Origin of the sequence: Brevundimonas sp. (genome assembly GCF_036659295.1) — a bacterium.
Taxonomy (GTDB): Bacteria; Pseudomonadota; Alphaproteobacteria; order Caulobacterales; family Caulobacteraceae; genus Brevundimonas.
Genome location: NZ_JAVXCU010000001.1, coordinates 1 through 95,160, shown reverse-complemented (window position 1 = coordinate 95,160; position 95,160 = coordinate 1). Strand labels below are relative to the sequence as shown.

At 61.5% G+C, this 95,160-nt stretch carries 89 protein-coding genes, 2 tRNA genes and 1 other RNA gene; 36 read left to right on the top strand and 56 right to left on the bottom strand.

Annotated elements, in window-relative coordinates:
* The coding region (locus tag RSB01_RS00460; protein ID WP_332624965.1) for a TadG family pilus assembly protein at nucleotides 1-643 on the bottom strand (643 nt) is incomplete at its 3' end.
* Complete coding sequence (locus RSB01_RS00455) at nucleotides 643-1,059, bottom strand: TadE/TadG family type IV pilus assembly protein (protein ID WP_332590597.1); 417 nt, start codon at nucleotides 1,057-1,059, stop codon at nucleotides 643-645. The genes RSB01_RS00460 and RSB01_RS00455, both read right to left, overlap by 1 nt.
* A 177-nt stretch (nucleotides 1,060-1,236) precedes the next feature.
* Here RSB01_RS00455 and lepA point away from each other — a divergent pair, with 177 nt between their 5' ends.
* The 5 genes from lepA to RSB01_RS00430 all read left to right on the top strand — a co-directional run bounded on the left by lepA (nucleotide 1,237) and on the right by RSB01_RS00430 (nucleotide 9,907).
* Entirely contained in the window at nucleotides 1,237-3,045 is a 1,809-nt protein-coding gene (gene lepA, locus RSB01_RS00450; RefSeq protein WP_332590598.1) for a translation elongation factor 4, read from the top strand.
* Nucleotides 3,046-3,258: 213 nt separating this feature from the next.
* Nucleotides 3,259-6,108 (top strand): pitrilysin family protein, encoded by a 2,850-nt coding sequence (locus RSB01_RS00445; RefSeq protein ID WP_332590599.1) that lies wholly within the window; start codon nucleotides 3,259-3,261, stop codon nucleotides 6,106-6,108.
* A gap of 114 nt (nucleotides 6,109-6,222) precedes the next feature.
* Nucleotides 6,223-6,978 carry an NYN domain-containing protein gene (locus tag RSB01_RS00440; protein ID WP_332590600.1) on the top strand — a complete coding sequence of 252 codons (756 nt, stop codon included), beginning with the start codon at nucleotides 6,223-6,225 and terminating at the stop codon, nucleotides 6,976-6,978.
* Between the two features lie 71 nt (nucleotides 6,979-7,049).
* Nucleotides 7,050-8,924: a cobaltochelatase subunit CobT gene (gene cobT / locus RSB01_RS00435; RefSeq protein ID WP_332590601.1), complete on the top strand. Its 1,875-nt coding sequence runs from the start codon at nucleotides 7,050-7,052 to the stop codon at nucleotides 8,922-8,924.
* Nucleotides 8,921-9,907: an esterase-like activity of phytase family protein gene (locus RSB01_RS00430; protein ID WP_332624964.1), complete on the top strand. Its 987-nt coding sequence runs from the start codon at nucleotides 8,921-8,923 to the stop codon at nucleotides 9,905-9,907. The genes cobT and RSB01_RS00430 overlap by 4 nt, the downstream gene beginning before the upstream one ends.
* Here the strand turns inward: RSB01_RS00430 and RSB01_RS00425 are convergent.
* Genes RSB01_RS00425 through RSB01_RS00415 form a run of 3 tightly spaced genes read right to left on the bottom strand, consistent with a single transcriptional unit; the run spans nucleotide 9,904 to nucleotide 11,702 of the window.
* Nucleotides 9,904-10,509: a demethoxyubiquinone hydroxylase family protein gene (locus tag RSB01_RS00425; protein ID WP_332590603.1), complete on the bottom strand. Its 606-nt coding sequence runs from the start codon at nucleotides 10,507-10,509 to the stop codon at nucleotides 9,904-9,906. The two genes, RSB01_RS00430 and RSB01_RS00425, sit on opposite strands and share 4 nt — an antisense overlap.
* Before the next feature lie 25 nt (nucleotides 10,510-10,534).
* The gene (locus RSB01_RS00420) at nucleotides 10,535-11,074 is read right to left on the bottom strand and encodes a disulfide bond formation protein B (RefSeq protein WP_332619378.1); all 540 of its coding nucleotides are present in this window, start codon (nucleotides 11,072-11,074) and stop codon (nucleotides 10,535-10,537) included.
* A 49-nt stretch (nucleotides 11,075-11,123) separates the two neighbouring features.
* Nucleotides 11,124-11,702, bottom strand: coding sequence for a YqaA family protein (locus RSB01_RS00415; protein WP_332624963.1), 579 nt, complete (start codon nucleotides 11,700-11,702; stop codon nucleotides 11,124-11,126).
* 197 nt (nucleotides 11,703-11,899) lie between these two features.
* Between RSB01_RS00415 and RSB01_RS00410 the strand changes: the two genes are divergently transcribed.
* From RSB01_RS00410 to RSB01_RS00375, 8 genes are all read left to right on the top strand, one after another.
* Nucleotides 11,900-12,106, top strand: a complete 207-nt coding sequence (locus RSB01_RS00410; RefSeq protein ID WP_332589975.1) for a hypothetical protein — start codon at nucleotides 11,900-11,902, stop codon at nucleotides 12,104-12,106.
* Between the two features lie 52 nt (nucleotides 12,107-12,158).
* Nucleotides 12,159-13,268 carry an isoaspartyl peptidase/L-asparaginase gene (locus RSB01_RS00405; protein ID WP_332589976.1) on the top strand — a complete coding sequence of 370 codons (1,110 nt, stop codon included), beginning with the start codon at nucleotides 12,159-12,161 and terminating at the stop codon, nucleotides 13,266-13,268.
* Between the two features lie 9 nt (nucleotides 13,269-13,277).
* Entirely contained in the window at nucleotides 13,278-13,751 is a 474-nt protein-coding gene (locus RSB01_RS00400) for an isoprenylcysteine carboxylmethyltransferase family protein (RefSeq protein ID WP_332589977.1), read from the top strand.
* A gap of 43 nt (nucleotides 13,752-13,794) precedes the next feature.
* Nucleotides 13,795-14,067 carry a hypothetical protein gene (locus tag RSB01_RS00395; RefSeq protein ID WP_332589978.1) on the top strand — a complete coding sequence of 91 codons (273 nt, stop codon included), beginning with the start codon at nucleotides 13,795-13,797 and terminating at the stop codon, nucleotides 14,065-14,067.
* Nucleotides 14,068-14,142: 75 nt separating this feature from the next.
* The gene (locus RSB01_RS00390; protein WP_332589979.1) at nucleotides 14,143-15,150 is read left to right on the top strand and encodes a fumarylacetoacetate hydrolase family protein; all 1,008 of its coding nucleotides are present in this window, start codon (nucleotides 14,143-14,145) and stop codon (nucleotides 15,148-15,150) included.
* A gap of 120 nt (nucleotides 15,151-15,270) precedes the next feature.
* A tRNA-Leu gene (locus RSB01_RS00385) sits at nucleotides 15,271-15,355 on the top strand.
* A 146-nt stretch (nucleotides 15,356-15,501) separates the two neighbouring features.
* A complete protein-coding gene (locus RSB01_RS00380; protein WP_332589980.1) occupies nucleotides 15,502-15,822 on the top strand; it encodes a metalloregulator ArsR/SmtB family transcription factor in 321 nt (106 codons plus the stop codon).
* Nucleotides 15,823-15,824: 2 nt separating this feature from the next.
* The gene (locus RSB01_RS00375; RefSeq protein ID WP_332589981.1) at nucleotides 15,825-16,358 is read left to right on the top strand and encodes a rhodanese family protein; all 534 of its coding nucleotides are present in this window, start codon (nucleotides 15,825-15,827) and stop codon (nucleotides 16,356-16,358) included.
* A 63-nt stretch (nucleotides 16,359-16,421) separates the two neighbouring features.
* Here RSB01_RS00375 and RSB01_RS00370 read toward each other — a convergent pair whose 3' ends face one another.
* The 7 genes from RSB01_RS00370 to RSB01_RS00340 form a co-directional block, all read right to left on the bottom strand.
* The gene (locus RSB01_RS00370; RefSeq protein WP_332619376.1) at nucleotides 16,422-22,700 is read right to left on the bottom strand and encodes an Ig-like domain-containing protein; all 6,279 of its coding nucleotides are present in this window, start codon (nucleotides 22,698-22,700) and stop codon (nucleotides 16,422-16,424) included.
* Nucleotides 22,701-23,032: 332 nt separating this feature from the next.
* Nucleotides 23,033-24,892: a LuxR C-terminal-related transcriptional regulator gene (locus RSB01_RS00365; protein ID WP_332589984.1), complete on the bottom strand. Its 1,860-nt coding sequence runs from the start codon at nucleotides 24,890-24,892 to the stop codon at nucleotides 23,033-23,035.
* 27 nt (nucleotides 24,893-24,919) lie between these two features.
* Nucleotides 24,920-26,107, bottom strand: a complete 1,188-nt coding sequence (locus tag RSB01_RS00360) for an HlyD family efflux transporter periplasmic adaptor subunit (protein ID WP_332589985.1) — start codon at nucleotides 26,105-26,107, stop codon at nucleotides 24,920-24,922.
* Nucleotides 26,100-28,232, bottom strand: a complete 2,133-nt coding sequence (locus tag RSB01_RS00355; RefSeq protein ID WP_332589986.1) for a type I secretion system permease/ATPase — start codon at nucleotides 28,230-28,232, stop codon at nucleotides 26,100-26,102. The genes RSB01_RS00360 and RSB01_RS00355 overlap by 8 nt, the downstream gene beginning before the upstream one ends.
* A 2-nt stretch (nucleotides 28,233-28,234) precedes the next feature.
* A complete protein-coding gene (locus RSB01_RS00350) occupies nucleotides 28,235-29,545 on the bottom strand; it encodes a TolC family protein (protein ID WP_332589987.1) in 1,311 nt (436 codons plus the stop codon).
* A 176-nt stretch (nucleotides 29,546-29,721) separates the two neighbouring features.
* A complete protein-coding gene (locus RSB01_RS00345; protein ID WP_332589988.1) occupies nucleotides 29,722-30,162 on the bottom strand; it encodes a nuclear transport factor 2 family protein in 441 nt (146 codons plus the stop codon).
* 29 nt (nucleotides 30,163-30,191) lie between these two features.
* Nucleotides 30,192-32,207 (bottom strand): NADPH-dependent 2,4-dienoyl-CoA reductase, encoded by a 2,016-nt coding sequence (locus RSB01_RS00340; protein WP_332624962.1) that lies wholly within the window; start codon nucleotides 32,205-32,207, stop codon nucleotides 30,192-30,194.
* A gap of 128 nt (nucleotides 32,208-32,335) precedes the next feature.
* Here RSB01_RS00340 and RSB01_RS00335 point away from each other — a divergent pair, with 128 nt between their 5' ends.
* Nucleotides 32,336-32,890, top strand: a complete 555-nt coding sequence (locus RSB01_RS00335) for a PadR family transcriptional regulator (RefSeq protein WP_332589990.1) — start codon at nucleotides 32,336-32,338, stop codon at nucleotides 32,888-32,890.
* Here RSB01_RS00335 and RSB01_RS00330 read toward each other — a convergent pair.
* Nucleotides 32,887-33,849: an MBL fold metallo-hydrolase gene (locus RSB01_RS00330; protein ID WP_332589991.1), complete on the bottom strand. Its 963-nt coding sequence runs from the start codon at nucleotides 33,847-33,849 to the stop codon at nucleotides 32,887-32,889. The genes RSB01_RS00335 and RSB01_RS00330 overlap by 4 nt on opposite strands.
* Before the next feature lie 155 nt (nucleotides 33,850-34,004).
* Between RSB01_RS00330 and RSB01_RS00325 the strand changes: the two genes are divergently transcribed.
* Both RSB01_RS00325 and RSB01_RS00320 read left to right on the top strand, forming a co-directional pair.
* Nucleotides 34,005-35,249: a multidrug effflux MFS transporter gene (locus RSB01_RS00325; RefSeq protein WP_332589992.1), complete on the top strand. Its 1,245-nt coding sequence runs from the start codon at nucleotides 34,005-34,007 to the stop codon at nucleotides 35,247-35,249.
* Nucleotides 35,250-35,302: 53 nt separating this feature from the next.
* On the top strand, nucleotides 35,303-37,282 hold the full coding sequence (locus RSB01_RS00320) for a M1 family metallopeptidase (protein WP_332620007.1): 1,980 nt from the start codon (nucleotides 35,303-35,305) through the stop codon (nucleotides 37,280-37,282).
* A gap of 77 nt (nucleotides 37,283-37,359) precedes the next feature.
* Here the strand turns inward: RSB01_RS00320 and RSB01_RS00315 are convergent, their stop codons facing one another.
* Nucleotides 37,360-37,905 carry a hypothetical protein gene (locus RSB01_RS00315; protein WP_332589686.1) on the bottom strand — a complete coding sequence of 182 codons (546 nt, stop codon included), beginning with the start codon at nucleotides 37,903-37,905 and terminating at the stop codon, nucleotides 37,360-37,362.
* A 349-nt stretch (nucleotides 37,906-38,254) separates the two neighbouring features.
* Between RSB01_RS00315 and RSB01_RS00310 the strand changes: the two genes are divergently transcribed.
* Nucleotides 38,255-39,220: a complex I NDUFA9 subunit family protein gene (locus RSB01_RS00310; RefSeq protein WP_332589687.1), complete on the top strand. Its 966-nt coding sequence runs from the start codon at nucleotides 38,255-38,257 to the stop codon at nucleotides 39,218-39,220.
* A gap of 69 nt (nucleotides 39,221-39,289) precedes the next feature.
* Here RSB01_RS00310 and RSB01_RS00305 read toward each other — a convergent pair whose 3' ends face one another.
* Nucleotides 39,290-40,096 (bottom strand): undecaprenyl-diphosphate phosphatase, encoded by an 807-nt coding sequence (locus RSB01_RS00305; RefSeq protein ID WP_332589688.1) that lies wholly within the window; start codon nucleotides 40,094-40,096, stop codon nucleotides 39,290-39,292.
* 121 nt (nucleotides 40,097-40,217) lie between these two features.
* On the opposite strand from RSB01_RS00305, the gene RSB01_RS00300 reads away from it, so the two are divergent.
* The 3 genes from RSB01_RS00300 to queG all read left to right on the top strand — a co-directional run bounded on the left by RSB01_RS00300 (nucleotide 40,218) and on the right by queG (nucleotide 43,102).
* The gene (locus RSB01_RS00300) at nucleotides 40,218-41,168 is read left to right on the top strand and encodes a cation diffusion facilitator family transporter (protein WP_332620010.1); all 951 of its coding nucleotides are present in this window, start codon (nucleotides 40,218-40,220) and stop codon (nucleotides 41,166-41,168) included.
* Nucleotides 41,169-41,281: 113 nt separating this feature from the next.
* On the top strand, nucleotides 41,282-41,968 hold the full coding sequence (locus RSB01_RS00295; RefSeq protein WP_332589690.1) for a glutathione S-transferase family protein: 687 nt from the start codon (nucleotides 41,282-41,284) through the stop codon (nucleotides 41,966-41,968).
* A gap of 24 nt (nucleotides 41,969-41,992) precedes the next feature.
* Complete coding sequence (gene queG, locus RSB01_RS00290) at nucleotides 41,993-43,102, top strand: tRNA epoxyqueuosine(34) reductase QueG (protein ID WP_332589691.1); 1,110 nt, start codon at nucleotides 41,993-41,995, stop codon at nucleotides 43,100-43,102.
* Between the two features lie 7 nt (nucleotides 43,103-43,109).
* Here queG and RSB01_RS00285 read toward each other — a convergent pair whose 3' ends face one another.
* Together RSB01_RS00285 and RSB01_RS00280 are read right to left on the bottom strand one after the other, a co-directional pair.
* Entirely contained in the window at nucleotides 43,110-43,643 is a 534-nt protein-coding gene (locus RSB01_RS00285) for an FKBP-type peptidyl-prolyl cis-trans isomerase (RefSeq protein WP_332589692.1), read from the bottom strand.
* Complete coding sequence (locus tag RSB01_RS00280) at nucleotides 43,624-44,826, bottom strand: threonine ammonia-lyase (protein WP_332589693.1); 1,203 nt, start codon at nucleotides 44,824-44,826, stop codon at nucleotides 43,624-43,626. Before RSB01_RS00280 ends, RSB01_RS00285 begins: the two co-directional genes overlap by 20 nt.
* 169 nt (nucleotides 44,827-44,995) lie before the next feature.
* On the opposite strand from RSB01_RS00280, the gene RSB01_RS00275 reads away from it, so the two are divergent.
* Together RSB01_RS00275 and RSB01_RS00270 are read left to right on the top strand one after the other, a co-directional pair.
* Nucleotides 44,996-45,529, top strand: coding sequence for a hypothetical protein (locus RSB01_RS00275; protein ID WP_332589694.1), 534 nt, complete (start codon nucleotides 44,996-44,998; stop codon nucleotides 45,527-45,529).
* 118 nt (nucleotides 45,530-45,647) lie between these two features.
* Nucleotides 45,648-45,953: a hypothetical protein gene (locus RSB01_RS00270; RefSeq protein WP_332589695.1), complete on the top strand. Its 306-nt coding sequence runs from the start codon at nucleotides 45,648-45,650 to the stop codon at nucleotides 45,951-45,953.
* 25 nt (nucleotides 45,954-45,978) lie between these two features.
* Here RSB01_RS00270 and RSB01_RS00265 read toward each other — a convergent pair whose 3' ends face one another.
* Genes RSB01_RS00265 through RSB01_RS00255 form a run of 3 tightly spaced genes read right to left on the bottom strand, consistent with a single transcriptional unit; the run spans nucleotide 45,979 to nucleotide 46,732 of the window.
* On the bottom strand, nucleotides 45,979-46,194 hold the full coding sequence (locus RSB01_RS00265) for a hypothetical protein (protein ID WP_332589696.1): 216 nt from the start codon (nucleotides 46,192-46,194) through the stop codon (nucleotides 45,979-45,981).
* A complete protein-coding gene (locus RSB01_RS00260; protein WP_332589697.1) occupies nucleotides 46,194-46,535 on the bottom strand; it encodes a RidA family protein in 342 nt (113 codons plus the stop codon). The genes RSB01_RS00265 and RSB01_RS00260 overlap by 1 nt, the downstream gene beginning before the upstream one ends.
* A gap of 50 nt (nucleotides 46,536-46,585) precedes the next feature.
* Complete coding sequence (locus RSB01_RS00255; RefSeq protein ID WP_167178408.1) at nucleotides 46,586-46,732, bottom strand: hypothetical protein; 147 nt, start codon at nucleotides 46,730-46,732, stop codon at nucleotides 46,586-46,588.
* Nucleotides 46,733-46,862: 130 nt separating this feature from the next.
* On the opposite strand from RSB01_RS00255, the gene RSB01_RS00250 reads away from it, so the two are divergent.
* Entirely contained in the window at nucleotides 46,863-47,294 is a 432-nt protein-coding gene (locus RSB01_RS00250) for an SRPBCC domain-containing protein (RefSeq protein ID WP_332589698.1), read from the top strand.
* Between the two features lie 6 nt (nucleotides 47,295-47,300).
* On the opposite strand, the gene RSB01_RS00245 is transcribed toward RSB01_RS00250, so the two are convergent.
* The 9 genes from RSB01_RS00245 to RSB01_RS00205 form a co-directional block, all read right to left on the bottom strand.
* The gene (locus RSB01_RS00245) at nucleotides 47,301-48,278 is read right to left on the bottom strand and encodes a type II secretion system F family protein (RefSeq protein ID WP_332589699.1); all 978 of its coding nucleotides are present in this window, start codon (nucleotides 48,276-48,278) and stop codon (nucleotides 47,301-47,303) included.
* Between the two features lie 12 nt (nucleotides 48,279-48,290).
* Nucleotides 48,291-49,268 carry a type II secretion system F family protein gene (locus RSB01_RS00240; protein ID WP_332589700.1) on the bottom strand — a complete coding sequence of 326 codons (978 nt, stop codon included), beginning with the start codon at nucleotides 49,266-49,268 and terminating at the stop codon, nucleotides 48,291-48,293.
* Nucleotides 49,269-49,273: 5 nt separating this feature from the next.
* Nucleotides 49,274-50,869, bottom strand: coding sequence for a CpaF family protein (locus tag RSB01_RS00235; protein ID WP_332589701.1), 1,596 nt, complete (start codon nucleotides 50,867-50,869; stop codon nucleotides 49,274-49,276).
* 3 nt (nucleotides 50,870-50,872) lie between these two features.
* Nucleotides 50,873-52,618, bottom strand: coding sequence for a cellulose synthase operon protein YhjQ/BcsQ (locus RSB01_RS00230; RefSeq protein WP_332619402.1), 1,746 nt, complete (start codon nucleotides 52,616-52,618; stop codon nucleotides 50,873-50,875).
* A gap of 3 nt (nucleotides 52,619-52,621) precedes the next feature.
* Nucleotides 52,622-53,302, bottom strand: coding sequence for a CpaD family pilus assembly protein (locus RSB01_RS00225; RefSeq protein ID WP_332589702.1), 681 nt, complete (start codon nucleotides 53,300-53,302; stop codon nucleotides 52,622-52,624).
* 8 nt (nucleotides 53,303-53,310) lie between these two features.
* Nucleotides 53,311-54,750 carry a type II and III secretion system protein family protein gene (locus RSB01_RS00220; protein ID WP_332589703.1) on the bottom strand — a complete coding sequence of 480 codons (1,440 nt, stop codon included), beginning with the start codon at nucleotides 54,748-54,750 and terminating at the stop codon, nucleotides 53,311-53,313.
* A gap of 44 nt (nucleotides 54,751-54,794) precedes the next feature.
* Nucleotides 54,795-55,748, bottom strand: a complete 954-nt coding sequence (gene cpaB, locus RSB01_RS00215; RefSeq protein WP_332589704.1) for a Flp pilus assembly protein CpaB — start codon at nucleotides 55,746-55,748, stop codon at nucleotides 54,795-54,797.
* A gap of 112 nt (nucleotides 55,749-55,860) precedes the next feature.
* The gene (locus RSB01_RS00210) at nucleotides 55,861-56,367 is read right to left on the bottom strand and encodes a prepilin peptidase (RefSeq protein ID WP_332624961.1); all 507 of its coding nucleotides are present in this window, start codon (nucleotides 56,365-56,367) and stop codon (nucleotides 55,861-55,863) included.
* A gap of 116 nt (nucleotides 56,368-56,483) precedes the next feature.
* On the bottom strand, nucleotides 56,484-56,666 hold the full coding sequence (locus RSB01_RS00205) for a Flp family type IVb pilin (protein ID WP_332589706.1): 183 nt from the start codon (nucleotides 56,664-56,666) through the stop codon (nucleotides 56,484-56,486).
* Between the two features lie 311 nt (nucleotides 56,667-56,977).
* Here RSB01_RS00205 and RSB01_RS00200 point away from each other — a divergent pair, with 311 nt between their 5' ends.
* Nucleotides 56,978-57,508 (top strand): TadE/TadG family type IV pilus assembly protein, encoded by a 531-nt coding sequence (locus RSB01_RS00200; protein ID WP_332589707.1) that lies wholly within the window; start codon nucleotides 56,978-56,980, stop codon nucleotides 57,506-57,508.
* Nucleotides 57,508-58,095: a TadE/TadG family type IV pilus assembly protein gene (locus RSB01_RS00195; RefSeq protein ID WP_332589708.1), complete on the top strand. Its 588-nt coding sequence runs from the start codon at nucleotides 57,508-57,510 to the stop codon at nucleotides 58,093-58,095. Before RSB01_RS00200 ends, RSB01_RS00195 begins: the two co-directional genes overlap by 1 nt.
* Here the strand turns inward: RSB01_RS00195 and RSB01_RS00190 are convergent.
* The 13 genes from RSB01_RS00190 to RSB01_RS00130 all read right to left on the bottom strand — a co-directional run bounded on the left by RSB01_RS00190 (nucleotide 58,060) and on the right by RSB01_RS00130 (nucleotide 67,754).
* Entirely contained in the window at nucleotides 58,060-59,391 is a 1,332-nt protein-coding gene (locus tag RSB01_RS00190) for an anthranilate synthase component I family protein (RefSeq protein ID WP_332589709.1), read from the bottom strand. The genes RSB01_RS00195 and RSB01_RS00190 overlap by 36 nt on opposite strands.
* A gap of 2 nt (nucleotides 59,392-59,393) precedes the next feature.
* Entirely contained in the window at nucleotides 59,394-60,170 is a 777-nt protein-coding gene (locus RSB01_RS00185) for a tyrosine-protein phosphatase (protein WP_332589710.1), read from the bottom strand.
* 37 nt (nucleotides 60,171-60,207) lie between these two features.
* Nucleotides 60,208-60,522, bottom strand: a complete 315-nt coding sequence (locus RSB01_RS00180) for a transcriptional regulator (RefSeq protein ID WP_332589711.1) — start codon at nucleotides 60,520-60,522, stop codon at nucleotides 60,208-60,210.
* A 1-nt stretch (nucleotide 60,523) separates the two neighbouring features.
* Nucleotides 60,524-61,150, bottom strand: a complete 627-nt coding sequence (locus RSB01_RS00175) for a hypothetical protein (protein WP_332589712.1) — start codon at nucleotides 61,148-61,150, stop codon at nucleotides 60,524-60,526.
* A gap of 147 nt (nucleotides 61,151-61,297) precedes the next feature.
* Entirely contained in the window at nucleotides 61,298-62,743 is a 1,446-nt protein-coding gene (locus tag RSB01_RS00170) for an AMP nucleosidase (RefSeq protein ID WP_332589713.1), read from the bottom strand.
* A gap of 100 nt (nucleotides 62,744-62,843) precedes the next feature.
* Nucleotides 62,844-63,344 carry a hypothetical protein gene (locus RSB01_RS00165; RefSeq protein ID WP_332589714.1) on the bottom strand — a complete coding sequence of 167 codons (501 nt, stop codon included), beginning with the start codon at nucleotides 63,342-63,344 and terminating at the stop codon, nucleotides 62,844-62,846.
* Between the two features lie 107 nt (nucleotides 63,345-63,451).
* A tRNA-Gly gene (locus RSB01_RS00160) sits at nucleotides 63,452-63,526 on the bottom strand.
* 87 nt (nucleotides 63,527-63,613) lie between these two features.
* Complete coding sequence (locus RSB01_RS00155; RefSeq protein WP_332589715.1) at nucleotides 63,614-64,537, bottom strand: TraB/GumN family protein; 924 nt, start codon at nucleotides 64,535-64,537, stop codon at nucleotides 63,614-63,616.
* Between the two features lie 31 nt (nucleotides 64,538-64,568).
* A complete protein-coding gene (locus RSB01_RS00150; RefSeq protein WP_332589716.1) occupies nucleotides 64,569-64,766 on the bottom strand; it encodes a helix-turn-helix transcriptional regulator in 198 nt (65 codons plus the stop codon).
* Between the two features lie 12 nt (nucleotides 64,767-64,778).
* Complete coding sequence (locus tag RSB01_RS00145; RefSeq protein WP_332589717.1) at nucleotides 64,779-65,243, bottom strand: hypothetical protein; 465 nt, start codon at nucleotides 65,241-65,243, stop codon at nucleotides 64,779-64,781.
* Nucleotides 65,244-65,334: 91 nt separating this feature from the next.
* Nucleotides 65,335-66,747 (bottom strand): DNA recombination protein RmuC, encoded by a 1,413-nt coding sequence (gene rmuC, locus RSB01_RS00140; protein ID WP_332589718.1) that lies wholly within the window; start codon nucleotides 66,745-66,747, stop codon nucleotides 65,335-65,337.
* A gap of 75 nt (nucleotides 66,748-66,822) precedes the next feature.
* Nucleotides 66,823-67,425, bottom strand: coding sequence for a recombination mediator RecR (recR, locus tag RSB01_RS00135; protein WP_332589719.1), 603 nt, complete (start codon nucleotides 67,423-67,425; stop codon nucleotides 66,823-66,825).
* Nucleotides 67,425-67,754 (bottom strand): YbaB/EbfC family nucleoid-associated protein, encoded by a 330-nt coding sequence (locus RSB01_RS00130; RefSeq protein WP_332589720.1) that lies wholly within the window; start codon nucleotides 67,752-67,754, stop codon nucleotides 67,425-67,427. The genes recR and RSB01_RS00130 overlap by 1 nt, the downstream gene beginning before the upstream one ends.
* A 142-nt stretch (nucleotides 67,755-67,896) precedes the next feature.
* Between RSB01_RS00130 and RSB01_RS00125 the strand changes: the two genes are divergently transcribed.
* The gene (locus RSB01_RS00125; protein ID WP_332589721.1) at nucleotides 67,897-68,511 is read left to right on the top strand and encodes a malonic semialdehyde reductase; all 615 of its coding nucleotides are present in this window, start codon (nucleotides 67,897-67,899) and stop codon (nucleotides 68,509-68,511) included.
* Between the two features lie 54 nt (nucleotides 68,512-68,565).
* Here RSB01_RS00125 and RSB01_RS00120 read toward each other — a convergent pair whose 3' ends face one another.
* From RSB01_RS00120 to ffs, 3 genes are all read right to left on the bottom strand, one after another.
* Nucleotides 68,566-70,437: a DNA polymerase III subunit gamma/tau gene (locus tag RSB01_RS00120; protein WP_332589722.1), complete on the bottom strand. Its 1,872-nt coding sequence runs from the start codon at nucleotides 70,435-70,437 to the stop codon at nucleotides 68,566-68,568.
* Between the two features lie 67 nt (nucleotides 70,438-70,504).
* Entirely contained in the window at nucleotides 70,505-70,897 is a 393-nt protein-coding gene (locus tag RSB01_RS00115; protein WP_332589723.1) for a DUF3597 domain-containing protein, read from the bottom strand.
* A 160-nt stretch (nucleotides 70,898-71,057) separates the two neighbouring features.
* An RNA gene (gene ffs, locus RSB01_RS00110) (signal recognition particle sRNA small type) lies at nucleotides 71,058-71,151 on the bottom strand.
* Between the two features lie 84 nt (nucleotides 71,152-71,235).
* On the opposite strand from ffs, the gene nudC reads away from it, so the two are divergent.
* A complete protein-coding gene (gene nudC / locus RSB01_RS00105) occupies nucleotides 71,236-72,153 on the top strand; it encodes an NAD(+) diphosphatase (protein WP_332589724.1) in 918 nt (305 codons plus the stop codon).
* Nucleotides 72,154-72,163: 10 nt separating this feature from the next.
* Here nudC and RSB01_RS00100 read toward each other — a convergent pair whose 3' ends face one another.
* Nucleotides 72,164-72,895 (bottom strand): 3-deoxy-manno-octulosonate cytidylyltransferase, encoded by a 732-nt coding sequence (locus RSB01_RS00100; protein WP_332589725.1) that lies wholly within the window; start codon nucleotides 72,893-72,895, stop codon nucleotides 72,164-72,166.
* A gap of 151 nt (nucleotides 72,896-73,046) precedes the next feature.
* Here RSB01_RS00100 and RSB01_RS00095 point away from each other — a divergent pair, with 151 nt between their 5' ends.
* Nucleotides 73,047-73,727 (top strand): cytochrome c family protein, encoded by a 681-nt coding sequence (locus RSB01_RS00095; RefSeq protein WP_332589726.1) that lies wholly within the window; start codon nucleotides 73,047-73,049, stop codon nucleotides 73,725-73,727.
* A 73-nt stretch (nucleotides 73,728-73,800) separates the two neighbouring features.
* On the opposite strand, the gene RSB01_RS00090 is transcribed toward RSB01_RS00095, so the two are convergent.
* Together RSB01_RS00090 and RSB01_RS00085 are read right to left on the bottom strand one after the other, a co-directional pair.
* Nucleotides 73,801-74,604, bottom strand: coding sequence for an NlpC/P60 family protein (locus RSB01_RS00090; RefSeq protein WP_332589727.1), 804 nt, complete (start codon nucleotides 74,602-74,604; stop codon nucleotides 73,801-73,803).
* Between the two features lie 64 nt (nucleotides 74,605-74,668).
* Nucleotides 74,669-76,069, bottom strand: coding sequence for a leucyl aminopeptidase family protein (locus tag RSB01_RS00085; protein WP_332589728.1), 1,401 nt, complete (start codon nucleotides 76,067-76,069; stop codon nucleotides 74,669-74,671).
* 103 nt (nucleotides 76,070-76,172) lie between these two features.
* Here RSB01_RS00085 and RSB01_RS00080 point away from each other — a divergent pair, with 103 nt between their 5' ends.
* The 4 genes from RSB01_RS00080 to thrS all read left to right on the top strand — a co-directional run bounded on the left by RSB01_RS00080 (nucleotide 76,173) and on the right by thrS (nucleotide 79,800).
* A complete protein-coding gene (locus RSB01_RS00080; RefSeq protein WP_332589729.1) occupies nucleotides 76,173-77,018 on the top strand; it encodes a tetratricopeptide repeat protein in 846 nt (281 codons plus the stop codon).
* A 48-nt stretch (nucleotides 77,019-77,066) separates the two neighbouring features.
* Nucleotides 77,067-77,537 carry an iron-sulfur cluster assembly scaffold protein gene (locus tag RSB01_RS00075; protein ID WP_332589730.1) on the top strand — a complete coding sequence of 157 codons (471 nt, stop codon included), beginning with the start codon at nucleotides 77,067-77,069 and terminating at the stop codon, nucleotides 77,535-77,537.
* 80 nt (nucleotides 77,538-77,617) lie between these two features.
* Nucleotides 77,618-77,854, top strand: coding sequence for a membrane protein insertion efficiency factor YidD (yidD, locus tag RSB01_RS00070; protein WP_332589731.1), 237 nt, complete (start codon nucleotides 77,618-77,620; stop codon nucleotides 77,852-77,854).
* Nucleotides 77,851-79,800, top strand: coding sequence for a threonine--tRNA ligase (thrS, locus tag RSB01_RS00065; protein WP_332589732.1), 1,950 nt, complete (start codon nucleotides 77,851-77,853; stop codon nucleotides 79,798-79,800). The genes yidD and thrS overlap by 4 nt, the downstream gene beginning before the upstream one ends.
* A gap of 55 nt (nucleotides 79,801-79,855) precedes the next feature.
* On the opposite strand, the gene RSB01_RS00060 is transcribed toward thrS, so the two are convergent.
* The 6 genes from RSB01_RS00060 to RSB01_RS00035 all read right to left on the bottom strand — a co-directional run bounded on the left by RSB01_RS00060 (nucleotide 79,856) and on the right by RSB01_RS00035 (nucleotide 86,459).
* Nucleotides 79,856-80,446 carry a hypothetical protein gene (locus tag RSB01_RS00060; protein ID WP_332589733.1) on the bottom strand — a complete coding sequence of 197 codons (591 nt, stop codon included), beginning with the start codon at nucleotides 80,444-80,446 and terminating at the stop codon, nucleotides 79,856-79,858.
* Between the two features lie 316 nt (nucleotides 80,447-80,762).
* A complete protein-coding gene (gene lpdA, locus RSB01_RS00055) occupies nucleotides 80,763-82,160 on the bottom strand; it encodes a dihydrolipoyl dehydrogenase (RefSeq protein WP_332619704.1) in 1,398 nt (465 codons plus the stop codon).
* 98 nt (nucleotides 82,161-82,258) lie between these two features.
* Nucleotides 82,259-82,471: a GIY-YIG nuclease family protein gene (locus tag RSB01_RS00050; protein ID WP_332592009.1), complete on the bottom strand. Its 213-nt coding sequence runs from the start codon at nucleotides 82,469-82,471 to the stop codon at nucleotides 82,259-82,261.
* Between the two features lie 94 nt (nucleotides 82,472-82,565).
* Nucleotides 82,566-84,200, bottom strand: a complete 1,635-nt coding sequence (locus RSB01_RS00045) for a 2-oxo acid dehydrogenase subunit E2 (protein ID WP_332592007.1) — start codon at nucleotides 84,198-84,200, stop codon at nucleotides 82,566-82,568.
* A gap of 1 nt (nucleotide 84,201) precedes the next feature.
* Nucleotides 84,202-85,227 carry an alpha-ketoacid dehydrogenase subunit beta gene (locus tag RSB01_RS00040; protein ID WP_332619705.1) on the bottom strand — a complete coding sequence of 342 codons (1,026 nt, stop codon included), beginning with the start codon at nucleotides 85,225-85,227 and terminating at the stop codon, nucleotides 84,202-84,204.
* 2 nt (nucleotides 85,228-85,229) lie between these two features.
* Nucleotides 85,230-86,459 (bottom strand): 3-methyl-2-oxobutanoate dehydrogenase (2-methylpropanoyl-transferring) subunit alpha, encoded by a 1,230-nt coding sequence (locus RSB01_RS00035; RefSeq protein WP_332592105.1) that lies wholly within the window; start codon nucleotides 86,457-86,459, stop codon nucleotides 85,230-85,232.
* A 145-nt stretch (nucleotides 86,460-86,604) separates the two neighbouring features.
* Between RSB01_RS00035 and RSB01_RS00030 the strand changes: the two genes are divergently transcribed.
* The 4 genes from RSB01_RS00030 to RSB01_RS00015 all read left to right on the top strand — a co-directional run bounded on the left by RSB01_RS00030 (nucleotide 86,605) and on the right by RSB01_RS00015 (nucleotide 90,430).
* Nucleotides 86,605-87,093 (top strand): Lrp/AsnC family transcriptional regulator, encoded by a 489-nt coding sequence (locus RSB01_RS00030; protein WP_332592106.1) that lies wholly within the window; start codon nucleotides 86,605-86,607, stop codon nucleotides 87,091-87,093.
* A 126-nt stretch (nucleotides 87,094-87,219) separates the two neighbouring features.
* Nucleotides 87,220-88,101 (top strand): pirin family protein, encoded by an 882-nt coding sequence (locus tag RSB01_RS00025; RefSeq protein ID WP_332620241.1) that lies wholly within the window; start codon nucleotides 87,220-87,222, stop codon nucleotides 88,099-88,101.
* A 115-nt stretch (nucleotides 88,102-88,216) separates the two neighbouring features.
* Nucleotides 88,217-89,554: a GGDEF domain-containing protein gene (locus tag RSB01_RS00020; RefSeq protein WP_332591791.1), complete on the top strand. Its 1,338-nt coding sequence runs from the start codon at nucleotides 88,217-88,219 to the stop codon at nucleotides 89,552-89,554.
* A 177-nt stretch (nucleotides 89,555-89,731) separates the two neighbouring features.
* Nucleotides 89,732-90,430: an alpha/beta hydrolase gene (locus RSB01_RS00015; RefSeq protein ID WP_332591792.1), complete on the top strand. Its 699-nt coding sequence runs from the start codon at nucleotides 89,732-89,734 to the stop codon at nucleotides 90,428-90,430.
* Between the two features lie 141 nt (nucleotides 90,431-90,571).
* On the opposite strand, the gene lpdA (RSB01_RS00010) is transcribed toward RSB01_RS00015, so the two are convergent.
* Together lpdA (RSB01_RS00010) and RSB01_RS00005 are read right to left on the bottom strand one after the other, a co-directional pair.
* Entirely contained in the window at nucleotides 90,572-91,972 is a 1,401-nt protein-coding gene (gene lpdA, locus RSB01_RS00010) for a dihydrolipoyl dehydrogenase (RefSeq protein ID WP_332624960.1), read from the bottom strand.
* A gap of 199 nt (nucleotides 91,973-92,171) precedes the next feature.
* A complete protein-coding gene (locus tag RSB01_RS00005) occupies nucleotides 92,172-95,000 on the bottom strand; it encodes a TonB-dependent receptor (protein ID WP_332589798.1) in 2,829 nt (942 codons plus the stop codon).
* Nucleotides 95,001-95,160 lie beyond the last annotated feature (160 nt).

Sequence of the window (95,160 nt, the reverse complement as noted above, 5' to 3'; positions counted from 1 at the left end):
CGCCCGCCTCGACGCCCAGATCGACCGCCAGAGCATCCACGAACTGCAGCAGATTCACATCTGCGCCCAGCAGGCGATTATAGTCCATCACCGACAGGTTGACGTTCGAGCCCAGCAGCGTGCCCAGCAGCCCGTTGACCAGTCCGCGATTCAATCCCAGCAGACGCGAACCAATCGAGAAGACTGCGGTCGGTTTTGCCCCGGGTAAGGCTGCGGTTGCTGTGCGGGTGACGGGTGCCGTCTTGGCACCGAAAATACCGGCGAAGAACAGCGGGGCCTCACCCCTGATCGTCACACGCGCGGCATTGGGCATAGCGCCGCCAACGGTAAAGCGGTTTTGCGGTTTGATGGTGCGTTCGGCCAGATAGACGCCGGTCTGGGTTGTGACCGTAATATCCGCTCCCAGATTGGCCTGCGCCGTCGCACTGGCGGCGGCACTCGCCGCCGGTAGGTTACGGGCAGCTGACAGCGCGGCCAGATCGGCAGCCCCCTGTACCTCGCGGGCCTTTAGGGTCAGCGAGCCCAGATCAATCGCCAGCGCGGCCAGCACGACAAACAGCACGACAGCCGCAGCCCCGATAATGGCTACGCCACCTTGCAGGTCCTGACGAAAGGCCCGCAGCAGGTGCCGTAGCGCCACCATCAGTACCCGCCCAGACGGACGACAGCCTCGCGCTTGATCGATTGCGGCGGCGGCACGGTCAGGCTTTTGAGGGCCATGATAGGATGCTTGCTGATGTCGTAATCGATTTTGACCGACACGACCTGTGCGTCGCTTAGAACAACGACACTATTGGCACTGACCGGTACGCCCATCTGGTTGCCGCGTGTCGACACAAAATCCAGCGCCAGTTGCCGCCGTTCGGCAGCATCCAGACCGCCCAGCGACGCGCGTGCGGATTCATAGGCCAGTGACTGTACCGAGTGGGCCAGCCAGAACCAGCCGCCATAGACAATCATGCCGATCATCATAAACAGCAGGATCGGAGCTATAAGAGCGAATTCGACGGCAATGGAGCCACGACGCTCGCATTTGTTACGGTTTACTATTCGAAGCATGGGGGGATGCCTCCAAATATCATTGTTATGATAAAGCGCCGCTACGCTTGAAGAGTTTCCCAACAATCATGGTAAACCCGCATTAAGCAGGCTTTTGGCAGGGCAAACCGCGCCTATCGACTACGTCATCCCATCGGAAAGTAGCGTTTGGGCTCAGGCGATGCTAAGCGCCGCTACATGACGACGCCTCCTATTGAACGCATCCGGAATTTCTCCGTGGTCGCCCACATCGACCATGGCAAATCCACGCTCTCTGACCGCTTGATCCAATTCACCGGCGGCCTGACCGCGCGGGAGATGTCGGAACAGGTTCTCGATAATATGGACATCGAGAAAGAGCGCGGGATTACCATCAAGGCGCAGACCGTGCGGCTGAACTACAAGGCCAAGGACGGGGAAACCTATGTCCTGAACCTTATGGACACGCCAGGGCACGTCGACTTTGCCTATGAGGTGTCGCGCTCGCTGGCAGCCTGCGAAGGCTCGCTGCTGGTGGTGGATGCTTCGCAGGGCGTCGAAGCCCAGACCCTGGCCAATGTGTATCAGGCCATGGACAACAATCACGAGATTGTACCGGTCCTCAACAAGATCGATCTGCCCGCTGCCGAACCCGAGCGCGTGAAGGCCCAGATCGAGGACGTGATCGGTCTGGACGCCTCGGACGCTATCGAATGCTCGGCCAAGTCGGGCATCGGCATCGAGGACGTGCTGGAAGGCATCGTGACCCGCCTGCCCGCCCCCAAGGGCGATGCGAACGCGCCGCTGAAGGCCATGCTGGTCGATGCGTGGTACGACCCGTACCTTGGCGTTGTGCTGCTGGTGCGCGTGTTTGACGGCACGCTGAAGGCGGGCATGCGCGTCAAGATGATGCAGTCCGGCTCGACCCACCTTGTGGATCGCGTGGGCGTCTTCCTGCCCAAGAACACGCCCGTCGAGGCGCTTGGTCCTGGCGAGGTCGGCTTTATCACCGCACAGATCAAGGAAGTGGCGCACGCCGCCGTCGGCGACACCATTACCGACGAGAAGAAACCGACTGCGGAACCTCTGAAGGGCTTTAAGGAAGTCCAGTCGGTGGTATTCTGTGGTCTGTTCCCCGTCGATGCCGCAGACTTTGACGATCTGCGCGCGGCCATCGGCAAGCTGCGCCTGAACGATGCGTCGTTCACCTATGAAATGGAAAGCTCGGCAGCACTGGGCTTTGGTTTCCGTTGCGGGTTCCTGGGGCTGCTGCACCTCGAAATCATTCAGGAACGCCTGAGCCGCGAGTTCAATCTCGACCTGATCGCGACCGCCCCGTCGGTGGTTTACAAGATCGGTATGCGCGACGGCACCGAGATCGACCTGCACAATCCGGCCGACCTGCCGGACGTCATGCAGATCGAGACCATTTCGGAACCGTGGATCAAGGCCACCATCCTGACGCCGGACGAATATCTGGGCGGCGTCATCAAGCTGTGCCAGGACCGTCGCGGCAACCAGATCGAGCTGTCCTATGTCGGCTCGCGCGCTCTGGTCGTCTATGAGCTGCCACTGAACGAAGTGGTGTTCGACTTCTATGACCGTCTGAAGTCGATCTCCAAGGGCTATGCCTCGTTCGACTACGAGATCACCGACTATAAGGTTGGCGATCTGGTCAAGATGAGCATCCTCGTCAACTCCGAGCCGGTGGACGCCCTGTCCATGCTGGTACACCGCGCCCGCGCCGAAACGCGTGGCCGTGGCATGGTCGAGAAGATGAAGGAGCTTATCCCTCCGCACATGTTCGTCATCCCGATCCAGGCGGCCATCGGCGGCAAGATCATTGCCCGCGAAACCGTCCGCGCCCTGCGCAAGGACGTGACGTCCAAATGCTATGGCGGCGACGCCACCCGCAAGAAGAAGCTGCTCGAGAAGCAGAAGGCCGGCAAGAAGCGCATGCGCCAGTTCGGCAAGGTGGAAATCCCGCAAGAAGCCTTCATCGCCGCCCTCAAGATGGACGACGATTGATCAGCGACTGTCGAACAGCAATGAAAAAGCCCCGATCGAAAGGTCGGGGCTTTTTTGTAGTCTGTCATCGCTGGTGCAGGGGCGAAAGCCATACAGGGGCCGTCAGGCGCTCAGGTCAAACATGAACATTTGGACAGAAAGCGTCATGTCGCATTGCGGGCAGAAATAAGGCGGTTAAGGTTCGCCCAAATCTATTTCCGAGGGGGAAACCTTATGCGTCGTCTTGCGACTTCTGCCGCTGTTGCGGCCCTTATGGCCGGTCTAGCACCGGCGGCTATGGCCCATACTGCGGCGGCTCCGGCAGGCAATCCTGCACCGGCCAGCACCACCCAGGCGCAGGAACTGCGCGGGGCACCAGTGGCCGATCTGATCGCGCGTGTCGATATTCCGTGGAAGCGTTTCCAGCTGGATAACGGCCTGACCGTGCTGGTCAACGAAGACCACAAGGCCCCCGTTGTCGCGGTCAGCGTCTGGTACAATGTTGGCTCCAAAGACGAGCCGAAGGGTTCGACCGGCTTTGCCCACCTGTTCGAGCACCTGATGTTTGGCGGTTCGGAAAACAGCCCTGTTTCGCACATCCAGACCATGAATGCCGCAGGCGCGACCGCCCTGAACGGCACCACCTGGTTTGACCGCACCAACTATTTCCAGACCGTTCCGACCCCTGCGCTGGAATACACGCTGTATATGGAATCGGACCGTATGGGTCACCTGCTGGGTCAGGTGAGCCAGGAGGTTCTGGACCTGCAACGCGGCGTTGTTCAGAACGAAAAGCGTCAGGGCGACAACCAGCCCTATGGCCTGACCTATTATGCCACGCTGGAAGCCCTGTTCCCCGAGGGCCATCCGTATCGCCACTCGACCATCGGTTCGATGGCCGATCTGGATTCGGCCAGCATGGACACTGTGCGCCAGTGGTTCATCGACAATTATGGCCCGAACAACTCGGTTCTGGTGATGTCGGGTGACATCACCGAGGCCAAGGCCCGCGAACTGGTGGCCAAGTATTTCGGTGACATCAAGGCCGGTCCGGTGAACACGCCGTCCGCAGCCGATATACCGACGCTGGCGGCACCTGTTTCCGAAACCCTGCACGACCGCGTGGCGCAGGCCCGCGTCAGCCGCAACTGGGTCACGCCCGGTATGCTGCATGACGACACGGTGCCGCTGAGCGTTGCGGCCTCGGTTCTGGGCGGGCTGAACAGCTCGCGTCTGGACAATACACTGGTGCGTGGCGACCAGACCGCATCGGGCGTGTCGGCAGGCAATCAGGTGTTCCAGCGCGTCAGCATGTTCTCCTATTCGGTGACAGTGAAGCCGGGGCAGGACCCCGAAGCTGTGGCCGCCAAGATGGACTCCGCCTTCAACGAGTTGATGGCCAATGGCCCGACGCAGGACGAGATCGACCGCGTGGTGACGCAATATGCATCGCGCACCATCCAGGGTCTGGAGCAGGCCAATGGCAAGGCTTCGGTTCTGGCCGAGGGCCAGCTGTATGCCGGTGATCCGGACCACTACAAGAAGCAGTTGGAGCGCTATGCGGCTGTGACGCCGCAGCAGGTGCGTGATGCCATGCAGCGCTGGCTGACCCGTCCGGTCTATAGCCAGACCGTCCTGCCGGGCGAGCGCGAGGCCTATGTCGATGCGGCGGCGGCACCGTCGGGTGCAACCCCGACACCGGCTGCCGAGATTGTGCGCGTCCAGCGCGATCCGGCACCGGCGATTGGCGATGTGAAGAATGTGGACTTCCCCGATGCGGAACGCGCCACGCTGTCGAACGGTATCGAGGTGGTCTATGTCCACTCGACCGCCGTGCCGGTGACGCGCATTGCGCTGGAGTTCGATGCCGGTCTGGCGGCCGATCGTGCCGACCGTCTGGGCGCGCACACGCTGATGCTGAACGTCATGCAGGAAGGCTCGACCACGCGCGACAGTCTGGCTCTGGCCGAGGCGCAGGAACGTCTGGGCGCAACGCTCGGTTTCGGTTCCAGCATGGACCGCACCGTGGCCAGCCTGAGCAGCGTCAGCACCAATCTGGAGCCGTCGCTGACCCTGTTTGCCGATGTGCTGCGTAATCCGGCCTTTGCGCCGTCGGAAGTCGAGCGCATCCGCGCCCAGCGTCTGGCCCGTTTGGCCAGCGAGAAGACCCAGCCGGGGGCTCTGGCCAGCCGTGCCTTCCCGTCGCTGGTCTATGGCGAAGCCCACCCGTATGGCCGCCCATCGAGCGGTTCGGGTACGCCCGAAGTGATCACCGCCCTGACGCGCGCCGATCTGGTGGGTGAACACCAGACCTGGATCCGTCCGGACAATGCCAAGCTGTTCGTGGTTTCGGACCTGCCGCTGGCCACTGTGACCGCACAGTTGAACGCGGCCTTCGGTGACTGGCGCGCCCCGTCGGTAGCCAAGGGTGCCAAGGACTTCTCGGTTGCTCTGCCGCAGACCTCGGCGCGTATCGTCCTGATCGACCGTCCGCAATCGCCGCAGTCGATCATCATGGCCGGTCAGGTGCTGCCGGTTTCGGGCACCGACGACAACCTTGTACTGGGTCTGGGCAATACGGTTCTGGGCACCGACTTCCTGAGCCGCATCAATGCCGATCTGCGCGAAACCAAGGGCTGGTCCTATGGTGTGCGTGGCAGCATCTCGACCTATCAGGGCCGCTCGCCCTACATCATCAATGCGCCGGTTCAGGCCGACCGCACGGGTGAATCGGTTCAGGCCCTGCTGGACCAGTATAACCGCTTCCTCGGTGGCGAAGGCGTAACCCCGGCCGAACACGAGCGCACCATCAAGGGGGATACCCGCTCGCTGGCCGGTTCGTATGAAACGGGCGGTGCCGTATTGAGTGCCCTGCGTTCCAACAGCCTGTATGGCCGCCCTGACGGCTATCAGGAAGCTATGGCCGCCCGCATCAACGCCGCCACCGCCGCGCAGATGGACGCCGCCGTCAAGGCTGCGATCGACCCGAGCAAGTTCGTCTGGGTCATCGTCGGCGATGCCGAGAAGGTGAAGCCGCAACTGGAGGCCCTTGGCCTGCCGGTCGAGGTGCGCGCCATCGACTAAGGGTCTTCAAGGCCGAACAAATGAAAGGGGTCAGCTGCAAGGCTGGCCCCTTTTTTTATTGATCATCACCGAAAGCAGAACGATGATATGTCATCTGTGTATCAAAAGGTTGCCATGTCTACAGATACTAAACCTCTGAAACTGGCTGTTCTGATCGATGGCGAGAACGCATCAGCGCGCATAGCCGAAGCGCTGTTTACAGAAATTGCTACTCTGGGCGAGGCCACAGCACGGCGCATTTATGGAGATGCTGCCAGCCTGCCCCTGAAGAGCTGGGTCGAAATTCTTCCCAAATGGGCCATCCAGTGGCAGCAAAACTTCCAGAACACCAAGGGCAAGAATTCTGGTGATATTGCCTTGGTGATTGATGCCATGGATCTGATGCATTCCGGCCGCTTCGACGGTTTTTGCATCGTGTCATCGGACAGTGATTTTACACGCTTGGCTGCTCGTATCCGCGAGCACGGCTTACCGGTTTATGGTTTTGGGGAACACGAGACACCCGAGAGTTTCAGGCAAGCCTGTAGCCGTTTTATCTACACTGAAAATCTTATACCTCCTGCCGAACCGCAACCGGAAAGCTCGCTGCCGATCGTCAAGAAAAGCCGCTTAAATGATCGTAATCACGCTCAACAGCTTATAATCAACGCCCTATCAGATGCCGATGAAGACGGAGACGGATGGGTCTCACTGGGTGTCGTTGGCAACCGCCTTCGGAGCATCTATCCGGACTTTGATCATCGCACATACGGCCATCAAAAACTGTCTGACCTGATCCGCGCCCTGCCGAAACTCGAGATCACGCGCAGCGAAGGCAATGGCTTAAAAGTACGAATAAAGCCGACACCCCCTAAAAAAACCAAGACCTAAAAGCTGCACGTTCCCTTACGCAAAATGCCATCCCCCCTTCCCCTTGGCGTGGCATCGTCTATGTGTGGGCCATGGCCGGTCCAGAGACACCACAGGAAGTTTTCAAGCGGGCGCTGGCGCATGCGGCGCGGGCTTTGGCGGAACAGCCGGAGCTGGAGGTTCACTTTGCCTCGGACGGGCCCAAGCTGGTCGGTAATGTCCTGACCCTGCCGCACCCGCCGCGTAATCCCAGCGCCATGGAAGAGGCGACCGCACGCGGTCACGCCGACCGTATTGCGCTGAAACTGGCCAATCATGATCCCGCCATCGACGCCAAGGCGCGGCCCGTGGACCGTACCGCCGCCGAGGTGTTTGACGCGCTGGAACAGGCGCGGGTGGAAACCATTGGCGCACGCAAGCTGGCCGGTGTGCGCTCTAACCTTCGCGCCGCCCTGGTCACCCGTCTGGAGCGCACAGGCGCTTTGCGCGCCGATGCCGACAAGGTGCCGCTGGCAGAAGCAGTGGCCATCATGCTGCGCGAGCGTTTGCTGGGCACACGTGCGCCGGATGGTCTGGGCGATATGGTGGACCGCATCCGTATTGATCTGGAAGGTCGTGCGGGCGCACAGCTGGATGCACTGGCCGACAGTGCCGACGACCAGAGCTTGTTTGCGCGCCGTCTGAACGATCTGTTGCGGGCGCTAGACCTCGAGGCCAGCTCGGCCGATACGCCCGACGATAGCGAGAACGAGGGCGAGGACGAGCCGGACGAAGCGCAGCAGGACGCCCCCGACGAGGACGAGCAAGAAGAAGACGGCGAGGCCGAGGGCGGACAGTCGCTGGATGGCAGTGCCGATGACCAGAGCGCCGAGGACGAGCGCCAGACCCGCCCCGACGGCCGCCCTTCCGATCCCGAAGGCGAACCAGGCGAAGAAGACCCCGAACTAAGCGAAGGGGCCATGCCCAATCGCACCGAGAATGCCGACGATGGCCGTGCGGTCGATTTCTACAAGGCCTTTACCACGGCCTTTGACGAGGTGGTGGACGCCGCCGAGCTGTGCGACCCGATGGAGCTGGATCGTCTGCGGGCCATGCTGGATGTGCAACTGGCCTCGCTGGGCAGTGTAGTGTCGCGACTAGCCAACAAGCTGCAACGCCGCCTGATGGCCCAGCAGAACCGCTCGTGGATGTTCGACCTTGAGGAAGGCATGCTGGATACGGCGCGCCTGACCCGCGTGATTACCGACCCGACCAGCCCGCTCTCGTTCAAGATGGAGAGCGAGAGCCCGTTCCGCGATACGGTCGTGACCCTGTTGCTGGACAATTCCGGCTCCATGCGCGGGCGCCCCATCATGGTGGCGGCGATCTGTGCCGATATTCTGGCGCGGACGCTGGAGCGTTGCGGGGTCAAGGTCGAGATTCTGGGCTTTACCACCCGTGCGTGGAAGGGTGGCCAAAGCCGCGAGCGCTGGATCAGCGAGGGCAAGCCTGCCAATCCGGGTCGTTTGAACGATCTGCGCCACATCATCTATAAGGCCGGTGATGCGCCGTGGCGCCGCGCCAAGAAGAACCTTGGCCTGATGATGCGCGAAGGCCTGCTGAAGGAAAATATCGATGGCGAGGCCCTGCAATGGGCGCATGACCGTCTGATGGCCCGCAGCGAGCAACGCCGCATATTGATGGTGATTTCGGACGGCTCGCCCGTCGATGATTCCACCCAGTCGGCCAATGCCGCCCTTTATCTGGACCGGCATCTGCGCCACGTCATTGCCGAGATCGAGCAGCGCTCGCCGGTCGAACTGCTGGCCATCGGCATCGGACACGATGTGACCCGCTGGTACAAGCGGGCCGTGACTATCTCCGATGTCGAGCAGCTGGCAGGGGCCATGACCGAGAAACTGGCCGAACTGTTCGAGGCCCAGTCGGGCGCGGCCAAAACGGCAACACGACGCAAACAGTCCGCATGAACCGCAAGCTTTATCTGGCCGCCCTATCCTGTCTGGCGTTGGCCGCCTGTGCGGGCGCAGCGATTACCAGCCAGCCGTGGATGGGGGCTACGTCACCGTCACCGTGGCAAACCGCCGAGGTCGATACCCGCACCATCGGGCTGGGACTGCCTCTGGGCAGCCAGTTGGCACAGGGCGTCCGCTTTGCAGGCGGGGTGCAGGTATTGACGCCGACCCTGTCGCCGGTGCGCAGCCTGTCGGACCTGAAACTGGTCGGTGACAACGGCTTTGTCACCGTGTCCGACAAGGGCGAACTGGTGCGCGGACAGATCGAACTGGACGCAAGTGGGCAACTGGTGGGCCTTGGACAATGGCGCAACCGCCGCCTGACACTGGCGGACGGACAGCCGATTACCGACAAGATCGACGGTGATGCCGAGGGGCTGACGATACTGGCCAATGGCGATCTTCTGGTCAGCTTCGAGGGCAACCACCGCATCTGGAACTATGGCCCGCTGGATGACATGCACGGGCCGGTGCCTGTGGTGCGTCCGGTCTGGCCGTTTGACGGCAATGCGGGCATGGAGGCGCTGGCCAGTCACGGTAATCTGTGGCGCGTGGGCGGGGAAGAAGGCGGAGTCTGGGACTGTCAGGCGCTTGCGAGCGCGACATGTACACTGGTCCGTATGCCGCCCAGCGAGCCATTGAAGGCCAGCGACTATCGCACGACCGGCATGGATCGTGATCCGGACGGGCGCGGATGGTGGGTCGTGCAGCGGGCCTATACGCCGCCTCTGGATATGCGCGCGCGGGTGCGCCGCATGGACGAGGACGGAAGTCTGGGGCCGGTTCTGGTGGAGCTGAAACTGCCGGCCACCACCGATAATTTCGAAGGCATTGCCGCAACAAAAAGAGACGGGAAAACCCGCCTCTATATTTTGTCGGACGATAACGAAAACCCGCTCCAGCGCTCGCTGATGCTGGCCTTTGACGTTACGCCCTAGATACGTTCGCTGATCTTGATGGCCGCCTTGCAGCCGACCTTGATGACGCTGCTGAGCAAGCGATAGGCCGGAGCTTCGCGGCTGCCGTTTGCAATGGCGTGATCGTGGTGGGCCAGCTCTTCTTCGCGAAACTGCGTCAGCTCGGCAGCCAGTTCGGGGTCGCGGTCGCTGATTTCCCTGATCTGGTCGGCATAGTGTTCTTCGATCACGCTCTCGACCGCCTCGGTGCAGGCATGGGCGGCTTTTTCGCTGATGAGGGCGGTGCCTGCCCCCAGAACCGTGGCGGCGATCTTCCACACAGGGATCATCGCTGTGGGGCGGACCTTGTGCTCGTTCAACAGGGCATTGAAGCGGTCAAGGTGAACCTGCTCGTGACCTTCCATCTCGGTCAAGTCGCCGGTGATCTGGTCCTTGCCCTTGCGGTCGCCCAGAATGGCGCGCTGGGCACGATAGATATGGACGGCGGCAAACTCGCCCGCATGGTCCACCCGCAACATCTCGGCCATACGGCGTTGCGGTGCCCCCGGCCCCGGACGCGGCAACGGCACACGGCGGGCATCGGCAATAGAGGCGGGCGTCTGGATTTTGGGCGTGTCGGTCATGGGGGCAATCTCTACGCTTTTGCGCCTAGTTTCGGGGAGCGCGGGCGTCTTTGGGACGCTTGGCGGCCAAAAGGCTCAAGGCCGACAGTAGCACCAGAGCGATGAAATTCCATGCCGCCATCGACAGGCCCATAAAGCTCCATGCGATATCGCCACACGAGATGATCGGATCGATCTCGACCGTGCCGTTCAGGATACCGGAAAGGTTGCCAAAATCGATGTCGGCGGGATTGCCCGCCATGCAGGTGGCCGGAAGTGCCCACCAGCCCTGTTCGCCGCCAGCATGGAAGCCTGCCGTAATGGCACCCGTAATAAAGACCAGTGCCAGCACAAAGGCGGCCAGACGCGGCGTACCGCGACGCGAGCGGCTGATGAGGTGCCACGCTGTGGCGGCCCCTGCGACAGCCAGAGCGGCCCAGTAGACCTCGCGCTGTTTGAGGCACAGATTGCACGGGGCCAGCCCCCCGAAGCGCTCGAACGCATGGGCGGTTGCCAGCATGGCAGCTGAAATCACAAAGGCGAACACCGTCCACCAACGCGTCAGAATGGAATAAAGGCGCTTCATGGCGGACAGTCTTAGACGGCTATTTTCATGGCGTCATCTGTCCTTGTCTTCAGTGCAGGAACTTCACCGCCACAAGGCCCGCCAACATCACGATCAGGAACAGCACCGTGAACAGGGCCAGACGGCGTTCCACGATCTTGAGCATGGGCGGCCCCCAGCGTCTCAGCACAAAGGCGACCAGGAAGAAACGGGCAGAACGGGTCAGCACGCTGAGGATAAAGAACAGGGCCAGATTGAACTGGAACACCCCCGCTGAAATGGTGATCAGCTTGTAGGGAATGGGGGTCGCGCCCTTGATGACGATCACCCACGCCCCGTATTTCTGGAACAGCTCCTTGGAGGCCTCGAAGGTGTCGGCCTTGCCCAGTGTGGACAGGATGGCCATGCCGACCGGTTCCAGAAAATAGCCGATTGCATAGCCGAGCACGCCGCCCAGAACCGAGGCCACCGTACAGACCGTAGCGTAGAAATAGGCGCGATCCGGTCTGGCCAGCACCATCGGGGCCAGCATCACATCGGGCGGAATGGGGAAGAACGAGCTTTCCGCAAAGGACACCACAGCCAGCGATCGCGTGGCATGGCGGTGGCGGGCCAGCGAGAACACCCAGTCATAAAGCTTACGCAGCATGGAAACTCCGGCAGGCTTAATACGCCGCACTCGGACACCTCCATAGCAAGAGGTATGCGCCAGCGCGAGGCGACCATACGTCCCGCCCGCGTCAAAGCGCACTCTTGTCGCGGACAGGCCATCGGCATAGCTTTGCCTTTGTCCGGTCACGCCGGATGTCGCGCCGTCTTTACGGCCTTTGTTTTCGAGCCCTGTCTATGCCTGTCAAAGCCCCGCACTGGTTTCCGTGGTTAAGCCCGCTGTGTGCCGCACTGGGGGCATGGTTGCTGGGGGTGCAGGTTCTGCAGGGCGGTTTCTGGATCATTATGGGCGTGGCGCTGGGCTGTGCCCTTGTGCCGTTCGTGGTGTTTCGTCTGGCCTGCCGCCTGCGTCACAAATCCGGCAGCGAAGCCCGCAACGGGTGACAAAGCGCCGTCTGCGCCGTATTGCCGACTCAAGGTAGCGGAGGGACGCGTTATGAAACATTCGGCTTTGGGATTTGCGCGCGCGGTGGCTGTTGCGGCCTTGGCGGCACTGGTTGCGGGTCAAGTACAGGCTCAGGACGCTGCGTCGCCGCAGGGGCAATGGGCGCTGGCCCTGCATGGCGGAGCCGGTGTGATCGAGCGGGCCAGCCTGTCGCCGGAACGTGACGCGCTCTACCGTCAGGGACTGCAACAGGCGCTGGACGCCGGACAGGCTGTGCTGGCCTCGGGCGGCTCGGCGCTGGATGCGGTCGAGGCGACGGTGCGCGTTTTGGAAGACAATCCGCTGTTCAATGCCGGCAAGGGGGCTGTGTTTACCTCGGCAGGCAAGAACGAGCTGGATGCCGCCATCATGGACGGCACAGACCTGAATGCAGCCTCGGTGGCGGGGCTGACGCGTACGCGCAATCCGGTGCGGGCGGCCCGCGCAGTGCTGGAACAGTCGCCGCACGTCATGCTGATTGGCGAGGGGGCCGAAACCTTTGCCGCCTCGGTGGGGCTGGAGCAGGTCACGCCGTCCTATTATTTCACCGAAAGCCGCTGGCAGGCGCTGGAAAAAGCTCTGCGGGATCGCGGCGAGCCGGTCCCTGCCCGTCCCGAAGGCGCTCCGGCGGCACCGGCGCGACTGGGTCCGGCGGCACCGCTGGCGTTTAACCTGCACGAAGCGCCGCTGGACGAGCGCAAGTTCGGCACGGTGGGGGCTGTGGCTCTGGACCAGAGCGGGCGTATTGCAGCGGCCACCTCTACGGGCGGCATGACGGCCAAGCGCTGGGGCCGTGTCGGTGATGTGCCGGTGATCGGCGCTGGCACCTATGCGTCCAATGCCGATGGCTGCGCTGTGTCGGCGACCGGAGCAGGCGAGTATTTCATCCGCGCCACGGTGGCCCGCGATATCTGCCACGGCACGGCCAGCGGCCAGTCGCTGCAAGCAGCGGCCGATGCCGAGATTGCCGAGGTCGGGCGTCTGGGCGGTGATGGCGGGGTGATTGCGGTCGCCCCCGATGGCACCGTCGCCTTTGCCATGAACACGTCGGGCATGTACCGCGCCACGGTGTCCAGCAATGCGGCGGCCCGTGTGGCCATCTATGCCGACGAAGAAAAGTAAGGGACACACATGGCTGATCTGCGCGCCTCGCCCGGTGTGAAATTTCCACCGCCCCTGATCTTCCTGCTGTTCCTGCTGGCCGGATGGGGTGCCGAACAGGTCACGACCGATCTGACACTGGGGCTGAGCGAGGCGCTACGACGCGGGCTGGCCATTATCCTGATCGTGGTCGGTCTGGGGTTTGACGGTCTGGCCGCAGGGCAGATGCGCCGTCACCAGACCGCCGTCGAGCCGTGGAAGGGGGCATCCAACCTTTTGACCACCGGCCTGTTCGCCTATACGCGCAACCCGATCTATCTGGGGTTCGCCCTGACCTATCTGGGCTTTGCCGTGGCGATGGATTCGCCGCTGGCCGTTGCGCTTATTGTGCCGTGCGTGATCGTGATCGACCGCTTTGTCATTACGCGCGAGGAGGCCCATCTGGGGGCTGTCTTCGGGGCCGCCTATGACGAGTATCGCCGCACCGTACGCCGCTGGATCTGAAGCAGCGTTTCCACAAGGGGGCGTCACACCCTATATGGGCCGCATGACTACTGAAAACGAACTGTCGGAAATGGCTCTGGAAGAGCTGGATGCAGCGTGCAGCCTGCATTTTGCCGAGATGAAAAAGATCACCCCGTGGGGCGACACCTATGAGGCCATGGCGCCGTCGGGCCGCGAGGTCGAGATCGAGCGTCGCTATCTGTGGGAAAACGGCCAGCCGGGTGGCGGGATCGTTGTCGAGGTCGAGGTGCGCGACCCCGCCCTGCAAACCGGAGCCGAAGCCCGCGCGGTGATCGGGCCAAAACGCGAAGCTTGACCGCAATATCACATCTTGCGTGAGGCGCATGGTGGACCACTTTCAACTTGTCCCGCTCTCGACTAGCTTCGAGTTATGAAACTCGCTTCGCTCAAGCATGGCCGCGATGGCCGCCTCGTCGTCGTCTCCAATGACCTTAACTGGTTCACGGACGCCTTTCTGATTGCCCCCACGCTTCAGGCCGCACTGGACGACTGGGCGCGTTGCGAGCCGCAATTGCGGGCCCTAGCCCAGAGCCTGGAGATCGAAGCCGTGCCGCGTGGACGTTTCCACGAGCGCGATGCCGCAGCGCCCCTGCCGCGCGCCTATCAGTGGGCCGACGGATCGGCCTATGTGAACCACGTCGAGCTGGTCCGCAAAGCGCGCAATGCCGAAATGCCGGCAACCTTCTGGACCGATCCTCTGATGTATCAGGGTGGCTCGGACGGGTTCCTGGCTCCGCGCGATATCGTGCCGCTGAAGGACGAAGCCTGGGGCTGTGACCTCGAAGCCGAGATCGTGGTCGTCACCGGCGATGTGCCGCTGGGTGCCAGCCGCGAGGAAGCTCTGGCCGCGATCCGTCTGGTCGGTCTGGTCAATGACGTAAGCTTGCGCAATCTGATCCCCGGCGAACTGGCCAAGGGGTTCGGCTTTGTGCAGTCCAAACCTGCCAGCGCCCTGTCGCCCGTGTTTGTGACGCCCGACTCGCTGGGTGACCGCTTCAAGGATGGCAAGCTGCACGGCGCATTGCTGGTCAACATCAATGAAAAGCCGTTCGGCAAGGCCGATGCCGGTGTGGACATGACGTTCGACTTTGGCACCCTGATCGCGCATCTGGCCAAGACCCGCGCCCTGTGCGCCGGTACCGTTATCGGCTCGGGCACCGTCTCCAACAAGGATGCTGGCGGCGGCCCCGGCAAACCGGTCAGCGAAGGCGGCCTTGGCTATAGCTGCATCGCCGAGGTGCGCATGGTGGAAACCATCCAGAAGGGGGCCGTCGAAACCGGCTTCCTGAAATATGGCGATGTGGTCCGCATCGAGATGCTGGACGAAAACAACCACTCGATTTTCGGGGCTATCGAGCAGACCGTCACTCAGGTTTAAGCCCGAAATCAGCGCCATTCAAAACGCCGCCTGTAACGGGCGGCGTTTTTCTTTTCATCTTTGTTTATTTAGCGTTGACCACAGCGAAGCCATCGCTAGATTGCGCCTCCTCCAGACCGTGCCGGTGTGGTGGAATTGGTAGACGCGCCGGATTCAAAATCCGGTTCCGAGAGGAGTGTCGGTTCGAGTCCGACCACCGGCACCATCTGTTTTCCCTGAAAATCTGAATCCTGTTTGGCGGCGGCTCGCCGCTATTGGCCCTTTATACCTGCATGGTGTCTGGACAGCGGGTTTGGCTGGCCCAATATATTAGATATTGCTAATTTAGAATGACGGAATATATAAGAGGGCATGACACCGTTCCCGCCTTCCATGCTCGACACGTTCGAGGCCCGCGCCGGTGAAGCGGCGGCCATGCTGAAATGTCTGGCCAATCCGCACCGCCTTCTGGTGCTGTGCCAGCTCGGGGATGGCGAGCTTCAGGTCTCGGAGCTGCAACAGACTATCGGCCTGTCGCAATCGGCACTGTCGCAGCATCTGGCGCGTCTGCGCGAGGACGAACTGGTCACGACCCGCCGTGAAGGCACTGCTGTTTTCTATCGTATCGCAAATCCGGCTGTAGGCAGGATCATCGCCACACTGGCCGAGATCTATTGCCCTCCCGAGGAATAATCATGAGCCACCTTACCCCTATGTCTTCCGCACGTTTGTCGGACCTGATGGCCAAGGGCACGGTTGAACTGGTCGATATCCGCGAGGCCGATGAATATGCCCGAGAACATATTGCCAGCGCCCGCAGCCAGCCCTTGTCCGCCCTGCCCTCTGTGCTGGAGGCTTCCGGCAAGACCGTTGTGTTCACCTGCCGCTCGGGCAACCGCACGGCAGCGAATGCCCAACGTCTGGCCGCTTGCGCCAATAAGGAAGGCAGCGTGCCCGCCTATGTGCTGGAGGGCGGCGTGGACGGCTGGAAGAAGGCCGGATTTGCCACCCGCATCGACAGGACCAAACCCGTCGACATGATGCGTCAGGTGCAGATGATTGCAGGCGGACTGATCCTGCTGGGCGTCGCCTTGGGGACATGGGTGCATCCGGCCTTTTATGGCTTAAGCGCCTTTGTCGGGGCCGGACTGTTTGTGGCGGGCAGCACAGGTTTTTGCGGCATGGCCCGTCTTCTGGCCTATGCGCCGTGGAACCGCAGGAACGCCTGAGCCTAAACAAGAAAAAAGGCGGTGCTGGACACTTGCACCGCCTTTTCCTCAAGAGTTCAAACCCTAGATTGCGTGGACGACAAGGTCCTCCAACGGTTCAAGGATCGGGGTGAAGACCGGCAGGTCCACCTGATGATGACCAAAGCCCGGCGAGAAGGCCGTACCCGTCGCATCAAGGGCATCGTCCACCGCATCGAACAGCCATTGGCCGTCATCGGCATCCAGCCAGCTATCAACCAGATCGTCCATCGGCAAGCGGTCGGCCGAGAAGCCGAGGCCGCCCAGCAGGCCGCCCAGACCGTCCTGAACAACACCGAAGAAGTCGTTGAGCAGCGAGGCATCCAGACCGCCGCCCAACTGGTCACGGATCAGGTCAGACAGATTGCCCAGATTGGTGTTTTCAAAGCCGCTTTCCAGCTGGGCCTTCACCGCATCGGCAAAGCTGCTGACGAAGCTGAGACCCGAGGTCGTTTCCAGATGGATCTGGAGACTTGAGGCGAAGTCGATAATGGCGCTGCTGCCCAGATACTGCTGGGCATAGGTCGCCAGCGAACCCAGATGGGTGTCCGCGAAGCAGTCCGCCAGATAGGCTTGGACATCGGTGACGAAGCTGGCCACATCGCCCGCCGAGAGCCCGTCCTGCAGATAGTCCTGAACATCGGCAGCGAACTGGCCGAAGACATGGCCCTGCAGATATTCATGGGTGCGGGCGAGGATTTCGCCAAGATTGGCGTTTTCGAAGCCCGCTTCCAGATGGGCCTGAACACGTTGGGCGAAGTCACCCAGCTGACTGCCGCCATAACGGGCGTTCAGATAGTTCTGCACGTCCGAGGCGAAGCTGGCGATAGCGTCGGCGCTGAGATAGCTACCGATACGGCCCGACAGATCGGCCACATAGCTGCCGTCCAGAGCATTGGCGATATGGCCTTGGGCCTGTGCGATGAAGCTGGCGATATCGCCATCATCCAGACCGTTGGACAGCATGCCCCGCAGGTCGTTGGCGAAATCGACCACGGTCGAGGCATCAAAATGCCCGCGAATATGATCGACCAGCTCACCCAGTCGCGTACCGTCCAGCGTGTTTTCCAGCTGGGCTTTCACATGGTTGGCGAACTGGCCCAGATGGGTATTGCCGTAATGGTCTTGCAGATAGGCCTGAATCTGGGCGGCAAAGCCGGTAATGGCACTGCCCCCCAGATACTGGCGGACATGATCGGGCAGGTTGGCCAGAGGGCTGCCTGCCAGACTGGCATCGATATGGGCGCGGGCATCAGAGATGAAGTCGGCAATATCGGCGGCAGTAAAGCCGTTGGACAGTCTGGTGCTGAGCGCATCGGCAAAGTCCGAAACGGTGTTGGCATCCAGATGGTCACGCAGATGCACGACCAGATCGCTGAGATAGGAGCCGTCAAACAGCGCCGACAAGCGGCCCTGAACCTCGGCGGCGAAATCGGCCAGCATGCCGGACTTGTCGGCAAAGCGGGCGGTCAGTTCAGCCTGAACATCCGAGACGAACTGGCCAATGGCACTGGCCGACAGGTAGTCGCGGGCGGACTGTGACCAGTCATCCAGCGGTGTCCCCGCAAGGGCGGTGTCCACATGGGCCTGAACCCGTGCGATAAAGTCCGCGATGTGACCGTCGGTGAAGCCACCCGCCAGATAGGCTTGCAGGCTGTCCGCAAAGTCGCTGACGGCCGCACCATCAAGGCTGTTGCGGATCAGGTCGGCCAAACCAGCCAGCGGTGTGGCATCCAGGCTCTCGCCCCAGAAGGCTTGCAGGCGGGCGGTGAAGTCGGCCACATCGCCGGCATCCAGACCGTCTGACAAATAGCCGCGAATGGCGCTGGAGAAGTCGTCGATCGCGCCAACTCCGGCATTGTCACCCAGCCATTCCACAGCCCCGAACAGGCTGAGTAGGCCTGCTCCGCCTTGCGGGCCACCAATGCTGTTCAGCAGGTTGGCATCAAGGAAGGAGCCGATCGTGACGCTGCTGCTTTCACCCCAGACATCTTGCGCTGTCAGGTTCATGGCGTTCAACAGGCCGACGCTGAGCAGCGAGCTGGAGAGCAGGCCGCCCTGCAGATCGACCACATGGACCGTCTGGAGGAAGGCATTGATCTCGGCATTGTCCAGAGGATCACCCGAGGTCGAGACGATCTCGATCTTCGCCCTTGGAGCAATCAGGCCCAGCACGCCTTCGGAATGGGTGACGCGCACCTCGTAGCCGAGGGCCGTGGCCAGCGTCTGGTCATAGGCAAAGCTGAGCGGGCTGAGATTAACCGCCAGCACAGGGGCATATTCCAGCGTAACGCGCGCCAGATTATTGTCGGCATCGGCGACCAGCAGGTCCTGAGTGGCCAGATTATAGCCGAGCAGGTTACCGCCCAGAATGCCCAGTGTATTCTCGGCAGCAGCCCCCACCGTGGGCGCATTATTGCTGGCAGAAGAACCGATCGTGTCGTCATCCACCGTAACCGAGGAACTGCCACGATCGCCGTCACCATCAACGGCTGTGCCGCCGATTTGCAGATCGCCATGGGTGGCGGGATCGGCCGAGACCTTGGCATCCACCAGCAGTTTGTTGCTGGCCAGAAGGTCGTTGATGATGGCGATGTCGCTATCAAATCCCGCAGTCAGATCCACACCCTTGAGCAGGATGCGCTGATCGGTGGCACCGGCATTGGCGGCACTAAAGCCTCCGGCAAATCCGCCTGTGGTGGAGATGTGGATCACCGTACCGTCGGCCGTGTTTTCGAAGTGCAGATAATTGCCAAGATTACCGGCACTCTTGCCCACGCGGCCTTCGCCTTGCAGCAGATCGGACAGGTCAAGGACGTCGCCCTGCTGGGTCAGACCGGCATTGTTGAAGTCGAGGATCGTATCCAGCGGCACGCTACCGGCATTGATCTGGTCGCCGCCCTCGAAGCGGAAGATATCGACGCCTGCACCGCCGGTCATGGTGTCGCCACCGGTCCCGCCGATCAGGATGTCGTTGCCGTCGCCGCCGAGCAGGATGTCATTGCCCGAGCCGCCGCGCAGGATGTCTTTACCCGCGCCGCCGACCAGAGTGTCGTCGCCGCCATAGCCGTAGATACGGCTGTCCAGGCCGGCCGTGCCCGTAAGTGTCTCGCCGCCGTCGCTACCGCTGACGAACTGGGCGGGCAGGCTGGTGCCGATCCCCCCGCCACCGATCGCAACATCGGCCAGTGTGAAGTCACTGACCTGGACCAGATTGCCCTGTGCGTCCGTGGCCTTGATGCCGAAGCTGGAAGCGAGATCGACCGCCAGCAGACCGCCACCCATGGTCAGGGTGCCGAGGAACTCGTTGAGTTTCCAATTGTCCAGCGTACCGCCATTGCTGGCCTCGATGCGGATGGTGTGGTTTGCTGGCAGCAATAGCGAGTAGCTGACCTCGACGACATTGATGCCCAGCTCGGTCGCCAGCTTGGTGTCATAGACAAACCGGCCGCCACCAAGCCCGACCAAAGCACTATAGCTCAGCTCGATCGTTTTGAGATCATTGTCGAGATCGGAGGCTGTGAAGAGCTGGTTTTTCTCCAGCTTGATCACATCCAGCACATTGGCATCGACAAGACCCAGAAGGCCGCCGGGCTGGCCCATGCTGGCAAACGGATCATTGTCGCCCGCCGGTTGAGCCTCGCGGCCCGTGACCGTCACATTATAGGCTCCGGTGCTCATATCGATCTCGACCGTCTCGCCACGGATGGTGGTGACGGTCAGGGTCTGGCCCTCGAAGCTATGCGACAGGACCGTGCTGGAGGTGCCCGAAACGACCACCGATCCGCTCATCGGCGAATAGGTGAAGGTCAGGCCGTCCACCGTGACCGTTTCCATATAGCCGCCATCCAGTCCCATATCGGTGACCAGGGTGCCGCTCAGCAGACCCGGCTGGGTCGGGGACAGCGTCATCGGGGCCGCCACACTCGGCATGCCATCCGCGACATTGACATTGATCGCACCGATGGCCGTATCGCCGCCATCGGTCACCGTCACCGTAATAGGCAGGACGATATTATCCGATCCGGCCGGATGGTCGATGCCGTCAACCAGTTGCACACGATAGCTGCCGTCCGCCGCGATCGACACGGTCAGGACAGTGCGGCCACCGGCGACACCGATCAGGTCGCCATTGCCTGCCGTCTGCCAGCTGATGGCTTCGCCGCGCGAGGTAAAGGCTGCCGTCGGGCCGCTGAGGGTGACGGTCGCATTGGCCGTAGCGTCGGTGATCGCGATCTGGCCGACAGCGGCGATGGAGGCGTCCACCTCGCTGACCCCGGCAATCGAAGCGCCGACATCCAGCGCCACACCGTCGATTTCAAAACCTGTGCTGGCCGAAGGGGAAGGATTGCCCGCCGGATCACGCAACTGGGCCGTCACGACATAGTTGCCGTCGTCAAAATCACTGCCCAGTGCGATGGTAATCTTGCCTGCGCTGATATCCGAAGCGGACAGGGTGCGGGTGATCTCTTGCTGAATACCGCCCACAGTGATGGTCAGAACCACCGTATCACCGGCAGATGCGCCCTGTGGCAGGCCGACCTCGGCGTCCAGACCGGCGGCCAGTTCCGCGCCCGTCACAACGCCATCATCGGCACCGGAAATGGCCAGTGTCGGAGCCTGTGTAGAGGGTGGCACCAGATCGAGCGTATAGTCGCGTGTGCCACTTCCCTCGCGGGCAATGCCGTCATTATCGGTAATGTCGGCCTTTACCGTAAGCGTACCGCCTGTCAGGTCCGAACCGCGCACGGCCACAGACCATGTGCCGTCAGCGGCGATCTGGCCACGATAGGTGGTGCCGTTGGCCTCGATCTCGACCGTACCGCCGGGCTGGAAGCCGCCCACTCTGGCGACACTGCCCGTCAGGGTGACCGAGCCTTGCGACTCGGCAATGTTCACAATGTCGTCGCCGGCAATGGTCGAGATACTGACGACCACGCCGTCAGGGCCGACAATACCGCCCGGAACGACATTAAAGGCAAAATCGGCAGACGGCATCGAGCTTTCGCCGGAGGCAGACAGCACGACCGCACTGGCGCTGTAGCTGCCATGGGCCAGATTATCAGGCAGAACCACGATCACCTGTCCGGCGGCGATATCGGCGGCCGTCAGCACATGCTCGAATGTTGCACCCCCATCGATGGTGACGACGACCTTGCCGCCAACCTCGGCCCCTTTGCCAAAGGTGACGACGGTCTGGATACCGTCGGCAATTTCGGTATCGTCGATACCGCCAACCGCCTCGGGAATATCCAGATCGGGGGCGTCAATCGAACGGGTCGGGGTCAAATCGGGAGCCACTGTCGAGGCGTCGGGCGACACATTATTCGACGCATCCGTCAGCGTGACCTTGACGGTCTCGCCATCCACCTGAGCCGGTTGCAGAGTGACGCTGAACGTGCCGTCCGTTCCGACCTTGGCGCTGCCCAGAAGGGTGCCGTCGGGGGCATAGACCTTGGCGGTGGTGGACGGCTCGCCCGTACCGGTCAGGACCGTGCCGTCATCATTGACGTCCAGATTGGCCGCCGCCGCAGGAGGCGTCAGGTCGGGGGCCGTGGCCTCCGACGGACCGGAGATATTGCCTGCCGCATCGGTGGCGGTGACGGTGACCTTTTCAGTATTGATCAGTGGCGGGCTGAGGCTGACCTCGAAGCGGCCGTCAGTACCGGTCGTGCCCGTGCCGATCACCTTGCCCGAGGGATCACGCACCGTAATGGTTGAGCCGGCCTCGGCGGTGCCGCCCAGCTTGCTGCCATCGGCGCTGAACACCAGATTGCCGGGGGCAGCGGGCGCTGTGGTGTCGGGAAGTTCCGGCAGGGTCGGGTCTTTGTCGTCATCATTGACGAGATTATAGATCGCACCGCCGATCCCCAGACCGGCGATCACCGCCAGTGCGGCACCGACACCACCACCGGCCAGAGCCGCCATGGCATCGCCGCCACCGTCATGGGTCAGGCCTTCGAACGGAGAGGGCTCCAGCACGCCGATCGAATAGACCGGCATCGGCCCGTCGGTGATGGCGCGTGATGTTTCCATCATCACCAGACCGCCTTCATTATCCATCAGCAGCAACTGGCGCGGCTCGGGGCCTTCATAGAAACCGGCCAGACGAATGACCTCACCGTCCGGCCCGACCACGATCAGATCTGTGCCGTCGCGCACCATGCTGGAAACCGTTCCGGCATACATGCGCAGATAAATTTTCTCGGCAGAGGCGACATCGATACGGCCAATGCCCTCGATTGTCGCAGCCTGCGCTACGGGTTGGGTTGCGGTTGCCAGCTTGGCTTCTACGGTCATGGCTTTCGCAGTGGGGGTCTGCATCGAGCGCTCCATCGAGAGTCTAAAAACGGCCCTATTACAGGCTTGCTAGACCGATAAACTTTATGGAACGACGATACGTTGCTGCGTAGAACTACTAGGTATTTCTCCGTAACCATTTGGAAATATAGGTAATTATTTCCATAACACGGCAGGCATGTCAGCTAGGGGTGGCATGGACACGGCTGGCTAAGGCGATCATTTCAAAGCACAATTTTGACATTTTGTGCCGCACGCGACAGCCCTGCCATGCGCGCTTTGGATTGCAAAATCCTCGTCAGGGCCACCCTTCGCACCTGTGGTTTTAATGGCGCACAAGCGGCCCAAGCCGGATTTTAGCGCTTTTGGCCCGCTTCGCCCGCCACACGCAGCAGGTCCGCCAGCGACTTGGCGCTGAGGCGGTCCATCAGGCGTGACCGGTGGGCTTCGACCGTGCGCGGGCTGAGCTTCAGTTGCAGGGCAATCGACTTGTTGGTGCCGCCCGCCAGCAGACCGTCCAGCACCTGGCGCTCGCGCTCGCTCAACTCCGACAACCTGTCCTGCACGGCATTGTCGGTTACGGCCTCGGGGACCGGCGGAGACTTGTGGCGCACCCTTGAAACGACCGAACGGATCGCCTCGGTGACAATGCGCGGACCGGTGCTGGCTGACAGAACATCGCCCGCCCCCATCCGCATCAGCCGCACAATCGCTTCCAGCGGATAGGCCTGCATCCCTGTGACCAGCCACGGCACGTCACGCGCCGACAGGTTCAGTTCTTCCAGAATATCGAACAGGCGCTGCGGCTCGCCCGGCGCCTGAAAAATCACGGCCCCCGGTTGCAGATCACGCGAGACAGCCACAAAGGTGGCAGGCTCGTCGAACTGGAGCAGCCGGACCTGATCTTGCAGCAGGGCCGCGCGCTGTTCTTCGAAACCGTGCAGGTCGGGACCGCCAATCCGTACCCAGTAGGCCCTTTGCTCGACCCGATGGCGCACAGGGCGGAACATCCCGCCGATGCGGCCACCATCCTTGGCACCAGGGTCTATCGGGAACGCATAGAGCGCCACGGCCTGATACTGTTCCGAAGGCACCGCCAGCCCCAGCGTCACCTGCACCATTTCTCCGGCGCGGACCCTATCGGGAATGGCCAGCGCCAGCTCGCGCTCTTCGGGCAGGATGACGGCGCACCATTCGGTCCACGCGACAGGCTGGCCCTCCAGTACCGAACCCCATTCCTGTCGCGTTTGCGGGTCCAGCGGACGGATAGAACGCTCGCCGACCCCCATGCTCCAGATCACATCGTGGCGGCCCGGCACCAGATCGAAGGGCGGGCGCATGGCTTCCCAACCGCTGTGCCAGTCGTCGATTTCCAGCCCCGATCCGGCCCAGGCGCTAATCTGGCCCTCTGCGTCGAAAATCGGACTGAAGCGGAGACGGTGGGCCAGCGCCTTTGCGGCGGCCCCTTTGAGCGGCATGTGCAGGGCAAAACCCCGACGATCATGCTGATGGTCGGCAAAGGCCCCTGCAAGGCGGGCCGTATCGTGCGTATCCAGTATGTCAGACCAACCGCCGTTCGCGTCGGATGCCAGCCCCTGATAGTCACGCGCCCGCTTGTTGATCCAGACCGGAATGCCCTCGGGGGTACAGCGCCATAACAGACGCGGCGTCTGGTCCATCAGGGTGGCCAGCGTTTCCTCGCTGGCCCGCAAGGCTTCTTCGGCCAGAACCCGACGGGTCTGGGGTAACAGGGTCAGCACCTCTATCGGGTGGACATCATCCGGCAAGGTCCAGCGGTGAACCGACCAGTGGCTGTAAGGGCCGTCATCATCCGCCTTGTCGCTCAGGGCAATATCGCGTGTGCCAAGGGCAGACTTGCGCCACCATTCACGCAAGGGCGACGACTTGGCAAGGACCGCGCCAAAAGAGACCTGTCCCATGCCCGGCAGCGCCGCAAAGGCGGCGTTGAAATAGAGGCGCTCCTCCTCGCCCCAGATCAGGACCATGGGCAGGGGCGACGGCAGGATGAAGCGCAGCACCGTCTGGAGCTGGCCCGCCTCGGGATAGGCATCGGGCCGGATATGGCGGCTAAGCTCGGTCGCCAGTTCGCGTAAGCCCTGCCTTTGTTGCAACAGATCAGGGCGCACAGGCGCGGCCACAAGACGGTCCGTCGTGTGCAGCCCCTTTCGGGCAGATGGCAAGGCTTTATCGGACATACCGGTTCACTGTCTGGGCCGTGAGGCTTAGGTCAGGCGGGCTTTCAACAAGGGTTTGAGAAGGTAGCTGAGGACGCTGCGCTCGCCCGACTGGATGTCGACCTGCGCCACCATGCCGGGGCGGATAGGCAGGCGCTGGCCGTTCTTTTCCAGCCATGCGCGGTCGGTGCGGATCAGGACGCTGTAATAGGCCATCTTCCCGCGCGGGGTGTCTTCTTCGAGCGTATCCTCGCTGATCTGTTCGACCTTGCCGGGCAGGTCGCCATAGATGGTGAAATCATAGGCGCTGATTTTCACACTGGCGGGCATACCCTCGCGGATGAAGGCGACGTCGCGTGGCTGGACGCGGGCCTCGACCAGCAACTGGTCGTCCACGGGGGTCAGTTGCATGATCGCCTCGCCCGGCTGGACGACACCGCCGCGTGTGGTGACGATGATCTCGTTCACACGCGCCCGCACAGGGGCGGTCAGGCGCGTGCGCTGGAGCTGGTCGCGGCGCTGGTTGAGGATTTCAGACTGGGCCGCCAGCTCGGCTTTCTTGTTGGCCAGCTCGGCATAGGCTTCCTGCATATAGGTGTTGCGCACCTCGGTCTGGCGTCCGGTCAGGGCGGCAATATCCTTGCCCAGACGCAAGCCCTCGACCTCGCTCACAACGCCGCGCTCGGCCAGAGGGGTGACGATGTTCAGCTGGCGCTGCGCATAGCCGGTCTCGGAAGACAGGGCGGCCAGTGTCGCATTCAGGTTTTGGCGCCGCGCACGGAACAATGCCTGTTCGGAGGCGGTCACCGCATCGCCTGCAGGGATGCTGTCGGGGAAGCTGATGGCCGTAGAGCCGAGGACCTCGGCCTCAAGGCGGGCAATCGCCGCCGTCAGGGCCTTGACCTGTGAGGCGGTTTCCTGCGTGGCAGTGGTGAAGCGGGTATCGTCCAGTTGGGCCAGAGGCTGACCGGCATCGACCACCTGTCCCTCGCGCACCAAAAGTTCGGCAAGGATGCCACCCTCCAGACTCTGGATCACCTGAACCCGGCTATTGGGGATCACCTTGCCCTCGCCGCGTGCGACCTCGTCCACCTTGGCCCATGCGGCCCACAGGATGAAGATGGCCACCACGCCGACACAGGCCCAAAGGATGGGGCGCGCCAGAGGGTGAGCCTCGCCCTCACGGGTATCGGCAAGGGCGCGACGGATCTGGCGTTCTATTCTGCGGTCAGACATGGGCCACCTTGCGCAAGCCGGACAGGCCCTTCACCGGCGATGTGGCACCCGCCGGACCATCACCCACCACCCTGCCATTCGACAGGGCCACGACACGGTTGGTCAGGGCAAAGACTGTGCGGCGGTGGGTGGCAATGACCACGGTGCGGCCTTCCAGCCAGCCGGACAGGTATTCGATCAGACGGCGCTCGTTATTCTGGTCATAGGCGGCGGTCGGTTCGTCCATCAGCACGATGCGCGGGTCCTGCAGGATCAGGCGGGCGATGGCGATGGCCTGACGCTGGCCGCCCGAGACACTGCCGCGCCCGACCAGTGGCAGGTCCAGACCTTGAGGATGGGCGCGCACATAGCCACCCAGTCCCACCGCATCGAGGGCCGCGACCAGATCGTCGTCGCTGTGGCGGCCTCCATCCAGTGTCAGGTTCTCTCGCAGGGTGCCATGGAACAAGACGGCATCTTGCGGCAGGAAGCCGATGGCATGGCGGCGGTCTGCCGGTTCGATCTGGAGCAGGCTGATATCGTCCAGAAGCACGCTACCGGCGCTGGCATCGCCGAGGCCCGACAGCAGGCGCAAGAGCGTGGACTTGCCCGCGCCATTGCCACCAATCAGCGCCACCCGCTCGCCGGACTTGATCTCGAGCTTGGGCAGGGTCAGCACAGGGGGAGCATCGGGCGACAGACGCACCTCGACACCCTGTAGCTGATAGTGACCGGTCAGGTCGGGCTTGCGCGTGAACTGGCGGTCTTGCGGGCGTTCGGTCGGGGCCTCCATCAACTGGTCCAGCCCCTCCAGCGCCACCTTCACATGCTGCCAGCGCGACATGATGCCGGTGAACTGGGCCGTGGGCGATACGGCCCGCGACACCAGCAGCGAACAGGCTACCAGCGCGCCCATGGTCATGTTGCCCGCCGCGATCTGGTGCACACCGATGACCACCGCCCCGACATAGGTCAGTTGCTGGACCGAAGAGCCGAGCGACGAGATGGCCGAGGACAGGTTGCGGTTTTTCAGACCGCTATCAGCCAGTTGGTTGGACAGCACTTCCCACAGGCGAAGATTGCGACCTTCGCCACGGGCGGCTTTCAGGCCTTCGAGATTATCGACGGTTTCCAGCAATAGGCCGTGTTTGACCGCCCCTTCGCGCAGATTGGCCCGCGACAGCTCGGCCATCTTGCCCTGTAGCAGCAAGGCCGGAACCAGCATGATGATAACCCCGACCAGAGGCGCAATGGCCACCGGCCCGCCCAGAATGGCGATAATCGCGATAAAGAAGATGATGAAGGGCGCGTCGCTGATGGCGGCGACAGTCGAGGCAGTAAAGAATTCGCGCACCGTCTCGAACTCTTTCACCTGACTGGCAAAGGCCCCCGTCGAGCCGGGCTTGGCCGACAGGCGCACCGACATCACCTGTTCAAACAGGCGAGACGATAGTTTAAGATCCAGCGTCTTTCCGGTGGCCTCCAGAAGGTGCGAACGCAAGGTGCGCAATAGAAGCTCGGCCAGAATGGCCACCACCACGCCTGTGGTCAGCACCCACAGGGTCGGAAAGTTGGACGTCGGCACCACGCGGTCATAGACCTGCATGACAAACAGCGACGAGGCTACGGCCAGAAGGTTGGCAAAGATCGCCGCTGCACCGACCTCGATAAAGGCGGGCCATGCCTCGACCACGGTCGATTTCAGCCAGTGGCGTTTCTTGGGCTTGGCATAGCCCTCGGCGCGGGTGTCGCCATTATAGACGGGACGGGCAAACACCATGTCGCCCGCATAGGCCGCCCGCAGCTTGTCCATAGTGACGCGCTGTGCCCCGCCATGGGTGAAGGGGCTGAGTACCACCGCCATATCATCCTCGCGGGCGGCAAACACCAGACAGCGGCCATTGCGCAACAGGATCAGGGTCGGGAACAGATCGTCGGGCACATCGTCCAGCGGCATGGGCACGACCCGCGCCGACAGACCCGCGCGGCGCATGGCACGGCGGACCTGATCCAGCGGCAGTCGCCCGTCATCCAGTGGCAGACCATCGCCCAGCATGGCCGCCGATGCGGTCACGCCCAGTTCGGCCGCCAGCAGGCTGAGACCTTCGCGGAGTGGATCAACCTCTTGGGGGAGAGGGCGGGTCATGGCTAGTTTGCTACCGTCCCGCCGCCAGCCACAAAGCTGTCAGCCAGTTGGCCCAGTTGCGCTGCAGCGCGATACTGGCTGCGCAGGCGTTCTACCGTCAGTTCCAGTATCTGGCGCTCGGCCTCGAAATATTCGCTCTCCATGACGATCAGGTCCTGAATGTCACGGCGGCCGACAATGAACTGTTCGGCATAGGCGGTGCGCACGCCATCCGACTGGGTCACCTGATCGGACAGGGCCGAGATCCGCTCTTCGAGAGCGCGGTCATTGACCACCAGCGAACCGAGGGTGCGTTTCAGGTCCCGCGCCGTGCCATCCGCCCCGAGACGGGCGGCATCGCGGCGGGCCGCTTCGAGGCGCGGGCGCTGGAAGGTACTGAACCCCTGCTGGGTATTCATGCGCAGACGAAGGCCGATGGCGCTGTCGTCCACCAGACGCCCGCCGATCTCGCGGCGCATGACCGAACCTTCGAGGACCAGACGCGGATAGCGGGCGGCCTGTGACTCGCGGAAGGTGGCATCGGCGGCTTCGGCTTCCAGCACCGAGCGGCGATAAAGCGGCGAGGCGACAATCGACTGTTCCAGTGCCGCAGGGGCGCGCAGCGGGATCAGGAAGGTGGTGGGATGCGGCAGGCGCACACTGCCCGCCTCGCGCCCGACCAGAACCGTGAACATTTCCTCGGCCTCGGCCAGTTCGCCGTTCAGGCGCGCCCGCAAGGCGTTGGCCGTCGAGACGGCCAGATTGGCTCGGCCCAGTTCGGCCTGATCGGAGAAGCGGCCCGTCACCCGTTCTTGTGCCATGCCCTGCAAACGGCCAAGGCGCTCCAGATGGTCACGGATCAGGGTCAACTGGGCGCGACCACCGGCAATATCGAGCCACTGTTCGGTGACCTGCAGCGCCACGTCGTCGCGGGTGATCAGCATCTGGGTCTGCTGACGCGAGGTCAGGGCATCGGTGCGGTCCACATTGGAGCGGACCTGCCCCCAGTCATAAAGGGTCTGCGAGACGGTCACGTCATAGCCGACGCCCGAGGATTCCGGTCCTGCCGAGGCATTGATGGCGGGCAGATAGCCGTTGCGGGCGATACTGCCCTCAACCTCGGACACCTCGATCTCGGCGCGCGCCATGCGAACATCGGGATCGCGCATCAGGGCTTCGCGGACGGCGGCAGCCAGTTCGGTGTCACCGGCGGCCTGTTGCGCCTGTGCGCTGGACGCGGCACCCAGTGCGGCAGACACCGCATGTGTGGAAGACAATATCAGCATCAGAGCCGCAGTCGAAACTCCGGCAATATTCCGTATCTTCCGGCTCATGGGTTCCCCTCGGACGCACCGCTACGATTGATTCGGACACATTGAATAACACTGAAATCTCAATTTTCGGTTTGCAGCTTAACTTTAGTGACGGGCCAAGGTTCCGCCGGGGCGGGCAATAAAAAAGGCCGCCGGATGGAACCAGCGGCCTTGATGGGCGGTGATTTCAGACGCGGTTAGCCCGCGCCCTTATAGGCCGGAAGCAGGTGGCCAAGGCGTGCGCCCATCTGGGCCCCCAGCGCCTGAAGCCCGTTGAGGGGACGGATCATGACCTCGAAATCGACGATCTTTCCGTCGTCGTCAAAGCGGATCATGTCGATGCCTTTCAGGGATTTTCCATCCACATCGGCACTGAATTCCAGAATGATGCTGTTGCGGTCATCGCCTGCAAAACTGCGGTGATAGGTGAAGTTTTCAAACACCTGAATGACCGTGCCCAGCACCAGCTTGACCGCCGGTGCCGAGTGATAGCCCTTGAACGCCATGGGCGAGCGGAACACGGCGTCGGGATGCAAAAGTGCATCCAGTTCGTCCATATTCTTTTGCTCGACCAGCGCGTGCCAGCGGGCGAGACCTTCCAGAGCCTTGGGGTTCAACGTGGTTTCGGTTGTCAGCATGTGCGGGCCTCCCTTCCCTTTTGTTCGCGTCAGATTTGAGCCGCCAGTCGTGTGCCTTGATTGATGGCGCGCTTGGCATCCAGTTCGGCAGCGACATCGGCCCCGCCGATCAGATGAACCGTCATGCCCGCATCCTTGAGCGACTGCTCCAGTTCGCGGTTGGGGTCCTGCCCCGCACAGATCACCACCGTGTCGGCAGCGATCACCTGCGGCTCGCCGTTCAGGGTGATGTGCAGGCCATCATCGTCGATACGCTCATAGGTAACGCCGGGGATCATGTTGACGCCCTTGGCGACAAGGCCCGCGCGGTGAATCCCGCGGGGGTTCTGGCCAGGGCCTGCGCCGACGTGGGCGGTCTTGCGGTTTAGCTGTCCCACCTGCCGGGCGGGGGGGGGCGGGTGCGGCTCGGTCAGGCCGCCTGCGGTTTCGTAATCTTGATCCACGCCCCATTCCTCGAAGAACAGGTCGATATCCTGAGACGGGCTGACACCTTCGTGGACGAGGTATTCGGCCACATCGAAACCGATGCCGCCTGCGCCGATGATGGCGACCTTTTGCCCGACCGGCTTCTTGTCGCGGAGCACGTCCAGATAGGTGAGGACGTTCGGACGGTCCTCGCCCTCAATGCCCGGTTTGCGCGGATTGATGCCGGTGGCCAGAACCACTTCGTCAAAGCCCTTGAGATCGTCTGCTGTAGCGCGGGTGTTCAGGCGAAGATCAACGCCGGTGCGCTCTACATGGCCTTTGAAATAGCGCAGGGTCTCGAAGAATTCTTCCTTGCCCGGCACCTGTTTGGCGATGTTGAACTGGCCGCCGATTTTGTCATCGGCATCGAACAAAGTGACCTTGTGGCCGCGCTCTGCCGCCGTCGTCGCAAAGGCCAGACCCGCAGGGCCCGCGCCAACAACCGCCAGTGATTTTGGCGTATCGGTGGGCGCAATCACGATCTCGGTTTCGTGGCAGGCGCGCGGGTTCACAAGGCAGGACGTGATCTGCAACGAGAAGGTGTGGTCAAGGCAGGCCTGATTGCAGCCGATGCAGGTATTGATCTCCTGCGATCGACCCTCGCGGGCTTTTTTGACGAACTGGCTGTCGGCGAGGAACGGGCGGGCCATGGAGATCATGTCGGCCTGACCGTCGGCCAGCACCTGTTCGGCAACCTCGGGCGTATTGATGCGGTTGGTGGCGACCAGAGGGATGTTGACCTTGCCCATCAGGTTCTGCGTCACCCATGCAAAGGCGGCGCGCGGTACCTTGGTGGCGATGGTCGGGATGCGGGCCTCGTGCCAGCCGATGCCGGTATTGATGATGGTGGCACCGGCCGCTTCGATGGCGCGGGCCAACTGGATCACCTCGTCCAGCGTCGAGCCGCCCTCGACCAGATCGAGCATCGACAGGCGGTAGATGATGATGAAGTTAGGCCCCACGGCCTCGCGCACGCGGCGCACAATCTCCAGCGGGAAGCGGATGCGGTTCTCATACGAACCGCCCCATTCATCGTCGCGCTGGTTGGTGCGGGCGGCGATGAACTCGTTGATCAGATAGCCTTCGGACCCCATGATCTCGACGCCGTCATAGCCCGCATATTGGGCAAGGCGCGCCGAGTTCACAAAGTCGGCAATGGTCTGTTCAACCTCATCGCCCGAGAGCGGGTGCGGCACGAACGGGTTGATCGGCGCCTTGATGGCGGACGGGCCGACCAGTTCCGACGAATAGGCATAGCGGCCAAAATGCAGGATCTGCATGGCGATCTTGCCGCCGTTCTCTTGGACTGCGCGGGTAACGACCTTGTGGTGGCCCGCTTCTTCTTCCGTTGTCATTTTGGAGGCACCCGGCCACGGAGCCGCGCGGGCATTGGGAGCAATACCACCCGTCACGATCAGGCCGACACCACCCGCAGCCCGCTCGGCATAGAAGGCCGCCATGCGGTTAAAGCCGTCCGGCGCTTCTTCCAGACCGACGTGCATCGATCCCATCAACACGCGGTTGGCCAAGGTCGTGAAGCCGAGGTCCAGCGGACGGTTCAACAGCGGGAAATGCGACATGACCATAACTCCAACGGGGTCTTTCACCGCATCTAGAACATTGCTTCCGATGTTTTGCAACGGGTTGCAAAAACATTTGTTCTGCGCTGTTCTCCGGTCTTTAAGAAGCTGCCCCTAGGGAAAATCCCATGTCCCTGCCCCATGCCCTGCTGACCGCCCTGATCGAACGCCCGCACTCTTCGGGGTTGGAACTGGCCCGACGTTTCGACAAGTCGATCGGCCATTTCTGGCAGGCCTCGCACCAGCAGATTTACCGCGAACTGGGGCGGCTAGAGGCTGATGGCCTGATCGCGTCCGAAGCCGAAGCGGAAGCACGCGGTCGCAAGCGCAACTATCATGTCCTGCCTGCGGGCGAGGCGGCGCTGCGCGACTGGATGCGCGAGGCCGATGCCAGTGCGCCCTTACGCGATACGCTGATGGTGAAACTGCGGGCCGATGCCGTGCTGGGGCTTGAGCGTTCTGACACCCCCGCCCTTATCGCCGCCATCGAGGAACGCCTGACCCAGCATCGCGAAAAACTGGCCCAGTATGAAAACTTTGCTGTACGCGACATGGCCCATCCCGATCCGGATCGGGCTGTGCTTATCCGCCAGATGATCCTGCAGGCGGGGCTGCGCCATGAAAGCGGCTGGGTGGAAACGCTGGAACAGGCGCTGGAGCTGCTGAAAAGCGAGGCGGACTAACACGCCCCCGATGCGGACAGGTCCAGCGGTTCGTACAGAACGGGCAGGGCCACAGTGATACCATCACCCGCCAGCGCCATGATTTCGCGCATCGCCACATCCACCCGCTCGAACGCATAGGGCAAGGGTTTGAGCGGGGCATCCAGCGAGCGGCTGAAATCGTCCCAATGCACAGGGATGACCAGTTTGGCACCGCTGGCGACCACCGTATCGCGCCAGTAGGTTTCGATCGCGTCGCGGTCCTGAAGTCCCAACTGCCCTATCGACAAGAGGATGACATCGGCGGGATATTGCGACAGATCGGTCTGCGCCCTGCCCGCACTGGGCACCGCCAGAATACGGCATGATCCGTGGGTGACATAAAAACCCAGACCGCCGCCGGTTTTATAGTCGGTCGCGCGGGCAGGGATGTGAAAACCCTCATGGATGATGCCTTGCATGCGCTCGGGCGGGGCATGGTCCAGACCAAAGACACGCACATGAAAGAGGCCGCGCTCAATCTGATCATGAGGCCCAATAATGCGCGTCGCCTGCACGCCTTCGGCCCGTGCGATATTGAGGGTGGAAAGCGTGCCCCACACTTCGCCGCCAGCCTGCTTTACCCATTCGGGCGCATCCATTGCGTGATCATAATGGCTGTGGGCCACCATCACCGCATCCAGACGCGATACGCCGGTTCGCGCCCTGACCTTGCGAACCTGTTCCGCATCCGGTTGCACCCGTCCGAACAAGACCTGCCACAACGGCGGACGTGTGACGAAACCGTCGATCACCAGCGTGGTCCGGTCATCCGACAGCACCACACCGGATGTGCCGATAAAGCGTATGCCCAAGCCAGTGGCGAGCGGTTCTTTACGGATCGGCACTCGAGGCCAATCGTCGAGAGAGGGGCGAAGATTCAGCGCCACAACCCCCATCACCACGACCACCAACAGGGCCGCTGCCAGCCCCGTCCACAAACGTTTTACCTTCAGGCTTTGTGTCTGTTTTCCCGTCCCCATGGGTCGATACTAACACCGCTCTCAATATTTAACAGTGTGTCAGTAAGAACAAATTCCGCGTCACTTCGGCCTGATTGCTTGCGTCAGAGGGACGCAGGCGGCACAGCATAGGTATGACCCAAACCTCGACCACTGTTCGCAATGGCCCCGGCTTTGCCGAGTTCGTCTGCCTGATCGCTATTATGATGGCGCTGAACGCACTGGCTATCGACGCCATGCTGCCCGCCCTGCCCGCTATTGGTGCAGACCTTGGCATCGCCAACGAAAACAGCCGCCAGTGGATTATCACGGCCTACCTGCTGGGCTTTGGCGGGGCGCAACTGATCTATGGGCCATTGTCGGACCGTTTCGGGCGCAAGCCGGTCTTGCTGGCCGGTGTGGGTATCTATGTCGCCTTCTCGGTACTGGCCGCGTTTTCGCACACCTTTACCGTCCTGTTGCTGGCGCGGATCGGCATGGGGATCGGCGTGGCGGCAACCCGCGTACTGGCCGTGTCTATCGTGCGTGACCGTTATGAAGGGCGCACCATGGCGCGGGTCATGTCGCTGAGCTTTTTGGTGTTTCTGGGTGTGCCCATTCTGGCCCCGACGGTGGGTCAACTGGTGCTGCTGGTCGGGCCTTGGCAGTGGATTTTCTGGGTCTTTGCCATTTTCGGCACCAGCTTCCTGATCTGGGCTGCGCTCCGTCTGCCCGAGACCCTGCATCCCGAGGATCGCCGTGCCATCGAGGCGGGTCCCATTTTCGATGCCTTCCGTCAGGCCCTGACCAACCGTCAGGCCATGGGCTATACGCTGGCCATGACCGCCATCGTCAGCGGCCTGTTCGGCTTTATCAACTCGTCGCAACAGATCTTCTTTGACGTGTTCAAGGCCCCGCACCTTTTCACCACCGTCTTTGCGCTGGTGGCAGGCGGGATTGCCGTATCGTCACTGATTAACTCGCATCTGGTCGAGCGTCTGGGCTCGCGTCTGATTTCGCACTCGGCACTGATGGGCTTTATTGTCTTCAGCTTCATCCATGCCGCGATCTCGTTGTCAGGTCATGACACCATCTGGACCTTCTCGATCCTGCAGGGATGCAAGATGTTCTGCTTTGGTCTGGTCGCCGGTAATTTCGGTTCGATGGCTATGGAGCCGATGGGCCATATTGCGGGCACGGCGTCCTCGGCGCAGGGCTTTATCTCGACCATTATCGGTGCGCTGGCCGGTTTTGCCATCGGCCAGTTGTTCAACGGTACCACCGTGCCGCTGACCAGCGGTTTTGCCATCTTGTCCGTGGTCGCTCTGTTGCTGGTGCTGTGGGCCGAGAAGGGCAAGTTGTTCAAGGCCAGACACGCCGCGCCGGTTCACCACGCTTGATCTTTAGTCCAGAACGGGGGCACTTCGGCAGCATCTGATTTACGGAGCTGCCGATGACCTTCAATCTGGCAGGCAAGGTATCCGCCCTTGCCCTTGCAACCGCTCTGGCCACCAGCCTTGGGGCCTGTGCCACGCCTAATCTGTCGACGGGTGATTTCACGCCCGGCACGCCGCCTGCACAGGCAGCGGCACCGGAGGCCACGATGGCCAGCGACTATGTCAACGACGTCCACTCCTATGCCCGCCCTGCCGAGGCGCGCGTCACCCATGTCGATCTGGATCTGAGCGCCGACTTTGCCGCCAAGACCCTGTCGGGCAAAGTCACTTTGGATGTTACGGGCCGCCCAGGTGCCACACAGGTTGTGCTGGACGCCAAGAACCTCGACATCCGTTCCGTCACGGACACAGCGGGCCGCGCCCTGCCCTTTACGCTGGGCGCATCGGACGCCATCAAGGGCCAGCCGCTGAGCATCACCCTGCCCGCCTTCCGTGGCAGCGAGGCCCAGCAGGTGGTCATCACCTATGCCACCCGCCCCGATGCGGCGGCGCTGCAATGGCTGACCCCGCAACAGACCGCAGGCGGCCAGCTGCCCTATCTGTTCAGCCAAGGACAGGCGATCCTGACTCGCACATGGATACCGACGCAGGACAGCCCCGGTATCCGCCAGACCTATACGGCACGCATTGTGGCCCCCGCCAATCTGCGCGCGGTTATGTCGGCACAAGACCTGACGCCGCAGGGCGAGGATGCCGCAAATGGCATGAAGGCGTGGCGCTTTAATCTCGACAAGCCGATCCCGCCCTATCTGATCGCGCTGGCTGTAGGTGACATTGCCTTTGAAGCCTTTGACGAGCGCACCGGCGTTTGGGCCGAGCCGAGCCAGCTGGAAGCCTCGCACAAAGAACTGATGCCGACCGCCGAAATGGTGGGTGCCGCCGAGGCGCTGTATGGCCCGTATCAGTGGGGCCGTTATGACCTGCTGGTCCTGCCGCCCAGCTTCCCGTTCGGCGGTATGGAAAACCCCATGCTGACCTTCGCCACCCCCACCATCATTGCCGGTGACCGCTCACTGGTGTCGCTGGTGGCGCACGAACTGGCGCACAGCTGGTCGGGCAACTTGGTGACGAACGCGACGTGGGACGATTTCTGGCTGAACGAGGGTTTCACGTCATACTTCGAGAACCGCATCATGGAGTCCGTTTACGGGCATGATGCCGCTGTTCAGGAACAGGTTCTGGCATGGACGGGTCTTCAGGAAGAACTGGCCAGCCTTGATCCGGCCGATACCCGCCTAAAGCTGGAGCTTGAAGGCCGCGATCCCGACGACGGCATGAACACCATCGCCTATGACAAGGGTGCCGCCTTCCTGCGCACCATCGAGCGCATCGCCGGTCGCGAAAAATTCGATGCGTGGATGCGTGGCTATTTCGAGCGCAATGCGTGGCGCCCGATGACCACCGAACGCTTCTTGGAGGACATCCGCACCCACCTTGTGAAGGGTGATGCGGCCATGGAAAGCGCCCTGATGATGGATCAGTGGATCTATCAGCCGGGTCTGCCCTCAAATGCTGTGGCTCCGGTGTCGAACGCCTTTACGGCCGTGGATCAGGCCGCTGAGGCCTTCTATGTCACCAAGGGTCCGGCCAGCGCCGTGCCGTGGGCCAGCTGGAACACCCAACAGCGCCAGCACTTCCTGTCCTGGCGTCCGAAAGACGGGGCCAAGACGTGGCTGAGCGAGGCGCAACTGGCCGATCTGCAAGCGGCCCTGAACCTCAATGCCGAGGGTAATGCCGAGGTGAAGTTCGCATGGTTGCAGGTGGCTCTGGCCCACCGTTACCAGCCTGCGGTGCAGACAGCCGATGACTTCCTCAGCCATATGGGTCGTCGCAAATTCGTGCTGCCGCTGTTCCAGACCCTGTGGGATCAGGGCGACTGGGGCCAGCCGATTGCCACGCGCATCTATGCCAAGACGCGCCCGCTATATCACCCCGTCACGACCACCTCGGTCGATGCCGTGGTGGGCCGCCCGTAAGGGCTGCGTCCGCTAAAACAAAAAGGGCCGCCCTTCGCATGAGGGGCGGCCTTTTTTATGCGATCAACTGGAAAAGATCAGTCGCTTAAGGCACCGCCACGCGCTGCACTGATAACGCAGTCCTGAAGCCCGCGCAGATAGTGGCTGGGCATTTCGTTGGCGCTGGCATCCAGTGTGTCTTTGATCGCCACGAAGGTTTCGACCGACACCGGATCGGGACCGTCCGGATCAGGCAGGCGGGTCTGCCAGTATTCCTCGATCAGAATGACCGGTGCCTCGGCATCCTGGCCACGGGCCGACAGTCGCTCCATCAACAGTTCCATATGCGCGGCACAGACCACAGCTTCGCGCAAAGGCGGCTCGATCGTGTCCAGAACCGCCGCAGCGATGACCGGAGGGCGCAGCCGCGCCACAGGCGGAGCAGCCGGTGCGGGTGCCGCCGGACGCTCAACGGCAACAGGCGGGGCGACGGCGGGCGTTCTATTGGTCACAGCGGCCCGGTTGGTAACGGGGGGCCTGTTGGCCACGGGCGGTTGCGCCCTTGCCACCGGTGGGGTGCGGACGACGGGCTGTGCAGAAGGGTTTATCCCCGCCAGCAACAGCAAGGTCAAAGCCGCGATCATCACTCGAACCTTTCGTCCCGGGGTCAGGCTGCCCAACAGATACAGCGCACCGACAGAAGCGCTTGCGCGCCCCTCATGCCATATCCACGCCTGTTCGAGAGTCGGTTATGTCCGCTTTTGTTCCCGTTCGCGCCACAATCTGTTCTCGCGTGACGTAAGAGACACGACTATCGGGTCGACAGCCGAGACCTGTGTTTTATCTCTGCGAAAGGGGAGCCAAAGGTCGAGTTTAGCGCCCATATGGCGGGCCTTTGTTGCGGGCGCGGCTGTCATCGGTTAAGCCCCGCGCAGAGAATTCGCTGCGCGCCATCAAGGAATGGACGCGGCAAGGTGTTGGAGCACGCATAGAATGGCTGAACTCGCCCCCGGTCTTGTGACCATCTTCGGTGGCTCGGGCTTTGTCGGCACCCAGGTTGCTCGTGCCATGGCCCGTCGCGGCTGGCGCGTCCGTATTGCCGTGCGCAAGCCTGCGCTGGCCTATGAACTGCGTATGACCGGCGATGTCGGTCAGGTGCAGCTGTCGCGTTGCGACATCAACAATGCCGAGGATGTCGCCGCCGCGCTTCACGGTGCCGATGCCGCCATCAATCTGGTCGGCATCCTGTTCGAAACGGGCGGCCGCAAATTCCAGGCCCTGCACGTCGACGGTGCCCGCAATATTGCTCAGGCTGCGACCGCCGCTGGCGTCAAGCAATTGGTGCATGTGTCGGCCATCGGTGCCGATGTGGATTCAGATGCCCTGTATGCCCGCACCAAGGGCGAGGGCGAGGCGGCTGTGCGCGCCGCCTTCCCCAATGCCGTCATTGCCCGTCCTTCGGTAATGTTCGGCAGCGAGGACGGCTTCCTGAACCGCTTTGGCAATATGGCCGCGCGTATGCCGGTCATGCCGCTGGTGGCCGGTGAAACCCGTATGCAGCCGGTCCATGTGACCGATGTGGCCGAGGCGATCAGCCGTCTGGCCACCGACACCCGCTTTGCCGGTGAAACCTTCGAACTGGGCGGCCCTGCTGTCTGGACGATGAAGGAGATCATCGAATATGTGCTGGCCGAAACCGGTCGTGACCGTCTGGTCCTGCCGCTGCCGTCGCTGGCAGCACGCGCCATTGCCAGCTTTGCCCAGATTCCGGCCGCTGTGGGCCTGACGCCCGCTGTGACCGTCGATCAGGTCAAGCTGCTGGCCAAGGATAATGTGGTGGCCGACGGTGCCAAGGGCTTTGCCGATCTGGGCATCGAGCCGACCGGTATGAAGGCTATCGCCGAGGGCTATCTGTGGCGCTATCGCGATGGCGGCCAGTACGCGGCCCAAGTCGCCTGATCGGGCAGTTGCAGACGATAAAAAAGGGGCTCCAACCGGAGCCCCTTTTCTTTTGCCTTGAGGGCAGGTTTAGAAGCCGCCGGTCAGGGCCAGACCGATCAGGCCCGCTACACCGACGACGATCCGCCACCATGCAAACGGCGCAAAGCCGCGACGCGAGACGAAGTCCAGAAGGAATTTCACCACCGCCAGACCGGCGATAAAGGCTGAGATAAAGCCGATGACGATCAAGCCCATATCGTCGAAATTCAGGTTCGCGCGGTTCTTGAACAGATCATAAAAGACCGCCGCCCCCATGGTCGGCAGGGCCAGAAAGAAGCTGAACTCGGCAGCTGAACGCTTGTCGGTGCCCAACAGCAGACCACCGGCAATGGTCGCCCCCGAGCGCGACACACCGGGGATCATGGCCAGACACTGGAACAGGCCGATCAGGAAATAGACGCGGATCGGGTATTTGTCGGCATCCAGATAGGTTGGCATCTTTTTCATGCGGTCCAGCCACAAGAGCAGGAAGCCGCCGACAATCAGGGCCACACAGATGACCACCGGCGTCTCGAACAGTACCTGTTTGATAAAGCCGTAGGCGGCAAAGCCGATCACCACCGCAGGCGCAAAGGCGACCAGCAGACCGATAATGAAACGGCGGGCCTCGGGGTCGAACGGCCAGCGCGTCGCCAGATGCCACAGCTTTTTGAAATACAGGCTGATGATGGCCAGTAGCGCACCCAGCTGGATCACGATTTCAAAAGTCTTGCCCGTGCTTTCAAAGCCGAGGAAATGCCCCAGCAACAGCAAATGCCCCGTCGAGGATACCGGAATGAATTCCGTCAAACCCTCGACAATCCCCATCAGGATCGCAATCAGCCAATCCGCCATCTGTCCTCGCCGTGATTGGATTTGGCATTCTGGTCGCCAAACCTGTTAAACCTGACCGTCTTAGCCCCCTGCGGCCTTTGCCGCCATTGGCGAAAAACAGCTTTTGCGCGACAACAGCAAAATGACACAGCCTATAGCCGACCACGCCGCCACCAATCGCCGCATCACCACGCTTAGCGTCAGCGTGGCTGTGGTGCTCGTGACCCTCAAGGCCTTTGCCTATGGGGCGTCGGGTTCGGTGTCCATTCTGGCCAGTCTGACCGATTCGGCGCTGGATCTTGTGGCCTCGGTCGGCACCTTTTTTGCCGTGCGCTGGGCCGCCGCCGCGCCGGATGCCGGACACCGTTACGGCCATGGCAAGGCCGAAAGTCTGGCCGCACTGGTGCAGTCGGGTCTGGTTATGGCCTCTGCGGTCTTTATCGGACTGGAGGCTGTGCGCCGTATCTTCAATCCCCAACCGGTCAGCGGTGGCGGGTGGGCCATTGGCGTGATGGTGCTGTCGATCGGTTTGACCGGCTGGCTGATCTGGCAGCAGTCACGGGCGATCAAGGCTTCGGGTTCGCTCGCCGTGTCGGGGGATCGCGCCCACTATTCTGCCGATCTGGCGGCCAATGTGGTGGTGGTGATCGGTATTATTTCGGGCAGCCTGCTGAAAGCACCGGGTCTGGATGCGGCCGCCGGTCTGGTGGTCGCGGTCTGGCTGGGCTGGGGGGCGACGGGCCTGTTGAAGACGGCGGCCGGTCATTTGCTGGATGCCGCCGCGCCCGCTGACGACCGCAACGGCATTACTGCCGCTGTGCTGGACGATGCGCGTATCCGCAATGTGCACCAGTTGCGCACCCGCATTTCGGGCAACACCCTGATGGCGCAGATGCATGTCGATCTGGATGCCGCGCTCAGTCTGGCCGAGGCGCACAGTATTGTGGATGCCGCCGAAAAGCGGGTGCTGAGCCGCTATCCCAATGCCGATATTATCATCCATGCCGACCCCGCCCCTGCGGTGGCCCCTGTGGTAACCTCTACGCCAGCACCAGCCGATGATGCAGGGCCAACCAGCGGACCTTGGGGTTAAGGATCGGGTCCGGTTTTAGCCCCCAAAATCACAGCCATTTTTCCTGTGAAATCTTTGCGCGGGCCCTTCCGGTAAACGCACTCTTAACGCGACGTGTGCATTGAGTGGGACAAATGTCCGCACCTGCCATCCTCTATCATTTTGCCTTCCATCCCGCTTCGCGTGCGGCGCGTTTGGCGCTGGGCGAAGCCAAGGTTGAATGGGCCGAGGAGCCCGTGCGTCCGTGGGACGAAAACTGCCCGCTGTTCGAGCTGAATGCCTCGGGTATGCCACCGGTTCTGGCGGTAACGGAACGCGGAAAGCCGTTGAACCTGTGCGAGCTGGATGCCATTCTGGGCTGGATCGAGGACCGCGCCAAAGGCGATGTCCTGTTACCGTCCGACGTGTTCGAGCGGGCCGAGGCACGCCGCCTGACCACATGGTTCACGCGCCGGTTTTCGGACGATGTGGATTCCATCCTGTTGCATGAACGGGTCGAAAAACCGCTCTTGCGTCTTGGGCCGCCTGATGCCCGCCAGTTGCGCGAAGGCCGCGAGGCGCTGAAACAACATCTGGCCATGCTGGAAGAGCTGGCCTCCACGCGCGAATGGCTGGCGGGGCGTCGTCTCAGTCAGGCCGATCTGGTGGCGGCAGGGCATATTTCGGCGCTGGACTATTTTGGCGAGATGCCGTGGGGCGTCGTTCCGTCGCTCAAGCTGTGGTATTCCAAGATCAAGTCGCGCCCGTGTTTCCGTGCGCTTTTGTCGGACCGTCTGCCGGGTGTCAGCCCTGCCAGCTGGTACACCGATCTGGATTTCTGACGCCTATCAGGGCAAAGGGCGGGTATGGCCGCCGATCCACGAGACTTTATTCGCAAACGCGCCGCCGAACTGGGGTTCGGTGTGTGCCGCTTTGCCGATGTGCGCGATGCATGGCCCGCCAGCGAGCGGCTGGCACAGTTTGTCGAGGCCGATCGCCACGGCGATATGGAATGGATGCAGACCACGCTGGAGCGGCGCCGCCACCCCAATGGCATGTGGGACGAGGCCGTCAGCGCCATTGTTCTGGGCATGAACTACGGGCCGGAACATGATCCGCGCCCCGAACTGGAACAGCCGGCGGACGGCTATATTTCCGTCTATGCGCGCGGCGACGACTATCACGAGATCATCAAGGGCCGCCTGAAGATACTGGCCGGACAGATTGCGGCCCGCCTCGGCCAAGAGGTGAAGGTGTTTGTCGATACCGCGCCCCTGATGGAAAAACCGCTGGCCGAGCGGGCCGGTATGGGCTGGCAAGGTAAGCACACCAATCTGGTCAGTCGCGATCTGGGCAGCTGGTTCTTTATCGGCACCATTCTGACGACCGCCAAGCTGGAGCCCGATACGCAAGGAAAGGAAAGCTGTGGTTCGTGCCGCAGTTGTCTGGATGCCTGCCCGACCCAGGCCTTCCCCGCCCCGTTCCAGATCGATGCCCGACGCTGTCTGTCCTATCTGACCATCGAGTATGGCGGCCTGTGGCCCGAGGCGTTCCGCACCGCCACCGGCAATCGCATCTATGGCTGTGATGACTGTCTGGCGGCCTGTCCGTGGAACAAGTTCGCGCAGGCCGCATCCGAGAGCCGACTGCAAGCCCGCGAGCATTTCGTCACGCCCAAGCTGGCCGATCTGCTGGCGCTGGACGATGCGGCGTTCCGCGCCCTGTTCACCAAGAGCCCCGTCAAGCGCATCGGGCGTAACCGCTTTATCCGCAACGTCCTGCATGCGGCGGGCAATTCGGGCAATGAGGCTCTGGTGCCGCTGGTCGAGCATCTGGTCGATGACGAGGATGCCGTCGTGCGCGGCACGGCCATCTGGGCGCTGAAGGCACTTGATCCAGTGCGTTTCGAGGCGCTCAAAAAAGAAAAGCTCCCGACCGAGCCGGAGGCTGCGGTCAGGAGCGAATGGCAGGCGTAGAAACGCTTTAGCCGTTGGCGGGTGCGCCGCCCTTATGGCCACCCGGAACCTCGGCGACGTTCAGCACCTGAAGGCGGAACACCAGCACCGAATTGGCCGGAATAGGTCCAGCCTGATTTTCGCCATAGCCCAGTTCCGGCGGCACATAGAGATACCACTCGTCACTGGGACGCATCAGTTGCAGGGCCTCGGTCCAGCCCTTCACCACCTGATCGGGGGCGAAGACGGCGGGCGAGCCGCGACCGAACGATGAATCAAACACCGTGCCGTCCGTCAGCGTGCCTTCGTAATGGACACTGACCAGATCATTGCTGTCCGGCGATTTGCCCTCGGCAGGACCGGACGTGATGATCTTGTATTGCAGGCCCGACGGCAGGGATTTGACGCCCTCGGCCTTGCTGTTGCCGATCAGGAATTCCTGCGCGGCCTTTTTGGCGGCTTCATTGTCAACGCTTGTGGCATTGTCGGAACGGCCACAGGCCGCCAGAGCCAGTGCCGCAACCACGGCGACACCTGCGGGCTTAGCCCATGCGAAGTTCATAACCCTTGTCCTTCAAGGCTTGGCCGATTTCCTCGGCGTGACGGGCATCGCGGGTTTCGACCATGATGTCGAACTCGGCCCCCTTGGCCGGAACGTCTAGCGCAAGACGGTTGTGAACCACATCAATAATATTGCCGCCAAGGCCCCCAATCACGGCCGCCATCGCCGACAACATGCCCGGACGGTCATCACCCAGAATGCGGTAAACGATCAGGCGTTTCTCGCGCACCATTTCACGGTTTAGAACCACGGCCAGCATGCGCGCATCAATATTGCCGCCGGTCAGTTCGATACCGATCTTCATACCCTTGAAGCGTTCGGGATAGGCCAGAATGGCGGCAAGGCCACCGGCCCCTGCACCCTCTGCGACCGTTTTTTCCAGCGTCGCCAACAGAGCTACGCCTTTTTCAAAATCGGCTTCCTCGCAGACAAACACTTCGTCGATCAGGGCATCGGCCAGTGCAAACGGAATATCGCCCACGGCCTTGATGGCAATGCCCTCGGCAATGGTCTGGCCGGTGCAGACCGGCGGCTTTCCCGCACGGCGGGCCGTAAAGGACGGATAGCGCGCGGCCTCGACACCAAAAATCTTGATGTCGGGTTTCAGCCCCTTGGCCGCGATGGCACTACCAGCGATCAGTCCGCCGCCACCGATCGGGATAATCAGGGCATCCAGTTCCGGTACGTCTTCGACGAATTCCAGACCGCAGACACCTTGGCCCGCCACAATGCCTTCATCGTCAAAGGCCGAGACGAAGATGAAGCCCTTTTCGTCGCGCAGGCGATGCGCCTCCTCGGTCGAGGCCGAGAAGTCGAGGCCGTGGATGACCACATTGGCCCCATGGGCGCGGGTGCCATCCACCTTCACGAAGGGTGTGCCCTCGGGCATGACGATGGTGACGGGCACGCCCAGACGACCGCCATGATAGGCCAGAGCCTGGGCGTGATTGCCCGCCGAGGCCGCGACGACCCCGCGCTTGCGCTCCTCGGGCGTCAATTGCAGCAGACGGTTCAGGGCACCGCGCTCTTTGAACGAGCCTGTAAAATGCAGGTTGTCGAACTTGATCCAGATATCGACACCGGTCAGTTGCGACAGACGGCGCGAATAGCGAACAGGGGTGCGGTCAACCTGACCGGCAATACGCGCTTGAGCTTCGCGGATATCTTCAAAGCGGACTGTCATGGGCGAACGGGGGCTTCCTCTTATCGGGTCGTCCGGACACTGTTTTTTCCGGCGACATTTTATGCTGTTGTGAACCAGAGGACGCGTGCGGACAAGCTTGACACTGCGTCATCACACAGGTCATCCCATAGGGGTATTCCTTGGATCCCCCCCTGCGAACGAGGTTCCCATGTCGCACAAAGCCTTCCAGGCCGCCCGTAAATCCCTGACGGTTACCGCACTTCTCGGCACCATGGCTCTGGCAGCCTGTTCGACCGTGCCGATGGGAAGCGGATCTGCACCGATGGCTTCGGGGGCTTTTGACCGCGCAGACTTTGTCTGGTCCAGCGCACAGGGGCGTGGCAGCATTCAAGGACAGGTAACCTCGACGCAGGACGGTACAGCCTTTGCCTGTGTCGGCTCGGCGGGCCTGACGCCCGCCACCCCCTATACGGATGCCCGCTTCCAGACCCTGTACGGGTCCAATTCCCGCGCCCAACTGCCCGCTGATGTCGTGCGCGCCCGCACCGTGCCGGACCCCAGCGCCGACTATCGAGACTTCGTGCGTTCGACCGCTTGCGAGAATAACCGCTTTGGCTTCAGCAACCTGCCGGACGGGCGCTGGTATGTGATTGCGCCGGTGCGCGCCGGTCAGGGACCTGTTACCGTGCTGATGCAACAGGTGCATATCCGCAACGGACGCAGCATCAACCTGTCGTTGTAATCACCCGATAGCGCACTTGTGTGTCAGCGAACACATGACGATCATTTCACGGACATTGTTTGGCCGCACCGATCCGCAGACTTAAAAGACGTCAGTATGGATCGGGAGCGTGCCTGTTATGTCCCAACACAATATCATCGGTTCCGAGGCCTTTAACGGCACGCGGTACATCATCGTCCGCAATGTCCGCACAGGGATCGGCCGTCGCCGTCGTCGCACGGGCATTGTTATGTTGAGCGTAGCGATTCTGGCGCTGCTACTGGGGGCACTGGTCGCGGTCTTCGCGCTGGCACCGCTGCTGATGGACAATGCCGCAGCCCGCGAGGTTCCGGCCGCAACCACCGATGCCGGCCAACAGTCCCCCCTGCGCCTCCAGCCGGTCGAGGCCGGCGGGGCCGCGGCAGCGACGACCACCACCAACTGACAGCTCAACCGGGTTAAGCCAGGCCCTAGTTCAGGGCCTGACGCTTGATCTTGTCTTCAAGATTGCGGATGCGGCGATCCATGTCCGCAACCTGCTCTTTCAGGCGCGCGGCTTCGGACTGCATATCGACCGGCGTGCCGTCTTCATAATGAAGCTGGGCACCCTTCTCGATCAGGTCGAGGCGATAAAGCGCCGTGACACGCGCCGCACGGAAGCGTTCCAGTTCGGATTGGTCGTTCATCACACAGCCGCCGTCACAATGATTTCTACAAGATAGTCCGGCGTGGCCAGCTTGGCCTCGCCCGTGGCACGGGCCGGAGGGTTGGCCGTATCGACCCACGCATCCCAGACCGTATTCATGGTTTCAAAGTCGGCCATATCGGCCATCCAGATGGTCGCCATCAGGATTTTCGACTTGTCGCTACCGGCCTCGGCCAGCAGGGCCTCGATTTCGGCAAGCGCCGTGCGCGTCTGGTCCGCGACATCCTCGTGCGGTTCGCCGACCTGACCGGCCAGATAGACAACGCCATTATGGACAACGGCCTGACTCATGCGGGCGTCAGGCTGGATGCGTTTGATCATGGCTAAAGACCTTTCGTTTGCCCTGCCATAACCGCCTCTTGCGCGTGGGCCTAGAAGATTTCCAGTAACAACCAAACCAGAGCAAAGGTGGCGACAAAGGACAGCGCAAACAAAAGGACATTGCTGCTGCCCTGTTTGCGCCGGGCCACGGGTTGCGGATACAGATCCGGTGGCAGGTCTACGGGTATCTTGCTCATTCGGGGCCTCGAAACATCAGCGTTACGCCACTCAAACGCCGATTGCGTCGATATGATCCCGCTGGTTTTTTTAAGCGCGTGGCCCGCATAGCCACTTTCATCCTCCGTCAGGTCGTGTCACAGGCAGGTCATGGAAAGCACCCGTATCGATAACCGTATCGGCATTCGCGCTTCGGCAGAGCAGATCTGGGAAGTGATCGAAGACCTGACCGGCTGGCAAAGATGGAACCCGTATGAGCGCGATATCGAAGGCTCGTTCGGGTTTTCGACGCCGCTGCGTTTCCGCGAAGTCTTTCCCGACCTGCGCGAGCGCCATGTACAGGCCAACGTCTCGGAATGGATTCCGGCGGGCAAGCTGATCTGGAGCGAGAAGCGCGGTTTCCTGTCGGCTTCGACGCGGTTCATCCTGCTGGACGAAGTGGAAAAGGGTGCCACCATCGTCACCAACGGCATCACCTTTTCGGGCCTGCGCGGCGAGTTGTTCCATGACAAGCATCGCGCGCGTATCCGTCCGGCATTCACGGACATGAACGAGAGACTGAAAGCCCTGCTGGAGGGCTAAGCCTGTTTAGCTGCCCATCATATCCATGATGCTGATGGCGGCCGGTCCCATGATGACCACGAACAGTACCGGCAGGAAGAAGATAATCATCGGCACGGTCAACTGGGCCGGAAGCGCCGCTGCCTTCTTCTCGGCCGCTGCCAGACGCAGGTCGCGGTTTTCCTTGGCCATGGTCCGCAGGGCGGTACTGAGCGGCGTGCCGTAGGTTTCGGCCTGTGTCATGGCCGTGGCCACCGACTTGATGCCCGGATGGTTGGTGCGCTTGGCCAGATTGTCATAGGCCATGCGGCGATCCGGCAGATAGGATAGTTCCGCCGACATCAGGCTGAGTTCCTCGGCCAGTTCCAGCGACTGGGTGCCGATTTCCTGACTGACCTTCTGGATGGCCGCCTCGATGGACATGCCCGATTCCACGCAGATCAGCAGAAGGTCGAGCGCATCGGGGAAGGCCTCGACGATCTTTTGGCGGCGCTTTTGAATGTGGTTCGACAGATAGATGTTCGGACCATAGAAGCCGATCGCAATCGCCACGGCCACACCCGCAACCTTGGTCATCAGCGGGGCATCAAAATCGGTCAGCACAAACAGATACAGGCCCGCAATCACCGCCAGCACCAGCGGCGAGAAGAAGCGGAAGAAGTAGAAGGTCGTTACCGGACGCTGGCCACGGAAACCGGCCTGCATAATCTGTTCGTTGACCTTGGGGTCTTCGAGCAGGCTGGACAGATTCAACCGGTCCACAATCCGCTTTTTAAAGCCTTCGTCGGTCTGGCGTAGCGAGGGCGTGGTCCCGCCCTGCATGGAGGCCCGCGAGCGACGACGCAGTTCGTCGCGACGGTCCGCCACATGCTTGATGCGTTTTTCCAGACCCTGTCCGCCGCCCATACTGCTCAGCAGGGTAAAGAGCGAGGCAAACACCGCGACGCCCACACCGATCGACAGCAGGTTCTGCGGTGTGGTCATGAAACGGATGAAATCTTCCATATCGTGTCCCCGTCAGATCTTGAAGTTGATCATTTTTTTCATGGACATGATGCCGATGCCCATCCATGTGGCGGCCCCCAGCAGCATAAACTGGCCACGCATATCGGTGAACATGGTCATCATATAGCTGGGGCTAGTGACCATCACGATGGTCATGACCAGTGGCGGCAGCGAACCGATAATCAGGGCCGAGGCCACCGCTTCGGACGACATGGCCTTGATCTTTTCGCGCATCAGACGACGCGCCCGCAGCACGGTCGTCAGGTTGGTCAGGGCCTCGGCAAGGTTGCCGCCGGTCTTTTGCTGGATAGCAATGACGATGCAGAAAAACTTCAGCTCCGGTGTCGGCATGCGCTCAAACATGCGCTCCAGCCCCTCGGCCAGCGACATGCCAACGCCCAGTCCTTCCAGCAGGCGCTGGAACTCGCCACCCAGAGGCTCGGGGCTTTCACGGGCGATGATCTTGAAACAGTCATTGACCGGAAGGCCGGTCTTGATGCCGCGCACCAAAACATCGATGGCATCGGCAAACGAGGCCGAGAACTTCTTGACCCGCTTCTTGGCCAGAAAGCCCAGTACCCAGCGCGGCAGACCGACACCCAGAACGACCATCACCCCCAGACACAGGAAGATGTTCATGCCCATGATAAACGGCAGGGCAAAGCCGATCAGGCCCGCCAGCACGCTGAAAATGATAAAGGTCCGCACCGACAGGGTCAGTCCTGCCTGACGGATACGCGAGGTCAGGCTAACGCGGGCCTTGCGTTCGCGGCGGTCGACTTCCTGAAGCTGGGTCAGGATCTGCTTGCGACGGACCTCCGCCGTGACCGGCGCATTGGTGCGCTTGCCCTGTACCGTCGCCGGACGGGCAGCCGTCAGCGCCTTGGCGCGTTTGACACCATCGCTGGCGCTGTCGTCTCCGCCGACCAGAACCCAACCGATCCCGCCGATCGTGACAAAGGCCAGAACAGCCGCCAAGACCATCATCATCGTCGTTACTCCGAGGCGTCCAGAGCGTCCGCCAGTTCGCGTTCCAGCCCGTAATAACGGGCGCGATCCCAGAAGCGTGGACGGGCAATACCGGTGGAACGGTGGCGTCCTGCCACACGACCGGCCGCATCTTCGCCGGTGATGTCATAGACGAACAGGTCTTGCGTTACGATCACATCGCCTTCGAGGCCGACAACTTCGGTGACATGGGTGATGCGGCGCGAACCGTCGCGCAGACGGGCGGCCTGAATGATGATGTCGATCGAGCCGACAATCATTTCGCGGATCGTCTTGGACGGCAGGCCATAGCCGCCCATGGTGATCATGGATTCCATACGGCTGATGGCTTCACGCGGGGAGTTGGCGTGCAGCGTGCCCATCGAGCCGTCGTGGCCGGTGTTCATGGCCTGAAGCAGGTCGAAAGCTTCGGGGCCACGCACTTCGCCGACGATGATGCGTTCGGGGCGCATACGCAGACAGTTCTTCACCAGATCGCGCATGGTGATCTGGCCCTGCCCTTCGAGATTGGGCGGACGGGTTTCCAGACGCACGACGTGCGGTTGTTGCAGTTGCAGTTCGGCAGCGTCTTCGCAGGTGATGACCCGCTCGGTCGGGTCAATAAAGGCCGTCATGGTGTTGAGCAGCGTGGTCTTGCCCGAACCCGTACCGCCCGAAATCAGCACGTTACAACGCGCCGCACCGATCACGCCCAGAACGCGCGCGCCATCGGGGCTCATGGACCCGAAGTCCACGAGGTCGCGCATGGTCAGCTTGTCTTTTTTGAACTTACGAATGGTCAGGGTCGGACCATCAATCGCCAGCGGCGGCGCGATCACGTTCACGCGCGAACCGTCCGGCAGACGGGCGTCGCAGATGGGCGAGCTTTCGTCCACGCGGCGGCCGACCTGCGACACGATGCGCTGGCAGATGTTCATCAGCTGGGTATTGTCGCGGAAACGCACATTGGTCAGCTGGACCTTGCCGCTGACTTCGATAAAGACGCGGTTCGCACCATTGACCATGATGTCGGCGATGTCGTCACGCGCCAGCAGCGGCTCGAGAGGACCATAGCCCAGAACATCATTGACGATGTCCTGAACCAGATGCTCCTGCTCGGCCACCGACATGGAGACGTTCTTGATCGCCACCAGTTCGGCGACGATGTCGCGGATTTCTTCCTGTGCGGCCTTCTGGTCCAGCTGGGCCAGTTGCGACAGGTCGATCGTGTTCATCAGCGCATTGAAGATGACCGTCTTCGTCGAGTGATAATAGTCGCTCTGTTCGCGCACGATCTCGGTGACGGCCTGCGCCTTGCGGATCTGTTCAAGACCGGCAGACTTGCGACTACCCGCCTTTTTCTCGGGCGCGGGAGCGGCCATCTGGCCCTCCAGTTCCTCGAGGCCGAAGCCGTCAGACGAAGGTCCACCAGTCTTTTTGAGCCGTGCCTGTGGCGATGGGGCCTGAGCCTGAGCTTGTGCTTGGGTCTGGGCCGTCGGATCGCTATCAAACGGCGACGCAGGGTCTTTACGTGCGGCGACAGGCTCTTCCGGCGCCAGAGTGCCAGAAAGAGTGTCGCCTGCCGATTGCCGTTTGCCGAACATCTATCAGCGCCTTTTAAAGAGGCCGCCAAGGCCCGCAGATGCTTTACGCGCCTTGGTGGCCGACGTGGCCGGTATCTGGCGCTGGGATACGATCTGGGCCAGCATTTCAAACGCCTCTGCAGCCTTGGTCTTGGCCGCACTGTCGAGGATCATCTGGCCATTATTGGCTGCCGCGCCAAAGACCTTGGCATCGAACGGGATGCTCAGGGCCGGATGGATACCCAGGGCCTGACCGAATTCCTTGGCCGGAATTTCCGGACGGCCCGGCATCCCTACCTGATTGAGCACCACACGCGGCGGCGCATCATTGGGGCGGGCCTGACGGATCAGGTCGACCAGATTCTTGGCATTGCGCAAAGAGGCCAGATCGGGTGTTGCCACCAGAACCACCTCGTCGGCGGCAATCAGTTGCTGGCGCATCCAGCCCGACCACATATGCGGTAAGTCCAGCACCACAAACGGGGCGGTGCTGCGGATACGGTTCGTCACTTCGTCAAAGGCGTCGGTATCGATATCCCAGTCATTATCGAGGGTCGCTGGTGCCGCAAACAGGCTGAGGCGGTCCGAGCAGCGCACCATCATACGATCCAGAAGGGTCGCATCCAGACGTTGCGGCTGGCTGAGAGCGTCGGCGACGCCGCCCAGCGGATCCTGATTGAAGTTCAGGCCCGAAGTGCCGAACGGCAGGTCGTAATCGACAATCACCGTGTTCACGCCGATACGCTCGGACATGGCATAGGCCGTATTGTGCGCCACCGACGAAGAGCCCGAGCCACCCCGCGCGCCCACAAAGGCGACGGTACGGCCGACAAAGGGCTGATCCGGATCGTTGAACAGACCACCAATGGCCGCGATCAGTTGCAGGGGCTGGATCGGGGCCACCAGATATTCGCTGACACCGCGACGCATCAGTTCGCGATACAGCAGGATATCATTGGCGGCACCGACGACGACCACCTTGGTGCCCGCATCGCAGACCTCGGCCAGCAGATCGATTTCGCCCAGCAAGCTGCGCGCATCCTTCATGCATTCGACAAGGATCAGCGGCGGGGTCGGTTCGTGCTGATAGGTCTCGATCGCCGCAGCGATTCCGCCGACGCGCACCTGTGTGGTGGCACGCGACATCCGGCGATCCTGCGCGGCACGTTCGGCAGCGGCGAGGGTGTCCTGACGCTCGGCAAAGATGTGAACGGCAATGCGCGGGATGGATACGTCCACCGCCTGCGCATCAAAATCCAGTCCGCCAACACCGGCCAGAACCGGCATGGTCGAAGGCGCCACCTCGGGAACGGCTTCGCTCTGGAACGGGGACAGGCGCGCCTCCTCTTCCCTAGCTGCGGTCACCGGCATGTCCACCACCGACGAGGCGGCCTGCACAGGTGATGTGCGCTGTGAAACCTCGACGACCTCGATATCTTCCAGTTCGAACGTCGTGACCGGTTCGTCATAGGTCGACGTATTGGCAGCGTACTTCAATGCAGACATATCAGATGCCTCTAGAGGTTCGGCAGATGTTCCAGCCAAAGGCTCGGAACTGTCTGCCGATACCGAGAAAGATTCCTCGACCCGACTAAGCGCACTTTTAAGAAAATTCTGGGGTTCCGGCTCGGCATCCTGCGCAGCCGGAACCTTGGTTACTGCGACATCGCCCGCACCGTCTTCCGCAATCAGGTTGGAGATCGTTTCCAAAAAATCGTCATCGATCTCGAAGCCATCCAGAGGATCGATTGCGGGGGGGGACTTGGTCATAGTTTACTCAACAACGTCGGAAACACGCGCAGCCGACAATAGCTGTTCGCGCTGTGCAGAGGTAGCCTGGCCCTGACGATAGGCGTCAAACACCACCGTGCGGCGCTGGGCGCTGGGCGAGGTCATGGCGCGCGGCGCGACAATATCCCTCGGATCGGCGATTTGCGCCGCAAGGTTGGCATTAACCGCGCAACCGAAATTCGAAGACCCGTTATTATTGCCCGTGCGGCTGAGATTGCCCCACTGGCTGCCACATTGCGGCACCTGTGCACGGATGGTGGCAAAACCGGCCACCAGAGGTGCATTGGCCGCAGGGGCTTCATAGTTGGCCACGGTAATCTGGTGACGCGCTACGCCATAGGTGCCCAGAGCCGAAATCACATGGCCGACCATACGCGCATTGGCACTGTCGGTCTGGTCAACCACCTCGATCAGCAGCCGGTCGGCACCGCTGGCGCGGTAACGGCCAGCCAGAGCCGCCACAGCCGATTGCTGATTGGCGGACAGAGCATCCGTGCGTACCGCCAGCGCAATACGGTCCTGATCGGGTTCGACCTGAAGCATATAGCGCGACAGCGGCGTACGGCTGCCCGCGGTCATGTCCAGATTGGCATCCGGACCGACACACGCCGTCAGAGACAAGACTGCGCCCAACATCAGGCAGGTATAAAGGGATCGGTTCATCATCGGGGTCATTCGATCACATAGCCGACCGGGCCTTGCCATCCTGCACCCGAAACATTCGGGGCCGGTGCGCCATAGACCTGATTCAGCTGGCCAAAGAAGATTGCCTGGGCATCGGTCGCGATACGCAAACCATCTGCCGGTGTTTGCATACGGGCCGGAGCCGTCGGATTCACAATATAGGGCTCGACGATCACTACCAGTTCGGTCTCGCCCATCAGATAGTCCCGCGACCGGAACAGGCTGCCCAAAACCGGCAGGTTGGTCATGCCCGGAAGCGAATCCACGGCCTGACGCGAGGTTTCCTGCAACAGGCCCGCAATCATCATCGCGCCGCCCGACGGGATTTCCACGGTTGTATCACTGCGGCGGACCGTCAGCCCCGGCAGGGTGATAGAGGATGGCGTACCTGCACCGATCGTCAGGCCCGATGACGGGTTCAGTTCGGACACCTCGACCTTGACCTGAAGATTGATGCGCCCTTCCGATAATACAACCGGACGGAAGGCCAGACCCACGCCATAGGGTTTGTATTCGACCGTGACCTGACCTTCGCTGTCGCGGCTGGCGGGCACAGGGAATTCACCACCGGCGAGGAAGCTGGCCGCCTCGCCATTGACGGATGTGAGGTTGGGCTCGGCCAAAGTACGGGCCAGACCCACGCGCTCGAATGCCGCCAAGCCCAGACGCCCCGAGGTCAGGTCACTGCCCGGATCGGTCAATCGGCTCCAGTCGGCACTGATACCGCCCTGAAGTCCCGAGTTGACAGAAAAGCTCATGCCCGTCGCGATATTGAACGGGTGACGACCATTGCCATTGATCAAGGCCTGGGTGTCAAAACCCAGCTGCTTGATCACATTGCGTTGCACCTCAACCACACGCACACGCAGGGTCACCTGATCCGATCCGTTGATCGAGATCATGTTGACGACCTTGTCGGGCGCGGAGGCATGGGCGCGGGCCAACTGGGCCGCACGTTCGGCATCACCCATATTGGACGCAGAGCCGCTGAGGATAATGTTGTCGTTAACCGCCTCTGCTCGCAGGTCGGAACCAGGGAAGGTCCGCGTCAGCGAGTCTTGCAGGGCCGATACACCGGCATCCACACGCACTTTCAGCGTCAGGATCACCCGCCCGTTGGCACCGACAAATACGGCATCGGTCTCACCCGGCGTCAGGCCGACAATGGTGATCCGGCGATGCGTGTGCAGCATGGCGTTGGCGACGGCGGGATTGGTCACCACGATGTCGCGTACGTCTGCGGGCAGATCGACCGAAAAGGACGAACCCTTGGGCAGGTTGATGCGGCGCGGGGCAGACCCCGACGTGACAGTGGCCGTATTGCTGGCCGCGACGGCGTTTGCCATCCCCGTATTCGTCTGAGCTTGCGCGGGAGGGGCCACAGCGGTCAGACCGGCCATAACCGCCAATCCTGCAAGCGCAGCCATGGAATGGCCCCTGCGGCTCTGGGTCGATTTCATCTCGAGACCTCTCATTGCAGCACCACCACTTCGGGGGTGGCATCACCGCGGAAGATACGCACGGAACGGGTATCGCCAGCGGTCGCGCTGGCTGTGGCGCGAGCAGCACCTTCGCCGCGACGCACCGCACCGGGGATCAGGCCGCGCGGGCCACCGGCATCGGCATAGGAACGCAGTACAATCGTCAGATCGCCCTGGGCGCGGGCCAGAGCCAGCGTCTCGGCATCGCGGATATTGACCTCCAGCGTGGCCGTGGCCCCGATGACGGATTTCTCTTCGGTCGGAGCCTGTGTGGCCTGATCGACGGCTAGAACCTTGAGGTTTTGCAACACTGTGGCGGTCACCGTGCGTTTGACGGTGTCTTCACCGGACGGAACATCGACTTCGCGGGTCAAAAGCACATCCACACGGTCGCCCGGAAGGATAAAGCCGCCCGCCGCCGTATCGGCCGAAACCGGAATACTCATGGCGCGCATGCCCGGATCGAGGAAGGCGGCCATATAGCCGCTCTCGCCCGCACGGACCAGTTTGCGCGTCTGGACAGGCTCACCCGCCAGAATGCTTTCGCGCACGACCGATCCGGCCAGATGGTCGCGGGCTGTCGGGCTGTTGAGGGACACCACAGCGTCAACGACCTTGGTGACAGCGCCGTCTTCTTTTTTCTTTTCGGCAGCCGGTGCCGCAGCCTCGGTAGCGGTCGGAAGCGGCACGGAGCCATCGGTCACAAAAGCCGGATGCACATCGGCGACAGGCCAGTCCTTCCAGACCATATCCTCTGCGGTCAGCAGACGGCCCGGTTCCAGATCTACAGCCGCGACCAGAACCTTGGTGGTTGCTGCCGCAGGCGCAGACACTTCAGCCGCAGCCTTCTTGTCGTCAGACGCCCCCATGGAGCGCACGACCAGAGCGAGGCCCACAGCCGCCAGCGCAGCGACACAGATCACGGCAATCTTTGCAGGTTTCATCGATGTTCTCCGGCGGTTTTCGGACTATAGAAATCTGCGCCCAAGCCGCCAAAAGCTATTATTCTGAAGCCACACAACCAGAACATCCAAAGGATGTTGCTAATGAATGTGGTTACGACAACTTCAACAACATTTGCGAATACGGAAACGCCACTACGGCCCCCACTGCAATGGCGACCCCGTAAGGAATATCGCCTTTCGGTTGCAGCAAACGTTTCATCCATTCGGGAAACACAACAGGCAAGACCGGTGCCCATTTACGCGCGCTAAGCAGCAGTAGCGACAAGGCTCCACCGGCAAGAGCCGTAATGGCCAGAAATGGCAACACCCCCGACAGACCCAACCATAGAGCCGAGGCCGCCATGATCTTGGCATCGCCGCCGCCCAGAACCTTGAATGCAAACAGGGCAATACCGATGACCAACGCCGCAAAGCCCAGCCCCAGCGCCACGGCCATATCCTGCCATGACAGACCCACCATCAGGGCCACCGGAATAAAGGCGGCCAGCAGCGCGACCGATATCCAATTGGGGATAGTCATGGTCGTCAGATCATAGACACCACCCAGGATCACCAGGGCGGGGAACACAAACAGAAGTGCGCTCGCGACATAATACATGCTCGAACGGTGACACAATTTGGTTAAGCCATAGTTGCGCCCGTTAAGCATGAAAAAGGGCCAGAGCGTTGGCTCTGGCCCTTCTTTAGCTTATCACTAGTTAGCGATTTAGTCGCTTACGCGTTCGGATCAGTACCATCCAAGCCCGTCGCAACGTCGTCAAATTTTTCTTCCAGTTTGCCGCCGATAGCAACCAGAGCGCCGATGATGACAACGGCGATCAGGGCAGCGATCAGGCCGTATTCGATTGCGGTCGCGCCGGATTCATCCTTGGCGAAACGGTTCAGCAGATTACGCATGTGTAGTCCTCTCTCGTTAGGCGGGAGGAAACAGCAGCGCTCCCCCGCGATGGGCCGCGCAGTGTTCTTTGCGCCCAAATGCAAGGCGACTTTGCAGATTATACCTTAAACGCAAGTAAAGTTCTGTCACCCCGCAAGGCGGAATCGTAGTTACCAAGTCGTTACTATTTGATCGGCAGTAACCAAACACCGTTTGGTTTAGGTATTTGCTTTACAAATTTGCCTTAGGAAAAATACACGCAGAGCGATAGGACCATATCTGTATGGTGCGGTTCCATTGCCCGCCACACACGGTTTCAAAGGGACAGGCCATGAAGGTGTTACGCAGACGCGACGCCCGCACAGCACGCAAAGCGTCCCGCGAGGGCGCAACAGCCGTCGAGTTCGCGATGATCGCCCTCCCGTTTTTCGGACTGTTGCTGGCCATTTTCGAAGTGGCCATCATCCTGACCGTCAGCGCCCTTCTGGAATCGGCGACACTGAACAGTGGTCGCCTGATCCGCACAGGCCAACTGCCCAAGGATGCAACCGTCGAAGACTTCAAAAAAGAAATCTGTGGCCGCATGGCCTTTTTTGAATCCGCCTGTTTGAGCCGTATCGAGATCGATGTCCAACCGGTGGCCTCGTTCAGCAATCCCGGCATTTCCGATCCTGTAGTGAACGGCGAGTTCAAACCCGAAACCCTGAAATTCGATATGGGTGCGGCGCGCAGCTTCATGCTGATGCGGGTCTGGTACAAGCAACCGGTCGTCAGTCCGTTCCTTGGCCACGCCATGATCCGGCTGGGCAATGGCGACACCATTCTGCACGCGGCCACGGCCTTTAGAAACGAGCCGTTCTAATGCAAGCCCTCTTCAGCCTCCGCCGTTTCGGTAACCGGTTCCACCGCAATAAGGACGGCGTAGCCGCCGTCGAATTCGCCCTGCTGCTGCCGCTGTTTCTGGTCCTCTATATCGGTGTGATCGAGTTCACACAGGCCTTTATGGTTCAGCGTCGTGCCAGCCACTCGGCCTCGATGATGGCCGATATTGTCGCGCAGGCAGGAACGGTAACGCCGACCCAGTTGGCGGACTTTTTCGCGGTCGGCGGCCTGATCATGGTGCCCTATTCGTCAACGCCGCTGGAGGGGACCGTCACCAGCCTCATCCTGAACGACAAAGGGGAAGCCCGTGTTGACTGGAGCTATGGCAGCGGGATAGCGCCCTTGAAGTACAATACGGTTGTGCCGGTACCGGCGGGTGTCCTCGAAAAAGAAGGCGACAGCGTCATTCTGGCCGAGACCGTCTATAAGTATGACTCGCCGTTCGACATAACGGTTCCGGGATTTAGCGACTTCTTGTCCGGCATCACCACCTTCAAACGCCAGTTCTACCTGCGCCCGCGCGAGGTGGCATCAGTCAGCTGCACGACCTGCCCGCGCCCCAAATAGGGCCTGATAGAGCGCACTGATCTTGGCGTCTGTTTCCGCCAGTTCCGCCTGAGGATTGCTGTCGGCGGTAATGCCCGCCCCTGCCTGTGCCCGCCAGCGCCAGTGACTCGTTTCGCGCTCGAAACTGGCCGTACGGATCAGCACCGATGCGGACACATGGTCCGGATAGGCCATGCCGCGCACAAACAGACTGCCGCACCATGCCCCGCGCGAAGGCTCCAGTTCGGCGATCACCTTCATCGCCTGATGCTTGGGGGCCCCCGTGATCGAGCCGGGCGGGAAGGTGGCGCGTAATATATCCGCCCAGCCCAGTCCGGACTTTAATCTGGCACTGACCACCGAAGTCAGGTGGTGCACCGTCGGATGGCTTTCCAGTTCGAACAGGCGCTCGACCGCAACGCTACCCACCTCGGCCACGCGGCCCAGATCATTGCGCATCAGATCGACAATCATCAGGTTCTCGGCCCTGTCTTTCAGGCTGTTCGACAAAGCCTGCGCAGAGGCGGCATCGGCAACCGGATCATCATAACGGGCAGAAGTGCCCTTGATCGGGCGTGTCTCGATACGGCGGGTCGCCAGATCGCAGGACAGGAACAGTTCGGGCGAGTTGGACACCAGCGCATAGTCGCCAGCCTGCCACCATGCGCCATAGGCCGCGCCGCGCTGGCGCGACAGGCGTACAAAAACGTCCAGCGGCTCGGCACCGAATTTTAACTGGCCATGCCATGCGCGGGCGATATTGGCCTGAAACAGTTCGCCCTCGCCGATACGGCGCACGACCTCGGCCACGGCATCGCAATAGGCTTGGGGTTCGGCCTCGGCGACAAAGTCCCGCGACGGCGGCAAAGGCCTATCGGGCCATGTCGCCATTGCCGTCCAACTGGCCGCAAGGGCCGCGCGGTCTTGGGCTTCGGCTGCGGAGCTGGCCCAACCGCAGGCCCAGACCTGTTGCTGGTCATGGTCAAAGACCAGCCATGCCGGATAGCGGGCCAGAACAAGATCAGGCCAAACATGCTCGCGCGAGCCCGTCGCCTGACGTGCGCCAGCATCATAGGACACCAGACCGACAACCGGCCCACCGCGCCAGTCATCATGATCCAGAACATCAAACTGTTCGTCACAGAACGGGATCACCGCCTGTTGGTCCGGCGCAAAGGCCACAAACGACCAGCGCCCGCCGTGCTTTTCCGGTGCGCCTGCCCCCGCCACCATAGCCAGCGGCCATGGCTGGTCCTTTATGCCCGCCGCCACCGCAACAGGATCGCACCATGCCAGGGGTGTTTTGATCTCGAACATGGTCAGACGCTCAAGGCCTGACGCAGTTTGGCAATGGCAGCACCATCCAGTTCCAGCACCTGCCGCACATAGGCATCAAACGATCCGGTTTGGGTATTTATCGCCCCATAGGCATGATGCAGGAAATCGGCATCCACGCCCAAAAAGGCCACGACCGCATCACGCGACACCGGATGGCCGGTCATCTTGCCCAGCCACTGACCCATGTCTTCGGCCCGACCTTCCAAATTGACGGCGGCATTGGTGGCCAGATAGTCGGCCATGACGTCGTCTTGGTGGACACCCAGCGCCCGATGGACCAGCGAGGCCAAAAGACCCGTGCGATCCTTGCCTGCGGCACAATGGATAAGCGATGCGCCTTCATTGCGTATCAGCGCACCGAAATAGATTTTGAACAGCGCCACATGCGACGGCTCGAACGGCATGCGGGCATAGGTGCCCGTCATGTAGCCGCGACCCGAGTTTTCCGTCAATTTTCCGCTTTTCAGAAACTGGATGTGCGGGGCTAGGCCGTCACCGCCCAGATCGCTGGACAGGGTCTGTCCCTGCCAGTCCTGCGGCATCCGGTCGGGCTGTTTGGCACGTTCGCTGGCGCGGCGAAGATCAACCACCCAGCGAAGATCCAGCGCTTCCAGCTGGGCCAGATCGGCCTGCGTGGTGCGCGACAACTGGCCCGAGCGGAACAGACGTCCACGCGCCACCATACCGTCCGCGCCGGCATAGCCGCCAAAGTCGCGAAAATTATCGATGGCTTCAAAGGAAAGAAGGCGGTCGCTCATGACCGCCTTCCTTAAACCGATTGGCCGCTCAGGGCATCTAGCGTTGTGCAACCAGCGCCGAAATCTGGTCCAGATACCGGATAAAGGCTTCGCGGCCGGTATCGCTGAGGCGGGCCCGTGTCAGGGGTTTGCGGCCCTGAAAGCTTTTCTCGACGATGACAAACCCCGCCTCTTCCAGCTTGCGCAAATGGACAGACAGATTGCCGTCCGTGGTTTGCAGGCGCGATTTCAGCTCGCTGAACTCGGCCACCTCGGCGCTGGACAGATAGGCCATAATGCCCAGACGGATGCGGCCATGGATGACCTCGTCGATGCGGTTGATGTCAAACTCGTCCGAAGCTTGTGCCGTCATCTCAGCCTCGCGCCCTGGCGGCCAGCTTCATCAGATAAAGACCCGGCAGCAAGGCGACACAGATCAGCAGCACCAGATAGATGACATAGGTCCAGTGGGTAAAGGCGAACCAACCCAAGGCCGCCGCGCCTGCAAAACAGACCACACCCGTCAGTATCATCCAGCCCTGACGCACCACCTGTCCGGCAATCATCCATGCCGCACCATAGGCAATCATCACCACTGCAGGCATCAGCGACATCGTCGCCCAGTTCCCCGTGCTGAGACCGAATGCCATCAGCACCAGCCACAATCCGAAGATGCTATAGCCACAGGCCGACCAGGCCGCGCCAATAGCCACATTGTCCTTGGTCTGGCTGCCGGTTTTGACATCAATCTTGCGGATCAGAACATAGAGCAGTGCGGCAAAGCCGATACCGGCCCCCACCCACATCCACATTACCCCCCAGCCCGACAAGGGCACCCGCCCCAACGCAATCAACCATTGTACCGCCGTAGCCGCGCCAAACCACAAGGCGGCCGCCACAAGGATCGGGCCGACCATTACGGGAGCATGACGGCCTTCTTCGGCCAGAGATTTCATATAGGCGATGTCGCCATGGACATCGGTTTGGGGATGTTGGGACATGGGTGTTTCCTCCTGTTGATACTTTTATCTTCCGTGCACTTTATTTTGTAAAGTACTTTTTTGATCTTCGTTATGCAAAAATCCTAGGCACGAAAAAGGCCGCCCTTTTCAGAGCGGCCTTAAGATTATCGCGACTTGCGTCCCTTCTTAACGGAAGGGCGGCTCGTCGAAGGCACGCAGTTTGCGCGAATGCAGGGCAGCGCCCTCGCCACGCAGCAGCTCTACCGCCTGAATGCCGATCTGAAGGTGCTCGGAAATCGCCCCTTCATAGAAACGGTTGGCCTGACCCGGCAGCTTGATCTCGCCGTGCAGCGGCTTGTCCGACACACACAGCAGCGTGCCGTAAGGGACGCGGAAGCGATAACCCTGGGCGGCGATCGTGGCCGATTCCATGTCGATGGCGACGGCACGGCTCTGGTTGAAGCGCAGGGCCGACTTGGAATAGCGAAGCTCCCAGTTGCGGTCATCGGTCGTTACGACCGTACCGGTCCGCAGGCGCTTCTTCACTTCCTCGCCCGTGGCCCCCGACACCTGTTTGGTGGCGTCATAAAGGGCGCGTTGCACCTCGGCGATCGACGGCACCGGAATATCGGCCGGAAGCACGGCATCCAGAACGTGATCGTCACGCAGATAGGCGTGGGCCAGCACATAGTCACCAATGGTCTGGCTACCGCGCAGACCACCACAGTGACCGATCATCATCCACACATGCGGACGCATGACGGCAAGGTGGTCACAGATGGTCTTGGCGTTGGACGGGCCGACACCGATATTGACCAGTGTAATGCCCTGACCGTTCGGACGGGTCAGGTGATAGGCCGGCATCTGGTGCTTGCGCCATGCCGAGTCCATCACCGCCATTTCAGCGTCGACCGTATCCTTGGTCACCACCACGCCACCGGCGCAGGTCAGGCTGTCATAGGGGCTGTCGGGCTTTTTCAGCTCGGCCGCCGCCCAGCGCACGAACTCGTCCACATAGCGGTTATAGTTGGTGAACAGGATATAGCTCTGCACCGCCTCGACCGGCGTACCGGTATAGTGGCGAAGGCGCGCCAGCGAGAAATCGGTGCGCAGACCGTCGAACTGCGACAGCGGGAAGTCCTTGCTCGGATCGAACAGGCCGTCCGAGATTTCATCGCCGATATGGGCCAGATCCGTGGTCGGGAACCAGCGCGCGATCGAAGCCGTCATGGTGCTGTCCAGCACCACGCCCGAACCGTCCAGCACATAGGGGAACGGGATTTCCTGATCCGACGGGCTGACTTCGAACGTGGCGTTGTATTCGTCGGCCAGCAGGGTCAGCTGTTCCAGCAGATAGTTGCTGAACAGGTCAGGGCGCGTGATCGTGGTCGTGTAGATACCCGGACGCGAGAGACGGCCAAAGGCGCGTGTCTCGAGGTTCTGCGGCTTGTCGCCGAACCAGCTGATCGTCAGTTTGGGATAGGAGAAGAGGCCGTTGGCACGGGCTTCTGCATCGGCGCGTTCGCCGGTTTCCAGAAACACCTTCACCGCATCGCGAAGGTTGGCCACGGATTGGTTGTAGAGGGTTTCGAGGCGGTCGATTACCGCCTGGGGGGTCATCTTATCTGTCATGGCCTCCTCTAGCGGAAAACAATGACAAAGGCGAGACACCCCCTACTCAACAACCGCAACCAAGGGTTTCAAATCCTGTAACCGCCCCGCAGAACGCGGGTTAGCTGCGGCTTACAGTCAGGCTGAAATCGCCGGTTTCGTTGCGGCGGGCCGTGGCTCTGGGCTGATACGGTATGATGACGAATGTCATGTTGCGCGGGGCCGTCAGCGTGGCTTTTGCACCCTCTACTTCGCCGCGATGCAGGGCCGCACCGCTATGGTCGGCAGCGTCACTGATGTTCACATACAGATTCGTGCTGTCGGTTTTGAAATCCACGCTCAGGGTCTGCCCCTGCGCCACAGCCACCGCATATACGGGCGCGACATAGCCGGTCACGGTGCCGGTTACGGTGATGTTTCCGGCCGAATCGAGTTCCAGCGGCACCAGCGAGCCACCTTCGGGCACGAACTGCTGTGCATTTGCCGTCTCGAGCGCGGGCAAAGCCTCGGGGGCCGTTTGCGCGGGCGCGCTGGGCTGCTCGACCGGCTTGGCCGCTTCCTGACCGCATGCGGCCAGCCCCAACAGGGCCACCGATGCCAGAATATAAACCGATTTTTTCATCCGGACACTCCTGTTGAAGTCCGCCATACCGAACCGTCGCGCCAACACAACAACGCGCAAGACCGCAGAAATATGCGTGCCATCTCGTCGCAGACTATGAAGGAAATTGGAGCGGGTAGCGAGAATCGAACTCGCGACATTCAGCTTGGGAAGCTGACGTTCTACCTCTGAACTATACCCGCCCGAAGGTGTGAGAACATAGCAGCGGTTTGGTCAAAGAAAAGGCCCGACGCGGGGTCGGGCCTTGGATTTTTGGACTTATCCGGTGTTTAGTGCGTGACGCGCTCGGCGGTGATGCCTTCGGCGGCCAGCATGGACTGGACGCTGTCCTGACCGACAAGGTGTCCGGCACCGACGACAATGAAGGTCGTGCCCGAACCGTCGAGGATGGTTTTGATCTGGCGGGTCCAGTTGGCATTGCGACGGGTGAACAGCACCTCATAGGCTTCGGGCTGCTGGGTCTTCATTTCGTCGATCATTTCATGACCCATGAAATCGGTATTGCCCGTGGACCACGCTGCCAAAAGCGCCTCGACCTCGGCCGGTCCCTTGTCCAGATCTTTCAGGGTGCTCCGCAGCATTTCGACCTGCCCTTGCTCGGAAATACCCGAGAAGAGGCGGATTTGTTCGGCCATGCTCTCTAGCCCCTTGGCCGGTTTACCGGCGGCAGCGGCACGCGCCAGCATCACCTTGTCCACGCCCGAGTTCGGATCGAACCCTGCCGCAGTCAGTTGCACGACCGCCAGTTGCAGGCTGACCAGCCACGGGCGCATCGGATCAAACGCCGCCGCCGTCGCGCCCATCGGGGCAACTGCCGCATTGAGCGCGGCGATGTCTTCGGCGGTCAGCACGCTGCTGAGCGGGCGCTCTGGCGACAGACCATAGGTCTGCATCAGTTGCATGGCCTGCGCCGCATCATCGACATCGGTGGCCTCGAACCAGATGTCATCGGCAGAGGCGAAGGCGGCGTCCACATGCGGCTGACCCCATTGGGTATCGGGGCGCAGGAAGTGGAAGCTACCGAACAGGTAAAGGGTGCTGTCCGCATCGCGGATCACCCACATGGCCGGACCTTGGCCTTGCGCCTGAGGAATGGCCGCAGGGGCAGCGGTTTGGGCCACCGCCATCGGAGCCGCAAACAGGGTCGATACCAACGCAGCCGAGGCCATTATCTGGCGCAGGGATTTCATCATGGAGCTTCCAGTCATCAGAGGCGAGAAACGGTCAGACCGTACCGTCGATAAAAATCTGTTCGATACTGAGTTCAAACAGACGGGCGATTTTAAAGGCCAGAGGCAAGGACGGGTCGTATTTACCCGTTTCCAGTGCGTTCACAGTCTGGCGCGAGACGCCCAGTTCCTGTGCCAGATGGGCCTGTGACCAGTCGCGCTCGGCGCGCAGAACCTTGAGGCGGTTATTCATGGCAAGATCCGATCATCGACGCTGGAACCACCACAGAGCCCAGGCCAGCAAGTAGCCGACCATCATCAACCCGACGATGGCGACCGCACCCGTGGCCATATAGGCCGCCGGATCGGTGCGGCCATCGAACCAGCTTTCGAGACGGATATTGGACGACAGCGGCAGCATGGCCATCAGGATCAGCACCATGCCCACGGCCATGCCGATCGAACCGCCCCAGTACCACGACCATTTGTGGGCTTCCTGCGCGGCTTCGTCGATGCTCTTCATCCAGCGCCCGCCCAGCCAGACGCTGGCCGTTCCCAGCAGCGCTGCCAGAACAAGGGCGATCAATAGGCCTGTGCGCGAGGACATGCCGCCCAGCAGACTGGCATCTTCCACAAAGGCAAAGCCTGCGCCGCACAACATGCCGATGATAAAGAGGGCAATGATATAGCCTACCGGTTTAACCGGCTTGGTGGTTTTGCGTGCCGACATCGGGCGCTCCAAAAATTGACAAGTAAGCTTTACAAGTCGCCCGGAGCGATGTCAAGCACGCTTGTCGATAATTGGTTATGTCCGTCAGACCTTATTCTTCGGCAGCATAGGGGAGCGTCGGCACTTCCATCACCGGAGGCTCGATATGCCCCTCAAGGGTGCCCACCTTGCTGAGGCTGCGCTCCAGTTGGCGGGTGCGGGTTCCGGCCTGAGTGACGGTATTACGCGCCCGATCAAGCTGCTCGCCCAGCTTTTCCCAATGGCCGGCATATTTGCCGAATTCCTGCTTGGCTGCCGCCAGAACCTTCCAGACCTCGCCGGAGTGTTTCTGGATCGCCAGCGCGCGGAAGCCCATCTGGAAGCTGTTGAGGAAGGCGGCAAGGTTGGACGGCCCCGCCACCATGACGCGATGCTTGTTCTGGATATCGCGGATCAGGCCCGGACGACGCGCGACCTCGGCATAGAGTCCTTCGGTCGGCAGATACATGATCGCCACCTCGGTCGAGAAGGGTGCGCGAATATAGCTGTCGGAAATGATCTTGGCCTGTGCGCGGACCGCACGTTCCAGTTGCTTGCCCGCCTGTTCCATCAGAGCCACGTCACCGGCTTCCTGTGCCGTCAGCAGGCGGTCATAATCCTCGTGCGGGAATTTGGCATCGATCGGCAGCAGCACCTGATCGCCCTCGCCCTTACCCGGCATGACCAGAGCAAACTCCACGCGCTGGCTCGAGGTCGGATCGATCTGCACGTTTTCGGCATATTGCTCGGGGGCCAGAATATCCTCGAGGATCGCGCCCAGTTGCATTTCGCCCCAGCCGCCGCGTGTTTTCACATTGGTCAGGACCCGTTTCAGATCGCCCACGCCCGAGGCCAGCGTCTGCATTTCGCCAAGCCCCTTGTGGACGGCCTCCAGACGATCCGAAACCTGCTTGAAGCTTTCGCCGAGGCGCTCGTTCAATGTGGATTGCAGTTTCTCGTCCACGGTCGCGCGCATCTGCTCCAGTTTTTCCTCGTTGTGCTTGCGCAGGGTCTCGAGGTTTTGCGCCACCGTGGTGCGGACTTTTTCCAGTTCCGCCGCCATGGCCTCGCGGCCTTCCTTTTGCTGGAGCTGCAAGGTTTCAATCAGCTTGGCGAGGCCCTGATTGGTTTCGGTCAGGCGCTTGTGCTGGCCATCGGCCAGATCGGTGCCGATTTTTTGCTGTAACTCGGCAAAGCCGGTCAGACGAGTATCCAGACTGGTGGTCAAGGATGACAATTGCAGGTTCACCGCCCCCGCATTGGCCGACAGGCTCTGGTTCAGTTCCTGACGCTGGGTCGAGGCCTTGGCGTCGGCCTCCTGCCGCATCAGGGCGATTTCGCGCCGGATCGCAGCCTCGACCAGATCACCCAGATCATCCGATCCGGCGGCGACCTCGGCCCGCTTGGCTGCGCTAAAGGCCAAAAAGCCCAGCACGCTCGAGATAGCGCCGAGCGCCACCGCAACAAACAGAAGAATCTCAACCATATCAGACCGACCTCATATCCCGTTCGGCCATATGGCCTGCCCCTACGTCAGAAGCGGACGCTTTAAATCTTGTCGTCAGGCCGGACGACGTGCACGCAAGGCTTGAATAATCGTGCCGTCATCCAGCCAATCCAGTTCGCCGCCCACCGGAACGCCGCGCGCGAGGGATGTCACCTCGACACCGGCACTGGCCAGTTTTTCAGCCAGATAGTGGGCTGTGGTCTGACCATCGACCGTAGCGGGCAGAGCCAGCACCACCTCTTTGGCCTCGCCTGCCTTGGCGCGCCCAATCAGTTCGCCAACACGTATCTGTTCAGGCCCGACCCCATCCAGTGCCGACAGCAAGCCGCCCAGCACATGATACTTGCCGCGAAATGCGCCCGAGCGTTCCATCGCCCACAGGGCACCGGCCTCCTCGACCACGCAGATCAGGGCGTTGTCGCGGCTGGTGTCCGAACAGATGGCGCAAGGGTTGCGCGTATCAGGGGCGGCACAGACCGAGCAGTTGGAAACCTTTTCAGCCGTTTCAGCCAGCGAAGCCGCCAGCGGCACCAGCAATTGCTCGCGGCGTTTCAACAGCGCCAGCGCCGCACGCCTCGCCGAACGCGGCCCCATCCCCGGCAGCTTGGCCAGCAGGGAGATGAGGCGCTCGATTTCCGGTCCGGCAGACGCCGCCATTAAAACAGCTTCGGCATGCCCGGAATATTCATTCCGGCCATCGGACCTGCGGCGTCGCGCATCAGGGCGTTATTGACTTCGTCCAGCTTGCGCTTGGCATCGGCATGGGCGGCCACGATCAGGTCGGACAGGATTTCACCCTCGCCCGGAGCCATCAGGCTGTCGTCGATTTTGACGCCCGTGATCTCGCCGGCTCCCCTCAGGGATACCGTCACCAAACCACCACCCGAAGTGCCTTCAGCGGTGGATTCGGCCATTTTGGCTTGGGCTTCTTGCAGCTTTTGCTGCATGGCCTGAGCCTGTTGCATCAGTGCGTTGAGGTCTTTCATACCCCTATAGATAGGGTGTTCCGCATCACGGCTCCAGTCCCTGCCTTAAGGGTGCAGCGCAAAATAAATCGCATTGCCCCCTTGCGCAGGACGTCAGGAATGCTATCTGCAACAACAACTGTTCTAATTAGTGGAGGCCAACATGGCTTTTGACACCGCTCACGACCGTAGCCAGCCTCTCGCCGATCAGGCTCTGGCCCAACTGTTCACCGAAGCGCGCACCCGCAATGCGTGGAGCGACCGTCCGGTTTCGGAAGAAACCCTGCGCAAGTTGTACGACCTGACCAAGTTTGGTCCGACCGGTGCCAATGCCTCGCCGGCACGCTTTGTATTCGTGACCTCCGAAGCGGGCAAGGATCGCCTGATCCCGCTGCTGAGCGAAGGCAATCAGGGCAAGACCCGTCAGGCTCCGGTGGCTGTGATCGTCGGCTTTGACGTCGATTTCCACGAGACCCTGAGCGAGCTGTTCCCGCACGCGCCGGGTGCAAAAGACTGGTTCCCGACCCGCGAAGGCCGTCGTGAAAACGCGCACAAGAACTCGACCCTGCAAGCCGGTTACCTGATCAGCGCCGCCCGCGCCCTGGGTCTGGATGTCGGCCCGATGACCGGCTTCGACTTCGATGCGGTGAAGAAAGAATTCTTCCCCGAGGGCGATATCGAGGTGAACATGATCATCAACCTCGGCTACGGCACCGACGAGAACCTGTTCGCGCGCTCTCCGCGCCTGAGCTTTGAAAAGGCTGCGCAGATCGTTTGATCGCAGCCTAACTGAAATGAAAAGGCCGCTCCGAATGGGGCGGCCTTTTTTGTATCAGTCGTCGTCTTCGGCGGTCTCGCCATCATCGGGAATGACCGGCGTTTGCAGGGCTGGGGCAAGGATGCGGATGTCCTTGATCTCGGCACCGGGGAAGGCCTGCATCAGGGCGACAATGAAGGGGTCGCTATTGACCGCTTCTTTTTGGGCCGCCCTGGCCTTCTTTTCCTTTTCGATCAGGGTCTCGCCGCCACCCTGACCATTGGCCGCGATCAGCCATGTACGGCCCGTCCATTCCTTCAGGCGCGAGGCCAGACGGCGTGCCATGTCAAAGGGAGCCCCCTCGACCGGCTCATAGGTAATGGCCCCCGGCTTGAAACTGACGGGGCGCACGAAACGCTCCACGTCCATTTGCAGGGTGATCTCCCGCTTTTCGCCGATCAGGGCCACGACCTGCTCGAAGGTCTGCGGATTGGGGGTCTTGGGAGCCGCCACAGGCTGGGCCGCCAGCATGGCCGAGGCACCGCCTCCTCCACCGCCGCGCGGTCCACCGCCAGAGCCACCCGAACCACCGCCCGGTACGCCACCGTTCTGGATGGTTTTCAGCGCATCTTCGGGTGAAGGCAGGTCCGCAGCATAGGCTAGGCGCACAATCGCCATTTCCACCGCATCGGCCGGATTGGGCGCACGGCGCACCTCGTCCAGTGCCTTCAGCAGCATCGACCAGGTGCGCGACAGAGTGCCTGCAGAAATAGCCGCACCGAGGGCAGCAATTTTTTGCGCCTGATCATTGGGCAGACGCGTGGCATTTGGCCCCAGCATCTTGGAGACAGACGCCGCATGGCAATGCTCCAGCAGGTCATTGGTGACCTGAACCGGATCAGCCCCATAGCCGTAAAGGGTTCTGAAGTTTTCCAGCGCCTCGGCAGTGCGGCCCGCCATGATGCTCTCAAACAGGGCAATCGTCTGGGTGCGGTCGGCAAGGCCCAGCATGTCGCGCACCGTCGTCGTCTCGACGATCTGGCCGCTTTCGGCCTGAACCAGAGCCTGATCCAGCAGGGACAGGCCATCGCGCACCGAGCCTTCGGCGGCGCGCGAGATCAGGGCCAGAGCTTCCTGCTCGATCTTCATGCCTTCGCGCTCGGCGACGCGGCCAAGGTGCCCTGACAAGATGTCCGGCTCTACGCGGCGCAGGTCAAAACGCTGGCAGCGCGACAGGATGGTCACCGGCACCTTGCGGATTTCGGTCGTCGCAAAAATGAATTTGGCGTGGGGCGGCGGCTCTTCCAGCGTCTTCAGCAGCGCGTTGAAGGCTGCGGTCGAGAGCATATGCACCTCGTCCAGCACATAGACCTTGTAGCGGGCCTCGACCGGCGCATAGCGCACGCTTTCGATCAGTTCGCGGATGTCGCCCACGCCCGTATGCGAGGCGGCGTCCATCTCGATCACGTCCATATGCTGGCCGGACATGATCGACTTGTCGTGGCGACCATGGGCCGACAATTCCAGAGACGGACGGTCGATAATGTCGGTTTCGTTATTGAGCGCGCGGGCCAGAAGGCGGGCCGTCGTGGTCTTACCCACCCCGCGCACGCCCGTCAGCATAAAGGCGTGGGCAATACGGCCCGTCGCAAAAGCATTGGTCAGGGTGCGGACCATGGCCTCCTGACCGATCAGGTCCTCGAAGGTGCGCGGGCGGTATTTGCGCGCCAGCACCGTATAGGCCTCGCCCTCGACGGCGGGAGCATCCTCAACCACCGGCTTGGGCGCAGTCTTTACAGGCTCTGGCTTTACAGCTTCTGGCGCAGGTGCCGCAGCGGGCGGCGCGCCAAACATGTCGTCGGTATTAGGATCACGCTCTTCAACCTCCACTTCGGGAGTGTCTACGTCCCACGGGGGGCCATCCAGATTGTGATCGTTGTCGCTCATACTTCCAGTCTTAGCGCGAAGGCGGCGATTTTCGCAGCCCCCTTCGCGCATTTAGACCAGAGAAGTTTTACAGGTCGGTCGGCATCTGGCCGCCATTGTCGCGGATTTTCTGGATAACCTGTTTGTGCAGCCAGATATTCATGGTGGCACTGTCGGATTTATCGCCCGTATAGCCCAGCTCGTCGGCCAGTTCCTTGCGTTCGGACAGCGAGCTTTCCATGCCCGCCAGCTTCATCAGGTCAACAATGGAGGTGCGCCAGTTGAGTTTCTGGCTGCGCTGCTCGTTCATAAAATCAAGGATGCCCGCCACGTCCACATCCTGAATGGACACCACAGCCACAGGCGCGGCAGCGGGGGTGGCCGCAGGGGCAGCAGTCGGAGCCGGTGCTGCTGTTGCAGCCGGTGCCGCCTCTTCCTTCTTTTTAAAGATACCGCCGAAAATCTTGCCGAGAATACTCATGTTTCACATCCCATCCGGTTGAAGTCAGAACCACACAAGCGGTTGGCGGGGTCGGTCAGTTCCCGTTAAAAAAGCAAAGCTCGGTAACAGAGCCGTCAGCCCGCTTCGGATAACAAAAAAGCGCCCTGAAAACAGGACGCCGGACCGCTTTTGGATGAGCAAGGGTGGAGACCGCGACCCGAAGGTGAATTCGTTGTGGCTGCTGCCTTCCGGCCCTGACCAGATTGGCGAAGCCTTCGCCCGCGATCTCCGAGACGGGATATGCCGCCTGACGGCGCGCAAATCAAGAGGGGGATGAAGCATTCCCGTTATCATCGGTTGGGACTATGTAGTCGGACATGGTTCTGCAAAACGTCTTTTCCGGTAATCCCCTCGACCGCGCAGGCGATCTGCGTAACGACAGCGCGTGGCTGGGTGCCCAGCGCGATCACCCCGAAGCCATCGCCATGGTTGTGTGGGAAGGTCGTCCGCTGGTCGAACCTGCGGGCGATGGCGAGCAGTTGGTCTGGCTGTCGCTCAAACACGCACTGGATATGGTGCGCGACCGCGATCTGTTTTTGGGTTTGTGGAAAGAAGCGCCCGTCTTTGCCGTCGAGTTCGAAGGTTCGATCGACCCGACCCACGGTCCGTGTCAGGGCATGGGGCGCTTTGTCGAACTGCGCGAGGCGGCGGTTATCCTCAACGGCTCCGAAGCCTCCATGGCGGGCGAAACCAAGGGTCTGTTCGACTGGCGTCGTCGCCACGGTTTCTGTGCCGCCTGCGGCCATGCCTCGGAACAGGCCTCGGGAGGCTGGAAGCGGGTTTGCCCAAGTTGCCAGACCGAGCATTTCCCGCGCGTCGATCCTGTCACCATTATGCTGCCGGTGTTTAATGGCGGTGACGAGCCGCGCTGCCTTCTGGGACGTCAGGCCCATTGGGAAGCCGGTCGCCACTCGGCACTGGCCGGATTTATGGAGCCGGGCGAATCCATCGAGGAAGCCTGCGCCCGCGAGGTCAAGGAAGAAGCCGGTCTGCGCGTCGTGGACGTGCATTACCATTCCAGCCAGCCCTGGCCGTTTCCGGCCCAGTTGATGATCGGTCTGATCGCCGAGGTGGCCGACGACAATGCCACCCCCGACCAGACCGAACTGGAAGCTGTTATCTGGTTGACCCGTAAGGAGGCACAGGCCGTGCTGTCAGGCACCCATGCCAGCTACAAGGCCCCGCCGCCCTATGCCATTGCCCATCAGTTGATCCGCACATGGGCCTATGAATAGGCTCTAGCCGTCAGAGCGAGGCCGCATAGGTGCGGGCGGCCTCCAGATCCTCGTCATTGTCGACCGACACCGGGGCTTCGTCGATCACACCGGCCCAGATCTGCATGCCCATTTCCAGCGCCCTGAGCTGTTCCAGCTTTTCGCGCTTTTCCAGCGGCGATGGCGGGGCGGCGCAGAAGCGGTTCAGCGCATCGCGGCGATAACCGTAAATGCCGACATGGTGCCAGACCGGCCCATCCCCATATAGATGCGAGCGGGTGAAATAGAGAGCGCGGCCCGCGCGGCCCGTCTCGTCCAGCGCCAGAACCGCCTTGACCACATCGGGATTGGACCGCTCGCTGGCATCGGTTTCGGGCGCAACGAGGGTGGCGATGTCGCAAGATGATTCTTTTGCCAGCAATGCCCCACATATTTTTGCAAGGTCAGGCGAAGCGAACGGCATATCGCCCTGCACATTGATAATCACATCGTGGCGACCTTCGGCATCCAGCAGGTCCGCGGCCACACGAATACGGTCCGAACCACTGGGCAGGTCCGGATCGGTCAGCACAGCCTCGCCGCCTACCGATTGAATAACATCAACAATTTCTTGATCACCGGCAGCCACAGCCACGCGGAAACCCGATTTGCTCGCCGCTTCCCATGCGCGAACAATCATCGGTTTGCCCCCGATATCCGCCAGAGGCTTGTCCGGCAGACGGGTTGCAGCCAATCGCGCGGGGATCAAAATCAGCGGTGTCATCGACAAAAAGAAGTCCAGATTGGTCCGACAATGTCGTCGGACAGGTTGATAAGGCTGCGCTAGCGTGTCAGAGACGCCAAAGTAGGGAAAACGCCTGAACGCCGCAATGCGGGCGGGGGGCCTCATCTAAATACGGGATGTGACGACGCGTATGAGCGGCGATCTGAAGTGGAACAAGATTATGGGCGCGTGCCTTGGCACGGCCTTCGCGATCCTGGTGGTCCAGCAGGTTTCGAGCGCGGTGTATCACACCAAAGCGCCGGAAAAGATGGGCTATTTTGTCGATGCGCCGGATGAGGCTGCGGGTGCAGCCGAAGTCGTGCTGCCGATCGACTGGGGTACTGTATTGCCGACGGCTGACGTCGCGGCAGGCCAAGCGGCCTTTGCCCGCTGCGTTGCCTGCCACACCGTCAATGCCGGTGGCGCAACGGGCACCGGCCCGAACCTGCACGGTGTTGTAGGCGGTCCGGTCATGCACGCTGCAGGCTTTGCCTATTCGGACGCCATGGCCAAGCACAAGGCCGAGGCACCGACATGGGGCTATGACGAGCTGGACAAGTTCCTGACCGCTCCGGGCCGTTATGTACCGGGCACCAAGATGTCGTTCGCCGGCATCCGTGACGAGCAGACCCGTATCAACCTGATCGCTTATCTGCGTTCGGAAGGTTCGGCTGGATTTGCTGTTCCGGCTCCGGACCCCGCACGTCAACCGGGCGCTGCGGCTCCGGCTGAAGGTGAAGCGGCTCCGGCCGAGGGTGATGCTGCTGCGGCTCCGGCCGAAGGTGCCGCCGCCGAGGCTGCCCCTGCCACGGAAGCGGCTCCTGCCGCTTAAGTTGCCCAAACAGATATGAGAAAGGCGACCTTCGGGTCGCCTTTTTTGTGCCTGCTATAAAGATGTAAAAAGCCTAGAGGCGGCGGAAGACCGCGCTGCTGAAACCTTCGGCCACCAGACGCGCCTCGACTTCGGACAGGGCCTCGATCACGACGCCGCCATGGATGCCTGTCGCATGGATGACCTGATCGGCATCCACCATAATGGCCGAATGGCCCGTCCATGAAGTGCCGGTCGTCGTGGATTTCCAGATGACCAGATCGCCCCGCACGGCCTCTTCACGGCTGACGGCACGACCTAGATCGGCTTGGGCATGCGCACGGCGCGGGCCGGGCAAGCCGCAGGCCAGAAGCGCCTGTTGCACCAGACCCGAACAATCGGTTTCAACGGACGAGCGCGCGCCAAGAGCATGGGGGCGGCCCAGCAGACGCTCGGCCACAGCCACGGGTTCGCGCTCGAAATCACCGACCGGTTGCAGGTCCTGATCGGCAAGGCCTTCGACCGTTTCGACCACCAGCGCATTGAGCGGCAACTTGGCCGAGACCGAGGCCACACGCCGCGTGGCCAGAGGCGCACCCTTGCTCAGATGTTCAACCGCCATCCAGCCGACAATACCGTCACGGCGGGCCCGCCCGAAGACACGCTCGCCCCGATGGTCCAGCACATCGAAAATCTCGCCGTGCAGAAGCTGGTCGATCCGTTCACCGTCATCGGCAAATATATCGGCAACCGCACTGGAGCAGTGCATCGCGGTCGTGCGCCGATAGGCTTCGGCACGGACCAGTCCCTCAAGAGCCTGTTCGGCCAGTACCGTCCGCGCCCCGTCCCGAAGGATCAGGGGTGGGCCAGGTGGCAAAAGGGACTGGAGATCGGACAAACGAAACTCTGATGCAGCTCACACAGGTGAGCTGCCTTTCTAAGCGCCGAAAACAAATCGGATGTTAACGCGCCGCGCGATTTGCAAAACTCTGTTGCAGATAATGGAACCAGGCCCGCAGGGTTTGGGCCTCGCCGCCCTCGGCATAGCCCGGACGATTGCGCGGGTTCCAAGCGAACACATCCATATGCGCCCATGATCCGCTCTGCGGTGCGAATTTTTGCAAGAACAACGCGGCTGTGACCGATCCGGCCTGTGCCCATGCGGCGCTGTCATTGCGGACATCGGCAATCTCGCTGTCCAGCGCAGCACCATAACCGTCCCACAAAGGCATGCGCCACAGAGGGTCGGACACCGCCTTGGCCGAGGCGGCAACGCCCTGCGCCAAGTCATCATCTGTGGTGTAGAGCGGCGGCAGTTCCGGCCCCAAGGCAATACGCGCCGCGCCCGTCAGGGTGGCAAAATCCACCGTCAGATCGGGTTCAAGCTCGCCGGCGCGGGTCAGGATGTCGGACAGGATCAGACGGCCCTCGGCATCGGTATTGCCGATCTCGATGGTCAGCCCCTTGCGGGTAGACAAGATGTCACCCGGACGGAAGGCATCGCCGGAGACCGCATTTTCAACCGCCGCCACCAACACAACCAGACGCAGCTTCAGGCCCGCCTGCATCACCAGACGGCCCAGCGACAGGGCATGGGCCGCCCCGCCCATGTCCTTTTTCATATTGCGCATACCGGCCGCGCCCTTGAGGTCCAGCCCGCCGGTGTCGAACACCACGCCCTTGCCAACCAACGCCACCAGCGGCCAGTCGGTTTTATCAAGGTTCCAGCCGATCTCGATCACGCGCGGCGCACGGGCGGGCGTCGCCGCACGGCCCACGGCATGTACCGCCGGATAGTTCTGCTCAAGCAAATCATCGCCCGTAATGACGCTAAAGCTGGCCCCGTTTTCCTCGGCGATTTCACGGCCGATGGTTTCCAGTTGCAACGGCCCCATGTCCTGAGCGGGCGTATCCACCATTTCGCGGGTCAGGGCGCAGGCGGCCACGATGCGATGCACCGCCTCCAGATCGACGCTGTCATCGACCACCAGACGGGCCTGCGGTTTTTCCTTAGACGGTTTGTAGCGGTCAAACACATAGCCGCCCAGACCAAAGGCCACTGCCGCCAGTTCTGCCTCGGTATCGGAGGCGGTGCCGACCAGTTTCCAGTCGCCTTGCGGCAGACGCGCCGCAAGGCTGCGCAGGCTTACCGGATCAAACACCTTGCCCGTGCCCAGATAGGCCCCCGCCACTTCACCATGCGCATCCGGCACCACCAGAAGCTGGCCCGCCTTGCCCTTGAAGCCATTGGACTTGGCCCATGCCGCGTGAGCTTGCGGCAGGGCAGCATCGCCCTCGACCTTCCAGATCGGACGCGCCTGATCCGATGCGGATACAAGGTTGGAATGGCGTGCATAGGTCATGGGCATCTCTTTCACGCCCTTAACGGGCATTAACTAGACTTTAGCGCCCATGGCCGCACCCTGAGGGTCGCACCTTGAACGCCAGAAGGTTCCGGAACCCATCATGTCGCGCACACTCTGTCTTGCTGCAACCTTAAGTCTGGTTTTGACGGCACCTCTCACTTCTGTGGCCTATGCTCAAAATGCGCCCGCAGCCGAGGCCCCTGCGCCGCGCCTGCCCGCCGATGCCGCCATCCGCGCTGCCTATGAGCGCACAGATGCGCTCAGCCGCTCGATCTTCTGGGGACAGGAAAACACCATCAATCCGATGGACCCTGTGGCCGGTGTAAAGATGGCGCAGGCCCTGCGCGAAATGGGCCAGTATGACCGCGCCGCTGAAACCGCCGAGAGTGTGCTGACGGTCCAGCCGCAAAATACAGCGGCCATGCTGGAAATCGGTCGCGCCCATATTGCGCGCGGTCAGGCTTTTTATGGCATTGCCGCGCTGGAACGTGCCCGCGATACCCAGCCGCGCGACTGGCGCCCGCTATCGCTTCTGGGTGTGGCCTATCAGCAGGTGCGCCGTTTTGACGATGCCAATTCCGCATGGCACTCGGCGCTGGCCCTGTCGCCGGAACAGCCCGAAGTCCTGACCAATATTGCCATGGCGCGTATGGGGGCAGGCAATATGGCCGAGGCCGAAGGCTTGCTGCGCCGTGCCGCCGCCCAACCGGGGGCCACATTGCAGGTGCGTCAAAATCTGGCTCTGGCTTTGGGTCTGCAAGGCAAGACGCCCGAAGCCGAAGCCATCCTGCGCCGTGACCTGCCGCCCGAACTGGTGGACCAAAATCTGGCATGGCTGGCCCAGCGCACTCAAGAAGCACAAAGCGCCCCGCAAGGTTCGCAAGCCTCCGCGGCCGCCGCACCCTTGCCCTCCACTGCCCGCAGTTGGGATTCGCTAAACCGCTAAGGCGGTAACGGCTTTAATTTCTGGCTCCAAAGGCCTATCTGTCTTTTCGTGATCGACGACCTTTACAGCGCCCGTATCCTGTCGCTTGCGGCCAACCTGCCGCGTGCAGGACGCCTGTCTGCGCCCGAAGGTACGGGTGAAAAGATCGCCAAGCTGTGCGGCTCGCGCGCTATCGTCGATGTCACCCTTGATGATCAGGCCCGCGTCAAAGACTTCGCACAGGACGTCAAGGCCTGCGCCTTGGGTCAGGCCGGAGCCGGCGTAGTCGGCGAAGCGGCCATCGGCAGCACGTTTGCCGAGATCGAAGCCGCCCGCGATGCTATGCTGGCCATGTTGAAATCGGGCGGCAATGGCCCCGACAACCGCTTTGAGGGTCTGCGTATCCTCAAACAGGTTGCGGACTATCCGGCCCGCCATGCATCCTCGATGGTGGCTATCGAAGCCCTGCTGGAAGCCGTCCGCCAAGCGATGGCCAAACACCACACTAATACACGAACTCGCATCGCCGGTGCGGCGTGAGGTCATGCGCGGTTGAAACCCCTGCCTAGACGGGGGATAAGGCCAGCAACCATCCTCATCAGCCCCCGGCGAAGGGACACATGTCTCTCTATGAACGCAGCGTCCGCGCAGCCCATCGGGGCTATAAGGTCACGCTGTCACCCCTGATCGGCCAGCAGTGCCGCTTCCTGCCGACCTGTTCGGACTATGGACGCGACGCGCTGATCCAGCACGGTCCGGTTCGCGGGGGGTGGCTGACTGTACGCCGTCTCTGTAAATGCCATCCATTCGGCGGGTCGGGTTACGACCCCGTCCCACCAGTTAAGACCAAACCATGATCAATCTGACCTTCCCAGACGGCGCCGTCCGCCAGTATCCAGCCGGTTCGACGGGCTTTGACGTCGCCTCTGCCATTTCCCCGTCGCTGGCCAAAAAAGCCGCGCTTGTCGTTTACAACGGCGAGCAGCGCGACCTGCACCGTGTCATCGAGGGCGACGGCGATTTCCGCTTGCTGATGCGCGACGATGCCGAAGCGCTGGAAACCATCCGCCACGACGCTGCCCACGTGCTGGCACAGGCCGTTCAGGAACTGTTCCCCGGCACGCAAGTCACCATCGGCCCGTCGATCGAAGACGGCTTCTATTACGACTTCGCCCGCGACGAGCCTTTCTCGACCGACGACTTTCCGAAGATCGAAAAGAAGATGGCCGAGATCATTGATCGTGGTGCCAAGCTGGAACGTGTGGTCTGGAACCGCGACGAAGCCATCGCGCATTTCGAGAACATCGGCGAAACCTATAAGGCCGAGCTGATCCGCGACCTGCCAGAGTCGGAAACCATCACCGTCTATAAACAGGGCGAGTGGGCCGATCTGTGCCGCGGTCCGCACTTCCCGACGACCAAGTTCGTGGGCAAGGCCTTCAAGCTGACCAAGCTGGCCGGTGCCTATTGGCGCGGGGATTCGAACAAGGCCCAGTTGCAACGCATCTACGGCACCGCATGGGCGACCAAGGAAGACTTGGACGCCTATCTGCTGCGCATCGAAGAAGCCGAGAAGCGCGATCACCGCAAGCTGGGCAAGGCGATGGAGCTCTTCCACATGCAGGAAGAGGGCCGCGGCATGGTCTTCTGGCACCCCAAGGGCTGGGTGCTTTGGCGCGTGCTGGAGGCCTATATGCGCCGTCGTCTGGACGCCGCAAACTATGTCGAAGTGAAAACGCCACAGGTTCTGGACCGCAAATTCTGGGAAGCCTCGGGCCACTGGGACAAGTACCGCGCCAACATGTTCGTGTGCGAAACGGTCGAGGGTGAAACCCTGTCGCTGAAGCCGATGAACTGCCCGGGCCACGTGCAGATCTTCGATCAGGGCCAGCGTTCGTACCGCGAACTGCCGCTGCGCATGGCCGAGTTCGGTGCCTGCCACCGCTATGAGCCGTCCGGCTCGCTGCACGGCCTGATGCGCGTGCGCGGCTTTACTCAAGACGACGCCCACATCTTCTGCCGCGAAGACCAGATCGTCGAAGAAACCGCAGAGTTCATCAAGCTGGCCTATTCGGTCCATGCCGACCTTGGCATGGAAACCAAATACATCAGCTTGGGCACCCGCCCCGAGACCCGTGCCGGCACCGAAGAGTTCTGGGACAAGGCCGAGGCTCAAATGCTTGAGGCCGCCCGCGCCGCCGGCACCGAACCGGTCGTGACCGAAGGCGACGGTGCTTTCTATGCGCCGAAGCTGGACTTCATCGTCAAGGACGCCATCGGCCGTGAATGGACCTGTGGCACCATCCAGCTGGACTATGTTCTGCCGGAACGCCTTGATGCGACCTACATCGCCGAAGATGGCCAAAAGCACCGTCCGGTCATGCTGCACCGTGCGATCCTTGGTTCGTTCGAGCGCTTCATCGGCATCATGATCGAAAACTACGCCGGTGCCTTCCCGCTGTGGCTGGCCCCGACGCAGGCTGTGGTGACCACCATCACGTCTGACGCTGATGGCTATGCCGAGGAAGTTCTCGCCAAGTTCAAGGCCGCTGGCCTGCGCACCGAGATCGACCTGCGCAACGAGAAGATCAACTACAAGATCCGCGAGCACTCGGTGAACAAGGTGCCGGTCATCGCCGTCGTCGGCCGCAAGGAAGCCGAAGAAGGCAAGGTCGCCATCCGCCGCTTTGGCAGCCAAGCCCAAACGATCGTCACGATCGAAGAAGCCATCGCCATGCTGACCGAAGAAGCTCTGGCACCAGACCTGAAACGCATCCGCGACGGTGTCGAACACGTCATCTAAGGCCGCATCAGCCCGACTACAGAAAAGCCGCCGAGGGAAACCCCGGCGGCTTTTTTTATGGTGTCTGCTGACGCTTTAGACGGACATGATGGCGCAGTACTGAACAGTATGAAATATTTTTAGCCTCAGGGTTCCCGTTTGTAATCGTGTCAATGAAAGCTTCTTCCCAACCTCCTTCATATTGAAAGTCGAAGCTTAATCGCCCGATTTTATCAGCGAGTTCGTGTATCTGATCGCAACGGTAGTTTTTCTCAAACTCCGCTGAAGGACGAAGGCAACTGGCAGTGAGAAGGTCAGGATCGTTTAGGTCCCATTCCCAAGTACCATGAGCAACTTGATTACGCTGGTCAGCTAAAAGTGCCGCTGTATCTAAGAGCCTTTCAAAACGCTCTTTTAAACGGTCATCAAGATAGGATCTGACTAGGTCTCGAAGCGTTCGAGCTCTTTTACTAAAAGATTTGTGGCGTGCATTTTTGGGCGTTTCAATGCCGAATGCATCGGCAACTCCAACCGACATTTCATAAATGCCTTGTTCTAAATACGCCCATTGAACCATCACGCGTCCGATTGCGGCATACTCGTCCTGATCGAGTTCAAACTCTATCTGCCCCAGACCTGTATGAAGGTCCTGTTGAATTTGTGGCACGCAAGTAACCTCCCAAACCGTCCGTCCAGTTTGGAAACCTTACGTTAGATAGGCTGGAAAGCTACTCTCCTCCCCTGCTTGAGGGGGAGGGGGACCACGAAGTGGTGGTGGGGGCTATTTGGCGTAAGAGGCCCCCTCCGTCACGGTGCGAGGCACCGCGACACCTCCCCCGCTAACGCAAGGGAGGAGAAACATTCGTCATCCTCCGACGGATCCCGCTAGGCGGGCGAAGATCGGGGGATCCAGTTGCCACAGACGACAGCACGCCTCGGTTTATGGATCCTCCGGTCAAGCCGGAGGATGACGGCTAGAGTGGTCAGATGTGGATCGCGTGGCCTAGAGCGCGCAGGGAGGCCTCGTGGAAGGCTTCGCCGAGGGTCGGGTGGACGTGGATGGTGCCGGCGACGTCTTCCAGCACTGCGCCCATTTCCAGCATTTGGGCGAAGCTGTTGGACAGTTCGCTGACGTGCTGGCCGACGGCCTGGATACCCAGCAGGCGGTGATCATTCTTGTCGGCGATCACGCGCACGAAGCCGCCGTCATCGCCCGCCTCGATGGCCAGAGCGCGACCGATGGCAGCAAACGGGAAGACGGCCTGAATGACATCGTCACGGCCTTCGACATCCGAGACGCCCATACCCGCCGAGACGATTTCCGGCTCGGTGAAGCAGACGGCGGCGATGGTGGTCGGATCAAAGCGCTTGTTATGGCCCGCGATGATCTCGGCCACGACCTCGCCCTGAGCGGAACCCTTGTGGGCCAGCATCGGTTCGCCCGTCAGGTCACCGATGGCCCAGACGTTCTTCATCGAGGTGGCGCAGCGGTCGTCGATCTTCACGAACGGGCCTTCCATGGCCACGCCCATATTCTCCAGACCCCAGCCCTTGGTGCGGGCGCGGCGGCCCACAGTGACCAGCACCTTGTCGGCGGCCAGTTGCAGCGGGTTGCCGTCCTTGTCCGTGACGTTCAGCTTGCCGTCACCGAAGCCGCCAGCGCGGGCACCCAGCATCAGTTCAACACCGTGACGCTCCAGCCATTTGGCCACCGGATCGGTCAGGGCCTTATCGTACAGCGGCAGGATACGGTCGGCCATTTCCACAATGGCGACCTCGGCCCCCAGTTTGCGGAAGGCGATGCCCAGTTCCAGACCGATATAGCCACCACCGACGACGACCAGCTTTTTCGGCACTTCCGGCAGGGACAGAGCTTCGGTCGAGGAAATCACGTCGCCACCGAACGGCAGGAACGGCAGTTCGACAGGCTCTGAACCCGTGGCCAGAATGACATGTTCGGCGGTAATGCGGATGTCGCCATCCTCGGTCGCCACAATGCAGGTTTTGGCATCTTCGAACGTGGCCCAGCCCTTGATGACCTTGACCTTGGCCTTCTTCAGCAGGGCCGAAACGCCGCCGTTCAGCTTCTTGACGATGCCGTCCTTCCACTCGACCGTCTTCTTCAGGTCGATGGCAGGCGCAGACGCCGTAATGCCCAGCGTGCCCGCATCGGACGCCGCCTTGGCTACGGTTTCATACTTGCCCGCCGCATGGATGATGGCCTTGGACGGGATACAGCCCACGTTCAGGCAGGTACCGCCCAGACCAGCGGACGCATCCACCAGCACGGTCTCCAGACCCAGCTGCCCGCAACGGATACCGGCCACATAGCCGCCCGTGCCCGCGCCGATGATCAGGACTTTTGTTTTGATCTGCTGCATCACACTCTCCGCTCATCCCCGCGGAGGCGGGGACCCAGTGTTTGGCTAAGCACTCAGCGTCTCGGTGAGATCGCGCCAGCCGGGATTTAAATCTTCAATCAGCCGCAGTTTCCATTGGCGGTTCCATTTCTTGATCTGGCGCTCGCGCCGAAACGCCGCATCCGGGTTTCGTATGTTTCGAACCAGACCAAGGTCCCCACGCCATATTTCGACGTGAAGCCCGACCCTACCCCTTGCGCATGCTGCCAAGCCCGATGCCCGATATTGTCGGTCGAACCTGTATACAGCGTCCCGTTTCGCTGACTGGCCATGATGTAGGTGTAAAAGGCCAAATGCGGGGTCCAAAGCTAAAGCCTGGGTCCCCGCATCCGCGGGGGATGAGCGGAAGGGGTAGGTCGGTTTAGATTACATCCAGAGGGTTGCCGGATTTTCCAGCAGGTTCTTGATCTTCTGTGCGAAGACAGCCGCGTCGTGGCCGTCGACGATACGGTGATCGAAGCTGGAAGACAGGTTCATCATCTTGCGTACGACCATCTGGCCGTCCTTGACCACCACGCGATCGGCGATCTTGTTGGGGCCGATGATGGCGACTTCCGGATGGTTGATGATCGGGGTGTGCACCACACCGCCCAGCGTACCCAGCGAGGTGATGGTGATGGTCGAACCCGACAGTTCTTCGCGCTTGGCCGAACCGTCCTTGGCGGCACCCGACACGCGGGTGATTTCAAGGGCGGTGTCATAGGCATCGCGCGCCTCGGCGTGGCGGACCACCGGCACCATCAGGCCATTCGGCGTCTGGGCGGCAATGCCCAGATGCACGGCGGCGTGCTGGGTCAGAATACCCGCCTCGTCGTCATAGGTGGCGTTAATGTTCGGCTGGTCCTTCAGCGCCACGATGATGGCGCGGGCGATGAAAGGCAGGACGTTGAGCTTGGGCTTATCGCTGCCCTTGTTCTGGGCGTTCAGGTGACCGCGCAGCTCTTCCAGAGCCGTCATGTCGATCTCTTCCACATAGGTGATGTGGGGGATGCGACGGACGCTCTCGGCCATCTTTTCCGCGATCTTGCGGCGCAGGCCGATGATCTTGACCTCGGTCGTGCCTTCCGCCTTGGCATAGGGCGACGAAGCCGCACCTGCGCTCGGCGCAATCACACCACCACGGGCAACGAAAGCGTCGAGGTCTGCATGCTCGATACGGCCCGCAGGACCGGTACCCGGCACGAAGACCAGATCAATGCCCAGATCACGCGCACGCTGGCGCACAGCCGGAGAGGCCAGAGGACGCTCGCCTGCCTTGCGGCCGGTGACAGCAGCGATGGGCTTGGCAGATGCCTTGGGGGCCACAGCTGCCTTCGGAGCCTCGACCTTGGCCGGAGCCGGAGCTACAGCGGCCACAGGTGCCGCAACCGGAGCCGCCTCGCCCTTGCCTTCAACGAAGAAGCTGACCAGCGGGCCGCCGACCGGCAGGGCTTGCCCCGCCTCGCCGTGAAGCTGAACCACCTTGCCCGTGACGGGCGAGGTCAGTTCCACCGTGGCCTTGTCGGTCATCACCTCGGCGACGATCTGGTCTTCTTCGACCACATCGCCAACCTTGATGTGCCATGCCACCAGCTCGGCCTCGGCCGTGCCTTCGCCAACGTCCGGCAGCTTGAACACATGGTTCGCACCGGCGGCCGCGACGGCGGCAGCGGGGACATCGGAGGCGACTTCGGCTTTCGGCTCTTCCTTGGCGACCGGCGCTTCGACAGCCACCGGAGCAGCAGCAGGAGCGGCTTCCTCTGCGGCGGCATTGCCTTCGCCAGCGACTTCGAACTCGACCAGAGCGCCGCGCACCGGCAGCATTTCGCCCACTTCGCCGTGCAGCTTAGTGACCGTGCCGTCGACCGGCGAGGTGATCTCTACCGTCGCCTTGTCGGTCATGACCTCGGCAACAGCCTGATCCTCGGTGACCACATCACCAACCTTGACGTGCCATTGCACCAGCTCGGCCTCGGCCGTGCCTTCACCGACGTCGGGGAGTTTGAAAACAAAACGACCCATATCAGCGACCTCCTGCCATGACGGACTTCAGGGCATCGGCCACGCGTTGCGGGCCGGGGAAATATTCCCACTCAAACGCGTGGGGGTAAGGCGTATCCCAGCCCGTAACACGGGTGACGGGGGCCTCAAGGTGATAGAAGCAGCGCTCTTGAACCAGTGCGCTCAGTTCGCCGCCAAAGCCCGAGGTTTTCGGGGCTTCGTGGACGATGACGCAGCGGCCGGTCTTTTTGACGCTGGCCTCGATGGTTTCGATATCCAGCGGCACCAGCGTGCGCAGGTCAATCACCTCGGCATCTATACCGGCATGCTCGGCACCAGCCAGAGCAACCCACACCATGGTGCCATAGGCCAGAATGGTCACGTCATTGCCTTCGCGCATCACGCGGGCCTTGCCGATCGGCACATTGTATTTTTCAGCCGGAACCTGAGCCAGTTCCTGCGCCTTCCACGGGCTGACCGGCTTTTCGTGCCAGCCATCGAACGGGCCGTTATACAGGCGCTTCGGCTCGAAGAAGATGACCGGATCATCGTCCTCGATGGCCGAGGTCAGCAGACCCTTGGCGTCATACGGGTTGGACGGGATGACAACCTTCAGACCCGAAATATGGGTGAACAGGCTTTCGGGCGACTGCGAGTGGGTTTGGCCGCCGAAGATGCCACCGCCATAAGGCGAGCGCACCACCATCGGGCAGGTGAACTGGCCACCCGAGCGGTAACGCATCTTGGCTGCCTCGGACACGATCTGGTCGTAGGCCGGATAGATGTAGTCGGCGAACTGGATTTCCACGACAGGGCGCAGACCATAGGTCGACATGCCGACAGCGGCACCGACAATGCCCGATTCCGAGATCGGGGTGTCGAAGCTGCGGGTCAGGCCATGGTTCTTTTGCAGGTGGTCCGTCACACGGAACACGCCACCGAAATAACCGGTGTCCTCGCCGAACGACAGGACAGTCGGGTCTTCCGACATCTTATTATCCAGCGCCGAGTTCAGGGCCTGGATCATGTTCATCGCTGTGGTGCTCATACTCAGACTCCAACCTCGCGACGCTGCTCGACCAGACGCCAGTCCGGTTCGGCAAACACTTCTTCGAACATTTCTTTCACGCTCGGGCGCGACTGGCCCAGCGTACCGATAGCCTCGGATTCCTTGGCGGCGGCGCGCACCTGCTCGACGGCCTCGGCCTCGGCGGCGGTCTGCTGCTCGTCGGACCACTCGCCAATCTTGATCAGGTGCTGTTTCAGACGATCGATCGGATCGCCCAGCGGCCAATGCTCGTGCTCGTCGGCCGGACGGTAGCGGCTGGGATCATCCGAGGTCGAGTGCGGAGCACCGCGATAGGTGAAGATCTCGATCAGGGTTGCGCCCTGATTGGTGCGGGCACGCTCTTCGGCCCATGCGGTCGCGGCCCAAACAGCGAGGAAGTCGTTACCGTCTACGCGCAAGGAAGGCAGGCCATAGCCGATGCCCTTGGAGGCAAAGGTGGTTTCCATACCGCCAGCCACACCCTGGAAGGACGAGATCGCCCACTGGTTGTTGACCACGTTCAGGACCACCGGTGCCTTATAGACAGCCGCAAAGGTCAGGGCCGAGTGGAAGTCGCTCTCGGCGGTAGAGCCGTCACCGATCCATGCGGCAGCAATCTTGTTGTCGCCGCGATAGGCGCTGGCCATCGCCCAGCCCACAGCCTGGATATACTGGGTGCCGAGGTTGCCCGAGATCGTGAAGAACCCATAGTCCTTGGCCGAATACATGATCGGCAGCTGGCGGCCTTTGATCGGGTCAGCAGCATTGGAATAGATCTGGTTCATCATGCTCGCCAGCGGATAACCGCGCGAGATCAGCAGGCCCTGCTGGCGATAGGTGGGGAAGCCCATGTCCTCGCGGCTCAGAACCATGCCCTGTGCCACGGCAATCGCTTCCTCGCCGGTACACTTCATATAGAAGCTGGTCTTGCCCTGACGGTGGGCGCGGTGCATCCGGTCATCGAATGTGCGCGTCAGAATCATGGCCTTCAGACCACGACGCAGGGTGTCCGGATCCAGCTTGGGATTCCACGGACCCAGAGCATCGCCATTATCATCCAGAACGCGGATCAGGCGGAAGGCCATGTCGCGCATCTGTGACGGCTCGGTGCTGACCGAAGGGCGCTCTACAGCTCCCGCAGCATCCAGTTGCAGATGCGAAAAGTCCGGCTTGTCACCGGGGCGACCTGTTGGCTCCGGTACTCGAAGCGACAAAGGGGGCGTATTTTTCATATTTATCCCGTCCGGTTTACCGCACGCGTTTCCTCAGGATGAAAGGCATAGCATGGCTCATGCCTGACCGCTCTTCCAAATATACCCTTGCAATAATGCTAAATAGGGTATTTTATTGCGCAATAACCCAATTTGGAGAACGCCTTTGGCCGACGAACTTGATCCTATCGACGCCCGCATTCTGGATATCCTTCAACAGGACGCAGGTTTGTCGGTGGCCGAAGTCGCAGACCGCGTCGGCTTGTCGGCATCGCCATGCTGGCGCCGGATCAAGAGACTGGAGGATAGTGGCCTGATACGCAAGCGCGTAACGCTGCTAGATGCCAACTTGCTGGGCCTGGACTTCGAAGTCTATGCCATCGTGAAGCTGTCCCTGCCGACGCGCGAGAACCTCGACATCTTCGAAAATGCTGTCGCCCTGTGGCCCGAGGTTGTGCAATGCGCCACCATTACCGGCCGCGAGGACTATGTGTTGCGCGTCATCACGTCCGACATGCACACCTTTGACAAGTTCCTGCGCGACAAACTGCTGACGCTGGGCATCGTCTCGGACTGCGCCAGCCATATCGTGACGCGCGGCGTGAAAAATGTGACCACCCTGCCGCTCAGCATCATAACGCCGCACGTGACCTGAACGCCTTACTGATCAAACTTCATCCGGTTTGATATAAAGTCGCAAACGCCGCCCTTTAAGGGCGGCGTTTTTGTATTATCTTGTCTGCCATCCCCCTTCTCCGGTTTAAAACCAAGGAGCTACCCCATGATTGAACGGATCATCGAAGGACGTCGCCGCGATCTGGGCGGTTTCGAAGTTTCGCGAATTCTGCCGCACGCGCAAAAGCGCATGGTTGGTCCCTTTGTATTTCTGGACCAGATGGGCCCCGCAGAATTCGCGCCGGGCAGCGACGCCATCAATGTGCGCCCGCACCCGCATATCGGCCTGTCGACCCTGACCTATCTGTTCGAGGGCGAGATCATGCACCGCGACAGTCTGGGCTATACGCAGGCCATTCGCCCCGGCGAGGTCAACTGGATGACCGCAGGCTCGGGTATTGTGCATTCCGAGCGTACCGATCCGCTGAAAAAATCGCAGGGCGGCAAGATGCACGGTATGCAGGCCTGGGTGGCCCTGCCGGTCGAAAAAGAAGAGATCGCCCCCTCCTTCACCCATCTGGGCGAGGACGCACAGCCGACCTACGAGAATGGCGGCCTGTTTGCCCGTCTGGTGGCGGGCGAGGCTTTCGGTGCCAAGGCCGGAACGCCTGTGGAATCCCCGCTCTTCTACATCCACTGGGAAATGGCCGAAGGTGTTCGCGCCGCGCCCCCGCCCCCCAAATCCAAGGGTGGCTATACCGAGCGCGCTCTGTTCGTCGCCAAGGGTGTGATCGAGGTGGACGGTCGCCCCTTCCACGAAGGCCAGATGGTCGTCCTGTCTGCGCAAGCCGAGCCCACCGTCACGGCCCTGCAGCCGTCCAGCGTCATGGTCATGGGCGGAGAGCCTCTAGGGGAGCGCCTGATCTGGTGGAACTTTGTTTCGTCGTCGAAAGATCGCATGGAGCAGGCCAAGGCCGACTGGAAGGCCGGACGCATGAAATTGCCCGTCGATGACAATCAGGAGTTCATTCCGCTTCCGGAATCATAACTCCCGAATATAACGGCCATATTTACACCTTTGCCATAGGCGAAGTGACCATGCCGAACCCTGGCATTGGCCACCGCCTGTCTGCGCGCCACGATCCGACCGAACGAGTATTTGAATGAATAGCGTCCTCCCCCCGCTTTCAGGACACATCGAGCAACTGCTCCGCAGCCTTTCAAAGGACCATGCCGCCGATCTGGCCGACCGCTTCTACGAGGTCTTGCTGACCGACGAGAGCGCCCAGACCTTCCTCAGCTCCAGCCTCGTCGAAGAGAGGCTGAAGGCCTCGCTGATGAAATGGGTGCAGGACATCTTCCGGCAGGAAGGTGAGCAAAAGGCTATTTTCGAGCAGCACCAGCGCAAGATTGGCGAGGTGCATGCCCGCATTAAGGTGCCACTGCGTCTGGTCATGTACGGGGCCTCGGTGCTCAAAAACCGTATGAGCGAACTGGTCCTGCAAAGCGATCTGGACCGCGTCGATGCGGCCCACGCCATCATGCTGACCGATGGCCTGATCGATCAGGCCATCGCCATTATGAGCGAGGCCTATATGCAAGGCTCGATGCGCCGCGCGCAGGTGGACGAATCCTATCGCCTGTTTGCCCTGGGTCAGGACATTGCCCACGAACGCGACGGTCAGATCGCCGCGCTTCTGGAATGGCTGCAAGGTGTGCTGTTCCAGATGTTTGACGGCTGTGTGCTGCAACCGACATCGCTGGCCAGCTCGCCTTTCGGTCTATGGCTGACCCACCGTGCGGGTCTGATCTTTGACGGCTCGCCCAGCCTTACAGCCATCGAAGCCATTATTGCCCGTGTCGACAGCAGCATCCTGCCGCGCCTGATCACCGGTCACGAGACCAAGGGTGATCTGTCAGAGCCGCTTGGGGAACTGAAAAACAGCGTGCAGGAGATCAAATTCCTGCTGAACGACCTGTTCCAGAGCGTTGCGGGCCTCGAAAATGGTCGAGACCCGCTGACGCGCGCGCTGAACCGCCGCTTCCTACCCACCATTCTCAGCCGCGAAATCTCGCTGGCTACCAATAACGGGGCCCAGCTCAGCCTGATGATGCTGGACGTGGACCACTTCAAGGCCATCAACGACCAGTGGGGCCACTCCACCGGCGATGCCGTGCTGAAACAGGTCGCCGAGATCATTTCGGACAATGTCCGCCTTAGCGACTTTGTCTTCCGCTATGGCGGCGAAGAGTTCCTGATCGTTCTGGTCGAAACCTCCGCCGAAGAAGCCCACGTGGTGGCCGAACGCATCCGCGAGCAGCTGGCCAGCCGCGAGATCCGCTTGCCCGTAGGCGGCACGGCGCGCGTCACAGCCTCGCTGGGCCTTGCCGCCTTCAAGGATCACCCCGACTATAACGAGTTGATCGAAACCGCCGACAAGGCGCTCTACGAAGCCAAGAACGCAGGCCGCAACCGCACCATCATCGCCAAGGCGGCGTAACAGCAGCCGACCAGAACTGTGCGCGTTTAAAGCTCGCAAAGACTGCTTGCCCGAAACCATTCCGTCGATGCATCCCACAGCGCCTCCAGGCGTTAGGGATTTTACGAAAATGGAGCCGCACAGCATCAAGCCTAAATCCTCACTGAGCACTGAGCTCCTTATCAAAGGCGTATGGGTATGACCGATAAACCTACGATCATTCTAGTGCATGGATTTTGGGGCGGTGCGGCGCACTGGGCCAAGGTGATTGTCGAGCTTTCACGCCAGGGGTACGGCGCAATTCATGCCGTAGAACTGCCGCTCACATCATTGGCGGAAGATGCCGAACGTACCCGCAAGATGATTGCCCAACAGCAAGGCCCCGTCTTGCTAGTCGGGCATTCCTACGGCGGTGCGGTCATCACCGAAGCCGGCAATCAACCCAATGTGATCGGGCTTGTCTATATTGCAGCCTTCGCGCCTGACGCCGGTGAAAGTCCCGGCGGGATCATACAGGCCCACCCACCCGCAGCGGTCGCCAATATCACGCCGGACAGCGACGGATATCTATGGGTGAAACCGGAGAAGTACCACGAGAGTTTCTGTCAGGATTTGACGCTTGACGAGGCTCTGGTGATGGCCGTCACGCAGAAAGCTCCGCTTGCCACCACGTTCGGGGACGCCGTTAAGGCACCGGCGTGGAAGAACAAGCCTTCCTGGTACCAGATCTCCAGCGCCGACCGGATGATCTCGCCGGACAACCAGGCGCGCATGGCAGCAAATCTGGGCGCACGCAAGGTCATCACACTGGCGACCAGCCATGCCTCGCTGGCCTCGAAACCCGCCGAGGTTTCGGCGCTGATCGATGAAGCCGCAACGGAAGCTATAAAGGGTTAAACTTCGACCTCAGGGAGGCTAGGTGGTGGCCACCAGCTCCATGACAGGCACAACCGATAAAAAACGGCGCGCCCCTTATGGAGCGCGCCGTTCTCGTTTTAGCGAATTCCAATGCCCCTCAACTCAGTAGGGGCACTAAAATCAAGCCTGCATCGTCCAGCCCTCGACGCCCATGGCGGCTTGGCGAACGGCTTCCGAACGGGTCGGGTGCGGGTGGCAGGTGCGGGCGATGTCTTCGGAGGCACCACCAAACGCCATGGTCATGCAGGCTTCACCGATCAGCTCGCCCGCTTGCGGGCCAAAGATGTGGACGCCCAGAACCTTGTCGGTCGCTGCATCGGCCAGAACCTTCACGAAGCCTTCGGTCTCGTGGTTGATCTTGGCGCGGCTGTTGGCAGCGAACGGGAACTTGCCCTTCTTGTAGTTCACGCCTTCAGCCTTCAGGGCTTCTTCGGTCTTGCCGACCCATGCCACTTCCGGCGAGGTGTAGATGACCGACGGGACCAGTGCGTAATCGACGTGACCGGCCTTGCCGACCATCAGCTCGATCGCGGCAACCGCGTCTTCTTCAGCCTTGTGGGCCAGCATCGGGCCGTGGGTCACGTCACCGATAACCCAGACGCCATCGGCGACCTTGAAGTGGTCATTGGCGATGAAGCCACGCGCATCCGGCGTAACACCAACGGTTTCAAGACCGAGGCCAGCGGTGAACGGACGGCGGCCAATCGCCACCAGAACCACGTCACCCTTGATGGTTTCGGCAGCACCACCGGCAGCCGGTTCCACGGTCAGTTCGACACCGTCCTTGGAGGTCTTGGCACCGGTGACCTTGGTCGACATCTTGAACTTCAGGCCCTGCTTGGTCAGGCCGCGCTGGAAGGCGGTCGCCACTTCGGCGTCCATGCCTGCACCGACCTTGTCGAGATATTCGACGACGGTGACTTCGGCACCCAGACGACGCCAGACCGAACCCAGCTCCAGACCGATCACACCTGCGCCGATGACGACCATGTGCTTGGGCACCTTCGGCAGGAACAGAGCGCCCGACGAGTCGATGATCTTGCCGTCTTCGAAGGCGACACCCGGCAGCGGGGTCGGCTCGGAGCCGGTTGCGATCAGGATGTTCTTGGTTTCCAGAACGGTCTTGGTGCCATCGGCAGCTTCGACTTCAACCTTGCCGGTGCCGGCAATCTTGCCATAGCCGTTTACGACCGTGACCTTGTTCTTCTTCATCAGGAACTCGATGCCCTTGGTCAGGGCTTCGACGCTGTCGTCCTTGGACTTGTGCATCTGGCCAAGGTTCAGCTTCGGCTTCACTTCGATGCCGATGTGCGCGAACTCGTTATTAGCCTGCTCGAACAGTTCCGACGAATGCAGCAGCGCCTTGGTCGGCATACAGCCCACGTTCAGGCAGGTACCGCCCAGGGTCGGGCCCTTTTCGACGATCGCAGCCTTGAGGCCCAGTTGGCCCGCGCGGATGGCAGCGTTATAGCCACCGGGACCTGCACCGATGATGACGACGTCGTAGGCTGCTTCGGCCATGGGATCCTCTGAGCATTAGATGCGCCCACACACATACGGGCGCGTTGATTGGGGGCTTAGGCAGACCCAGTCACGGGGTCAACCGCTGGCGCTTATATGGGCGCACGTTTCGACCAATGCAAAGCGATGGTGTGGCGCCCGCGCGGCAAAAAAGGCCGGACTTTGCAGTCCGGCCTTTCGTTTTGCCCGATTACGGCGATCAGTATTTGAAGCGCACGCCCATAAAGACGTTGAAGCCGAACTTCTCGTACTCGTAAGTCCGCTCGCGGGTGCCGTAATATTTGACACCTGCCGAGTCCGTCAGGTTCTTGGCCTCGCCGAACACTTCGACGCCGTTGCCGAAGTCGTAGCTGGCGGTGAAGTCCAGTTGCTCCCGGCCCTCGACCAGCAGGTCGAAGTCGGCATCATCGGCATTGATCTCTTCCAGATAGTCGCTGCGCTTGGTGTAGCTGAGGCGCGCCGACAGACCGGCATTCTCGTAGAAGAGGGCCAGATTATAGTTGTTTTCCGACTGGCCCGGCAGTTGGAAGGTATCGCGCCCGCCATAGGCTTGCGCGGTTTTGATCTCCGCATCCGTATAGGTGTAGTTGGCAAAGACACCGAAGTTGGAGGCCCAACCCGGCAGGAAGCTGAACTTCTGCTGCCAGTTTAGCTCGATACCCGCCAGATGGCCTTCCGGCGCATTGATCGGGGTTTGGAACTCGGCGTCGTAAACCACGCCGTCAATCGTGACCTTGTCTCCATAGACGAGGGTGTAACGATAGTCGGACAGGTCCTTGTAGAAGGCATTGGCCGACAGGACGCCCAGACCGTCGAAATAATATTCCAGACCGAAGTCCAGATTGTTCGACAGGGTCGGCTTCAGGTCCGGATTACCGATCTCGTAGGTGATGTCCGAACCATCGGTTTCCTCGACACGGCGCGGAACGATCTGGTTGAACTCCGGACGGTTGATCGAGCGGGTCAGGGCGAAGCGACCGATCAGGTTTTCCGAGAAGCTGTGGCGGACGGTCAGGTTCGGGAAGAACTCGGTGTCGTCGCGGTCCACTCTGGCGATTGAGTAAACCTCGTCGCCATTGGCATCGACCACAAAGCTGGGGGCCGAGCCTTCGAACTTGGTGTTCTCGACGCGCAGACCCACGGTGACGCTGGTGGCCCCGCGATCAAAGCGGGCCTGACCATAACCGGCCAGAATATCTTCTTGCGCTTCATAGTCGGACACGACCGAGTCCGGCATGCGGCGGTCGGCTTTCGAACGGGCCGAGGCGAAATACTCGTCCACCAGACCGTTGTTGAACTTGTAGCCCAGCAGATAGTCGTAGTTGCGCGATTCCGTATCACCCAGCAGATCGGCATAGGATTGCGACGGGCCGTCACCGGCACGGCGGGTACGGAAGCGCTCTTCGTCAGCCGTCACCTCGCGGGTGCGGAACTTGCCGCCGAACTTCCACGTCACTTCCTGATCGCCAAAGCGCGACGGCAGTTCGAGGTTTAGTTGGGCCGAGACTTCTTCCTGCTCGGTCGTGTTCGAGCGGAACACCGTCTCGCGATAGCCGTACTCGCTGGCATTCATGTGCTCTTGCGTCGAGAACAGCGAATAGGTCGGCTCGTAATGGTCACCCGAGAAGTCATAGGTGACGGACGGCGTCAGATTGGAGCGGAACAGCAGTTCGTTGCGGTTCGGATAGGACTGCTCGGTCGAGGCCCAGGACAGGTTACCGTCCAGCACAGCGCCATTGCCGAAGATGTGCTCGCCACCGGCGGTCAGGGTGGTGATCTCGTTGACCTGCGTACGGTGACGCAACTGGCGCTCGACCGTGACATTGTCAAAGGTGGCTTTGCGGCTGTTGGAGCCAGCCACCATGTCGCCCTCGTCATAGGTCAGCAAAAGCTGGTTGCGGTATTCGTCGTCCTCGAACTTGGCAAACGAGCCGCGCGCCCACAGACGGGTCGCATCATTGGGACGGAACTCCAGACCACCGGTCACCGCCTGACGGGTACGCTCGGTGTCATAGTCCTTGAACAGGCTTTCCTCGAGGGCGAAGATTTCATTGCCTTCCGGCGTTTCCATCTTGGTCCAGCCGCTTTCGACATTGTCGGGACGGCGGTTGGTCTGGGAATAGGAATAGGACAACAGAGCGCCGAAACGCTCGTCTTCACCGAACACGTTCGAAGCGGTCAGGCCGCCACGGATGTCCTCGCCGCCATAATCATTATAGCTGGCACCACCATAGCCACTGAGGCTGAGACGGCGGCTGTCGAACGGCGAGCGGGTCTTGATATTGACGGCACCGGCGATGCTGTCGGCGTCTTGCGATGGCAACAGGGTCTTGGAGACCTCGACGTTCGAGACGATGTCCGACGGCAGGGTATCAAGGTCAACCGCGCGGGTGCCCGGATCGACCGAAGGCACTGCTACGCCGTCCACCGACACCGCCGTAAAGGCCGAAGGGGCACCGCGTATATTGATATAGCGACCTTCGCCCTGATCGCGCTGGATAGCGATACCGGCGACGCGTTGCAGGGATTCAGCGACGTTCGGGTCCGGATAGCGACCGATAGCGTCCGCCGACAGGACGTTGATCGTGCCGTCGGCATTGCGCTGCTGGTTCAACGAGCGGGCAACGCCTTCGGTAATCACGCCTTTAACCACCACATCGGCTACCGATGTCGCTTCCGAAGCGCCCAGCGCCAGCACCACCGAGGTCATCTGGCCCGACTGCACACGCACGGACTGGGTCGCGGTCGGCAGACCGATATAGCGGGCTTGCAGCACCACATCACCCGACACGCCGGTCATGTGGAACTCGCCTTGGGTGTTGGTGACGGCGCGGCGGCCTTGCGCAGTCACTTCCACGCCCGGCAGCGGTGCGCCATTGGCGTCAGTCACACGGCCATAGACCCCCTCGCCTGCGGGCACGACAGCCGCAGCAGCCACCAGACTGTCAGCGTGCGCCACCTGCGGCAACACAGCCATTCCCAAAACCAGCGGCGTCACAGCCACGCCCACGAGCAGTTGCAGTTTCATTATGCAGCATCCCCTAACGGAGGCCGTGTGGCGCTCCGGTGTTCAGGGGGCTGACTAATTGCGGGCTGCAACGGGCATGTGAGAGTTTCGCGAAACAGAATCGTCGTTCTCGAAACATGTCTGCGACATTTGCTCCCGATGCGGAGCAAGCGTGACAAAG

What these genes read in the sequence shown, in the direction of transcription:
- lpdA (WP_332619704.1), bottom strand. Translation starts at nt 82,160, where the DNA reads ATGCAGCAGATCAAAACAAAAGTCCTGATCATCGGCGCGGGCACGGGC.
- RSB01_RS00150 (WP_332589716.1), bottom strand. Translation starts at nt 64,766, where the DNA reads ATGAATAACCGCCTCAAGGTTCTGCGCGCCGAGCGCGACTGGTCACAG.
- RSB01_RS00040 (WP_332619705.1), bottom strand. Translation starts at nt 85,227, where the DNA reads ATGAGCACCACAGCGATGAACATGATCCAGGCCCTGAACTCGGCGCTG.
- RSB01_RS00250 (WP_332589698.1), top strand. Translation starts at nt 46,863, where the DNA reads ATGGAAAGCACCCGTATCGATAACCGTATCGGCATTCGCGCTTCGGCA.
- RSB01_RS00370 (WP_332619376.1), bottom strand. Translation starts at nt 22,700, where the DNA reads ATGCAGACCCCCACTGCGAAAGCCATGACCGTAGAAGCCAAGCTGGCA.
- RSB01_RS00260 (WP_332589697.1), bottom strand. Translation starts at nt 46,535, where the DNA reads ATGATCAAACGCATCCAGCCTGACGCCCGCATGAGTCAGGCCGTTGTC.
- RSB01_RS00145 (WP_332589717.1), bottom strand. Translation starts at nt 65,243, where the DNA reads ATGTCGGCACGCAAAACCACCAAGCCGGTTAAACCGGTAGGCTATATC.
- RSB01_RS00405 (WP_332589976.1), top strand. Translation starts at nt 12,159, where the DNA reads ATGAAACATTCGGCTTTGGGATTTGCGCGCGCGGTGGCTGTTGCGGCC.
- RSB01_RS00345 (WP_332589988.1), bottom strand. Translation starts at nt 30,162, where the DNA reads ATGCTGACAACCGAAACCACGTTGAACCCCAAGGCTCTGGAAGGTCTC.
- RSB01_RS00165 (WP_332589714.1), bottom strand. Translation starts at nt 63,344, where the DNA reads ATGAAAAAATCGGTTTATATTCTGGCATCGGTGGCCCTGTTGGGGCTG.
- RSB01_RS00230 (WP_332619402.1), bottom strand. Translation starts at nt 52,618, where the DNA reads ATGACCAAGTCCCCCCCCGCAATCGATCCTCTGGATGGCTTCGAGATC.
- RSB01_RS00210 (WP_332624961.1), bottom strand. Translation starts at nt 56,367, where the DNA reads ATGTATTATGTCGCGAGCGCACTTCTGTTTGTGTTCCCCGCCCTGGTG.
- RSB01_RS00255 (WP_167178408.1), bottom strand. Translation starts at nt 46,732, where the DNA reads ATGAGCAAGATACCCGTAGACCTGCCACCGGATCTGTATCCGCAACCC.
- RSB01_RS00245 (WP_332589699.1), bottom strand. Translation starts at nt 48,278, where the DNA reads ATGGAAGATTTCATCCGTTTCATGACCACACCGCAGAACCTGCTGTCG.
- RSB01_RS00445 (WP_332590599.1), top strand. Translation starts at nt 3,259, where the DNA reads ATGCGTCGTCTTGCGACTTCTGCCGCTGTTGCGGCCCTTATGGCCGGT.
- RSB01_RS00045 (WP_332592007.1), bottom strand. Translation starts at nt 84,200, where the DNA reads ATGGGTCGTTTTGTTTTCAAACTCCCCGACGTCGGTGAAGGCACGGCC.
- RSB01_RS00095 (WP_332589726.1), top strand. Translation starts at nt 73,047, where the DNA reads ATGAGCGGCGATCTGAAGTGGAACAAGATTATGGGCGCGTGCCTTGGC.
- RSB01_RS00035 (WP_332592105.1), bottom strand. Translation starts at nt 86,459, where the DNA reads ATGAAAAATACGCCCCCTTTGTCGCTTCGAGTACCGGAGCCAACAGGT.
- RSB01_RS00430 (WP_332624964.1), top strand. Translation starts at nt 8,921, where the DNA reads ATGAACCGCAAGCTTTATCTGGCCGCCCTATCCTGTCTGGCGTTGGCC.
- RSB01_RS00425 (WP_332590603.1), bottom strand. Translation starts at nt 10,509, where the DNA reads ATGACCGACACGCCCAAAATCCAGACGCCCGCCTCTATTGCCGATGCC.
- RSB01_RS00005 (WP_332589798.1), bottom strand. Translation starts at nt 95,000, where the DNA reads ATGAAACTGCAACTGCTCGTGGGCGTGGCTGTGACGCCGCTGGTTTTG.
- RSB01_RS00325 (WP_332589992.1), top strand. Translation starts at nt 34,005, where the DNA reads ATGACCCAAACCTCGACCACTGTTCGCAATGGCCCCGGCTTTGCCGAG.
- RSB01_RS00185 (WP_332589710.1), bottom strand. Translation starts at nt 60,170, where the DNA reads ATGAGCGACCGCCTTCTTTCCTTTGAAGCCATCGATAATTTTCGCGAC.
- RSB01_RS00265 (WP_332589696.1), bottom strand. Translation starts at nt 46,194, where the DNA reads ATGAACGACCAATCCGAACTGGAACGCTTCCGTGCGGCGCGTGTCACG.
- RSB01_RS00190 (WP_332589709.1), bottom strand. Translation starts at nt 59,391, where the DNA reads ATGTTCGAGATCAAAACACCCCTGGCATGGTGCGATCCTGTTGCGGTG.
- RSB01_RS00365 (WP_332589984.1), bottom strand. Translation starts at nt 24,892, where the DNA reads ATGTCCGATAAAGCCTTGCCATCTGCCCGAAAGGGGCTGCACACGACG.
- RSB01_RS00155 (WP_332589715.1), bottom strand. Translation starts at nt 64,537, where the DNA reads ATGATGAAATCCCTGCGCCAGATAATGGCCTCGGCTGCGTTGGTATCG.
- RSB01_RS00305 (WP_332589688.1), bottom strand. Translation starts at nt 40,096, where the DNA reads ATGGCGGATTGGCTGATTGCGATCCTGATGGGGATTGTCGAGGGTTTG.
- RSB01_RS00440 (WP_332590600.1), top strand. Translation starts at nt 6,223, where the DNA reads ATGTCTACAGATACTAAACCTCTGAAACTGGCTGTTCTGATCGATGGC.
- queG (WP_332589691.1), top strand. Translation starts at nt 41,993, where the DNA reads ATGGCCGCCGATCCACGAGACTTTATTCGCAAACGCGCCGCCGAACTG.
- lepA (WP_332590598.1), top strand. Translation starts at nt 1,237, where the DNA reads ATGACGACGCCTCCTATTGAACGCATCCGGAATTTCTCCGTGGTCGCC.
- RSB01_RS00350 (WP_332589987.1), bottom strand. Translation starts at nt 29,545, where the DNA reads ATGAGCCGGAAGATACGGAATATTGCCGGAGTTTCGACTGCGGCTCTG.
- RSB01_RS00220 (WP_332589703.1), bottom strand. Translation starts at nt 54,750, where the DNA reads ATGGCTGCGCTTGCAGGATTGGCGGTTATGGCCGGTCTGACCGCTGTG.
- RSB01_RS00320 (WP_332620007.1), top strand. Translation starts at nt 35,303, where the DNA reads ATGACCTTCAATCTGGCAGGCAAGGTATCCGCCCTTGCCCTTGCAACC.
- RSB01_RS00170 (WP_332589713.1), bottom strand. Translation starts at nt 62,743, where the DNA reads ATGACAGATAAGATGACCCCCCAGGCGGTAATCGACCGCCTCGAAACC.
- RSB01_RS00395 (WP_332589978.1), top strand. Translation starts at nt 13,795, where the DNA reads ATGACTACTGAAAACGAACTGTCGGAAATGGCTCTGGAAGAGCTGGAT.
- yidD (WP_332589731.1), top strand. Translation starts at nt 77,618, where the DNA reads ATGTCTCTCTATGAACGCAGCGTCCGCGCAGCCCATCGGGGCTATAAG.
- RSB01_RS00085 (WP_332589728.1), bottom strand. Translation starts at nt 76,069, where the DNA reads ATGACCTATGCACGCCATTCCAACCTTGTATCCGCATCGGATCAGGCG.
- RSB01_RS00380 (WP_332589980.1), top strand. Translation starts at nt 15,502, where the DNA reads ATGACACCGTTCCCGCCTTCCATGCTCGACACGTTCGAGGCCCGCGCC.
- RSB01_RS00415 (WP_332624963.1), bottom strand. Translation starts at nt 11,702, where the DNA reads ATGCTGCGTAAGCTTTATGACTGGGTGTTCTCGCTGGCCCGCCACCGC.
- RSB01_RS00335 (WP_332589990.1), top strand. Translation starts at nt 32,336, where the DNA reads ATGTCCCTGCCCCATGCCCTGCTGACCGCCCTGATCGAACGCCCGCAC.
- RSB01_RS00225 (WP_332589702.1), bottom strand. Translation starts at nt 53,302, where the DNA reads ATGAACCGATCCCTTTATACCTGCCTGATGTTGGGCGCAGTCTTGTCT.
- RSB01_RS00125 (WP_332589721.1), top strand. Translation starts at nt 67,897, where the DNA reads ATGGCTTTTGACACCGCTCACGACCGTAGCCAGCCTCTCGCCGATCAG.
- thrS (WP_332589732.1), top strand. Translation starts at nt 77,851, where the DNA reads ATGATCAATCTGACCTTCCCAGACGGCGCCGTCCGCCAGTATCCAGCC.
- RSB01_RS00295 (WP_332589690.1), top strand. Translation starts at nt 41,282, where the DNA reads ATGTCCGCACCTGCCATCCTCTATCATTTTGCCTTCCATCCCGCTTCG.
- RSB01_RS00375 (WP_332589981.1), top strand. Translation starts at nt 15,825, where the DNA reads ATGAGCCACCTTACCCCTATGTCTTCCGCACGTTTGTCGGACCTGATG.
- nudC (WP_332589724.1), top strand. Translation starts at nt 71,236, where the DNA reads ATGGTTCTGCAAAACGTCTTTTCCGGTAATCCCCTCGACCGCGCAGGC.
- recR (WP_332589719.1), bottom strand. Translation starts at nt 67,425, where the DNA reads ATGGCGGCGTCTGCCGGACCGGAAATCGAGCGCCTCATCTCCCTGCTG.
- RSB01_RS00235 (WP_332589701.1), bottom strand. Translation starts at nt 50,869, where the DNA reads ATGTTCGGCAAACGGCAATCGGCAGGCGACACTCTTTCTGGCACTCTG.
- RSB01_RS00410 (WP_332589975.1), top strand. Translation starts at nt 11,900, where the DNA reads ATGCCTGTCAAAGCCCCGCACTGGTTTCCGTGGTTAAGCCCGCTGTGT.
- RSB01_RS00175 (WP_332589712.1), bottom strand. Translation starts at nt 61,150, where the DNA reads ATGTCCCAACATCCCCAAACCGATGTCCATGGCGACATCGCCTATATG.
- RSB01_RS00080 (WP_332589729.1), top strand. Translation starts at nt 76,173, where the DNA reads ATGTCGCGCACACTCTGTCTTGCTGCAACCTTAAGTCTGGTTTTGACG.
- lpdA (WP_332624960.1), bottom strand. Translation starts at nt 91,972, where the DNA reads ATGGCCGAAGCAGCCTACGACGTCGTCATCATCGGTGCAGGTCCCGGT.
- RSB01_RS00280 (WP_332589693.1), bottom strand. Translation starts at nt 44,826, where the DNA reads ATGACAGTCCGCTTTGAAGATATCCGCGAAGCTCAAGCGCGTATTGCC.
- RSB01_RS00205 (WP_332589706.1), bottom strand. Translation starts at nt 56,666, where the DNA reads ATGCGTAATCTGCTGAACCGTTTCGCCAAGGATGAATCCGGCGCGACC.
- RSB01_RS00015 (WP_332591792.1), top strand. Translation starts at nt 89,732, where the DNA reads ATGACCGATAAACCTACGATCATTCTAGTGCATGGATTTTGGGGCGGT.
- cpaB (WP_332589704.1), bottom strand. Translation starts at nt 55,748, where the DNA reads ATGAAACCTGCAAAGATTGCCGTGATCTGTGTCGCTGCGCTGGCGGCT.
- RSB01_RS00315 (WP_332589686.1), bottom strand. Translation starts at nt 37,905, where the DNA reads ATGATCGCGGCTTTGACCTTGCTGTTGCTGGCGGGGATAAACCCTTCT.
- RSB01_RS00285 (WP_332589692.1), bottom strand. Translation starts at nt 43,643, where the DNA reads ATGAACTTCGCATGGGCTAAGCCCGCAGGTGTCGCCGTGGTTGCGGCA.
- RSB01_RS00310 (WP_332589687.1), top strand. Translation starts at nt 38,255, where the DNA reads ATGGCTGAACTCGCCCCCGGTCTTGTGACCATCTTCGGTGGCTCGGGC.
- RSB01_RS00240 (WP_332589700.1), bottom strand. Translation starts at nt 49,268, where the DNA reads ATGATGATGGTCTTGGCGGCTGTTCTGGCCTTTGTCACGATCGGCGGG.
- RSB01_RS00390 (WP_332589979.1), top strand. Translation starts at nt 14,143, where the DNA reads ATGAAACTCGCTTCGCTCAAGCATGGCCGCGATGGCCGCCTCGTCGTC.
- RSB01_RS00100 (WP_332589725.1), bottom strand. Translation starts at nt 72,895, where the DNA reads ATGACACCGCTGATTTTGATCCCCGCGCGATTGGCTGCAACCCGTCTG.
- RSB01_RS00115 (WP_332589723.1), bottom strand. Translation starts at nt 70,897, where the DNA reads ATGAGTATTCTCGGCAAGATTTTCGGCGGTATCTTTAAAAAGAAGGAA.
- RSB01_RS00195 (WP_332589708.1), top strand. Translation starts at nt 57,508, where the DNA reads ATGCAAGCCCTCTTCAGCCTCCGCCGTTTCGGTAACCGGTTCCACCGC.
- RSB01_RS00180 (WP_332589711.1), bottom strand. Translation starts at nt 60,522, where the DNA reads ATGACGGCACAAGCTTCGGACGAGTTTGACATCAACCGCATCGACGAG.
- RSB01_RS00270 (WP_332589695.1), top strand. Translation starts at nt 45,648, where the DNA reads ATGTCCCAACACAATATCATCGGTTCCGAGGCCTTTAACGGCACGCGG.
- rmuC (WP_332589718.1), bottom strand. Translation starts at nt 66,747, where the DNA reads ATGGTTGAGATTCTTCTGTTTGTTGCGGTGGCGCTCGGCGCTATCTCG.
- RSB01_RS00360 (WP_332589985.1), bottom strand. Translation starts at nt 26,107, where the DNA reads ATGTCTGACCGCAGAATAGAACGCCAGATCCGTCGCGCCCTTGCCGAT.
- RSB01_RS00300 (WP_332620010.1), top strand. Translation starts at nt 40,218, where the DNA reads ATGACACAGCCTATAGCCGACCACGCCGCCACCAATCGCCGCATCACC.
- RSB01_RS00130 (WP_332589720.1), bottom strand. Translation starts at nt 67,754, where the DNA reads ATGAAAGACCTCAACGCACTGATGCAACAGGCTCAGGCCATGCAGCAA.
- RSB01_RS00455 (WP_332590597.1), bottom strand. Translation starts at nt 1,059, where the DNA reads ATGCTTCGAATAGTAAACCGTAACAAATGCGAGCGTCGTGGCTCCATT.
- RSB01_RS00050 (WP_332592009.1), bottom strand. Translation starts at nt 82,471, where the DNA reads ATGGCCAGTCAGCGAAACGGGACGCTGTATACAGGTTCGACCGACAAT.
- RSB01_RS00420 (WP_332619378.1), bottom strand. Translation starts at nt 11,074, where the DNA reads ATGAAGCGCCTTTATTCCATTCTGACGCGTTGGTGGACGGTGTTCGCC.
- RSB01_RS00120 (WP_332589722.1), bottom strand. Translation starts at nt 70,437, where the DNA reads ATGAGCGACAACGATCACAATCTGGATGGCCCCCCGTGGGACGTAGAC.
- RSB01_RS00020 (WP_332591791.1), top strand. Translation starts at nt 88,217, where the DNA reads ATGAATAGCGTCCTCCCCCCGCTTTCAGGACACATCGAGCAACTGCTC.
- RSB01_RS00340 (WP_332624962.1), bottom strand. Translation starts at nt 32,207, where the DNA reads ATGTCGCATTTCCCGCTGTTGAACCGTCCGCTGGACCTCGGCTTCACG.
- RSB01_RS00275 (WP_332589694.1), top strand. Translation starts at nt 44,996, where the DNA reads ATGTCGCACAAAGCCTTCCAGGCCGCCCGTAAATCCCTGACGGTTACC.
- RSB01_RS00400 (WP_332589977.1), top strand. Translation starts at nt 13,278, where the DNA reads ATGGCTGATCTGCGCGCCTCGCCCGGTGTGAAATTTCCACCGCCCCTG.
- RSB01_RS00355 (WP_332589986.1), bottom strand. Translation starts at nt 28,232, where the DNA reads ATGACCCGCCCTCTCCCCCAAGAGGTTGATCCACTCCGCGAAGGTCTC.
- RSB01_RS00025 (WP_332620241.1), top strand. Translation starts at nt 87,220, where the DNA reads ATGATTGAACGGATCATCGAAGGACGTCGCCGCGATCTGGGCGGTTTC.
- cobT (WP_332590601.1), top strand. Translation starts at nt 7,050, where the DNA reads ATGGCCGGTCCAGAGACACCACAGGAAGTTTTCAAGCGGGCGCTGGCG.
- RSB01_RS00200 (WP_332589707.1), top strand. Translation starts at nt 56,978, where the DNA reads ATGAAGGTGTTACGCAGACGCGACGCCCGCACAGCACGCAAAGCGTCC.